Below are 93,112 nucleotides of genomic sequence, written 5' to 3' on the forward strand. Positions count from 1 at the left end.
ACGCAGGTCTCGTGGGCTCGGAGATGTGTATAAGAGACAGCTTCCAAACTGTAGCAAAGGCATATTTTATAAATAGAAAGGCTGATTCAAAAAAGCCTAATTTTTCACTCTCCCTTAAAATTTTCCAGGTATGGCTAACGGCTTTTAGTTTGTTGGAGGAAACTGAACCCTTCCTAATTCGATATAGCACTAAGGGCTCATTAATGCCATAACCACTAAATGGTTTTTTAAAAATGTCTAACCAAAAAATCCAATCTTCGTGACCAGCTTTTTTAAATTTTGTATCTCCAATTACGCTTTTTAAAATTAATGAGGTAGAGAAAATGATCACATTGTGGGATAACAACTGTCTGTAATTTATGCTATATGGCACTTCGATTTTTCTCGAAATAATTGCTCCAGCTTCATCAATCCTATTGTAGGCACAGAAAGTCATTGGGAGCAATTTTTCCTCCATGTAGCTTACCTGTTTCGCTAGTTTATCTATCAACCAAATATCATCGCTATCTAAAAAGGCAATGTATTTACCTGTAGCATTTTCTAGGCCTACATTTCTGGCATTAGAAACCCCACCATTTCGTTCCAGTTTAATTAGCTTGATATTGCTATGCTTTTGTACAAAAGCTTCAATTACTTTACAGGAATCATCTTTAGATTTGTCGTCCACAATAATTAATTCCCAATTACTGTAGGTTTGGTCAATGACCGAATTGATGGTGGCTGTTATAAAGTTTGCCGAGTTATAACAGGGGATAATAATAGATATAAGAGGTTCCAATCCAAATTTATTTTAACATTACCAAAATAGGTATAAATTTCAAACATAAGTCGAATAAAAACGATTACTTTAGTAGAACTATTTATATATGGATAGAAGACGTTTTGTAATTAATCTGGTTTCCAATTTCTTTAGCGCACTGTCGGGGGTTGGTATTTCGTTTTTTCTAACTCCCTATATTGTGGAGCACCTGGGTAAAGAGGCTTATGGTTTCTTCCCTTTGTCCAATAATTTTGTGATGTATGCTGGAATTATTACAACGGCGTTAAACTCTATGTCTAGTCGTTATATCACCATAAGCCTAGAAAAAAAAGACATCAAAGAAGTAAATACCTATTTTAACTCGGTATTATTTGGCAATATTCTTATTTCCATAGGCTTTGTTCTAGTCAGTGCAGTATTCTGCTTTTTCATTGACCGCATACTTGATATCCCTGGTAATCTATTGTATGATGTCCGCTTGCTGTTTATCTTTATATTTATAAGTTTGATTATCAATGTGTCATCTGCCGTGTTTTCGGTAACTGCCTTTGCCCTAAATAGATTTGACAAACTGGCGTTCATCAACATTATCTCCAATGTTTTAAAGCTGGGCATTATCATTATTCTATTTTATTTTTTTACGCCAAGGATCTATTTTCTGGGTGTAGTTACAGCGGTAACGGCCGTATATATATGTTATGCCAATTATAGGGTCACCAAGAAGCTGCTTCCAGAAGTGCAGATAGATTGGTCTTTTTTTTCTAGAAGTGCCTTATCTCTTATTGTAGGCTCTGGAATTTGGAATTCCATTATGGCCATGTCTAATGTGATCAATACGCAGTTGGATTTGTTGATCGCCAACCATTTTTTTAAGGCTTCCGGTATGGGGTTCCTGTCCTTAACAAAATTTATCCCCAACGCCATTTATATACTTCTTGGCATAATTGTGCCCATATTTTTGCCAGAGATGTTAAAGGCCTACGCTCAAAATGACATGAGAAAACTGAAACTGAACCTAGATTTATCATTTAAAGCCATCTTTTTGGTGGTGTTGATGCCTTTAGCAGTTTTCTTTATTTATGGAGATGTGTTTTTTAAGCTATGGTTGCCCACCCAGGATTCTAAAGCCCTGCACATACTCTCCGTTATCACTTTGGTCCCCTTTATAGTGCATGGTACTATTGAAACGGTATATCATGTTTTTGTGATTACCAATAAACTTAAAATAGCATCTTTTTGGGGTATTTTTATTTCCATCCTCAACTTTATACTGGTGATCCTGCTATGCTTGTATAGCTCTCTAGGTGTATATGCCATACCGGTAGCCGCTTTGATCAGTGGGGTATTCAGTCATTTGACATTTACACCACTATACGCGGCCTATTGCCTGCAGGAAAGTAGATGGTATTTCTTTTTAAAGATGATAAAAGGCCTTTCTGGCTTCATTGTATTGATATTGATTACCTTCGGCTGGAGAAAGTTAAACTTGATAACGACAGATACCTGGCTGACTTTTATGGCCAACTGTTTTATTCTTGGCATTATCTTATTGATCGTTACCCTATTCATGAAGTTTGATAAAGCCACTCGGACTGATGTCTATAAAAAACTGAAACAAAAAGTAAATTTATGATACCTAAGATCATCCATTATTGTTGGTTTGGCAATGGAGAGATGCCCGAATTGGTGCTCAAGTGTTTAGAGTCGTGGAAAAAATACTTACCTGAATATGAGATTAGGAGATGGAGTGAGGAGAATTTCGGTATCAATGGATACCGTTTTGCTACTGAGGCCTATAAAGAGAGGAAGTTTGCTTTTGTGGCAGATGTGTGCCGCCTGCATGCACTAAAGCAAATGGGCGGGGTGTATTTAGATACAGATGTAGAGTTTCTAAGGCCGTTAGATGACACTATACTCAATAATAAAGCTTTCACGGGTTTCGAGGATAACCTGCTGTTGTCTTCAGCTATTATGGGCAGTGAAAAGAATGGACAATGGATAAACGATCTGCTGTCTTATTATGAAGACAAAAGCTTCTATTTAAAAGATGGAAGTTTGGATGTTAACCCTAATACCGAGATCATCACTGCTTTTATGAAAGATAAAAAGGAAGTGGTGATCAACAATACCTTCCAAAAGCTAGAAGACTATTGCACCATTTATCCGAGCGATTATTTCTGCCCGAAAAGCTGGAAGACATTAAAGATAAATACGAGCCCAAATACGTACTGCATACATCATTTTGCAGGTTCTTGGATTCATAAAGAATTTAGTCTTATAGGCAAGATCGCCAATATTTTATTGGGGAAAAGAACTGCTGAGTTTTTATCTGAACGATACCGAAAAATAAGAGCTAAAATTACTTAAGGGAATCGGATTTAAATTTTTCGGGATCGATTATTTACGGAAACTTCATTTCGCCGAAGCTCCGCAAATAATCGAAAAATGGTTGTTATCGCAACGTCAATAAAGGCTGGTCAGCATATTCAGCCACCTTAAAGTTTGTTCAAAAGCCTATTCTTTCTTTTGCTTTAAGTGCTTGTCTAAAAACTTTTCCATTGCACCGTAAAAATCGTATTGGTTGTTTTGGTTATGAAAACCATGCCCTTCGTCGTTTTTAACCATATACTCTACGTCTACACCCCTTGCTTTTAGGGCAGCTACCATTTGATCGCTTTCGGCCTTGTTTACCCTTGGGTCATTAGCGCCTTGCGCTATAAATAATGGTGTTTTTATTTTGTCGGTATGTAATGCAGGAGAAACTTCTGCTAGTAATAAGCTATCTTTCTTTGGGTTGCCTACCATTTCATGGAACTGGTCTAGGTAAGGTTTCCAGTAAGGAGGGATAGTGTTCATAAAAGTAAACATATTACTCACCCCTACGTAATCTACCGCTGCAGCATAAAGATCTGGTGTAAATGTGATGCCTGCTAGTGTTGCATACCCTCCATAGCTTGCTCCATAAATAGCTATACGCTTGGGATCGGCAATTCCTTCTTTCTTTAAATATTCTACACCATCTGTAATGTCATTCTGCATTTTTTTGCCCCACTCCTTAAATGAAGCTTCCCAAAATTTTCTTCCATAGCCGGTACTTCCTCTGAAATTCATTTGTAGTACGGCATAACCCCTGTTGGCTAGAAATTGTACCTCCGGGTTAAAGTACCAACTGTCTCTTGCCCAAGGGCCGCCATGCGGATTAATAACTACAGGTAAGTTTTTAGCTTCTATCCCCAAGGGCAGGGTAAGATATCCATGTATTTCCAGTCCATCTCTCGATTTATAAGTAACGGGCTTGATATGGCTCATTTGTTTTTCATCTATCCACGGAAAAGGATTGGCTGCTTCTTTGGATTCCTTGGTTTTAAAGTCGTACAAATAGTATTTAGCGGGCAGTCTGTCATTGCCTATCCAAACTATGGCTTTGGTTCTGGCATCGTTATAGCTTATAATATCTGCCAAATAGCCCTCAAATTTTGCATCCAGCCCTTTTTGTATTTCTTCCCATTCTTTATCAAAAAAATGTTTCTCTGTCTTTTCTGCATCCCATGTGGCATTTACCAATACTTGTTTCTTCCTGTCGTAAAAAATGCCCGATAAATCGTAGTCTTTATTGCCGAAAATTTCTTTTACCTCTTTTTTGGCTGCTGGGTCATATTCTATCAGAGAGGTTTTGTCCCTGCCTATATTGCTAAGCACATAGATATTCTTATTGTCTTTATCAAAAGAAGAGGGAGAAAATGATTCCCTAAAGGAGGTAGTAAGCAAAGGGGTGAAATTATCTTTGTCGCTATTTCGGTAATTCCATGTAATGTTTACCCCATCTGTTTTTGAGGCAAGACGAATTATGCCGGCATTATCGGTAACCCAAGAGTCATAGTTCTCTTTGTTGTCAAATAACAAGGTCAGGGCACCGGTTTCAATATTGATGAGGTACGGGTCGAAATATTCCTTCACTCTTTTATTAATACCTACGATGAGCTCTTTCTCTCTGCCCGGAATTTCTGTTAAGGCATCAATAATGTCTGTTCTTATACCTGAAAAAGGAGTTAATGCTTTTAAAGCTGTACCATCAGCTTTAACAGAGAACAATTGGAAGTTTTCATCGCCTCCAATATCTTGTGCATAAACAATCCTATCGCCTTTCCAAAAATATCCACCAATACTTCTTAAGGTATCGCTGGTAACCCGAATGGCTGTGGTATCGTTTGCCTTTTGAACAAAAATGTTCATCTTGCCTTTGTAGTCGGCACGGTAGCTAAAGTAATTACCGTCTGGAGAAATTCTAAAAGTACTCTTTTCACCATTTTTTGAAGAATGTGGAAAGGTCTAATAAAGGTGCGGGTGTTTCTTTTTCTTCATGTGATTTGCAGCCTGGCAGCAAATACAATATTGCGGCGATAAATGATATAATCAGCCCTATTTTTTTCATCTGCATAAAATTTTGTTTTTCATTAGTTTACATTGTTGTTCAATGGAATTTTTCAGTTTTGTTCATCACTTCAATGGCTTTCAAGAGCTCAGCCTGCATGGCTTCGGTTCAAGCTGCCTCGGCAGTTCAGTGGCAATGAAGCTGTCATGATTTTATTTCCTATAGGCTTTGCAAAAAGCATCATGCTTCATCACGCCTATTTTATTTATATTTTTTGGCCATCAGGCCATGTTTGCTCTGGCCTGACCTTCAATATCAAATATAAAAAAACTTTCCAGAAATGAAAATTGTTATGTATTGAATATCAAAACTTTATGTGTGTTCTTTGCGAAAAAATATGATCTGTAAGTCCATGAAATAGATACATCGCAGATGGTTGGAATTACAGCAATCTGCTATGTGTGCTACTTGACGGCCTTTCCCGCCTCATGTTGGGTATTGGGTTTTGAACGAATTTAAAGGTGTTGCTAGGGCTTTACAAAATGTATAATATGCCAGGCCATAATTCACCTTATTTAAACATCCCTTTCAGTTTAGCCAATTTTGCCTGTAAATCCCCATCAACCTCTTTTTCTTTTTTTGGAGAATGTGGATTGAATTGCTTTTTTGCCGGTTCATTGCTATCTCGTTTCTGCTCGTTGTTTCTTTCCCCTTGCTCCTTATTCCTGGGGCCTTGTTCTTTGCTCCTAACTATCCCTTCTTCCTTCATCGATAAAGAAATACGTTTGCGTGCTACATCAATATCGGTGACAGTAACCTGTACCACTTGACTTACCTTGACCACTTCATTTGGATTAGCGACGAATCTGTTGGCCAGTTGACTGGTATGCACCAAACCATCTTGATGAACGCCGATATCCACAAAAGCACCGAAGTTGGTAATGTTGGTTACAATGCCCTTTAACTTCATTCCCTTTCTCAGATCGTCAATACTATTTACACCATCCGCAAAGCTAAAAGCTTCAAATTGTTCACGGGGATCGCGGCCAGGTTTGGCTAATTCTTTTAAGATATCTTGAAGGGTAGGCAGGCCAACCTCTCCACTCACATAGTGCTGTAGATTGAGCTGTTTTTGAAGGCTGATATCTTTTATTAATTGTGCTACAGATACCCCCAGATCTTTGGCCATTCTGTTGACCAAATCATAGCGCTCTGGATGCACACCGCTACTGTCTAAGGGTTGTTCGGCATTACGTATGCGCAAAAAACCTGCTGCCTGTTCAAAAGCTTTGTCGCCTAAACGGGGTACTTTTTTTAAGCTTTCACGGTTTTTAAATGCTCCATTCTTATTTCGGTAGTTGATGATGTTTTGTGCTAAACTTTCTCCCAATCCAGATACATAGGCTAAAATTTGTTTTGAAGCCGTGTTGAGTTCAACCCCAACGGCATTTACACAGCTCATTACCGTGTCATCTAAACTTTGTTGTAACTTATTTTGATCCACATCGTGCTGATATTGCCCTACGCCAATAGATTTGGGTTCTATTTTAACCAATTCTGCTAGCGGATCCATTAGCCTGCGACCAATGGAAATAGCGCCACGAACGGTAACATCATGATCGGGGAATTCTTCTCTGGCCAAAGGCGATGCGGAATAAATTGAGGCACCGCTTTCGTTTACCATGACCAAAGTAACGGAAAGCTTTAAGTTGCGTACAAATGTTTCGGTTTCTCTGCCTGCTGTTCCGTTGCCAATAGCGATGGCCTCAATCTCATATTTCTCACAGAGTTGGGTGATTTTCCACTCGGCATCTTTAACATTGCCTTGGCCCGTATGCGGATATATGGTCGTATTTTCTAGCAATGAACCTTGTCTATCTAAACAAACAACCTTACAGCCTGTTCTAAACCCAGGGTCTATGGCCATTACATTTTTTTGACCCAAAGGAGCAGCCATTAGTAACTGACGGGCATTGGCGGCAAAAACCCGGATGGCCTCCTCATCTGCTTTTTGTTTGATTAAGGCTCGCAGTTCTGTCTCCATGGCGGGCCGTAATAACCGTTTATAGCCATCTATTATGGCTAATTCTACCTGTCCACTGGCTGCATTATTAGCGCTGATAAAATGTTTTTCCAACAATTGGATCGCATCTTCATCGGGAGGGAGTACATCAAGTTTTAATAACCCTTCATCTTCACCTCTTAACATGGCCAATACACGGTGAGAAGGGGCGCTTTTGGCACTTTCTTCCCATTCAAAATAATCTTTGTATTTAATGGCTTCCGCCTCTTTCCCTTTTGCCACAACAGTTTTATAAGTGGCCTTTTGTTCAAAGAATTTACGCATTTTGGTACGGGCTTCCACATCCTCGCTAATCATTTCTGCAATAATGTCTCTTGCTCCAGCCAGTGCTTGTTCTGCATTGTCCACACCTTTTTCTGCATTGATATATGCTTCTGCCTCATCTGTTATATCTATTCTGCTTTGCGCAAATAAACGTAAGGCTAGTGGTTCAAGTCCTTTCTCCCTCGCAACCGAAGCCTTGGTTTTGCGTTTGGGTTTATAGGGAAGATAGATGTCCTCCAAAATGGTCATTGTTTCAGCTTCATTTATTTTCTTTTCCAATTCTGGAGTTAGTTTCTCCAATTCGGTCAAAGATTTTAAGATAGCTTCCCTACGTTTGTCGAGCTCTTTTAATTGTTGGGCTAGATCTCTAATTGCAGCAATCTGTACCTCATCTAAACTTCCGGTTAGCTCTTTACGATAACGGGAGATAAAAGGGACGGTAGCACCTTCGTTCAAAAGACTTAAGGTGGCGCTAACTTGTTTGTTGTTAATCGTTAATGTCGAAGCAATGCGATGTATATGATCAGTCATAATTAATTTAAAGAGGGCCTAAAATTAAAACTATTATATGAATTTATAGCACTATTGTTTGCCCTGATTTGAATAAGGGACATTTATAGCTTAAGGCGTGGCATAGCATGTTCGATGTTTGGTTTAGCTGGATAAAACGTATTCTTAAATAGAGTAACGGCATAGTGTTTGTTTTTCGAGGGATATTTATGTGTAACCCTAACTAAAATTAAGATTATGAAAAAGTTTAGAAAATTATTGGCCATCTCATCGTGTTTAATTGTATTAACCGTTCTTTTTTCTTGTAAGAAAGATAAGGATACGGATAAATCCCATGAAGTGGAATATAAAGTTATAGCATCATCAAACGCCACAATAAGTGCGGTTGTTCATACAAATGTTCAGGGCGACGCTACAACATTGACCAGTATAGGAAGTAATACTTGGAGTGCCAAAGTAACGGTACAGGCCGGTGTTCAGGCCATTTCTTTGGGGGCTAATGCCATCGCCACCGATGCTACTGGAACTTTGAGAATTCAGATCATAGTTGATGGAGTGGTGGTGAAGGAAAATACTTCATCTGGTCAAGCTTTAAGTGCTACAGCTGTGTATTACACAATGAATAATTAGGGCTGATTTGAGCAGTTTGGGAACGCCATCTTTATATTGGATGGCGTTTTTTGTTTAATAAAAACCTCAAACCTATGTAAGGTCTCAATTGTTGGAAATTAAACGGAAATAGATTTTGTATCTTTGTAAGATTAAATGGGAAAACAGAAATTTTATGATACCGCACCCAAGCAAGAAAGGGTGATCTTGGTAGGGGTAGTTTTACCTGGTGAAAAGGCGGAGCAGACCAAGGAATATTTAGATGAACTTGCTTTTTTGGTAAGTACGGCAGGTGGCGTGGTGGAAAAAACTTTTACCCAAAAAATGCAAAAACCAGACCGTGCTACTTTTGTGGGTACCGGCAAACTGGAAGAGATACAGGCCTATGTAAAGGCAGAAGAGATTGACATTGTGGTGTTCGATGATGAGCTTTCGCCTTCACAATTGCGAAATATAGAACGTGAATTACAGGTAAAGATATTGGATAGGAGTAATCTGATCCTCGATATTTTTGCTGGCAGGGCGCAAACGGCACAAGCTAAAACACAAGTAGAGTTGGCGCAACTTCAGTACCTGCTTCCCCGTTTAACCAGAATGTGGACCCACCTAGAGCGTCAAAAAGGAGGGATCGGAATGCGTGGCCCGGGAGAAAGTCAAATCGAGAGCGATAGAAGGATGATTTTAGAGAAAATCACCTTACTAAAAGAGCGCTTAAAATTGATCGATCGTCAAAATGAAACGCAACGGAAAAATAGAGGGCAGCTTATTCGTGTGGCTTTGGTAGGCTATACCAATGTGGGCAAGTCCACGATCATGAATATGCTCTCCAAATCGGATGTTTTTGCCGAGAATAAGCTCTTTGCAACTTTAGATACAACAGTAAGGAAAGTGGTGATTGATAATTTGCCCTTTCTGCTGTCAGATACGGTAGGCTTTATTAGAAAGTTACCGCATCATTTGGTAGAATGCTTTAAGTCTACTTTGGATGAAGTGAGAGAAGCCGATATTCTGGTGCATGTGGTAGATGTGTCGCATCCAAATTTCGAAGACCAGATACATACTGTAAACGAGACCCTGAAAGATTTAGAAGCTAGGGATAAGGATATGATTATGGTATTTAATAAAATTGATGCCTATGTAATACCCGAGCAAAATGAGCTAGTAGATGTAGAGGAACAAAAGGCACCGTTAACCCTTGCTGATTTTAAGAAAACTTGGATGGGCCAACATAATGCCCCTGCTATTTTTATATCAGCAACCCAAAAAGAAAATGTAGAAGAATTTAAAACTTTGCTGTACGATAAGGTAAAAAGTATACATACTAAGCGCTATCCGTACGATAAGTTGTTATATTAGATAAAAAGCCGTCATTTCGAGGTATGAATTAATGACGATATAGAAAATAAAAATGGAAAGTAAAAGACAGCAGAAGTTTGCGGGATTATTGCAGGAGGAATTGGCCGCCATATTTCAACGGGAGGGGGCAGCATATTTGCCCAATACATTGGTTACCATTACAAAAGTTCGTGTATCGCCAGATTTGGCTGTAGCAAAAGTATACTTAAGCTTTTTGAATACCAATAACACGAGTTTGTCTGTAGCGACTGTCAATGCCCACTCTAGTGAGATCAGGTATAAATTGGGTGCTCGTATTCGTCATCAGGCCAGGGTAGTACCCACCTTGTCTTTCTTTGTTGACGATACCAATGAATATGTTGAACGTATGGATCAGATTTTCGACAAGATAGCAAAGGATCGTAAAGAGACCGATGTAAACGATAATGAATAAATATATTCGGGAGCCCGGAAATTTCATTACGCATTTTTTACCGGCAGTGTTAGCACTGCCCGGTCTGTACCTTTTATTGGAGAAGTCTTCAGGCTCTTTGGAGCATACTGCTGCCATGATATATGGATTAGGTATTTTTATACTATTTAGTGTAAGTGCTATTTATCACAGTTTACCTCGGGCACCCTATTGGATAAGGTTTTGGCAGAAATTTGATCATTGCTGCATTTACTTAATGATCGCAGGGTCATTTACCCCAACTGCTTTAATCATTTTCGAAGGTTGGGTCCGTTGGTTGCTATTTGGTTTGGTATGGCTTATTGCGGTAATGGGTTGCTTGCTTAAAATTTTTAACCGATTAAAGAATTCAGCTATTTCTACAGGCTTATATATTGCCATGGGCTGCTTGATTATTCCCTTCATCACTAAAATGATAGCGCAAGTGCCCCCAATTGGCTTGTTATGGCTATTTATGGGAGGTGTCTTTTATATAGGAGGAACTTATTACTATGCTAAAGATAAACCACTGCATAGGTATCTTCATAGCCACGAACTTTGGCATGTTTTCGTGAATTTTGGGGCCTTATGCCATTATGTATATAATTACGCCTACGTATTTGGCAATAGGTAAATTGTCATAATACCACTATACTTTTAGGGTTTTGCTGATTATTTCTTAAATTTAAGCATGTGTAGATTGATATTGATCTTGTTTGTCTGTTTTTCAGGATTTGCAAAGGCCCAGGAACCTCAATTAAAGAGGGGATTGAGCAACTTTGTTAAAGAATATACCATTTATCCCACCTATTCGCGTAATCACTGCATTCAGGGAACCATAGAGGTTGGCTTCAAACTGAATAAAGAGGGGAAGGTATATTATGCGACTATAACAAGGGGGATTGGTGCCGATCTCGATGCAGAGGCACTTCGGTTAATTAGGTTAACCAGCGGGAAGTGGCAAATGCCGGTAAGTTACGATACCACAGCACTCATCCGTTCGCCTATGAATTTTTCATTAGTTGATTATGGTTGTGAAAATGTAAATCCCGGGGCAGTTGGCTTATCCATTAAGAAATATAATGACGAAATGGTTTCTATCAATAAAATTGTCAACTTTTATCGTAACATCGAACAGGGGATAGAAAATTTTATAGAAGAATCTAAAATCATAGCGTTAAAGAATGATTTAGAAATTGATGATAATTTTCTTGCTCAAAAAATAGCTATAGCAGAGAAAAAAATTAAGCAGGGCGATTTGCAAAGCGCATGTGAAGACTTTAAGTTTGTAAAATATATGGGTTCAACCAAAGCAGATAAACAGTTGGCCAAATATTGTAAATAACTATGCGTATACTTTTTCGTGTGCTGGCCTTTTTAGATGCTATTTCATTGGTTTTTATGGTTATGCAACTATGGGTGATTATCCATAACTTTTCTAAGACCACGCTGCCCTCAGAAAAAATAAGTAACATGCTAATGTTTCCCATGTTTTTCTTGATCGCTATTGGGGCCTATGGCTTATTTTTCCAAAAGAAATATGGTTTTTTGAGCTATTATATACAGTTTCCCTTTCGTCTGTATCTTTGGATATTTACAGTTGGTTTTATTACATTATTGCCAGAAGCTTTAGGCAATTATGAAGATAAATGGTTCCCCATTTTGTTGAAGGTATGCTTTATGTGCGAATTTATCCGGCTCTATCTGACTATAAGAGGGCATATGGCTAAAAATCTTATGGTTCAGGAATAATCAGATGGATGGCTCGGGGAATTACAGAAGCCTCAATGGTGTTCACCTTTCCCAGATACTCTCCATCCACTTGAAAGTGTACTTTGTATCTCGTTGTGATCTTAATGGCCGAAGTTTGGAAACGTTCTATTTTTTCTGGATTCCAAGGGAGTTTGCTTAGCCAAATCTTGATAATTTCCATCACGGCATATTCTTTTATTAGAATAACCTCGAATACTTCATCATCTAATTTACCTTCAGGATTGATCTGCAGCCCTGTTCCATATTTGGTTGCATTGGCAATTACGACCATGGCCGCTTTTGTTTTAATGGTACGGTCATCAATTTTAAATGAGATATGCATTTTCCGATGATTCCAGAAAGCATGCCAAGCAGCTTTTGCATAGGTCAACATACCACGTTGAGGTAGCTCATCAAATCTTTTTACCAAATAAGCATTAAAACCAATATCCGATAGGTGTATGCAAAGCTCATTGTTCACCAAGGTGCCATGTATCTGTCGGGCCTTACCATGCAGGACTAATTCCAATGCTTTATCCAGCTGCATGGGTATGCCCAGTTCTTTGGCCATTCCGTTTGCCGATCCTACTGGAATGATCCCTATTGGAATCGTCGTATTTAAAAGGCATTCAGCAACAAGTTTTAAAGTCCCGTCACCACCAACAGCAACTACTTTATCGGCATTTGCCTTGGTAATCGTATTTTTAATTCTATCTAGGCTGCAGTTCTTCGGAAGCTCAAATATCTCGGCTATGGCATCCTTATCCTTAAAGTAGGCCGTAATCGCTAGCGTTAAGCTTTCTTGATTATTGCCTGAACCCCGATTTACGATAAAAAGTAAGCGTTGTTTTTTGTTTTTATAGGTCATATTACTGATATGTTATAAAAACAACTGATGCTCTTCTCTGTTTTAAATATAATGATCAAAAATTCTACGCAGGTTAAGGTATATCACGGTTATGGGCATACCCACAATTTAGTGGTATATGGGCATGTGTTTAAGTTCAGGGCAGATGTAGAACAACGATATAGCAATAATTTCCTAACCAACTTATGGCATGTTTTTAGGCTATTTGTAGTGAAACCGCTCCCATTTGCAAAGGTAAGGTTGAGCTTTAATGGTCAAATAGTTGAAGCACAGGCCGCATATGATGGTTTCTTTAAGATAGAATGGGCCGCGAAACAAGAAGTGTCAGCAGGTTGGCATATGGTTAATGTAATGGCCGTTGATGATAATGGAAATGACATTGCCCAAGCACAGGGTGAGATTTATGTGCCACACATTACACAATATGCCTTCATTTCGGATATTGATGATACCATTATGGTGTCGCATTCTAAAACCATTGCCAAAAGATTGAAAGAGCTTTTGGCCAGAAATCCGAGAACACGTCGTACTTTTCAGGATACCCGTGCCCATTATCAACTATTGGCCAATGCACATACGGTTCGAGAACAGCCCAATCCCTTTTTTTATGTGTCAAGTAGCGAGTGGAACCTGTATGATTACCTGCTTGAAACTTTTAGGTTTAATAAGCTGCCAGAAGGCACCTTTTTATTAAATCAGTTAAAAAGATGGAAAGATCTAATAAAAACAGGCAAGACGGGGCATGAAGGTAAATTGCTAAGGATTATGCGTATTATCGATGCCTTTCCCAACCAAAAGTTTATTTTTTTGGGAGATAATTCCCAGCAGGATCCTGCTATATATCAGAAAATTTCGGAGAAATATGGCAATAATATCATTGCCGTATATATTAGGAATGTGCGTGAAAAAAAAATGCCCGAAACACAAAAAATATTAGATAAATTAGAGAAGCTTAAGATCAGTACCTGTTTGTTTGAACACAGTGAAGAGGCTATTGCCCATTCTAGAGAAATAGGTCTGATTGACTAAATATAAAAAAATGAAACCATTTATGAGTTTACACTAAACAACCGAAATGAATAAACTCATGATACCTGTCCGCGGTAAGCAGGGATTCATTACCATTAAAAACAAATTTATATCCTGATGAAAAGATTGACAATTGCTTTGCTTGTTGTATTCGCACTACAAGCCTGTACTAAAGACCTAAAATTAATTACACAAAAAGATACAAAATGGGAATTGACCGAGTGGCCAGGTAAAACTTTGCCGACCGCGGCCAAGGCTACGTTAAATATTACCGGAGGTAATAAGATAGGCGGTAAATCTTTTTGCAATACTTATGGCGGCAGTGCCGTAATTAATGGTAATGCCATACAGTTTAGCCGTATTTTTGGTACAAAAATGTATTGTGAAGCCGTTGGAGATGCAGAAAATAAATATTATGCAGATCTAGAAAAGGTAACCGGAGGAAAGATTTCTGGAAACAAACTTTATCTCTATAAAGATGAAACTTTACTGCTCGTTTTTGCTAAAACAGAATAATCGTTTTTTGTAATTTTTTTTACAGAATAAAGGTGTTTTTGGCATTGTTAATGCTTGTGTTGAAATACACACAAAAAACCTAAACAATGAAAAGAACCATTTTATTGGCAACAATGTTTGCCTGCTTTGCCTTTGGCAAGGCATCTGCTCAAACCATCAACGGTGTTAACCTTGCCGATCTTAAAGAAGAGTATATTGAGTTTCATGCTTTTAAGCAATCTTTTGGAGGTAAGATGCTCATTTGGCTGGAATATGGTCAGAAAGTACACGACGACAGACAGGCGGCAATCGTTAAGGATGAGCGCGGCAAAAATATGGAATTCAACTCTGCCGTGGACTTTATCAACAAAATGAAGGCTTATGGATACGAGCTTTTACAAGCACATACCGTATCGTCCAGAGAAGATAATGTAACCAAGTATTACATTCTGAAACGTAAAAATTAATTTTTAAGGCAACCTTTAAAGCTATTCACTATTTTTGAAAATGGTTTTTAGGTTGCCTACCGATGAAATTGTTTTTCCCAATCCTTCATTGGCCGATGAAGACGGTTTGTTGGCGGTTGGTGGCGACCTAAGTGCCGAACGACTGATCTTAGCTTATGAGCATGGTATTTTCCCATGGTACAGCGAAGATGATCCAATCCTTTGGTACTCTCCACATGAACGATGTGTAATTTATCCCGATAGGATAAAGATGAGCAAAAGCATGGCGCAGGTGATGCGCAATAATACCTTTAAAGTGACCACTGATGGGGCTTTTGAAAAAGTAATTGCCAACTGTGCAGAAGCCCCTCGTAAGAACCAGCCTGGAACTTGGATTACCCAAGAAATGCAGGCAGCCTATACTCGTTTACATGAGCTGGGATGGGCACACAGTATTGAAGTATGGCAGAATGAGCATTTGGTGGGGGGACTTTATGGTATGGCCATAGGCAAAGTGTTCTGTGGCGAGAGCATGTTTAGTCTGGTAAGCAATGCCTCGAAAGTGGCGCTCATTTATTTATGTCAGCAATTTGAATTCAAACTCATAGATTGCCAGTTGCCCAATGAACATTTATTCAGTTTAGGTGCAGAAATGATCAGTAGGGAAACTTATATGGGCTTTTTCAGTGAGGCATAGCAAGCTTCAAAATAAGCCCTCTTATCGTTTTAGGCGAAGAAGGCTTACTTGGTCGCTATTGGATCTGTTAATTTATGCCGGAATTTCTAATTGTGTACTGATGGCAATCCTATTCCATGCATTGATGGTGACAACGGCCATGATTAATTGAGAAATGTAGTTTTTGTCAAATAATTTTTCGGCTTTAAGGTAAGTTTCTTCGGTCAGGCCTTTTTGGTGGATCAGGGTAACTTCTTCTGTAATGGCTAAGATTACCTTTTCCTCTTCTGTAAACAAGTTTGTTTCCCTCCATGCATTTAAAAGAAAGATACGCTGGTTGGTCTCCCCATTTTTAAGGGCATCCTTGGTATGCATATCTAGGCAAAAGGCGCATCCATTGATTTGTGAAGCCCTAATTTTTAAAAGTTCCATATGGGTTTTGGAAAGCTGGCTGCTGGCCAAATAATTTGTTAGGGCATACATGGCCTTATACCCTGCCGGTTCTGTTTCTGCGATGTTAATTCTTTTTTCCATTTTTTAAATTGATTTGTAGAACAAGGTTATGGTTTGGGCAAATCCCTGTTCTGTGCATTGTTGTAACAACACATCGAAGTTCGATATAGAAAGGATAAAAAAACTTAAACTGGTTTAAGAAATATTTTTAGCCCTAAGCTCGCTCAGGTATTCTGGGGTAATATCTAGGTAAGAGGCCAATAAATATTGGGGGATGCGTTGTATGAATTCAGGAAAGCTGTTGCTAAAGTGGTGATAAAGATCTTCTCGTGAAAAGTCATAGAAATACTTGGTTCTGAGCTGTGACGCGGCATGTGCCCTTTGATGCACCAATCTAAAATAACGTTCCATTTTGGGAAACTGTGCCAGCATTTTTTCCTGTGCAAAGTAATCAATGGCCAGTACCTGCGATTTTTCGACTGCTTGTATGCCAAATTCAGCACTTTTTCTTGCCTGAAAGGAAAAATAATCTGCTAACCACCAGTTTTCAATCGCAAATTGCACCGTCTTTTCCGTGCCCTTATTGTCGATGAAAAACAGGCGTAGGCAACCACTTACCACAAAATAATTAAATCTGCAAACTTCTCCGGCCATGAGAAGCGTTTCTTTCTTATGAGGGTTTATGATTTGAAAAAAGCCGGAAATTGCCGCGAATTCTTCCTCGCTGATTTCTATAAACTTGCTGATATGGCTTTTTAAGGTTTCAGGCATGGCTTTAGTTTAATAAATCCCTAATGTCATCCTTGCTAAGGGATTTGAAGAAACTTTCTTCTGTGGTGATCAAAGAACTTGCCAATGATTTTTTACGTCGTTGTAGGGCCAGTATCTTTTCTTCTACGGTATCTTTTGAGATAAATTTATAGATGAACACTTTTTTATCTTGACCGATACGGTGTGTACGGTCTATGGCCTGTTGTTCAATGGCAGGATTCCACCAGGGGTCTAATATAAATACATAATCGGCCTGGGTTAGGTTTAAGCCTACACCACCCGCCTTTATAGAGATAAGGAAAACCCTTAAATCTTCATTTTGTTGAAATTCTGATACAATTTCACCCCGGTTTCGAGTACTCCCGTCTAAATAGGCATAGTGGATCGATTCTTTCTCCAGGTGCTTTCTAAAAATATCAAGGTGTTTTACAAACTGTGAAAATATCAAGACCTTATGCCCACCTTTGAGCACATTATCAAGGGTGTGCATTACATTTTCAAATTTGCCCGAATCGGATCGATATTCTTCATCGATCATGACGGGGTGGTTGGCCAACTGTCTGAGCGCCGTTAGGCCCTGTAAGATCTGAATTTGTTTTTGGGCGTAGGTGCCATTGTCCATACTGCTTAAAAGATCATTACGATAGGCCGATTTGGTTTTTTCATAATAAGCCGCTTGATCTTCGCTCATATCACAGTAAAAGATATGTTCGGTTTTGGGTGGCAGTTCTGCAGCAACCTGTTCTTTGGTACGGCGCAATACAAAGGGTTTAATAATGGCCTGTAATTTCCTGGCTTTATCTTCGTCCTTGCGTTTTTCTATGGCCTGCACATATTCTTCATTAAAGAAAGATTGTGTACCCAATAAGCCGGGATTGAGAAAAGTAAGCTGTGTCCAAAGATCACTTACCGAATTTTCGATAGGCGTTCCACTCAATACCAGCTTATGCCTTGATTTCAGCATACGTACGGCTTTGAACGATTTTGAGGAAGGATTTTTGATGTTCTGGCTCTCGTCTAAAATGATATAATTAAAATAAAAGCCCTGTAAAATTTCTGAATCCACCCGAGTGATGCCATAAGTGGTAATGACCACATCAAAATTATCGAAATGACTGACCTCCTTATTCCTATTGGTTCCCGTATGGGATAATATTTTTAAGGTAGGGGTGAATTTCTTCGCTTCGTTAAGCCAGTTATAGATTAAAGAGGTTGGCATAATGATCAAAGAAGTACTGTGTGTAGCCGACTGCTGGTCTTCTTCTTTTAACTTCTGCAGCATGGCCAACGTTTGTATGGTCTTTCCCAAACCCATATCATCGGCCAAACATCCGCCAAAATTATATTCCCTCAGAAAACTGAACCAATTGTAGCCTGCCTTTTGGTAATGGCGCAGTTCGCCCTTAAAATTTACCGGCATGGAGAAGTCAGAAATTTCCTCGAAATCGTTCAGCTTTTGTAGCTTACGGTCCAAGGTTACATTGGTAATGCTATCTTCAGCTAAATCGTTGATCAGCCCTATATGATGCTTCTTGAGCTTAAGGTTTTTTCCTCCATCTGACAAGCTGAATAAACTACTGTACTGTGTAAACCATTTTTCAGGAATGATGGCAATTTCGCCATCAGGCAGTATAAACTCTCTTTTTTTGTGTAAAATATGTTGTTTAAGGGAAATAAAGGGAATGGGATGGATCCCAAAATACACTATGGCGTTAATGTCGAACCAATCATTATCTTCCTTAATTTCAAAATCTATTTTATTTGCGCCCAATACAAAGCGTTTGCCTGTACTGGCCTGTTCTATCTCGAATCCCTGGGCTGTTAAAGTTTCAATGTTTTCGTTGACCCAGGTAATGATTGCATAGGAGGCGTTGTGGTTCTCGTTAAGGTTGGGCAGCTCCAAATGATGAAATAGTGCGCTCACCTTTTTCAACCCTAATTCGGTAAGAAAGGTAAATTGTTGCTTTTCCCAATCAATATTGCGTTTAATACGCGTAAAAGTATAATTATCCCCATCCTTGCTCAGCCTAACGGTCACTTTGTGTTCGTTGCCCATTGCAAAGTTATATTTGCCATATTTGAAATAGAGTTGAATTTGGGATACACCGCCGTCTACATAAATGACTTTGATCACCGCTTGTGGCTCATGCTTTTCGGTTTTGATCTCAAAGCCTTCGGCATAAACATGATATTTTTCGATGAGCGGGGCAACAAACTTTTCGAAATAAGTTTCCTCTGTTGATTTTGGAATGGTAATATAACGTTTGTTAAGGAACGGAGTTAGTTTCTTTCCTTCAAAATCCTGCTCAAAAAAATAAAGCACATCGTTGAGTAACAACCATGCGGGCTGGTTACAGATAACCTGTGCATCCTTGAACATAAAATCGATACGTAGGCCCTGATATTTAATGGTAGGAAAATAGCGGGTTTCTGTTTCGTTCCTCCTAAAATGGAATAGAATGGTAGCAGCTTCGGTAGCCAGGTCGATCTTTCGCTCTGCCGGCCAGCCATCCTTATCCATCAGGTATAAGCTGTCTTTTGTTTTTAGTATTTCCAAAACCTCGGCCAGCTTCCTTTCTATTTTAGGGCGGACACTATCGTAAAACTTATCATTGTAGAACTTGCTGAAAAATTCAAATGGCCTAATTGCCTTTTTATGGTACTTCTTGATGATATAATCCTGTTCGGTTTCATCGAGGATTTTGATCAGCTTAAAGTCTATATCACTTAAATGCTTGGCAAACTCTTGTGCGGTATGGGTAAATAAACGCTGGTAGGTTAGGGAGAAATCGCCCTGAGGGTTTAATTGTACAATGTGTGGTTCAATCAAATAGCCCAGATAATCATGTTTGCACAATGAATAAACAATCTGACATGGAACTGAACTATTTACACGTAACATTTACTTAGGGCTAAAACAATTAAAAGGTAAGCTGCTAAAAAATTTTAAACTTACATTAAATAGTTGTTTTTTCAAACCCCATGTAGCTGTTTTTTTGAAAATTCCTTAAAAAATAAGTAGGCTGTTCGTCGAAAATTTACAGGCGTTCGTCTAGAGTTAGTTGGTTGTGGTATAAAACCCGAAAACTTGATGCAACCTTTTCCGCTTAGTGCAGTCTTATTCTCGAAAGCTTTCCAAAAAGGATGGCAATAAACAGAAAATCAAAAAGATAAAAATATTAAGGTTATGAAAACTTCTATTAAAAATTTATTCGCAGTAGCATTAACAATGGTTGTATTTACAGGTTCTGCATTTGCTGCAGAGGTAAAAGAAAGTGTTAAGGACATTAGTACAAACCAAAAAGTAACCATCTTGGCAGCCGTGAAAAACATTAACAAGATTGTAGTCAATGGTAATGTGGAGGTGTTCGTGGTACAGGCACCAACAGAAAGTGTAAAGGTGTATGACAGCTACTATTCTAAAAATGCCTTGGTACAGCAACAAGATGGCGTGCTGCGCATCAGCTCTTTTGAAAAAGAACCTCTAACGGTAACGGTGTATGTACGCAACCTGTCTGCTATAGAAGCAGCAGATCAGGCAACGGTTAAAACTGTTGGGAAAGTAAACTTTTTAAGCTTGGATGTGTTGTTGAAAGATAAAGCGAGTGCAGATATCAATGCCAATACCGTAAGCTTAAACACTACGGTTAAAGATGCAGCAAGTTTAAAATTAAGCGGTTCAACTGCCGAGCATTATGCGGTAATGGGCTCCGCTGCAAAAATGAGCATGGGACAATTTGTAGCAGATTGTTCAGATGTGAAATCACTTGCTCCGGTATATTCACAAGCAAAGGTAGCTCCGCAAACCTTGGAGACCTTGGCCACCGCCGATGAGTTATTGGCTAAATAAAATTCGTCCCCTTCATAGGGCTCTATATAAATGTAAAAGGGTATCCAAATCAATTGGATACCCTTTTTTTTATTCCTAATTGTTTATTTTGGCGGTAATTAATGATGTTGTATGCAGAAATTAACTTACTATGAGCAGCTGTTCAAAGTTTTCTCTCTCATGGGGCCACTCTCTAATTCTTTACAAGAGGCCATTATGGAAAACAGCAAGATGGTAGAGGTGCCTAAAAAACAAAAGCTATTAAGCGAAGGCCAAAAAAGCGATAGTATTTACTTCATTATAAAGGGAGGGGTAAGAATATTCTATCTGAACAAAGCGGGCGCTGAAACTAATACATGGTTTTTGTTTGAGAATGAGTTGGTCATCTCTGTTTACAGCTTTTTTACTTCGCAGCGAAGTTTCGAGTATATTGAAACTTTGGAAAATTGTACCCTTATCACTTTAACGAAAGAAAAGTTAGATTGGCTGTATCAAAATTTTTTAGAGTTTAATATCATTGGCAGACGATTAACAGAGTTATATTATGTGCGTAATGAAGCCCAAGCAAATTCCCTAAGAATGTTTTCGGCAAAGGAACGCTATCAACAGTTGCTCAACATACAACCCCAGTTGTTACAAAGAGTATCCTTAGGTCATATCGCTTCTTATTTGGGCATTTCGGCAGAAACACTCAGTCGTATAAGAAAGCAACAATAACATTTTTCATCTTTTGACTTTTGTCAAAAAATGGTGAGCCGAACTTTTATAGTTTTGAAACATAAATTTTAGGAATATGAAAAATCATCTATTTAAAGCCAGCATTATCCTGCTTCTTCTTGTTGTTGGGTGGGGATGTAAAAAAGAAAATCAGTCTGAACGATCGCCAGATCAATTGCGAATAAATAAGCTCGAACTTTGGTATAAAGCTAACCATGTAGTATCTGAACAAAATCTTTTTAGTCAATTACAGCCTAATTGGGAAACTGTTTATGTTAAGCAGGTTGGAAACCAAAATGTGTATGAATTGGAGCTTGAAAATCCACAAAAGTTGATGGTGAGAAACTCCTCAAAAGAATTACCAAACTTCGATAAAGAAAGTAAAAAGCATATTATTAAATTACTGATTTTTGAAGATGTTAAATCAGATAAAATACAATATGCCAGTTACATGACTGCTGAAAATGTGGCTGAGAGCGATTTTGCTAAGTTGCATTACAAAAATGTGGGGGATTTTACGGGAACTATTTATTACTATCATTTTGGCGGAGGATTATCCAATGGCTGGATATACCATAATGGTAAAATCAAAAACAAACTTACTGCAACCACCGAAGTACAATACCAATACCAGCAGAAGCAATATGCAGACGGAAAGCAAACTGACAATGTGGACTGCTATTCGCTAATGGTAGAGCATTATATGTACGTATGTGTATATGTAGGCAGTTATTCAGACTGCAGATGGCAGTCTATGGGGTATAGTTATGTTGAAGGTTGCGTTATTTCAGAAGAAACCGAAGACGTGCCTAGTGATGTTCCAGGTGGCTATGGAGGAGGAGGTGGGGGTACTGGTTCTGCCACTCCTATTACAGATATTAAACACAAACTTGACAGCTTTCCTTGTGCAAAGAATTTGATCACTCAGATGAATAATTTGAATTCCGATTTATCAAATCTTATTAAAAATGCTTTTAACAAGAATGATCGGATCAATTTAACGATTGAACCAAATTATTCGCTACAAGGTACATCAACGGATGGTGTATTAGGACAAAATTCAAAATTTACATATAATAATCAGTTATATTTTAACATAAGTGTTGGTATAAATCCAGATATTTTAAAAAATGCGACTAAAGAATATATATTAGTTACTATTTATCATGAAGCTATACATGCTTATCTTGCCCTAAAAAAGGCAGAGCTTAGTGAAACAGAATTTAACAATCAATTTGCAGGACTTTATGTAAATGGAGGCCGGCTAATCGGTGTACAAGATCCTCAGCATTGGTCTATGGGATATACGAATTTTGTAAATGGTTTAAAAAATATAATACTTGCTTATAATCCTAGTTTCAATGCCGATAGAGCTCATGCTTTAGCATTAGGAGGAATTGTCTCCTTAACACCAGAACAAGCAGCTATAAACCAACAAGAGAAAAACACAACTATCCTTGGTTATACTGGCACTAAATGTCCATAAAAAATTAATTAATTATGAAAACAGTTACTCTTTTCTCTCTATTTCTTTTGGGTTGTCTATTCTCATTTGGACAAAGCAAAAAAGTTGAACCTCCTACCTTAGCGGTGTATCGGCTATTTGCTGATGCAAAGCCTATGCTCAAAGACAGCCTCGCCATTTACGCTTTTAATTTTGAGCTCAACATCTCAAAGAAGAATGGCAATACAAAGGTTACCCGCATAACCGCAAATGATACTCTTGCTTTTATTCTTTTCCCAGAATACAACAAATTATTCTCTATAGATTATTCGTCTTTAATGAACTCAAAAAGCAATATTAGGCTAATCATTCCTGTTTTAATATATGGCAGTTCTCCAGAAAAGAAGATTTACAAAGATGGAGAAGGAAACCCTCTAATTAGCTTTAATGCAGCCGTTAATGCAGCTTATTCGTTATACAACCCATCAAAGTATAGTAACATAGCAGAAAGTCAAGTTGATTTGGGAAATCTAATTTATAGGAAAGCCAAAAAGAGGAAAGTCGCGGATGATTTTTGGGAGGCTGTGATTATGAACCCTATTCTCATAGAAATACATAATATAAAGTAGTTAATTCTTGACCTACAATGGCTTCTATGAGATTGTTTTTTCAACACTGATCAGGAGTGTGTTATAGTTGTCAAGAACTAGGCCCAGCTGTTATACTACTGACAAAATATGGGTTAATTAGCGCTCAGATTAACACTTTTTACAATAGCAACATTAAAAATGTTGCCTCAAACAAAAAACTTCCAACAAATTGCCCATGAAGACATTAAGCATCTTTATAATATCATTAGCCATTTCTATTTCGGTTTATTCTCAGGAGTATATTGTATTTGAAGAACAAAAAGGGGCAAATAGCCGAGAATTATTGCAAGGCTTAAAATTATCACTAAATAGCGTTGAATTGGATTCTGGGGATACTTCTATTACTTTATATAACTGGTTTTTCTCTCCTCAGGTAGGTTTTAATTGGAAATCTTTGTCTCCTAGTCTTTCGATTTTATCTCAAAAGCTATTAAACAACTTAGTCATTGTTGCCGCTCCAATTGGCCAGACTGAGCGAAGAAAAAGCTTTAGAAAACTTTCGGCACAAGAGTTGGAAAAGCTTGAGGTTATTACAATAGACACTTTGCTAGGGCGATCATTATTAGACTTAAATAAGCATACCCTGCCACGAACGGTATACATGCCTCCGTTAAAAACAATACAATATGGGTTAATTGTTAAAAGAGGGCAAGATTTTTACTTGATTCAATCGCCTATTTTAATTACATATTTTGTTGTCAGTTATGAGCCTGTTTATTTTCCAAACGAATTTAGAAATGGAACGTTAGCAATTAATCCCAATAATGCAACCTACGATTTTAAAACTATAGACAACATCGAAAAAGAATTTCGTAAAAAAGAGCTTCCTCATAAGTGGCTAGAAAAAATTGTGGATCGAGTTTATTTGTCAAATATAGATTTAATGGTACCGCTTAATAAATCAATATTTTCTTTTTGGGAATATCCTAACGAGGATGTGATGAGCTCTCTATTAAATCTGAAAAATCTCCACGAATTTAATATGGGGCTTGGAAGTTTTCAATATATAGATGGTATTGGTATCGTTAATGCCACTTTAGATACTTTTTTAAAACATAAAATCCTTTTTCAGCAAAAGCCCTATTTTAAGATCAAGAATATTAATGGTATGGAACTAGACAAATTTATATTACAAATGCAGAAAAGGTGATGTAGCCGCTTTAATGCGGCCGCTGCCGCACTAATTTTAAATAATTAAGTTATGGTTCCTATTTAATATTGGCAATTTGCTCATCTCGTATTTTGCAAGATGGATCGTCTAATGTAAAGGGTTATCTGGATATAAAAGCAATAACCGAGCTTCAACCAAATAAATAAGATCTGACTTAGTTAAGTATAATACTTTAATGAGGTGCTGGCCTTTGGCAGTGTTGACTAAGTGAAGGTTAAATAATTATCAGTTGGTTAGGTCGTATCTTGGACACCCTGATTTGAGGGAAGTTAGTTTAAGAGCTTTGTTAGCTGATAATGATGAGGAAGATAGAAAAAAGTCTATAGCCTTATTTGATCTTTGCTATAGATGCGTTGTTAAACCCGAGTAAAATCAATATGTGAAGGAGTGCTTGTTGCTGTTCAAGCGAGGCATTCTTTTCCTAATGATTATCATTTTCCTTATGATGAGACCATAAGTCGTCCAGAATATTTTGAAACAATTACATCTATATATTTTTAGAAAAGTGTTTGAAACACGGTCTTATAGATATTAGAAACAAAGCAGAAGAATCGTTAAACAGCTGTGAGCAGAAAATATAAAATATTATGGATAATCCTTTGAAACTTACATTAAATAGTCAATGAATAAAAAATATCTTTTGAAGATAGGAATCTTAGCGGTAATTATTTTTCTCTCTATTCCAATTTTTCATGTTCTGAAAACAAAGTGGAGTGAGGATGGTATCACCATCCCAATTCCCGAAGGTTACACAAATGACGTTAGCGGATTGAACTTAACTAAGGTTGATACCATAATAGAAGTTCCAAATAACAAAAAGGAAATTGAGATTCAACTCAAAAACATTTTAAAATATGCGAAAGAAAATGACCTGAAAATTTCAATTGCAGGAGCAAAGCACAGTATGGGAGGGCATACCATCTATCCCAATGGTATTGTTCTAAATATGCTTGCTTATAAGCAAATGGAGCTCGATACTATAAATAATGTCCTAACCGTTGGCTCGGGTGCTTTATGGGAAGATGCGCTAAGATATTTAGATAAATACGGGAAATCTATCTCAATAATGCAGGCATTCAGTTCATTTTCAGTTGGGGGGTCGATAAGTGTTAATGGCCATGGTTGGCAAAAAGACTTACCGCCGATTTCGTCAAGTGTGCTTTCATTTACATTGATGACTGCAAATGGAGAAATAATTAATTGTAGCAGAGAAGACCACCCAGAACTTTTTCATTTGGTTATTGGTGGTTATGGTTTGTTCGGGATCATTTTAGATATCCAACTAAAAGTGGTAGCTAATATAGCTTTGAAATATAACTACATTCAATTAAATCCTCGAGACTACGTGGATTATTACAAGAAATATATTACTGAAAAACCGAATATCAATCTTGTTTTTGGAAGGTTGCGCATATCCGAAAAGCACTTTTTAGAAGAAGCGACACTCAATTTTTTTGAAAAAGTAGAAGCTCCCGTTCCTCATTTAAAAAAGCAAAAAAGTACAGCAGCACAAAGACTGGTTTTTAGAGGAAGCGCTAATAGCGAGTACGGGAAGAGACTTCGTTGGGATTTGGAAATGGGAATGAATAAAGTTTCTAGAAATGATATATACTCAAGAAATGAACTCTTGAATGGTCACGTTTCGCTCATTGAAAATAAAGACCACTCCTCAACAGACCTACTTCAAGAATATTTTATTCCTGAAAGAAATTTCAATCGATACATAGAGCACATAAAGCCAATATTGGAAAAGACTAAAGTAGACCTGTTAAATATAACCATAAGAGGCGTAAAGGGAGATCATGATAGCTATCTAAATTATGCAAGAGAAGATGTTTTCGGGTTTGTATTCTTGTTCAACCAAAAGAAAACTGATGAACAAGAGGAAGAAATGAAAAACCTGACCAACAAACTTGTAGATGAGGCGTTAAAAAATGGGGGAACATTTTACTTGCCCTACAGGTTACACATTGATCGAAACAAGATGAGGAAATCTTACCCTCAAGCAGATAATTTTTTCCAACTAAAACTAAAATACGATCCCACCGAATTATTTGATAACAAGTTTTACGAACACTATAAATAATAAAAATTCTATTAGACTTGCGAAGTTTCCACAAACTTCGCAAGTCTAATTATTCACAGATCAAATTTAATACCCTGCGCCAAGGGTAGGGTATTGGAATAATTGATGGTATTGGTCTGCCTGCGCATATAAGCTTTCCAGGCATCGGAACCACTTTCCCTGCCGCCGCCAGTTTCTTTTTCGCCGCCAAAGGCCCCGCCAATTTCGGCGCCTGAGGTACCAATGTTCACATTGGCAATACCACAATCAGAACCTTGTGCAGAAAGGAATAGTTCGGCCTCTCTTAAATTTAAGGTCATAATGGCCGAAGATAAACCTTGGGGAACACTATTTTGTAAGGCTATAGCTTCTTCAAGGTCGTTATACTTGATCAAGTATAGGATAGGGGCAAAAGTTTCGTGCTGTACAATTTCATAATGGTTTTCTACCTCGGCAATACAAGGCTTAACATAACAGCCGGAGCTGTATTCGCCTCCGCTTAAAACACCACCCTCCACTATAAATTTTCCGCCTTGTGCCTTACATTTTTCTATTGAATCTAAATAACTGGCTACAGCATCTTTATCAATTAAGGGCCCTACATGGTTGTTTTGGTCGAGGGGATTACCTATGCGAAGCTGACCATAGGCCTTAACCAGCTTGGCCTTAAAATTTTCGTATACACTTTCGTGGATAATTAAGCGGCGGGTGCTGGTGCAACGTTGTCCGGCTGTGCCTACCGCACCAAAAACAGCACCGATTAATGACATGTCCAGGTCGGCATCTTTTGAAATAATAATGGCATTGTTTCCGCCTAATTCCAATATGCTCTTCCCCAAGCGATTGGCCACTGCCATGGCTACCGATTTTCCCATTTTGGTAGAGCCGGTGGCAGAAACCAAGGCAATCCTGGGGTCGCTACTCAAGAATTGTCCAATTTCCTTATCACCTATGATAAGGTTGGAAACCCCTTCTGGAATATCATTATCGGCATAAACCTGTTCAATAATTCTTTGGCAGGCGATGGCGGTGATCGGTGTTTTTTCCGATGGTTTCCATACGCATACATTACCGCAAACCCAAGCCAAGGCCGCATTCCAGCTCCAAACGGCCACGGGAAAGTTAAAGGCGGAAATAATGCCAACAATGCCTAAAGGATGCCATTGTTCGTACATGCGGTGGTTTGGCCTTTCGCTATGCATGGTTAGGCCATACAGCTGACGTGATAGACCAACGGCAAAATCACAGATGTCTATCATTTCCTGTACTTCTCCCAGCCCCTCCTGTAGGCTTTTGCCCATCTCATAAGAAACCAATGTGCCCAGTGCATTTTTATGCTTTCTCAGTGCTTCGCCAAACTGGCGTACGATTTCGCCGCGTTTGGGGGCTGGTACCTTATTCCAATATGCATAAGCTTCCTGTGCAGTAGCTATTACATGGTCGTATTCTTTGGTCGATGCAGCAAAAACAGAAGAAATCTTTTCACCATCTACGGGAGAGATGCTATGGATATGGCTGCCATCGGCCGCATGGCTCCACTTGCTGCCTGTACTGTAGGATGGGTTAAAACCTGCAATGCCTAGTTGGGCTAAAATTGAACTGATATCTGGCTTCATGATCATGTTTTTTTAATTAAAACGAACAGTTACAAATCAACAAAAAATAAGGGATAGAATGGCGTAATATTTTAATTGCAGCTATCCTTTCTCCTGGTATCAATTAGATAAATGATTTTCCAGCCATCTTCACTTTTTAAAAGCTGAAAGGAATTCACTCCACAATGACTAAACTGATCGTCTACATAAAATTTATAATCGGTCCATACACTGGCTAGATGGTCATCGATCAGAATTTTCGTAAATGTGATACGTTCGTCATATTTCTCGGTACGGGGGCGTGAAATGCTTTTAATGAAATTATCGAGGCTTTCTGTTTTCAATATTGCTTTTCCATCTTTGGTTTTTACAATGGTCTGCATAATGTTCTTGTCGGCAAAGGCTTTCCTGATCAAGGTGGTGTCATTGTTCTTCATGCCATTGAACAAATTATTAATGGTTGTTCTGATGTCATTTTCGGCTCTGCTTTGGGGAAAAGCATGGGCCTGGCCTAGTAAAATATAACAGATTGTAATGATAAGCACTTTTTTCATGGGCATATTTAGTGGTGTATAAGAGGTCAATGGATCTGCTGAGGAGCTGATTTTACCATTTGTATAGGTTTCATGACCTAAATCTTACGCTTTTTAAATTAAATATATCGATTTTTGTATAAATTAAAGAATGTCGCTGTTGGCGTTAACTACGTTAAACCATGTGTTATACATTAACACTTCTATTTGCCTAAATCTTTTATTTAGAAACATTTGAGCTTACGGGTGTGGGTATGTTGATAATTATTTTATTAGCTTTTTTAATAAATAACGTAAACTTATATTGTATTACCAATAAACAGGATTTGTTCTTTAAATATTCAAAAACATGGAAGAAGAATTTGAATTTGATTTTAATGAAGATGCGCAACATTCTGTAGAACGTTATGAGGAGATGATCCGCAACGAGGATCAGTATTTTTTCGATGCGCAGGCTTTTGAATATATAATTGACAATTATATTGAGAAGAACGATCCGGTTAAAGCATTACAGGTTGTAGATTATGCTTTGAGTCAGCATCCATTTGCTGCGGTATTTTTGATCAAACAGGCCCAATTATTATTGTTTACCAATCAGGTAGAAAAGGCTTTTGCCTCTTTGGAAAAAGCTGAAATGCTGGAGCCCTCGGAAGCCGATATTTATGTGTTGAGGGGCAATATATTTCATAGCCTTGATCGACATGACGAAGCTTTGGAGAATTTCGAGAAGGCCTTGGCATTGGCTGAAACAACCGACGAGATTCTATTGCAGATTGCCTACGTCTATCAGAATATGCACGATTATGAAAGTGCGATCGTCTATATCAAGCGCAGTTTGGAGCAAAATATGGAGAACAAAGATGGGCTTTACGAACTGGCTTTCTGCTATGATATTTTAGATAAACAGGAAGAAAGCATACAGTTTTATCAAGAGTATATTGATAGTGATCCCTATTCTTATGCAGCTTGGTATAACCTGGCCAATTCCTATCATAAAATGGACTTGTTTGAAAAAGCCATTGACGCTTATGATTATGCCATCCTGATCAAGGAAAATTTTGCATCGGCCTACTTCAATAAAGGTAATGCGCTGGTGCAATTGGACAAGTTCGAAGAGGCCATAAATGTTTATAAGCAGACTTTTGAATATGAACCTCCCAATGCAGATACTTATTGTGCTATTGGCGAATGCTATGAAAAGCTAGAGCAAATGGGCGAGGCCAGGTCGTATTATAAAAAATCGGTGAAGATGGATTCGAAGATGGCCGATGCCTGGTTTGGTATTGGGGTTACCCTGAATTTTGAGGAACGATATTTTGAATCGATTCATTTCTATAAAAAGGCACTGGAGTTAGATGACGAAAATGCCGATTTTTGGTTTGCCATGGCCGACGCACACTATAAGTTGGGACAAATTGACGAATCTATAGAAGCTTATGATAAAGTTTTAGAGTTCAATCCATTGGATGTGGAGGCTTGGTTAGACTTCTCGACCGTATTGTATGAGCAGGGCAAACTATTAGAGGCCTCGGAAACCATGGCCGAAGCCATTAAGAATAATCCGGATGCCGCAGAACTTTATTATCGAATGGTGGCCTATTTATTTGCCCTTGGACAAACCAATGAAGCTGTGGCCTATCTGGAAACTGCTTTGGTAACGGATCCTGACAAGCATTATATTTTGTTCGAATATTTGCCCCAGCTGCAAAATAATGGTCTAATTATCGACATTATCAATAAATATATCAGATAAGGGCAAAACAATATTGAGGATTGTCTTAAAAAAAGGCAGAGTTTTTTAACTTTGCAGCAAATATGAACCCGAGTTAAATAAGCTAATCATTATGTTTAATCTAATGATTAGCTTATTTAGCAAAGGCTCCATCTGACCGATGGGAACATAATAATAGACTAGATGAATTATAATTTAAACGACATTCCTGAACGCACAACTAAGCCACGCCAAAAAGGATTAACCATGGTCATGGACAAGGGCTTAAGTTTAAGGCAAGTTGAAGATTTTATAGAAGTAGCAGGGGTACATACCGACATTGTGAAACTGGGTTGGGCAACATCTTATGTGACACCAAGCCTAAAAGAAAAATTGGCGTTATACCGTAGTGCGGGTATTCCTGTATATTTTGGTGGCACACTGTTTGAAGCGTTTACCATTCGGGGTCAATTTGAAGACTACCGACGTGTTTTAGATGAATTTGGTATGGAGTATGCCGAAGTTTCAGATGGCTCCATGGATATTGACCATGAAGAAAAATGCGCTTACATCAGCAAATTGTCCGAACAGGTGACGGTAATTTCTGAAGTGGGCTCAAAGGATGCAGCTAAGATTTTTGCACCTTATAAATGGATCCAGTTAATGAAAGCCGAAATTGAAGCCGGCTCTTGGAAAGTGATTGCAGAAGCAAGGGAGGGTGGAAATGTGGGTATCTATCGTGGAACCGGAGAGGTGAGGGAAGGATTGGTAGATGAGATTTTGACCCAAATTCCTGATGAGCGTATCATTTGGGAAGCTCCACAGAAGGAACAGCAGGTTTGGTTCATCAAGTTGATAGGTACAAACGTAAACCTGGGCAATATAGCACCTTCGGAAGTTATTCCATTAGAGACGATAAGATTAGGCCTACGTGGCGATACATTTGATTATTTCCTAAATAAAAAATAACCCAATATTTTATTTTATAATCCCATATTAAACATGGGATTATTATGCTTTATGATATGAGAACTTTTGGTTTGATAGGTTTCCCGCTCTCGGCTTCCTTTTCTAAAAAATTTTTTACGGAGAAATTTCAAGAAGAGAAAATTGCTGACTGCAAATATGAACTACATCCCATACCTAGGGCAAACGAGATACTTGATTTGATAGAGGCAGATGCTTCACTATGCGGATTAAATGTAACTATTCCCCATAAGGTAAGCATAATGGCTTATTTAACCGAATTGGATGATGCCGCAGAGCAAATTGGTGCAGTTAACTGTATATCAATAGACCAGTCTGGTAAGAAACCTTATTTGAAAGGCCATAATACAGATGTTTATGGTTTTGCCGAATCGCTTAAACCTTTATTGAAACCGCACCATACCAAAGCATTGATCTTTGGTGATGGAGGGGCAGCGCAGGCGGTAAAATATGTGTTGAAACAATTACAAATTCCATATTTGTCTGTGGTTAGAAATGTACAGCCCGGTACGGTACTTTATTCTAGCGTAAATAAGGAAGCGTTACAAGATTATACCTTGCTGATCAACACCACACCTTTAGGAATGTTTCCTAACCTGGATTCCTTTCCTCCAATCCCATATCAGCACCTAACAGAAAAGCACTTGGTCTATGATATGGTATATAATCCGGAAGAAACCTTGTTTTTAACAAAGGCAAAGGCCCAAGGGGCCACCATAAAAAATGGTTTGGAAATGTTACATTTACAAGCCGAACGTTCCTGGGAGATCTGGAATAGTTAAACAGCTGTGGATGATCATTTCATCTTCAATTAAAATATAATTTGATATGCAGATGAAGCAGTATTTCCTATTTATAGCTATTATTTTGGCTGTTAATGCTTGCACTGGCGAGAAAGCAACTACGCCTAAACCTAAGGGATATTTTCGCATCAACTTTCCCGAAAAGCAATATCGCTCTTTTGATGATGGATGTGCTTATAGCTTTAGCTATCCTGTTTATGCAGAATTAGAAGATGATAAGGATAAGAATGCCCATTCCTGTTGGAAAAACCTAAATTTTAAGCAATTTAATGGGATATTACACCTTACCTATTATGATGTTTTTTCTCCCAAAATCTATAATGAAATGACGGAGAATGCCAGAAGCTTGGCCATGAAGCATACCATAAAAGCTGATGCGATTGACCAAAAACGGATCAACTATCCAGATAAGAAAGTATATGGAGTTTATTATACCATTGAAGGTAACACTGCATCTTCTGTTCAATTTTTTCTAACAGATAGTGTAAGGCATTATTTGCGTGGTGCATTGTATTTTAATGAGCGACCACAATATGATTCCATACAACCTGTCGTTAAATTCATAAAACAAGACATTGATAAACTGATAGAAACGTTTCAGTGGAAGAAGTAGAGAAGACTGCCCAATCGTAAATCTAAAATCGTAATTCAACATGATTAACCTAAAGCAATTTACATTTAACCCTTATCAGGAAAATACCTACGTTTTATATGATGAAACTGGCGCATGCGCAATTATTGATCCGGGCATGTATGATGGGAAGGAACAGAACCAGCTGGTTAACTTTGTCAGGGAAAAGAACTTAAAGCCCGGCTTATTATTAAATACCCATTGTCATATTGATCACGTGTTGGGGAATAAGTTTGTGTTTGATAACTGGGGGCTTAAGCCGCAGTTTAATAAAGGTGAGCTTTATATTTTACAAGCGGTAGCGGGCTATGCCCCTCAAATGGGGATGCGTTATGAACTTTCTCCAGAGCCGGATACTTTCTTGCCAGAGGAGGGAACGGTAGGGTTTGGCAATAGCAAGCTGGAATTGATTTTTGCGCCAGGCCATTCACCTGCGCATTTATGTTTTTATGCGAAAGAGGAAAACTTTTTAATAGGGGGCGATGTCTTATTCTATCACAGTATTGGAAGAACAGATCTACCTGGGGGTAATCACCAGCAATTGATTGATAGCATAAAAAAGAATGTCTTTATACTGCCTGATGATTGTGAAGTTTTTCCGGGTCACGGACGAAGCACTACTATTGGTTATGAAAAGATAAATAATCCGTTTTTGGCTTAGTTTCTCCTAAGAGAAATTTAATCATAAGCTTATCTTATCTTTGTGAAGTGAACACTGCCCTTTATATCGCCAGGAGGTATCTTTTTGCAAAAAAGTCTACCAACGCCATTAACATCATTTCTGCCATCTCGGTATTGGGTGTATTTGTGGGAAGTGCGGCGCTGATCATTATCTTGTCGGTGTTCAACGGATTTGAAGAAATGGTATTGAAAATGTTCAATAGCATTACTCCCCAGGTTATGATTGCACCGGCTAAAGGTAAAACCTTTGATCCCCATACGGTTTATCTCGATTCGTTGCGTAAAGACCCATCAATTTACTCTTTTACGGAGGTTTTGGCCGAAAATGCCCTGGTGAGGTATGATAACAAACAGACGCCTGCTATGGTTAAGGGCGTTAGCCAAGACTTTCTGAAGAACAAAAGTTTAGATACCATTATGGTTGAAGGTAAGTTTGTGTTGGAAAATAGAAATGGTCGGCCAAATGCAGTTTTGGGTTCTGCATTGCAGGCATACTTAGGCGTAAATCCAAGTGATCCATTTGAAGAGCTACAGATCTATTCGCCTAAAAAAGGTGTGCAGGGTAATTCTACAAATCCACTTGACGATTTTACCATATTAGGCATTCCTCCATCTGGAATATTTGAAGTGCAGCAGGAGTTTGACAATCTGGTTATTGTTCCGCTGTCGTTTGCCCGCAAACTATTGGGAGAGGAAAAAAAAGTGACGGCAATCGAAATCAATTTTAATACAGGGGTAGATGTTGAAGCATTTAAAAGACAAATTGCCAAGAATTTAGGTGGGGCTTATGTAGTAAAAAACAGAATAGAGCAAAATCAGGCACTGTACAATGTGCTAGGATCGGAAAAATGGATGGTGTATATCATACTTACTTTTATCCTTATTATTGCTATATTTAATATCATAGGCTCTTTGACCATGTTGGTTATTGATAAACAGAAAGATATATCGGTTTTAAGTAGCTTGGGTGCGGGGAAACGGCTGATAAAAAGAATTTTTTTGGCAGAAGGTATGATGATAACCTTAACAGGTTGTATCTTTGGTCTTTTAGTAGGATTGATTTTTTGCTTGGTGCAGCAGTATTTTGGTTGGGTGAAAATGGGAGAAGCTAACTTTGTCTTTTCAAACGCCTACCCTATTGCCCTGAAATGGAAAGATTTTTTGCTGGTTTTTTTGACCGTTAGTTTTTTTTCGTTCATTGCATCGGCTTTGGCATCAAATTTAAGCGTTAAAAAGATAGATCGTATTAATCAAGATCTTTAGGATATGGATACCTGTAAAAAAATAAGTTGTTTGTTATTGTTGGCTTTGGCATTTTTTGCGGCTTGTCGTAGTAAAGACAATAGTGATAGTAAAAAAAGCAAATCTTTAACCTTAAAAGGCCTCTATAGCTATGGGCCAGAAATTAAATCTTTTACCGATTGTGATGAAGGCCGTGAATATTGGGTGGCAGACAGTGCCAAAACCTTAGAACTTGGATATACTAATCTAGGCTTCGAAAAACCATATACTCCCGTTTATATCGAAGTAGAATGTCATTTGGTAAAATCAGATACGACAACCGTTACGGGAGATTATGATTCTACCATGGTGGTTACAAAATTACTGAAGATGAGTAAGGAAATACCAGATGGACCTTGTAACCAGTAGTAGATAATTGTAGGCAATTAGGCTTTAGTGTTTTTGATTAGAAATAGAGAAGTAGAGTCTCTACTACTATTAGATTGTGCAGTCCCCCTTTCCGTTATCAATCCCGATTAATCGGGATATTTCCACTTCAATCGGGTTTACTTTATGCAGGCTTTAAGTTTTGATTGAGGTTTGAAAAGATTTCTGCTCTAAAATTCTTATTCCTGGCTATTTTTCCTTTATCAAATTAAGAATTTACATATAAACTTTTTCCTATGGGTGGGATTACCTTGTTTTTTGTAGCAATATTAAATAAGGTGTCAATTGCTTTTCTGCCATCAATTCCTAGATCGATCGAGTATTGATTAACATATAGCGCTATATGCTTATACATTACGGCCTCATCCATGGCCTGTGCATGTTCACGTATAAAATCAATGCCTGATTTAGGATGGGCAAAGGCATACTCCACAGATTTTTTAACCAAACGGTTTATTTTTTTCTGCACTTCCAAGGGTAATTTTCGATTGACCACAATACCACCCAAAGGGATGGCACAGCCTGAGAACTCTTCCCAATAGCTACCCAGATCTATTACTTTCTGCAGGCCCTTATCTTCATAGGTGAAGCGGTTTTCGTGTATAATGAGGCCCAAGTCTATTTCACCATTTAATAATGCATCTTCAATTTCCGAGAAGATCAACTCTTCTTTGTTGGTAAGCTGTGGATAGGCTACGCCCAATAAAAAATTTGCTGTGGTATATTTTCCTGGAATACCTACTTTAAGGTTTGAGGCTTCAGATTTAAGGCGTAAGATCTGATTAATCTGCTCGGCATTTTCCTTTGTACAGATTAAAAGTGGGCCAACACCAAAACCTAGGGCACTGCCGGCGTCTAAAAGTGCATATTGTTCTGCAACATAGGCCAAAGCATGAAAACTGAGTTTGGTGATGTCTAATTCGCCCTTGAGCGCTTTGTTGTTCAAGGTTTCAACATCATCGAAAAAAACGTTGAAGCTTAAGCCTTCCGTATCTATTTTGCCGTGAATGAGCGCATCGAAAATAAAGGTGTCATTAGGGCAGGGTGAAAAACCGAGTGTAAGTTCCATTTGGTAAATTTAAGACTACAGTTTGACCTAAACGTCATTTCTGCTTCATAGTTTTTCGAGAAAGCCAATAAGCCAATCATTTAGGTTTTTAACTGCTAAGCTAATTTGCCAATTCTCTCGATTGCGTGGCTCTACGTAGTTCGAAATGCTGCGTACCTGTAGGGCGGAGACACCTAATTTTTGACAGCAAAAGAAAACAGCGGCACCTTCCATACTTTCGGTTTGGGCTTGGTACAACTGAAGGACTTTATCGATACTTTGGGCATTTCCATGTACTTTATTTACGGTAAGGCCACATACTTCTTTTAAATACGGTAATTCATTTGCAAGGCCTGTAAATCGATTTTCACCAAAGCCAAGTTGAGGCAGCTTAATAAAATTATCATGGTCTTCGGCACCCAGTTCGGCAAAGGTATCTTGGGTAATATTCACCACTTCGCCTAAAGCGATGCTACGGTCAAAACTGCCCGCTATACCAACATTGACTACCAAGCTGTATTTGTTGCTAAGCTTTTGGCCCAAGGTAAATGCGGTAGCTACCATGCCTACGCCAGTAATCAGTATATCGAACTTTTTGGTTTCGATAAAGTTGCTGGATGCCAAGTTAAAGTAGCTAAGTGTGCTTGTTATTTCGGCTTCGGTAGCTGCTACGATTAGGAGTTTCACGTAGCTAATTTAGTGATTAATCTTTAGCCGTCAGAAATTTTGTCTCTTAAACTTAATCGTGCAGATGCTAGTTTAATGATAGGAGATAAGGCTCCACTGATCATGAAAAAGAGATATTCGTTTGTTAAATTTCATTTTTATTTAAGCCTTCACATTATGCCATATTGCTAATTTCATTATCTGTATATTTGCACTTTATTTCTTAAAGATGATTTATATTACACGTAGGGAAAGCTTTAATGCTGCACATAAACTAGCTAGGCCAGATTGGAGTGAAGATGAGAATTTGGCAGTATTTGGTAAATGTGCCAACCCAAATTGGCATGGGCATAATTATCAGTTGTATGTAACAGTAAAGGGGGAAGTTAACCCGGAAACTGGTTTTCTGGTTGATCTGAAATGGTTGAAACAGATAATTAATACACACATAATTGATAAGGTAGATCATAGAAATCTAAATTTAGATGTTGATTTTATGAAAGGGAAATTAGCCTCTACAGAAAATTTGGCCATTGCTGTGTGGGACATTTTAAAACCGCACGTTAACGAAAGTGGCGCACAATTGCACTGTATAAAAATTTATGAAACAGATAATAACTACGTCGAATATTTCGGCTAAAAATGCATAAATGGGACACGATATACACGATCACGACGATGAAACATTGGGCTACCAGAAAATAGACCGATATGACGAAAGTAAAGTTAATGCTGTTGCAGTACACTATAAGGATATCCTGGAAAGATTAGGAGAAAATCCTGATAGGGAAGGCCTGCTGAAAACTCCTGAACGAGTGGCCAAGGCATTACAATATTTAACCCATGGCTATGGTATTAAACCAGCAGAAATTCTTCGTTCTGCTATGTTCAAGGAAGATTATAGCCAAATGGTAGTGGTGAAGGATATTGAAGTATTTTCGATGTGTGAACATCATATGCTACCATTTTTCGGCAAGGCGCATATTGCCTATATTCCAAATGGCCATATTGTGGGTTTAAGTAAAATCCCCCGTGTGGTGGATGCTTTTGCCCGTAGGTTACAGGTTCAGGAACGTCTGACCAATGAAATTAGGGATTGTATACAAGATACTTTAGAACCTGCTGGTGTAGCGGTAGTTATTGAGTGTAAGCACTTGTGCATGGCCATGCGTGGTGTGCAAAAACAGAATTCGGTAACCACCACATCGGCATTTACCGGAGAGTTTATGAAGAATGATAAAACCAGGGCGGAGTTCTTGAGGCTGATTATGGCAGATCTTCATTAACCATTAACATTTTAAAACAACTATAAATTTCCCTATAGAGGGATTAAGGAATATGAAAGCATATATTTTTCCGGGTCAGGGTGCCCAATTTGTAGGGATGGGCAAAGACCTATATGAAAACCCACAGGCAAAGGAACTTTTTGAGCAAGCTAATGAAATTGTTGGTTTCCGTATTAGCGATATCATGTTTGGAGGTACCGATGAGGAGCTTAAACAAACCAATGTAACCCAACCTGCCATATTTTTGCATTCGGTAATTTTAGCGAAGGTGTTGGGAGAAAGCTTTAAGCCGGCTATGGTTGCAGGACATTCCTTAGGTGAATTTTCTGCGCTGGTTGCTGCTGATGCATTGTCATTTGAAGATGGCTTGAGGTTAGTTGTGGCCCGTGCCAACGCCATGCAAAAAGCTTGTGAGGTACGGCCTTCTACCATGGCGGCTATTTTAGGCTTGGCCGACGAAGTGGTTGAGCAGATCTGTGCAGGAATAGAAGAGGTTGTAGTGCCTGCAAACTATAATTGTCCTGGGCAATTGGTGATTTCTGGCAGTATTGAGGGTATTGATAAAGCTTGTGAGCAGTTGACCGCAGCGGGTGCTAAAAGAGCCTTAAAGTTAAATGTTGGTGGGGCTTTTCATTCTCCTTTGATGGAACCTGCAAAAGTAGAGCTGCAAGCTGCCATTGAGCAGACCGACATTTCGGCACCAATTTGCCCAATCTACCAAAATGTAAATGCGCATCCAACAACAGACCCAGCCGTGATCAAACAAAACCTAATTGCCCAATTAACTGGCGCAGTGAGATGGACACAAACGGCTGTAAACATGATTGCTGATGGCGGAACTGAATTTATTGAGGTTGGGCCAGGTAATGTATTGCAGGGCTTGGTTAAAAAAGTAAGTAGAGACGTGCAGACGAGCAGTGCAAGCCTAGCTTAGTCTGAACATCATAACTGGGGCTGTTTAAGAGCGCTTTGCTTTTCCACTTGCTAAGGAAAATCTGTTTTTTAATATAAAGAATAGGCAAATTTTCTTTAATTAGCTAATGGAATGATGGAGAATTTGCTTTTAGGCAGCCCCATTTCTGTATATTTATGTCATTAAACTAGCTGGATTTGAATACTGGGCTTAAAATTAGATTGCTGATGTTGCTGTTGGGCATATGTTGTTTTATAACAGCATTGTCTATTCGTAACGCCATAACTAAAAGAGACCTCTTGTTGCACGAGGCAAATGAGCTACAGGAAAACCTACTTGCAAAAGAACGTATAGCACAAGATTACTTGTCTATTCCAGAGAAAATCGAGGAGCTAAAGCGACTTGCCACTGATCAGAATCTTGCCCTAAAATTTATAGAGAACTACAGAACGAGTGGTATAAATGTACTGATCTATAAAGATAATGCACTTAACTTTTGGAGTACCTACAGGGTATCTCCGCCTCATATAGACCGGATAAAGGAAGGCGCCTCTTTTACCCAACTTGCTAATGGATATTATGAAATTGTAAAGAAAACAATTGGACGCTATACCTTCGTTTTTCTCATTACGGTAAAGAACCAGTTTGCCATTGAAAATCAGTACCTCAAAAATCAGATTTTACCGGAACTATTTCCGCACCACACCTTAGAAATAGCCTCTTTTACAGATAAGGAAACTACCGAAATCTTCAGCCTTAATAAAGAATATCTTTTTCCGGTTAAGCTGAGTAATAATTACGCCGATAACATATACACGACCATTCAAATGTGGCTTTGGTTGATCGGATTGGTAAGTATTTGCCTTTTCGTCAATTCATGTTGTTTATGGCTGACTAAGAAAGGACATCTTTTCCTGGCCACCGTGGTCATTGCGGTTTTCTTTATTGGGATTAGAATGTCAGACCTGGAGTTCTTTTGGTTAAATCACCAGTTTAATCTGAAGATATTTGATCCTTCAATCTATGCCGAAAGTGATTTCCTGCCTTCATTGGGAGACTTTTTGCTGAATGTTATGGCTATTACCTGGATAGGGGTATTTGTCTATGCGCACAGGAAACAGTATGTATTGCCTAATTGGCTGGCCAAGCGGAGAGCATTAAACTACCTGTTGATCATTATCTTTTTATTGTTGTTGGCCTTTGTTGCTTTCTTGGCCGAAGATATCTTTTTTGGACTGATCTATTATTCTAAGATTGAATTTAACATCAGCAATATTATTAACCTGAGTTGGATCAGTTGGCTTTGTATATTCATTCTATGCTTAGTATGGCTTAATATTTATTTCTTTATCAATGTATTAATAGAGTTGAGCAATCAGCTTGTGATGACTCAACTAGAGAAGCTATTTACCTTCTTGGCCATGTTGCTAGCATATTCTGTTTATAAATGGGTTATCGACTTCAATGTATTTTACCTGGTTTACGCTTTATTGATATTCATTATTGGCTATAATAACAATGTTCAGAAAGGCAGGTTTTCCATTTCAATGTTTGCGGTTACCTTTTTATGTATGGCAACCATCACTTCTATTAAATATATAAAGTTTGAGGACATAAAAGAACGAAATACGAGAACGGGTATTGCCGAGAAGTTGATGTACGAGGATGATCCAAAAGTGATCAATGCAATTGAGCTGTTGGAAAAAGGATTAACCGGAGATTCTTTGATTATCAGCTACTTTAAACAGCCCCTATTGACCCAAACTTTCGGTTTCCATAATTACATCATCAAAAATTATCTGGATGGGTATCTTTCGAGGTTTGAATATAAAATATTCGAATACAACAAAGATGATCAATCTCTAAAAAATGCAGAGAGTTTACCTATAGTGAAGTATAAGAATTTGGTAAAGTCGGGGGCGGTAAAAACACAACAGGCTAATTATTTTTATCGGATCAACGATACATTTGGTTTTCAAAACTACTTTGGGATCATCCCGATTTTAGACGGAAACAACATATTGGGAACAATGATTGTAGAGCTAAAATCTAGGCCTTATGATTATAATAGTTACTTTCCCGATCTGCTGATTGATGGTAAGCTTAAGAGCGATGAAGACCTCAGTAAATATTCCTTAGCTTTTTATAAAGACAATCAACTCTTTGGCCAATCTGGCAAGTACATCTATCCTATGGTCAATAACCAGTTTAAGGGAGAGGATAACAAAATAGAGTTTGTCAACGAAGCGGCTACCAATTACAGCCATGCGATATATAAACCGGCACGCAACAGGTTAATCGTGATCAGTACTGAGAAAGTAGCCTATACCGTTCGCCTGGCAACATTGTCGTTCTTCTTTTTGATCTTTATTATTTTTGGTGTAATTGTCTATGTAATTACATGGTTGGCAATTAACATCAATGACAGTAAGGCGGGTATATTCAACATCAATAGGTATTTGATGATCAATGCAAATAAGATCTTATATAAGACCAGGATACAGTTCTCTATTGTACTTTCTGTGGTAGCTACTTTAATTATTGTAGGATGGACCACCTTTTTTAACATCAAGCACCAATATCAAGAACAACAAAAGGACCAGATTAGAGAAAAAGTAAGGAAAGTGCAGCTGGCCTATGAAAAGCAGATTGCCGGTGTTGGTGCCATTAGTAATACCAGCGAAGCCCAATTCGAGTTTAATCAATTTGCTGACGTGAATGGAGTATACCTCAACCTGTTCGATATCAGTGGAAATCTTTATTTGACTTCCTTGCCTAAATTGTATGACTTTGGTATTATAGGTAGGAAAATGGGGCCATTGGCCTATTTACATTTGGCGGTCCAGCAAAAATCAGAGTATGTAAACCCAAATGAAAAAATAGGAACGTTTACTTATGCGGCAGCTTATGTGCCAATTAGGAATACCAACAATCAGACCATTGCCTATATCAGTTTGCCTTATTATTCGAATGAGGCTGATTATCAGGCCAAAATAGGGGTATTTATTAATACCTTGATCAATATCTATGCCCTTGTATTTGTGCTGATTGGGGTATTGGCCGTGTTTTTGGCCAATCAGATTACAAGTCCGCTCACCTTTATACAGGAGAATATAAAGAGGACAAAGTTAGGGCAAAAAAATCAGCCTATTGGCTGGCATAGGCAAGATGAGATAGGTGTATTAATTAAAGAATACAACAAAATGATTGCCGAGCTAGAGATCAGTGCCAACAAACTGGCCCGTAGCGAACGGGAAAGTGCTTGGAGAGAAATGGCCAAGCAGGTAGCACATGAGATCAAAAATCCGTTAACGCCATTGAAATTAGGTGTACAGTTGCTCGAAAAATCTTGGAAGGAGAACGATCCAAATTTTGAGAAGAAATTTGCAAGCTTTAATAAGTCTTTTGTGGAGCAGATTGATAGCCTGGCTACCATTGCATCAGAGTTTTCTAATTTTGCCAAAATGCCCGATACCAAATTGGAGAAACTAGAGCTGGTACCTATTGTGAAACAGGCTATAGAAGTATTTAGCTCATCAGACAATGTAGAGATATTAATTTTGAACAGATCAAGCAAGAACATCGTAGTCATGGGAGACAAGGATCAATTGATGCGCTCTTTCAATAACCTACTTAAAAATGCCATTGAAGCTTCCGATGGTAAGGACAGATGCGTGATCAAGATTCATATTGCCAATGACGAAAGACAAGCTTTTGTAGAGGTGGAAGATAATGGAAAAGGTATCGATCCGAGTTTGCACAATAGTATTTTCAGGGCAAATTTTACGACCAAGTCATCAGGTACGGGGCTAGGCCTAGCTTTTGTTAAGCAGGCCATTGAAAATGCAGGAGGAAAAGTCGAGTTTACTTCTGTAATCAACAATGGAACAATATTCTATCTCACATTTCCATTAGCTTAAAATGGTTGGGAGATTTCTCATATTGCTTTTTGGAATACTCATAAGTACTGGCCTAAAGGCACAATTAACAACACATGGCCGTCTAAAAAAGATAACTACGGTTTCTTTGCCCGTTCAATTGGATACCCTCAGTATTGTTCCTGAAAGCATAAATGTAAGGTACCTCACCAATCTGCCTGTAGATACAGCTCTTTATAAGGTAGATTTTGCAAAAGCTACCTTTTTATGGAAAGGAGCAACAGGTGTGGACTTAAGTATCAGTTATAAGGTCTTTCCTATCCTTTTTTCTAAAAACTATTATCATAAGGACATTAAATTGATAGAACAATTACCGATTGATAACAAAAATTTCTACATGTATCAGCCTAAAACAATAGACAATACATTGTTTTCTTTAAATGGCTTAAATAAGAGTGGTAGTATTTCTAGGGGAATCATGTTCGGCAATAACCAGAACCTTTCCGTAAATTCCAATATGGTATTGCAGATGTCTGGAAAGATAGGCAACAACATTGAGATCTTAGCGGCCATTTCTGATGATAACCTACCCATACAACCAGAAGGGAATACCCAACAGCTGAATGAATTTGATCGGGTATTTGTACAGTTAAAAAGAGATAGCACCATATTAACTGCCGGCGACTATGAACTTAAGCGGCCAGAGAGCTACTTCATGAATTTTTATAAACGTACTCAAGGGGCAATGATCAGTCATGATTTTAAGTCGATAAAAGGGGTTAGATACAGTACCACGGTCGCCGCTGCCGTGGCCAAGGGTAGATCTGCCAGAAATAATATTATTGGCCAGGAAGGTAATCAGGGGCCTTATCGTTTAACAGGAAATAATGGCGAGAGCTATATTGTGGTAATTGCAGGCACAGAACGGGTTTATATTGATGGCGTACTTTTGGTGCGTGGCCAAGATAATGATTATGTTATTGATTACAATACCGCGGAAATAACTTTTACGGCCAAACAGCTTATTAATTTAAACAGTAGGATTTCCATTGAATTTGAGTATTCCGATAAGAATTATTCCAGATCGTTAACTTATTTGAACCAGCGAATGGAAACAGATCATTTTGCTTTTCGCTTAAATTATTACAATGAAAAGGATAATCGGAACCAGCCTTTCTTACAAACGCTTACCGATCAGCAAAAGCAGTTTATGGCTGGTTTGGGTAACAATATTTCGCAGGCTTATTATCCCAATGTAACCGAAGTAGAATTTAATGAAAATGAGATTTTATATGAAAGGTTGACGTCTGCAGGTGGTGTAGCGTTTTATCAATATTCAACAGATCCACTATTGGCTAAATACCGTGTTGGCTTTTCCTATATAGGAGAAGGAAAGGGAAATTATAGAATTAACAACCAATCGGCGGCCAATGGAAAGGTGTATACCTATGTAGAACCTATAGCAGGCATTATGCAGGGAAGCTATGAGCCCATATCGTTATTGGTTACACCCAAACAGTTGCAGATGATAACAGTAGCGGCAGATTATAAACCTAAGAAATATACCGCTTTCTCTAGTGAGCTTGCCATCAGTAATAATAACGTGAATCTTTTTGCCGATAAGAGCGAAGCGAATACCTCAGGTTATGGACTAAAGCTAAATGCAAAACATCAATTTCCGATTGATGGAAAAGGTTTGGTGATCAATACCCATGCGAATTATGAATATGTAACCAAAACCTTTAAACCTATAGAACGATACCGAATGGTAGAATTTAATCGGGATTTTAACTTGGATGCCATAACTACTGAAGCTACAGAACATTTGGTAACTGCCTATGCACAATTGTTTCAGAATGAAGAAAAAAATCTTAGTTATACTTTAAATAGCTTCATAAGGAACGATGAGTATAAAGGTTACCTGCATAAAGTAAATACAAAATATAAATTGGGGGCCTATAGCGTGCGCTATGATGGGAGTTTGCTAAATTCGAATTCACTAAGTAACACAGGGGTTTTTTATAAGCAATATTTAGAGTTAAACAGACCTGTTTTTAATCTTGTTGCAGGAGTAGTTTTTGAGCAGCAATACAATAATACAAAAGAAAAACAAACAGATGTTTTAACGGGAAATAGTTTTTCTTATCATATTTATAAGGTCTATCTCCAGAATAAGCCAACACAACGTAATAAATACAGAATAGATTACAGCTTTAGGCAAGATCAATTGCCAAGAGGTGGACAACTGTTAAACAGTTCGGGTTCCCAAAATATAAATGTAGGTATAGACCTGGCCAGCAATGCCAACTCTACGCTGAGCTTAACTTCTGGTTATAGGAAAACAACCTATACCAACAATTTTGCAACTGTTAGTAATGATGAGAGTTTGGTGGGCCGTTTAGATTATAGTTTAAATGCATGGAAGGGCTTCTTAAATACCACGGTCTACTATGAGGTGGGCAACGGACAGGAACCTAAAAGAGACATTACCTATTTGGAAGTGCTGCCTGGACAGGGTGTTTATGCCTGGATAGATTATAATGGAAATGGAATTAAAGAACTCAATGAATTTGAGGTTTCCCAATTTCCCGATCAGGCAAAGTATATAAGGATTTTTACTTCAAGTACCGAATACGTAAGAACAAATTTTACTGGTGTAAACCAAAGTGTAAGGTTAACGCCTAGTGCCATTTTAAAAGGTAATAGGCGGATTTATAAGTTTGTTAACCGGTTTACCAACCAACTTTCCTATAAAATAGATAAAAAGATATTGGCTGGTAAGGGATTGGAAGTTTATAATCCATTTCATACCGAAATAGATGCAGCAAGCCTGATCTCCCTAAATTCGTTTTTTCGAAATACGCTGTTTTTTAACCGCAGCAGCCCAACATTTGGTTTAGACTTCAACTACTTGGCAGATGGTGGTAAGAGTTTTTTAAGTAATGGATTTGATAGTAGAAAACGAAATGAAATAGGATTGAAAATGAGGACCTCGCCCATTAGGAATACCAACATTAATTTGACCTTTAACCAGGGAAAAAAGAATTATACTTCCGAGCTTTTTGTGCAACGTAATTATCTGATCAAGTATTTAGAGTTGCTGCCAGAATTCAATTATCAGTTCAATACTGATTTAAGGTTGACCTTTGCGGGAGTGTATGGCTCACAGCGTAATGCAGGAATGTATGGGGGAGAAAAAAATACCAATATGACTTTTTCTACCGAGACCAGGTATAATGTTTTGAAAAAAGGGGTTTTAATGGGAAAGGTTAGCTATATCAACAATAGATTTGTGGGGGAAAGCAATAGCACCATTGGCTATGAAATGCTTTCTGGCTTGCAGACTGGTAACAACTATACCTGGGGCTTGGGCCTACAACGTGCTATAGGCAATGGTGTACAGTTGAATATAAGCTACGAAGGTCGAAAATCGTCAATGGTAAGTGTTGTCCATACTGGGAATATGCAGGTGAGGGCTTACTTTTAAAGGCGGCTCTATTTTGAAACATTGGCCATGTGTAACCCAAAACTCATCCTTACTGAGCACTTTCAATTTTGAAGGTAGAAGCCCGGTCAACTGGCTGAAGTCTTTTGAAAAATGGGCAGGGTCGTAATACCCGAGTTGATAGGCCAAAGTAGTGAGCGGCGTATCTGGTTGGGCAGAAAGCACATCAAAAGCAGCATTCATACGGATGAATCTGCCAATGTCCTTTGGTTTAAGTCCAACTCGTGACTTGAAGACACGTTCCAATTGCCGACCCGTAATTCCAAGCTTATATTCCAGTGCCATTAACCTGCAATTGCCATTGCTAATGTGTAATTGCTGTAAGGTATAGTCAATATAGGCTGATTGTTGATTGGAAGGGAGCAACATTTTTTTAAAAAAATTATCGAGAAGAGTGGCCCGTTGATGATCGGAACTAGCACTGTATAATTGCTCTGTCAAATATCGCGATTGATTTCCCCATAAGTTTTCCAGGTCTATACAAGGGTTGTCGGTAAGTTCAGATAAATCCATAGGTAAGAGTTGCTGAGCACCTGAAGGCTTTAACTGTACCTTGACCAATCTGGTATGTCCCGAAAAGCTTAGCCATATTGGTTTGGTCAACTGCCCTACCATAAAAGCACCTTGTGTAGTGGCCATAGGCGAAGAAGCACCTTCTGTACTATATCCATGTAAATCTCCATATAAAAATAGTACTGATAATTGACCAAAAGGAATAAGTCGCCATATAGAAGCTATTTGATGGGTCTTAGACCAATCTATGTCAACCATCATATAATGATCTATGCAATTTTTGAGTGCAGAACATGGGGGATATTTTTTTACCATTAAGACCTATTAAAAGTTTATAGACTACTTTGCCAAAAGAAAAGAGTTTTAAATTTTCCTAACCAGCATAAATTACAACTTGTAAACCATAAGACAATTTTTATATGCTTAAGTTACAGGTGTTATTATAAATTTGTGATATGAAAAGCCCGATCGTATTGACAAAGTAGTCTAACCTTGTTTGCTATTGCTTTTGTTTCTTTGCGGCATGTATGTTTAATTTAACTTCTATATCAGGTAGGATATACATTTCTTGGGCAGGGTCATTGTAACTGGTCATTCCCCACTTTAAACGGTCAAATTTGAATGTGGCTGTAGCTTTTAGGCTATCACCAGAAAAGATGATTTTAGCTGGAAAGCTTAGGGGGTGTGTTTGGCCGATCAATGTAAAATCGCCACTAATTAAGTAGTTTGCTTGGGCGGTGGTATCAACACTTAGGAGCTTTGCATGGGTAATCAAGAATTTGGCATAGGGATGTAAAGCCGCATTAAAAAAATCGGGACTTTTCAAATGTGTTAATAATTGCTCTTTTGGTTCGGCCGGAAGCTCATAATTGGTAATACTGGCAATAGGTATAGAAAAATCGCCACCTTTAATGGTGTCATTTTCCATTACTATTTCTCCCATAGCATCGAAAGACCCTGAATGGAAATGATGAGGAGCAGATCCCTTCCACTCTATAGCTGAAGTTTTTGAGTTAATTTGATAAGTAGCAATTTCTTGCTTGTTAATTTGTTGGCATGCTGTAAACGCAAGTGATAAGCTTATCAGCAGGATAATTGTTTTCAATTTCGTCATCGTCTTTCTATTAATTTTTAAGATGGCAAAATTCACCTTTATGAGAACAAATCTTTTGTAAAAAAGCGACGTACTAGGGTTTACCTATCTATTTTTTAACAGATTACACAGAAAAAGGCCAGCATTGCTGGCCTTTTTCCTCTTTAGTTTCCATTTTAAACAATGAGTATTACTTCTTGTATTCGCTGGTGGTATGGAAATCAATATCTGGATAATCGCGTTTGGTCATGTCGATCATGAAATCATTGTCCGATAAGTAAACGGGATTTCCCTCTTTATCTGTACCAATGTGCTGTTGTTTACGTTTTACAAACTCGTCCAATTTCTTCTTATCTTCAGAAGTTACCCAACGTGAACGGCTATAGCTTAAGGTACGGAAACGACATTTCGCACCATACTCATGTTCCAATCGGAAATTGATCACTTCAAATTGGAGTTCACCAACTGCACCAATCACTTTTCTATTACCAGGTTGCATGACAAAAAGTTGGGCCACACCTTCATCTGTTAATTGTTCAATACCTTTTTCTAATTGTTTGGTACGCATAGGGTCCATATTTTCTACCTCTTTAAAGATAGCAGGAGAGAAGCTAGGTATCCCTTTGAAATGCAGTTTTTCACCTTCGGTCAGGGTATCTCCAATTTTAAAGTTGCCACTGTCATATAAGCCTACTACGTCACCAGGCCAAGCTTCTTCGACCAAACTTTTTTCATTGGCCATAAAATCCATTGGATTGGCAAACTTCATTTTTTTATCCTGACGGGTGTGATAGTAAAATTTATTACGCTCAAACTTGCCCGAGCAAATGCGCAGAAAGGCAATTCTATCACGGTGCTTGGGGTCTAAGTTGGCATGTATCTTAAATACAAACCCGCTGAAGTTCTTTTCTTCTACCAATATATCCCTCTCTTCTGCCTCGCGGTGCCTAGGGCTTGGTGCAATTTCTATAAAGGTATCGAGGAGTTCCTTGATCCCAAAATTGTTAATGGCCGAGCCAAAAAATACAGGGGCCAACAATCCCTCTTTATATAAGGAGATATCTAAATCGCCATATACTCCGTTTACCAGCTCTGTTTCATCTTTTAAAGTACCTACTTCTTTTTCTTGTAGGTAATTCAGTAATGCCGGATCGTTAAGATCGTTTACTTTTACCACCGAATCGGTAACTTTGGTCTTGTCTGAATGGAATAGGTTTAATTGGTTGTGATAAATGCTGTAAACACCTTTAAAGGTATGTCCCTGACCTATTGGCCAAGACTGTGGGCATAAACTAATGTTCAATTTGTTTTCTATTTCATCCAATAGATCAAAAGGCTCCTTACCTTCCCTGTCCATTTTGTTAATGAAGATAATAACGGGCGTATTGCGCATTCTACAAACCGACATCAGTTTCTCGGTCTGTTCCTCTACACCTTTTACACAATCTACTACCAATACTACACTGTCAACCGCTGATAAGGTACGATAAGTATCTTCAGCAAAATCTTTGTGTCCAGGGGTGTCCAAAATATTGATGCGTTTGCCGCTATATTCAAAACCCATAACCGATGTCGCTACCGAAATGCCACGCTGACGTTCGATTTCCATAAAGTCAGAAGTATTGCTCTGGTTGGCTTTATTTCTTTTAACGGCACCAGCAGTATTAATGGCCCCACCAAAAAGTAGGAACTTCTCGGTTAGTGTGGTTTTCCCAGCATCGGGGTGACTAATAATGGCAAAAGTTTTTCTTTTTTCTATTTCTGGATGAAGCATAAAATTGTTGGGGTTATTGAAACAAAATATTGTACAGCGGATTTATAAAAAACTCAAATCGAATAATATAGCTGTGTGAAGTTTCATTGAGCGGCAAAGGTACGTAAAAAGCTTGAGGGTAGAAAACCTTGTGCCAAAGAACAAATATAATTCTAGCGATGGGTGATAATATGCTATAGTAACTGGCTAACAAGTTGCATTCTAAGCCTGTCCATCTCTGTTAAATTTGATTTTACAATAATCCAAATTTAAGCTTAGTCGTATGAACAAGATGAATAGCATGAGATGCATGGTCATTTGCATTTTTATTTTTTTATCGAATATTATCCAATTAGTTTCTGCACAAACCACGTTCCCGGGAACTGTTATTGCACAAAGTCCAACACCTTTAACTCGTACTTATGCTTCACCAAGCATTGTGGTCTTGCCCGATGGTACTTATGTGGTGTCTCATGACTATACAGGTACAGTAAGTTCAATCTATCGTTCTACAGATAATGGTGTCACATGGAATTTTACCACGCAAGTGCCCAACTGCCATTGGGCAACCTTGTTTGTGCACAACAATGCATTATATTTAATGGGCACTGCCAAATCGTTTGGCAATATTGTAATCTATAAATCTGTAGATGGTGGTTTTAGTTGGACAACTGCCTCCAGCAGTACAACTGGTTTATTATTTGCGGGCAGATACCATACAGGGCCTGTTCCGGTAGTAGTGCATAATGGTCGTATTTGGCGAGCTTACGAAGAAAGTCCAGATCCAGACAACGAAAGAGATTTTCATGCCTTTGTATTATCTGCACCAGCAAATGCAGATCTGTTAGATGCTGCCAACTGGACAAAATCTAACATCATGCGTTTTGACGAAAGTTGGTTAAATGCCAAACGTCCGAATTGGTTTGAAGGAAATATTGTAGTGACGCCAAATGGCGATGTGATAGATTTTATGCGTTTGGAAACTTGGCAGGCTGTAGGCGGAGGAATGCCCATTACCACAGGTGGGGCTACAGGTTTACAACGTTACGAAGTTGCAGCCAAAATAGCTGTAAGTGCCGACGGGAGTACCATCTCTTTTAATAATACCGCTGCCGAATACGCTCATTTCCCTGGGTCAGAATCTAAATTCACGATCCGTTATGATGCTACTTCTGGTAAATACTGGACCATTGTAAGTAAAATCAGTGTATTCACTTCCACTTGGGAAACCTATAACCTGCCTTCGCACCAAAGAAATGTATTGGCACTTTATTCCTCTTCAGATTTAGTGAACTGGGAACATAAATATGATATCATCAAGTGGAATGAAGGCTACCCTGTTAAAACTTGGGATGTGTTTGGTTTCCAGTATGCCGATTGGCAATTTCAGGGTAACGACATTGTAGCCGTTAGTCGTACTGCTTGGTATGGCGAAAGGTATCATAATGCTAACCTCATCACATTTCATCGCATCGCAAATTTCAGAACAAAACAATTGAGCGATTCCCCAGCAGATTTGTTGCCATTAACACAATCAACACCCATATTATCTTGGAAGTTCAGTAACCCAGATGCTACAGGAAGCGAAGCAACCAGTACAGCTACGTTTAATCATGCTAATTTAAATGTGTCTACCTTAAGCAGGGGCAGTGGTTTAGTCACTACTTCAAGTTTACAACGTTCGTTTAATTCTACAGCACCCTCTCCGGCTACTTCTTTTGCAAACGCAATGACTGGAGGACAATACCTTCAATTTGAGGTAGAACCCAAAACCGGATACATGAGCTCCATTCACAGTATAGATGTTAAACTCAGGAAAAATTCTACTGGGGCAACCTATTATAAATGGGCTTACAGTACAGATGGTACAAACTTTACAGAAATAGGAGATTATAACATTCCATTTACCGATAACAATACCGATGGTGTCATTCAATCTTCCATTCATGTGGGTGGTTTGGCGCCACTTCAAAATTTATCTTATCCTCAAAAAGCAACTTTCCGCTTGGTGTTTTGGGGTGCCAGTTCATCTGCAGGTGGCTTTGCCATAGGGCGATACCCAACTGCAGACAATACACCGAGTTTGGTGATAGGTGGAGAAGTAAAACCTATTCCGCCCACGCCGCCAACATTGCTAGCTTGGCAATTTAGCTCGGTTGCTGGCGTAGTATCGGGTAGCTTAGATGCCAATACAAATAACAGCTACCTGCAAACTTCAACACTTTCAAGAGGTGCTGGACTCATACCACTGAGTTTGTCTAGAGGTTATTATGCTACCTTAACTTCTTACGGTGCAGCAGGTTCCAGTGCAAATTCTAAAGAAACAACTATCGCGAATAACGATTATTATACGTTTAGTATTAAACCTAAAACAGATGCAGTAGTGTCTTTAGCCACCTTAAATGCGAAGCTAAGGAAAAATGGAGCTGGACCTACCATGGTAAGTTGGTTTTACAGTTTAGATGGTACAAACTTTACAGAAATAGCTAAAAGTGCCAATGTATTGGCGGGAGATGCCGAGGGAGATATTCAACCAACGGTAGATTTATCAGCCATACCAGCATTACAAAACATAGATGATACCAAGACCGTTACTTTTAGGGTTTACGGTTGGGGTGCCTTAACCAATGCTGGCGGTTTTGGAATTGGCAGGTATGGCACTGGCGATACCACACCAAGCTTGTCGGTAGGAGGCAGCGTAATTTTTAATGCTGTAGAGCTGGCCAATTGGAATTATGATCTGGCTGGCAAAACTACGCCCATTAATGCCAACATCATCAATAACAATGTGCAACAGGCCGTTTTAAGTAGGGGTGCGGGAGCAGCAAACGCAGATAATTCTACCTATTCTTATGTAGCCACCTTTGCTGCGGGTGCAACCTCAACCACTGCCCAAAGCACAAACGCTTATTTTCAAACAGCTTTAACATTAAATAGTACCAAGCAAGTAAGTTTAAGCACCATTAAAGCAAGACTAAGAACGTCAAACGCTAAATCTGTAAAAAACTACAAATGGTATTATAGTCTAGATGATATAAATTATACAGAAATATATACGGGCAACAGTACCATTGGTTTTACCGACACGCAGGGAGAAGTTCAGCCAGAAGTGAATTTGAAAAGTATTAACGATTTAAAAAATCTAACAGGTGGTGCCACAGTCTATTTTAGAATGTATGCATGGGGTGCAGATGTAGGTGCTACCACAAGCGAAAGAGGTTTTGGTTTTGGCAAAGGAGAAAATAGTACTACTGGTAGAACGGTGCTCACCATTACAGGTACAGTAACCGATGCTTTAGCAGCATTACCTGTATACGATTTGACATTTTCTGGCAAAGCGAACAAAAGCACGGTTTTACTGAATTGGGCCACTGCTGCTGAAAAGGAAAATTCGCATTTCGAGATTTTAAGAAGCACTGATGGAAAACAGTTTGATCATCTGGGCAAATTAACAGGCAGTGGAAACACTGTAAATAGAAACACTTACCGATATACAGACCAAAATCCATTATTGGGATTAAATTACTACCAATTAAAGCAGGTAGATTTTAATGGAAACAGTAAACGCTCTGATCTAATTTCGGTAGATGTAAAGTTGAGCGAACATAGCTTTACGGTAAATGCACCTGCGCAACAAGACATCGTTAACTTATTTACTAAGGCAATTAATGGTCCAGCGGTAATCGAGATCCACGACATTGGAGGAAGGAAATTGTTGAGCCAAAAAATCAAGCTCGAAGCTGGCGATAACCATGTGCAATTACCTCTTTTGTTGCCTAAAGGAGTTTATTTAGCAAGTTTAAAGGTAGAAGGCCAACCTGTCATCAGTAATAAGTTCATTAAATAATGAAAATTAAACTAGTTTGCGTTGTGATGGCCTGTTTGTTAGCCTCGTTAACAAAGGCTCAAACCAACTTCCTGATCAGCGGAGAACCCATGAGGAACGGTACTTCAACTGGTATCGGTAATTTTGCATTACCCTCCATAAGTGGTTTGGTAATTGGTACTGCATTAGTTAATAACGACGAGTTTTCTGATCTGTTTATGCAATCAGATTCCTGGGCGCCGGGCACTTACCTGCATCATTTTAAAAAACTAACAGCAAAGGGAGAGCCAGTTTTTTCTCAAGGCATTAAATTAAAACTACCTTTTGAAGATAAGGGAGAAAACAAAGCTTCCATCATACAAACTCCTGATCAAGAAATATATGGTTTTTGGAGGTTTGGAGGTAAACTGCTAAAATCGGCCGTGTTTAACAAAAATACCAATGCCTTTGAAGGTCTTCAAGACATTAAGGTCAATGGCTTGCCTTGGGGGCTTTCTACTTTTGGGGTGATCAGAACATTGCAAGGCAAATACCTTTTTGTATTTACCATTCCGAAAGAAAACAAGGCAACTGTTAAAATAGGAACCGATAGTGCTTATTATACTCCAGAAGGATTTTGGCCAAACGAACTTGGCGAAGTGGGTATTTATGGCGCCGTTGCAGATGACCTGAAAAACTTGAACAAACTAGATGCACAACCACTTACCGAACTAAACCAGACTTATTTTGGCATTAGCGGCTATACAAGTTACCAAGCCAATGGCGAACAGTATCTAATTTGCGGTACCCGATTTGGAAACATTCATGCTTATAAGGTAGACAAGGAAAAGCTTTATCCTACAAATTACGTGGTCGATAAAAACCACATACTACAACGTAGTCCATCTGTAAATGGCTACGTAACCTACTTTAAAGGCCCCGCAAATGTAGAAGGTATATTGGGTATCTGGCGAAGGCAGCATTGCTTTTTACCAGAACAGCAAGCAGAAAGACAAAAATGGTAACCTCGTGTTTTTAGATGCTGCGGCTGTAAAACAAGAAAATCCATTATTGTATGGTGGTTCTTTAGTAGTGCCAAGTTTGGCCGATTGGGATGGCGACGGGCTGATTGATATGATTTCTGGCAATTCGGCAGGGAAAATACTTTTCTTTAAAAATACAGGAACTAATCCGAAGCCCGCTTATCAAGATCCCATTGCATTAAAGGCAGGTGGGGTAGATATCTATGTTCAACCTGGCTATCGTGAAGATATACAAGGACCACAAGAAAGTCGTTGGGGCTATGTTTGTCCAGTGGTTTACGATTGGAATGGAGATGGCCTGCCAGACATCCTTACAGGAGATAGCCGTGGAAAGTTCATGACTTATATCAATATAGGTACCAAAACCAAACCAGAACTAGCCGCAGAAAAAACACTTTATATCAAAGGATTAGATGTACATGGTGGTTGGCGTTCTACACCAGGCGTAACCAATCTTGCAGGTAAAGATGCTTATGTAATTTTAGATAGAGACAATCAGTTTCACTTGTATTACAAGATAGATGCCTATAATATCAGTGATGGTGGAAAGCTTAAATTAACAGATGGTTCCTACATCAATGGGCATCGCCGTAAAGGCGGACAAGTGGGAAGAGCCAAAATACATTTGGTAGATTGGGATGGTGACGGCGTGAAGGATATGTTAGTAGGTACGGGTAGGGGTGCATCTATTCCAAATCCAACTACAGGTTTGCCCTATAACCGTAAAAAGAAAGGCGAAGGTGCTACGGTATTATTCATGCGAAATGCTGGAACAGATGCTGCACCTGTCTTCGAGTTTCCTAAAATGATGAAATATAAAGGAAACGATATTCTTTTGGGTGCCCACGAGTGTGCGCCAACTACGGCCTACATTGGTGGCGATGGTAAGACTTTGAATCTTGTAGTAGGTACAGAGTATGGAACATTTATTTATTATGACAGAAAGGATTTGAGTTGGTAATGAAAGCACGATTAAAAGCTGGTATTTATGTATTGGTTACTGTAAAGGTCAGTGCCCAATAAATTTAGGATAGCATACTTCGGTTGCCAATTAATCTAGAAGAAATAGGCTCAAATATTTTATCAAGTTAAGAATCTAATCTGCCAAGGATATTGTATTTTGCAAACTTTGTTTAAATGTTATCAAGACAAAACAAGATGTTTAATTACGGTGGGTTAAGATTTATACATATATGATAATATGCTATAATAAATAGCTAATAATCACAAAGTGTTTAATAAATCAATGTTTTAATTTTATTTACCGTAAGTAACCAGATAATAAACTTAAAATAGAATATGACCAGCATTCTATTTTTAAACCAACAAGAATAACCAAATAATAAACTTTTTAAAAATGAACAGGTGTAAACCAAGCTCTTGCTGCTGTTCAGGCTAGCAGGAATAGGCATCCTTCATTCTTAGAGATAAATAACTGACGAACAGATTTGTTCGCTGTATTTTCTTTGCCCAAAAAATAGGCTAGAAGTATGGTTAATGTATCTGCTGATATGTATGAATTTAAAATCAAGGCAATAATGCAAAACCCATTGAAATCAATTAAACTTTTGTTGTTGATGCTGTGCTTGTTATTGGGAACGAGGCTACAAGCACAGCAAAACTTAAAGTTATTTAGCGGAACAGTAACCGATGAAACAGGAGAAACATTGGTAGGTGTATATGTTAGGGCTAAAGATGATGCAAAAAGAGGTACAGCTTCAGATAAGGATGGAAAATTCTCTATTAGGGCTAAAGATGATGAAATTATCATTTTCACAATGGTAGGATATCAACAGATCCAAATTTTAGCTAAAAATATAAGTGCCAAACCTATTCAACTCAAACCGGATCCAAAAGCACTGCAGGAGGTAGTGGTGATTGGATACGGCCAGGTGAATAAACAGGACCTTACGGGTTCGGTAGGTCAGGTGAAAATAGAAGAGATGACCAAGGCACCAGTTACTTCGTTTGAAGAGGCTTTGGCTGGGCGTGTAGCTGGTGTACAAGTTTCATCTAATTCTGGACAGCCAGGAGATGATATCAATATTGTTATTCGTGGTGGCAACTCTATTACCCAGAGTAACGCACCACTATACGTAGTAGATGGTTTTCCAATAGAAGATTTTAATGCCAGTTCCATCAATCCAGATGATATTGAATCTATTAGTGTATTAAAAGATGCATCGGCAACAGCAATTTATGGTACGAGAGGGGCGAATGGCGTAATCATTCTAGAAACTAAAAAAGGTAAGATAGGCAAACCGCAGGTGGCTTATAATGGCTTTGTTGGTTTACATCAGGCAACTAAAAAAATGGAATTGATGTCTCCCTACGATTTTGTGAAATACCAATTGGATAGAGATTATACAGGAATGTCAGACGTTTATTTGAATAAACCTAATCTTACTTTGGAGGATTATCGTAATGCAGATCAGTTAGATTGGCAGGACTACTTATTTACCAATGGATATGTTCAAAACCACAGTCTTTCGTTAAGAGGAGGAACGGCCCAGACCAAGTATTCCATTTCGGGAAATTTTGTGGATCAGAATGGCGTAATCATTAATTCAGGTTTAAGTAGGCAACAGTTTAGGGCGGCTTTAGATCAGGTTATTAACAAAAATTTGAAATTTGCTTTAAACTTTAGCTATGCAAGGGATAAAAATTATGGGCAGTCGGTAGCCAGTCAGTCTTCTAGCCAGAATGCCTATGCCACTTATCTTATGTATAGGGTTTGGGGCTACAGACCTTTGAACACTGGCGATACTGATCTTTTTGAAGATTTGTTCGACGATGCGATATCAACCGAATCTATACTGGTCATGAATCCTATTGTTTCTACCAAGAATGAAATTAGGCAGCAAACTAGAAACACCTTAAATTTTAATGGTGGTATTACTTATGATTTTCTAAAAGACTTTAAATTAAATATCAGAGGCGGATTTAATTCTCGTTTAACACGTAACGAAAGCTTTAACAATTCAAATACTTATAGAGGGTTTTATACGCCTAACAATCTAAATGGCGTAAATGGTGCAGTTTCTGATGTGACCTTAAACGATTGGGTAAATGAAAATACCTTGACCTATAAAAAGAAAATCAACCGTAACCATTCTTTTGATGTTTTGGTTGGGGCTACCGTACAGGGTACAAACGTGAACGATTATGGTTTTTTTGCTACTAACGTACCTCAAGAAGAACTTGGGTTAAGGGCGCTGCAATATGGAATCCCTAAAACAGTAAGTTCGTCATCATCAGCTAATACCTTGCTGTCTTTTTTAAGTAGGATTAACTATAACTATAAATCTAAATACCTATTTACAATGTCGTTAAGGGCAGATGGATCTTCAAAATTCAAAGCAGAAAACAGATGGGCTTATTTCCCGTCGGGTGCTTTTGCCTGGCAACTGGGCAGAGAAAAGTTTATGAAGAATTTGAAATTTATTTCCAGCTCAAAACTGAGGGTAAGCTATGGGGTAACTGGTAATAATAGGATTAACGACTTTGCTAGGCTCCAGAGCTTAGATATTCTAGATTATTATTCTACTACCGGGAGCGGACCATTGTATGCAACATTGCCAAGCAACTTGGGTAATGATAATATTTCTTGGGAAAAAACATCGCAATTTGATGCTGGTTTAGAATTAGGTTTTTTTAAAGACAGGGTGAACCTAGTGGTAGATGTTTATAAAAAAGTAACCGATGACCTGCTTTTGAACGCTAGCATACCAACGCATAATGGCTACAATACCATTTATAAGAACATCGGTAAAATACAGAATACTGGTTTAGAGTTTACCTTGAGTACGGTTAACGTAAAAACTAAAAGCTTCTCTTGGACCAGTGATTTTAACATCTCTTTCAACAGAAACAAAGTGTTAGAGTTATCTGACGGTCAGTCTAGCTTGTTATCAACGGTAACGCTTACCGGCGACTACAATGGTACCAGTTTATACATTGGCAAGGTGGGACAACCAGTGGCTTCTTTTTATGGAATGGTGTGGGCTGGGAATTATCAATATGAAGATTTTATCAAACGAGCCGATGGTACTTATCTCTTAAAAGGAAATATCCCTACAAATGGTAATGAACGAAGCACCATACAGCCTGGAGATATTAAATACGTTGACCAAAATGGTGATGGGGTAGTGAATGATTTGGATATGGTAGTGATTGGTAGAGCTTTGCCCATTCACACTGGTGGTTTTAACAACAATTTCAACTATAAGAACTTTAGCTTAAGTGTATTTTTTCAATGGAGTTATGGTAACAATATTATGAACGCCAATAGGTTAATGTTGGAGGGTAATCCAGCGAATAGGCCAAACCTAAATCAGTTCGCATCGTATAATAATAGATGGACACCAGAAAATCAGAATAACACCTATTTTAGAATTAATGGTTCTGGACCAAGGGGCGTTTACTCTACCAGAACACTGGAAGATGGTTCTTTCTTGCGCCTAAAAACCGTGCAATTAGGTTATACTTTACCTAAGAAGTTGATAAAAAGCATTTCTAGCCTACAGGTTTATGCCTCTGCGCAAAACTTATTTACTTGGAGCAACTATTCGGGAATGGATCCAGAGGTGTCAACCAAAAATTCTATTCTAACCCCAGGCTTTGACTATTCGGCATATGCCAGAAATAGAATACTGACAATGGGATTAAAAGTGGCATTCTAAAAGGAGGAAAAAAATGAAAACTATTAAGATATATATACTATTGGTTACTGTAGCATTAAGTTTTGCCTGCAGTAAAATATTAGATATTAATGCTGGCAAATACATTATTCTAGAGGCAGATTATTATAAAACGGAAGAGCAGTTAAATGCAGCGCTACGTGGTACTTATTCTACTTTGGCCGATGGGGCTTTGTATGGTGGCAATATGTTGGGCAGGATGGGTTTTGAGGCAGATGAAGGTTATGAGTCGTATAGCTCTGATGTGCAAACTGTGGGAGACTATACCGTTTATGCTACCGATGCTAAAATACTTGGCTATTACCGTATGTGCTACAGAGGGATAAACAGGGCCAACTTGTTGCTCGAAAGTGTTGATGATCCTACCATTAATATTACCGCAAAAGAACGTAATCATATCAAAGGACAAGCATTGTTCTTAAGAGGATATTTTCATTTCATGTTGGCCAATAAGTTTGGTGGCATTCCGCTTATGCTAAAGGCAACCCGGTCTAATGCGGTAACCACCGAAGATTTGCAAAAGCCAAGAACTTCGCTAAGAAATGTTTATCTCTCTGTGATTTCAGATTTAGAAACGGCAGCGGACTTGTTAAAGCCTATGGCAGAAGTGAATACAGGAACACAAATATCAAAATCGGCGGCTTGGGCCATGTTGGCAAGGGTTTGTTTGTATATGGCCGGACAGCCTGTAAATGAAACCATTAAATATGCCGATGCGGCGAATTGGGCCAAAAAGGTTAAAGATGCTAACTATCACGACTTAAATCCATCTTATGAGAAAGTATTTGTGAATTATGCCACAGATGTAATGGAGCCGAAGGAAAGTATTTTTGAGGTCGATTTTTCTGGTAACGGCACAGGTGTTTTTGCGAATACAGGAGGTGCTGTAGGCAGACTTAATGGGATACAATATCCCTTAGATAGCAGTAATGTAGGTTACTCTAATGGTATACTTCGTTCTACGTCTTATTTGTATGGTTTATATACAACAGGAGACCTTAGACGGGATTGGGCCATTGCGCCATACTATTATACAGGAACACCAAGAGTAAAGACCAATTGGACTCCACAAACAACTACATTTTCTAGGTTTTGCGGGAAATTTAGAAGGGAAAGTGAGATTTTATTGCCAAAAAGTAGTGTTTATACCCCTCAAAACTATCCTATCATTAGGTATTCAGATGTGCTCTTAATGTATGCAGAAGCATTAAATGAGATGCCTGGAGGAGATAAGGTCTTAGCGAGGGAGCAGATCAATATGGTTCGTAGAAGAGCCATTGCGGCAGGCACAATAGACCGTGAAATTACAGATACCGATTATGCCGGACTAAAGGAGGCCATTATTGAGGAACGGGCTAGAGAGCTTTGTTTTGAAGGGCTAAGAAAAAATGATTTGGTAAGATGGGGGATATTTAGGACTTCTATGCAGTACTTAAATGGCCTGGTGCCCGTAGGTACCTCATCATATGTTGTGTCAGCCCGTGCATATTATGGAAATGCTAAAGAACGAGATGTAATATGGCCTATTCCTACTTCCGAACTGACAGTAAATAGATTATTAACCCAAAATGTTGGATGGTAAATTATTGGTTATGAAGAATATGAAATTTATATATAGTCTACTACTCGCAGCCGTTTTTATGGGTTGTGAAAAAGAATATGCCGTTAAGGAACCTACATTGAATGTGCACTTAAGTAAGCAAACTTATAGAGTAGGAGATACCATTACTTTTGATTTTAATGGAGATGCCGATTTTATTACCTTTTACTCGGGTACGAAGCTAAATGATTATCAATTTTCACATAAAGAACGGGTTTACGATGCCGAAATGCTGCTTTCTTTTAGGTTTGCAAAATATTCTGGTGTAAATGCAAACGTAGCGCAATTAAAATACTCCACAAATTATAATGGTGCTGGTACCATTGAGGCAATTCAAGCCGCAACATGGACCGATATTTCAGATAAATTTACTTTTCCTACAACAATTGGGCTTTCAAGTGGCGATGCCGTTAATTCCGGAAACTATAATATCAACACCTTGTTTATTGATGATAATACCCCTGTTTATTTTTGTTGGTTTTTTAATACCCCGGCAGCAACGCAGCGAACACAAGCTTACGTAGAGGGCTTTAAGGTGTTTGGAAATGTAATATCAGACCCGAGTCTATCTGGAGAGATTTACAGCTTTGGTGATATGGGCTTTAAAATGTTATATGATCCAAATCAATTTTCTGATAGTGGCACCACTCTGCCAAACGTGAATGCCACCCGAATTTTGTGGACCGGGCTTTTTCAGAATACCATATCAAAAGTGGGTTATGCGGTTACCGCTCCAATTCTGAGAAAGAATACGGTAAATCTGGGCATCGATAAGCCAATTGTAGTTAAGTCTGTAGCCGATCCCGAATCGTCTTCTTACAGCTATGTATACACTACGCCAGGAACATATAAGGCCACTTTTGTAATGGCAAACAGCAGTGTGTATGGCCGTAAAGAAGTGGTTAAGCAAATTGATATCACAGTAGAACCCTAAGGAAAATGATCCTCATGATTTTCAAAAATATTTAGAAGATGAAAAAAATATTTATATTATCAATATTTGTGTTTTTAGGCATTACGCAAGGTTTTGCACAGATTTTTACACAAAACTTTAGTAGTTCAACTACTACATCGGCTTACGTAAATGCTACCACACCTAGTAATGGACAGTTTACATTTATAAGTGCATTCGGCTCTTCCCCTTTTGTTATTTCAAATGGACGTTTGCTATTGAACAAAGCTGGTAGTGGCTCTGCGCAGGTAGTTAGGAATGTAAATTTCAGTTCAATTCCTGATTTTGCTTACATCAAATTTAAATTTGAAACGCAAGCAGCAGCTGGAACGACCACAACTGTTAATCATGGTGCTTTTATTGTAGGTGCTGGTTTTGCTAATGATGCGAATCTGCCAGATAACACCGCTGTAGGTGGAAAGGCACATAGTAAATTCGGATTTACCATTTCCGACAATACTTTTACGGTAAACTTAATCTCTAATCTTGCTAACACTACATTCTCTCAAGCTTCTGCCGTGTTTACAGGAGAACAGGAAATTTCTTTTGTGGTAAACAACTCGGGGAGTAGCAAAATATATGCTGCTCCAAATGGTACTTTTGAAGCGGTAGAGAATGATACCTGGGATTTATGGGTAGGAACAACTAAGGTGTACAATGATATTGCTGCGGTTGGTCCCACAATAGATATTGCTAATTTTAGGTTTAGCTTTAGTTCTACCATATCGTCTACTAATGTGGCACGATTGTATTTTGACGATATCAATATCTACGACCAATCTATTTTGCCACCAATAGTTTCTTTTGAAAGTAATGGTGGGGCTGCCGTTCCAGAAATTTATGCGGTGGTTAATCAAACTATTGTAGCCCCAATAGCCCCAACAAAAATAGGACACACTTTTGGGGGTTGGTATAAAGAAGCAGCCCTAACTAGACCTTGGAATTTTGCTACCGATGTAGTAACCGCTGCGACCACCTTATATGCCAAATGGAATCCAATGGTTTATACGGTAAGCTTTAACTCAAATGGCGGTACTGCCGTTCCTTCGGCACAAGTAAACTATAATTCAACTTTTAGCGCCCCTACTGTCCCAACAAAAGCAGATGTCATATTTGGAGGTTGGTACAAAGAAGCAACCTTAACTACACCTTGGGATTTTGCTGCTGATGTGGTAACGGGAGATATGATTCTTTATGCAAAGTGGAATGATCCTAGGCAGTCGATAACTTTTCTTGCTATTGCAGATAAAGTTTATGGCGAAACCCCTTTTACACTTACGGCAACTGCCAGTTCAGGTTTGCCTGTAACTTATCAGGCATTAACCAATAACATTACCATCAACGGTTCAATAGTAACGATTACGAATACTGGTTTGGCAACCATTAGGGCAACACAAGTGGGTAATGCAAGTTACAATGCAGCTGCACCTGTTGAGGTGAGCTTTACAGTTAATAAGGCACCGCAAACCATTACTTTTAACCAGCCCAAACCAGTGAGTCGTTATGCAGGTGTGGTTACCTTAACCGCAACAAGTTCATCGGGTCTGCCTGTAAGTTTTTCAGCAAATGAACCCAGTGTTGGGGTCATTACTTCAGATAACAAGTTGCAGGTAAAAGGCTTGGGAACGATAAAAATTATAGCATCTCAACCAGGAAATGAGTTTTATTTGCCAGCAACTGTTATAGAAAGAGAAGTCGTTGTACACACCGCAGGCTCTGCCCAATTGTTGGTTAATCAGGCGCTTTCCCCAAATGGCGACGGGATTAATGATTCCTTTATGGTGGAAGGTATAAAAGCTTATCCCGAAAATCAAGTGAAAATTGTGAGCCGTAGTGGTGCGCTAGTCTATGAGCAAAAGGGCTATGATAATGATAAAGTTGTTTTTGTGGGAAGAAGTAATGGTGGCGATAAACTTCCAGATGGTACTTATTATTATTCGATAGTATACAAACAAAATGGACAGTGGGTGCAGAAAAAGGGATATTTGTTTATCAAAAATTAAGACAATGAAGATTAAAAATATTATTGCAGTAATCGCTTTGTGTGGTGTACAATTAGTGGTTAAGGCGCAACAAAGTACAAGCTATAGCCAATATGGAATTTTGGTTACGCCTATCAATACCGCGGGGAGTTTTCTTTCTAAAGAAGCACAAATAAATGTGTTGGGTCGTTACCAATGGGTAGATTTAGAAGGAGCGCCTACTGCTTATCGCTTGGCCGCAAGTATGCCCTTAAAATCTGATCTGCGCATTGGAATGAACATCAAACATGAAAACGTTTCTGTAGAAAAGCTAGGAGAAGCTTTGGCTTTTATAGGTAAAGAAGTTCGACTTGCTGAAAAGGATTACTTGGCGCTGTCCTTAGGTGCAGGTGTAAGTTACTATAATGGTAATTTCTCTCAGCTTTCTTCAACAGACCCGTTATTTAATAACGATTTAAAGGAAACTGAAGGGATTCTTTCTGCAAGCTTAATGTACTATCGCCCTGATAAATTCTATGCAGGTATTTCTTTGCCTCGTTTAACTTTCTCTAAGATTGGATTAGGCTCTACCTCCTTGAATTATGATGTAAGCACCTTGTATCATTTTACGGCAGGCGCCGTAATACCTCTTGGTCCCGATTTCGATTTAAAACCTGCAACACTACTGAGCTATGCCAAAAATTTAGATTTCCAAGCAGATGTATCGGCCATGTTTTACTTAAAGAAGACGGTTGGTTTAGGTGCAAATGTAAGAACAGAAGGAGAAATGGCCGCATTGGCAAGCTTGTTGATCAAAAACTTAAATATTGGCTTTGGCTATCAATTTGCAAGCAGCAACAGTCCTTTATCAAGAACTTTCAATAATAATACTTACGAGTTTAGCTTGACTTATCGTTTTGGCAAAAGTTTTGGTGGGCTGTTATAGTTGGAATAAACTTAACTTATGATAAACAAGATTTAAAGTTAAGCAGACATAATCTGTTACAAAACCATTTCCAACATTTCTACGGCTTCATCAATATTGTTGATATTGTCGAAGGAAATGCGCAGGCTATCTTTCACCTCTTTTAAGTTGCATAAACGGGGATGTAATTGCGCAAAGGCCAGTATCTTGTTGAACATTTCCGAGTCGAAAAATTTAGACCGTTTGTCACTTACAAAATAACCTCTTAGGATGTTTTTCTTGTAACTTACCTTTTCGAAGCCTAATTTTTTGGCTATCCATTGCAGACGGACCACTTTTAGCATGGCCAATACGGGAAGTGGTATGGGGCCGAACCGATCTTTCATCCGTTGTTCAAAAGCTTCAATTTCTGTCTCGCTCTCCAATTTTGATATTTCGGTATAGAGGTTATAACGTTCTGTAATATTGGTTACATAGCTATCGGGAATATGCAATTCCAAATCGGTATCAACTTGTGTGAAATTGACGAAAGGTCTTTCAGGCTGGTCCTTAAATAAGTCCTTAAACTCATCGTCCTTTAATTCCTGAATGGCCTCATCTAAAATTTTATTGTACATTTCGAAACCAATTTCAGCAATAAAGCCACTCTGTTCCCCACCTAAAAGATTGCCACTTCCACGAATGTCAAGGTCTCTCATGGCAATGTTAAAGCCACTTCCCAAATCAGAGAATTCTTCTATGGCACTTAGGCGTTTACGGGCTTCGTTGGTTAACGTAGATAAAGGCAGGCTTAGCAGATAGCAAAAGGCTTTTTTGTTTGATCTTCCTACACGACCACGCATTTGGTGCAGGTCGCTCAAGCCAAACATGTGGGCATGGTTAATAATAATCGTATTGGCATTAGGAATGTCAAGTCCGGCTTCGATAATCGTAGTGGCTACCAATACATCCTTTTCACCATTAATAAAGTCGAGCATTACATCTTCCAGTTGGTCGCCATCCAATTGTCCGTGTGCAATGCCTATGCGGGCATTTGGAACTAAGGTCTGTATCAAACCACCAAGTTGTGGCAAGTCGTTGACACGGTTATGTATAAAGAAGACCTGTCCGCCCCTATCCAGTTCAAACTGCACGGCCTCCTGTATCAATTTGTCATTGAAAACATGTAGTTCAGTTGTTACACCTTGTCTATTAGGTGGTGGAGTGCTCATGATCGATAAATCTCTGGCGCCCATCAGTGAAAAGTGTAGGGTTCTTGGTATGGGGGTAGCGGTTAGAGTCAGGGTATCTACATTTACGCGTAGCGCCCTTAATTTTTCCTTAGCGGCAACGCCGAATTTCTGTTCCTCATCAATAATCATTAAGCCCAGGTCCTTAAATTTCACGTCTTTGCTCAGCAAACGATGTGTACCAATAATGATGTCGACCTTGCCTTGTGCCAAACGCTCAAGGGTATCCTTAATCTGTTTGTTGGTCTTGAAACGATTAATGTAATCAACCGTACAAGCAAATTCTTTTAGCCGTGATGAAAAGGTCTTGAAATGTTGTAGCGCCAAAATGGTAGTGGGCACCAGAACGGCTACCTGCTTGCCATTAGCCACGGCTTTAAAAGCTGCACGAATGGCAATCTCGGTTTTGCCAAATCCTACATCTCCGCACACCAGTCTATCCATTGGGTGTGGAGCCTCCATATCTTTCTTTACATCGGCCGTGGCCTTTACCTGATCTGGAGTGTCTTCATAAATAAAGGAGGCCTCAAGCTCTGTTTCTAGATAGCTATCTGGACCAAATGCTGTACCTACCTGAGCTTTGCGGAGCGCATAAAGCTTGATCAGGTCTCGGGCAATATCCTTAACTTTTTTTTTAGTATTTTTTTTAAGCTTATCCCAGGCCTCCGTACCCAATTTATTCATTTTGGGTGGAGTACCATCCTTTCCGCTGTATTTGGCAATGCGATTTAAAGAGTTGATATTCACATACAGCAGATCATTGTCGGCATATACCAATCGGATCATTTCCTGGGTTTTGCCATTCACCTCTACTTTTTCCAGCCCGGCGTATTTTCCTATGCCATGATCTATGTGGGTCACAAAATCACCTGGCTTTAAGTCTCTTAGTTCTTTTAGTGTAATGGCCTGGCTGCGCTGGTAACCCTTTTTTAATTGATATTTATAGAAGCGGTCAAATATCTGATGGTCCGTATAAAAAGCAGCCTTTTGGATAAAATCGATAAAACCCTCCCGTAAAGGGGTATGTATGGGGACAAATTTCGCAGTCTTGTCAATATCATCTAAAATGGCGTAAAGTCGCTCTACCTGTTTGGCCGAGTTGGTAAAGATGAAGTTATGGATGCCTAGTTTTTCGTTTTCCTTTAGGTTGTGGATCAGTAGGTTGAAATCCTTGTTAAAAGAGGGCTGCGGTTTGGTATCGAAATGAAAAACATGATCTGTGTGATAAAAGAATTGCTTGCCAAACTCTACCAAGGTAAAATCCTGTACGAGGTCTGCCAACATTTTCTCATCAGAAAAGCAAAACTTAGGGTCCAGCCAGTTGGGGTTCTGCTGTTTATCAGCCAAAGTAAGGGCTTTCCATAGTTCAGTTGCTTTTCTATAGCCGCTCTTAATAATGTCAAAAGTAAATGCTACGTCTTTAAACCAAAGTTGGGTGTCTTTTTCAATATAATCTAATAGACTGATATTGTTCTCTGTAAGGAACTTAGCCTGTACATTGGGAACAATGGTCAGTGTCTTTACTTCGTCTACAGAAAGTTGACTTTCAATTTCAAATGTACGGATGCTTTCTACCGTATCGCCAAAAAATTCTATACGGTAGGGCAGGTCATGTGAAAAGGAGAAAATATCCACAATACCCCCACGAATGGAGAATTGCCCAGGCTCATACACAAACTCAGATCGTTCGAAGTCATATTCAAATAGAAATTCATTGATGAAGTCGATGCCCAAACTTGCCCCCAAACTTATTTCCAAAGTGTTTTTTTCGAGTACACTCCGGTCTATTACCTTTTCGGCCAAGGCCTCTGGGTAGGTTACTACAATTTTACCGTATTCAGATTGGTGGTTAAGTTCGTTTAATACTTCTGCCCTGGCCAAAACGTTAGCGGTATCTACTTGGGTAAATTCAAAGGCCTTACGAAATGAAGAAGGGAACAACAAAACTTCATTGCCTAAAATACTTTCCAAATCTGAGGAGAAGTAGGCCGCTTCTTCGCGGTTAGGTAAAATGAAAAGCTGTGGTTTATGCTGCAAAAAGTAGATGGTTAACGCTATAACCGCATCGGAAGAACCCACCAATCCCTTTAATTGGGTTTTGCTGCCCTTTCCTTTGTTGAGCGATTGTGCCACAGAAAGCACCCGCTCATCTTCTTTAAATCTGTTAATGAGGTCGCGAATATTCACTACACAAAATTAAGCTTTATTTCCGAATTAGCATTTTTTGCGGTCAAAGAATAGGCCATGGTTGGGTAAAAAAGAACAGAAATATTAAATTCTTCTGGTCGGTAAGCTATTTTGTCGGTTTTTATTTACCTTTCGTCGAAATTAGAGCAAAGGCTGTAACATGGTCCTAGCCTTAACATCTAAAAATTAAAAGTGAGTAATGAAAACTAACAAACGTCAATTTCTAGAACTGGTGTTTTGGGTTTCAGCAATCGTTTTGCTAGCCACGACAAATCCTCACGAACATCATTTTAGCTTATGCCCTTTGGCAAACTTAGGCTTCGATTGGTGTCCGGGATGTGGTTTGGGAAGGTCAATCATTGCACTTTTTCATGGAGATATATATGCTAGCCTAAAATATCATTGGTTTGGTATTCCGGCCTTGTTCATTATTTTATATAGAATATATCAACTCTGTGGACAGTTTATTAATAAAAAAGTTCAACTTAAATTGTAAGGAGATTTAAAAATGTTTGATTCAAATTTCATGTCTTTGCCGGGTATAAGCCCTCAAGAATATTCATATCTACAGTCGGCCACAAATGGCTTAAACGAACAGCAACTGCGTACCTTTCTCATGGTTTATTCAAGTAAGCGTAAAAACCCGAGCGATATGTTACTGTTCTGTATCATCGGCCTGTTTTTGGTGCCGGGGCTACAAAGGTTCATCATTGGTCAGGTGGGTATGGGTATCCTTTATCTACTTACCGCAGGTTTATGTCTAATTGGTTCCATTGTAGATATTGTCAATCACAAAACATTGGCATTCGAGTACAACCAACGTATGGTTTTCGAAAGTATGCAGATGGTAAGAATGACCAATTTCTCTTAATCTAAATACAAATGATTTGGTTGTCTAATTACCAAACCATAGTGACCGCAGCATTAGGGGGCAAAGTATAATGTGTTTTTTGATGGGGTAAATTAACGGTAAAAGGCTTTTTTTCTTTATTGGTATTTAGCACAATCAGCACTATTTTGCCCTCTGGTGTTTTAAAGGCAACATTAGGCAGGTCGTATATAGCTGTAGAGGCAATTCTTACCGCATTTGGCCTAACAAATTTTGCAGCATGTGCAATAATATAGTAGGCTGGGTTTCTTTTAATATTGTTGCCATCGATGGTGATAGCACCCAGACATTTGTTGCAACCTCCTGGTGTATAGGGCTTGTATTCGCTGTCTGCCGCTAAATTCCATTCTAAAACTGTTTTGGCCCAGTTTCTGGTAGCACCAATAATGAGGTGTTTAACATGGAAAGGGAAATCGGAATCCATGTTTCCTGGAGCGCCCACCCATTGTTCTGTAAAGTAGATGTTTTTGTCTGGATGTGCTTCATGAACTTGGCTCAAGGCTTCAATTTTTCCGCCGTACAGATGAAAAGCAGAACCGTCTATATAAGATTTGGCATCCTTGTCGTTTAATATGCTGATGGGATAATCGGGCCTATCAGCATTATGATCATAGATGATGATTTTGGTCGCCAGCCCCTTGCTTTTAAATAGAGGTCCCAGGTGATTTTTTACAAATATGGCCTGATCTGTAGCCTGCATAAACAAACTGGGGTTGTTGCCAGGATGCAGGGGCTCATTTTGAACGGTAATGGCATCTATGGTAATGCCATGATCTTTCATGGCTTCAATATATTTTACAAGATATAGGGCATAGGTATTGTAAAATTCCAGTTTTAAGCTACCGCCTTTAGTGGCATTGTTGGTTTTCATCCAAGCTGGTGGCGACCAAGGAGAGCCCATTAGCTTCACCTTCGGATTAATGGCCAATATTTCCTTAAGAACAGGGATAACATCTTTCTTATCTGGCCCTAGGTCGAATTTTTTTAGTAGTACATCGGTTTCGCCCGCAGGCAAATCATTATAAGAGAAAACATGCTCATTAAGATCTGATGCGCCAATGCTTAAACGTAAATAGCTAATACCAATATTATTTTTATCCGTGGCAAAAAGTTCTGTCAAAAGGGCGTTTCTGTTTTGTTGGTCCATGGCAAGTAAATGCTGTGCGCTGCCTCCGGTAAGGGTATAGCCAAAACCGTCTATACTTTGGTAAGTTTTGCTGGGGTCTATGGTTATCGATTCGGCATCCTTGTTGGCACTTTCTGGCTTAGCTTTTTGTGGTGTAAAAAGAAAGTTTTGTTTAGTATCTGTAAGCCAGATTTGGGGCATTTTTTGGGCCATTAAACTTATAGAGAAGAGGCAACCCAAGACCAAAACAGTATATTTTTTCATTGCAAAATGAATTTGGTGCTTTTATTAATTGATGATAAATGTGCTGATAGAATGGGGTTGGCTTTGTGTTTTGGCCACTGCTCCGTTTAACCAAAGCTGATAGTCGACGTTCTTGTCGCTGGCATTCATTACCACTACTACTATCCTGCCATCCGGATTAATAAAACCCGTAGTCTGTAACAAATCTCTGGTAGATGAAGTCGTTATTCTTTTAGCGCCAGGTTTAATGAATTTAGAAAAATGGCCCAAATAGTAGTAGGCATTGGTATAAATCAATTTTCCTGTACGGGTATCTGCATGTATAGGGGCAAAGCAATAGTTTTGCACATGGTTAGGCCCTCCTTTTTCATCTAAAAGGATATTCCAGTCTGTCCAACCAGCGGTACCACAATTAAAATCGTTGATCATCGCGTAACCATATTTTTCTCCCAATGACCAATTGTAGATACTGTCTAAACTGAATTTTTCTTTGCAGCCTTCAGTAAAAATCAACTGTTTATCTGGAAAGCTTTCGTGTACCTTAGCCACATTGTCAAATTGCATTCGGTTGCCTGTCCAGGTTTCGTACCAGTGAAAACCAATACCCCAGATATATTTTGCAGCCTCTGGATCGCCAAGTACTGTGCTCGCCCTATGGTAAATCAGATCACGATTATGATCCCAAGCTATTAGCTTTTTGTTGGCCATGCCAGCTTTGTACAATGTTGGACCCAAATAATTTTTAATAAAATCCCTTTCTTCTTCGGCAGTATAAATACAAGATTCCCATCTTTGTTTTGCCATGGGTTCATTCTGCATGGTTAAGCCCCAAATAGGGATGTTTCTTTTTTCGTATTCCTTAATGAATTTAATGTAATAGTTGGCCCAGGCTTGCTGGTACTCGGATTTCAGCTTGCCTCCATGTAACATGCTATTGTTAGTTTTCATAAAAGCAGGGGGCGACCAAGGGCTAACGTAGGTAGTAAGTTTTCCGCCTGCCGCCGCAATAGCCTGTTTAATCAAGGGGATTTTGAATTTTTCGTCTGACGCAATGTTAAATGAGGTTAATTCCTTGTCGTTTTCTTTAACATAAGTATAGCTGTAAGAAGAAAAATCACAACTGTTGATGTTGGTCCGCAATAAGTTGTAGCCAATTCCTTGTTCTTGGTCATAATATGCGGCTAAAAACTCTTTTTGCTGCTCAAGTGGTAATTTGGCAAAAGTTTCAGCGGCAGCATCGGTAACGGCACCTCCAATGCCTAGCATGGTTTGAAATGTTTTACCCGTATTGATAAATACGGTAGGTTCTGTTTCCAATGGTTGGCTATAAGGTACAAAATTAAGTTTGCCCTCACTGCTGATACGTAGGTTGGTATTTTCGGCAGTGGTGAATTTTTCTACCTGTTTAGTGTTGTTCTTAGGTTTTTCTACAGGGCCTAATAAATGCAGTAAGGTAAAGATGAATAAACTATATTGATACATCATAAAAATAAGTTGTTAAATATTATTTTATAGTTAGCGCTGGAAGGCATTGACCTAATGGAAAACAACATGCGCAAATGGTACACTGCTTAAGAGAAGCCTTTGTTTCATGGGTCTTTATATTTAGTTGAAGGTGAAATTACTCACAAGCGCATGAGCATATGCAAAGCTAGTCCAAATAGAAACATAAAAGCAAATAAATAAGCATAAAAATGTTTTATAATTATTTGATATATAGGTTGTTGTGTTGTTTTTGATACGCTTTAGCACCATCTGGAAGCTGCGCGTAATCGTGTCATTTTGATAGCGTTACGTAAGTTTTTTGAAAATAGGTAGTTAAATAACTGATACGTTTAAATACCAAGTGTGTTTTTTTCTTTTTAATCCATAATCAATCTGATTCAGTTCAGATTGCCAGTATTTTTAGTGCTTTTTCTACTTTTAGTTATTTTTTGCTTCTGCTGACATGGTTTGAACAAGTGTCCTGTCTAATTTCCAATAGCTCGGAAAGTTTATGGGAAGAAATTTTACCTTTAACTTAATATCCGTTGTCCAATTATCCACCTTTCATTACTTTTATACCATGAAGTTGATTGAGATTACAGCTTATCTGGAAAATTTGGCCCCTCCAAGCTACCAAGAAGATTATGATAATTCAGGTTTGATTGTGGGCCATGTTAACGATGAGGTACACTCAGCCTTAGTTGCGTTAGATTGTACCGAACAGGTCGTTGAAGAAGCCATAGCAAAAAAATGTGATTTGATTATTACCCACCATCCCATTGTTTTTAAAGGGCTGAAGAAGTTAAACGGAAACAATTATGTAGAACGGGTGGTATTAAAGGCTATAAAAAATAACATAGCTTTATATGCCATACACACTAATCTCGATAGCGTTCAAAACGGGGTGAATGCAGAAATTTGTAAGCGTTTGGGCATTGAAAATGCTAAAATATTACTGCCCAAAACTGGGGTCTTGAAGAAACTGGTTACTTTTTGCGAAAATAAGGATACCGAAAAGTTGCGTAATGCTCTTTTTGAGGCCGGAGCAGGCCAGATTAGCCATTACAGCGACTGTAGCTTTAGTATAAATGGCGTTGGTACGTTTAAGGGAGACGAGCAGGCAAATCCAACCTTGGGCAAACGCGGCGTTAGGGAATATGCAGATGAAACCAGGATAGAAGTGATTTTTAAAAGCCAGGACGAACGTAAGATTTTATTGGCCTTATTTGAAAATCACCCTTATGAAGAAGTTGCCTATGATATTTATGCACTTGAAAATAAGCTGCAAAATGTGGGTTCGGGTATGGTGGGATGGCTATCGCAAGAGATGGAGGGAAAAGAATTCCTTCAGTTCGTAAAACACCATATGAAGGCAACAGTTCTGAGGCATACTTCCATATTGGCCAAAAAAATAAAAAAAGTAGCGGTTTGTGGAGGAGCTGGTAGTTTCTTGTTAAAGAATGCCATTGCCGCGGGGGCAGATGCCTTTGTAACTGCCGATTTTAAGTATCACGAATTTTTTGATGCCGAAGATAAAATAATGATTGTAGATATGGGGCATTTTGAAAGTGAGCAATTTACATCTAATTTGTTGATTGATAATATTCAAGAAAAATTTCCTAACTTTGCAGTCCGTTTAACGGAGCATAATACAAACCCCATAAATTATTTCATTTAATGGAACAAACAGTAGAGCAAAAGCTAAAAGCTTTATACGAATTACAAAACCTACATACCAAAATTGATAAAATACGCCAAATAAGAGGCGAATTGCCAATAGAAGTTGCTGACTTAGAGGATGAAGTGGCGGGACTGGAAACACGTATACAAAAAATTAAAGCTGAATTGGACGATACAGAAGATGCAATTGTAAATCGTAAAAATATGATTAAGGACGCTCAAACCTTAATTAAAAAGTATGATACACAATTGAAGGATGTAAAAAACAATCGTGAATATGATGCTTTGACCAAAGAAATTGAGATCCAAAACCTTGATATTCAGGTAAGTGAGAAAAAAATCAAAGAGTTTGGTTTTGAAATCAATAACAAAACGGAAATCTATGAAAAGGCTCAGGAAAACCTAAATGCTAGAAAAGGTGATTTGGAGTTGAAGAAAAATGAATTGGAAACCATTACTTCCGAGACAGAGAAAGAAGAGCAGGCATTATTGAAAAAAGCTGAAAAAGCACAGACCAATATCGAAGAACGTTTGTTGACTGCTTATAATAGGTTGAGAAAAAATGCAGTAAACGGATTGGCGGTGGTAACCATCGATAGAGATTCTTGTTCTGGTTGTTTTAACAAAATTCCACCTCAGCGTCAGTTAGATATTCGCCAACGTAAAAAAGTAATCGTTTGCGAGCATTGTGGTAGAATTTTGGTAGATGAAGCTTTGACCCAAGAATTGGCAGAAGCGTAGCCTTGTAACAACAAACCAAATATAATATTAAAGCCAGTGTAACAACTGGCTTTTTTTTGTAACCATTAGTAATGGTAAAAAGCTTGAAAATTACTTAAATAAAGATGTGCCTGCTTAATAGTTGTGTTAAATTGGGCCAAGGAAACTTTAATCTGCCAAAAACAAGGAAACATTTTCAACGTTATATAACTTTGCCAACTAAATAAATTGTATTCACTACCGTATGCATTTAAGATTAAGCCCTAATACTTTCTTACTTTATCTTCTTTTACTTTCTCCTTTTTTGGCTTCTGCCAATTTTGATTTTAATGCCAACTGCTTAAAAGCCTACCAAAATATCTTCGAACTAAAATTAACGGCTGCCAGACAAGTTGTTGCTGTCGAAAAAAAGGCCCGGCCAGATAACTCGATTGTTCCTTTGTTGGAAAACTATATAGATTATTTTTATCTGCTCACTACCGAAAGTAAATCTGAATTTGAACGTTTGGAAGGGAACAAGTCTTCTAGGCTTGATCAAATTAGCAGAGATGATAAGGCCTCGCCTTATTATTTGTATGCACAGGCCGAGATCAATTTACAATGGGCCTTGATAAGGGGTAGGTACGGAGCCTATTATGCTGCTGCAAGAGAGATCAATAGAGCTAGTAGCCTGTTAAATGATAATCAGAAAAAATTTCCGGGATTCCATTTGAATGGTAAAGGACTAGGGCTGATCAATGTGGTGATTGGGGCGTTGCCAGATGGTTTTATGAAGTCGGCATTGGCCACTTTTGGTATTAAGGGCAATATGCAGGTTGGTTTGAACATGTTGGATAAATTGGCTGAAAACCTTCCCAAGTCAACTTATGAACCTTTTTATGAAGAAGTGGTCTTCTATTATTCCTATTTGCTTTCTGATGTGGCCCATAGCCCATTGGCCTATGCCAAGACCATGAAATATACAGCACGTATAGCAGACAGTAGCCTACTTAAAACCTATATGCAGGCCTATGTAAGTGCTAGGAACGGAAAGAACGATCAGGCCATTGAACTCTTGGAGAACAGACCTAAGGGAAGTGCCTATCAATCTTTCGCTTATCTTGATTACCTATTAGGAGTGGTGAAACTAAATAGACTTGATTTTGGAGCAATTGTAGATTTCGATCAGTTTTTGCAAAACAATAAAGGGGTAAACTACATAAAGGATACTTATCTGCACCTCGCTTGGATTTCACTGCTCAAGAATGATACTTCTGGCTATGCTAGCCTTATTAATAAGACAAGGAATATAGGCAATACCTATCAGGAAAAAGATAAACAGGCATTGAATGAAGCCAATGGGCCGGTGCCTGACAAAGTGTTATTAAAGGCAAGACTTTTATATGATGGTGGATACCTAACGAAAGCAGTAGAGGCTTTAGCTGCCAGCAAAGTTTCCGATTTTGACAATGCCAAAGATAAGACGGAATATTACTATCGCATGGCCCGCATATATGATGATCAGGGAAAAGACAAGGCCGCACTTGAGTATTATCAGTATACAATAAATACAGGAAAAGGCTTAAAATATTATTATGCGGCCAGATCTGCGGTTTTAATGGGAAAGATCTATGAAAGGGAGAAAAATATGGTTAAGGCCAAATCATCCTACAATATAGCGATCGCGATGAAGAACCACGAATATGAGAACAGCATCGAAAATGAAGCCAAACAAGGCCTAAAAAGATTGGAGAACTAAGCGCTGTTAAAGCTATTTTTAATGCGAATTTTTGGGTGTACAAATCTAATTGCCTAACCTTATCTTGTTAATGGAAATGCATGCCATCAACTTAAAGGACAAAGAAAGACTAAAATCTGTAAACTATCGCATTGATATGCATCCCTGCGCCTACCGAGGCAAAGATGGCATAATCTCCTTTTTCAACTTTATAGCCTTCTACCTTGCCGTTCAGGACCAGATCGATTAGAGTAGGTACTGTAGCTACCGAACTGTTGCCTAGCCAAGAGATGGTCATCGGTACAAGATTTTCGGGAACAGTATCCAATCCATATAATTTAAAGAGGCGCTTCATAATGGCATTGTCCATTTTTCCATTGGCCTGATGGATGAACACTGTTTTGATCTGTTCTATGGAAATACCAGATTTATCTAGTGCCATCTTTACAACCTTTGGCACTGTTGATACCGCAAATTCATAAAGCTTTCGCCCATTCATTTTGATATAGGTATTGCCGTTTTTTTCTTCGGGGTTATTGCTGCATCCCATGGTGAGGAGCGAGGCATAATCGGCGTAGGTTTGGGCTTTGTGTGCAATAATGCCTATCGGCGTTTCGGAAGCTCTTGCTTCAAGGATGGTGGCCCCAGCGCCATCTGAAAAAATCATACTGTCCCTATCATGCTGATCTACAATTCTTGATAAGGTTTCGGCACCAATCACTAATACCTTCTTTGCATCACCACTTCTGATAAGGTAATCGGCCTGTATCATACCTTGTACCCAGCCAGGGCAGCCGAAAATAATATCATAAGCAACACAGTCCGGATTTTCTATTTTTAACTCATGCTTTACCTTTGCAGCTAAAGAAGGCAGGATGTCCATTCTATTGCTACCCAATTTAACATCGCCAAAATTATGACAGAAAATAATATGGTCTAAACTTTCTTTGTCTATGCCGGCATTAGAAATAGCCGATTGGGCAGCAAAAACTCCCATCTGATAGTTGACCAAATTGTCATCGATATACCTTCTTTCTACAATTTCGGTAATTTCACTAAACTTGTTAATGATCTCCTCATTCCCCTTATCCAACTTGGTTCCATTATCAAAAAAAGAATTATTGATAAAATGCTGCCCACTAATGACATTTTGGGGGATATAACTCCCTGTACCGGTAATTACCGAGTATAATTTGTTCATGTTTTTTTAATTACCGTAAACCAATTCGGTCTTTGGTATAAATTTATTACTAATTAATTAAATAGCAAAATTTTTAAGAAAAATCATCAATGAGAAAAACAAACAGTTCTTTGGGGCCATGGGCACCCAAAACTAATGTTTTTTCGATATCTGCAGTTCTACTTGGACCGGTAATGTTACTGATCATAGAAGGAATTTGTGATCCATACTTACTCTTTAATAGCTGAAAGGCATCTTTTAGATCCAATACCAGCTGTCCAGTTCTAGCAATAACAATATGATGGTGTGGAAATATGCTCAACCTCCGTCCGGCTGCATTTTGGTTGCTCACCATTACCGAGCCGTTGCGGGCAATCAATGCTTCGCACATGGTAATACCTACCTCGGCCTGCTCGAAATCTTTGTCGGTTTGATAGAAGGGAAATTCATAGTTGGCCAATAAAGATTGCAGTTCAGGCTCCCAACAATATATTTTTCGCCATTTAAATTTTTCGGCCAGTTCAAGGATATTCTCAATGAAATCTACGCCATCTTCGCAAAAGATAAAATGACCAGCTACAGCGGTGAGCTGTTCGGCAAACAAGATTTCCAACTCTTCTTCGTTAGCTTGATATAAAGGACTTTCCTCAAGGTTAGGGTAGGGATGGTCTCTTTTTTCGAGTAGTGCCTTCCTGATTTTTTTGAGCATCAATTCTTTTGCAGTGATATTATCTTTCATAAGTCTGCGCAACTTTATTTAAACAAAAATAGGCAAGCTAAGTTGAACTGCTTGCCTATCTAAAATAAGATATAAGGCCCTATTGACCTTCTTCTTTACTGTCTGAAACAGCAGAAGAAGCCTGATCATTGTTCTGATCTGTGTTATTGATCACTACCTCTTCAGGTTTAGGAGCGATAACGGTAGCACCATTTACAAACTCATCATAGGTAGTCCTGGTATCAAAAGGGCGTTTGCCAAGAAGCTCTTCCAAATCTGCTTGGAAAAGAATTTCCTTTTCCAATAACTTTTGTGCAAGTTTTTCTAAGCCCTCCCTTTTTTCTAACAATAGCGTTTTGGTACGTTCGTATACTTCATTTGATAAGTTGCGTACTTCGTTATCGATAAGTTCAGCCGTTTTGTCTGAATAAGGTTTGTCGAAATTATACTCGTTATGGGGATCATAGAATGAGATGTTTCCAACATTTTTATTCATACCATAGATCTTAACCATGCCGTAGGCAATTCTGGTAATATGCTCTAGATCGCTTAAGGCACCAGTAGAGATCTTGTCAAAAATAATATCTTCAGCAACCCTACCGCCCATGGTCATACACATATCGTCCATTAACTGTTCCGTAGTATATAGAAACTGTTCCTTTGGAAGATATTGGGCATAGCCTAAAGCTGCAACGCCACGAGGTACAATAGAAACCTTCACTAAAGGATTGGCGTGCTCTAAGAACCACCCTGCAATGGCATGGCCAGCTTCGTGATAGGCCACAATTTTTTTCTCTTCAGGAGAAATAATTTTATTTTTCTTCTCTAGTCCACCAATTACACGGTCAATAGCATCTTGGAAATCCTGCATATCAACAGATTCCTTATTGCGGCGTGCGGCAATCAATGCGGCCTCATTACATACATTGGCAATTTCCGCACCTGCAAAACCAGGGGTTTGTGCCGATAGTTTTTTGGCATCGACATCTGGAGAAGTTTTTACCGGTTTTAAGTGAACCTTAAAGATCTGCTCACGGCCCACTAAATCTGGTTTGTCTATAGAAATCTGTCTATCGAAACGACCTGGACGCATTAACGCTGAGTCTAATACATCTGGACGGTTGGTAGCGGCTAAAATAATAATTCCAGAGTCGGTACCAAAACCATCCATTTCAACCAATAATTGGTTTAATGTGTTTTCACGCTCGTCATTACCCCCCATTACGCTGCCTTTACCGCGAGCACGTCCAATGGCATCAATCTCGTCAATAAAAATAATACAAGGCGCTTTATCTTTTGCTTGTTTGAACAAATCTCTTACACGGGAAGCACCCACGCCTACAAACATTTCCACAAAGTCGGAGCCTGATAAAGAAAAGAAGGGTACCTGTGCCTCGCCGGCAACGGCTTTGGCCAGTAAGGTTTTCCCTGTTCCAGGAGAACCCACCAATAAAGCACCTTTAGGAATTTTACCGCCTAAATTGGTGTATTTTTTAGGGTTTTTTAGGAAATCTACAATTTCCATGACCTCTGTTTTGGCTTCTTCCAAGCCGGCAACATCATTGAACGTAATGTTCACTTGGCTTTCTTTATCGAACAAAGTGGCCTTAGATTTACCAATATTGAAGATCTGGCCACCGCCACCACCTCCTCCGCCACCCATACGGCGCATCATAAAGATCCATAAACCTGCAAACAACAATAATGGTAAAATAATATTAAGAAATACGCCTGTCCATGCATTTGATTTCGATACAGGTTCTGCCTTGATCTGATTTTCGGCAGGGATGTTAGCTTGCGATTCTTTTAGTAATCGATCTAACTGTTCGGGCGAAGCGGCATTAAAAACCACCATTGGACCTTTGCTGGTACCAAAACTATTTCTGCTTTGGTATTTTTTGTATTTAGGATCTCCTTTTTTACTGTCCTTAATATATACTTCTGCCTTAACAATGTCATCAGACTTATAAGAAACAATCTTTTGGACGTCGCCTGGAATTAACATTTCTTTTTCGAAAGTGCTGTAGCTTACCTGTTGGGCATTTTCAGAGTTGAATAGAAACTGCACGGCCAACAAGCCAATAATAATGGCTGCATAAACCCAAAAAATATTGAATTTTGGAGTTTTCTGGGGACGCTTAGGGATATTAGGTACTTTTTTTATTGATCTATTAGGTTTATTGCTGTTGTTATTTTCTTGTTTCATGCTTGTTCAAATGTTAAAAAGGGTTATGCGCTTTTGTAAGTGGTAGTCTCTGCGTCGCCCCATAAATCTTCAATTCCATAAAAATCTCTCTTTTCCGTTCTAAAGATATGCACAACTATATCCAGATAGTCTAGAATGATCCATTCTGCATTATCTTGCCCTTCCTTGCGCCAAGGGTGGCTCTTGGTCAACTTATAAATTTCGTCTTCAACACTATCGGCAATGGCTTTCACCTGTGTAGAGGAATCTGCATTACAGATAACAAAATAGTCAGAAACCGAACTGTTCAATTCCCTTAAGTCCAACCTCACAATATCGCTTCCCTTTTTTTCTTGAATGCCCTGTACGGCAATTTCTGATAGGTATGTAGAAAGGTTTACGTTTTTCTTTTTTACCATTAAAAAAAATTAATTTTGGTCTTCAACAAATAATATAAATCAACACTTGCAAAATAACACTTTTTCAACATTATTTGTTGGTCAAAATCTTATCAAATTATTATCGGTTGATTCTACTAATAATTATTTGAAGAAATTGACTTCAAATTCCGAGCCACTGCCAAATGGAACTGTAATAATGGCAGAAAACCAATATGCCGGAAGAGGGCAACAGGGCAATATTTGGCATGCCGAATCTGGTAAAAACCTAACTTTTAGTGTTTATTTAACCACCGATTTTATTACCATTGAAAAACATTTTATGCTTAATATGGCCATTAGCATAGCATTAAACAATGCTTTGGTTAAATACCTGCCCGCTGGTTTAAGCATTAAATGGCCTAATGATGTTTACTTCGTAAATAAAAAGATTGGGGGAGTGCTCATAGAGAATACCATTGTTGGCAATCGGCTAAAACATACCATTATTGGCATAGGTTTAAATGTGAACCAAACGGTTTTTGCTAAAGAACTGGAAAATAAGGCAGGTTCTATAGCGCAAATTTTACAACAAGATGTAGATTTAACAAAGCTTTTAAATGAAATTTGTACACAAATTGAACAATTGTACCTGAAGCTGAAGAATAATGAAACTTCTTTAAGCACGCTTTATACGGCCAAGCTTTATAAAGTAAATCAACTGGCCAAATACCGATCTTTAGTAGATGGTCGAATTTTTGAAGGCCGTATAGAAGGGATTACAGCTATGGGGTTATTGAAAATTAAACCTTTAAATGGAGATTCGATCGAATTTAACTTTAAGGAGATAGAATTTTTGGCATGATATTAACTATAAATGAATAGATTAGCCCTCTGGGCAAAGAATGACATACTAACTTAAGAAAATGAAAAAAATCACTTTAATTTTAGCCATGGTGCTTTTGGGTACCATAGGGGCTTTTGCCCAGTTGGAAAACCCCGTAAGCTGGTCCTATAACGCAAAAAAAATCAACAAAAATGAAGCTATACTATATATTAGGGCCACTATTGATCCTAATTGGCATCTTTATTCACAAAACCTTAAACCGGGTGGGCCAAGTAAAACGGAGTTCACTTTTTCACCTTCCAAAGATTATGCATTGATAGGTAAAACTACCGAGCCTAAGGCGATTACTAAATTTGAAAAGGTATTTAACATGAATGTGAGCTATTTTGAGAATGAAGTAATCTTTCAACAGAAAATAAAACTGAATAAAGCAACTACGGCCGTAAAAGGCAAAGTAGAATTTATGGTTTGTGATGATAAACAATGTCTGCCTCCTAGCGAAGTATCGTTCAGCATTCCGGTCAAGTAATTGATCAAAAAGAGGAGCAAGTTATTTTAAGGAAATGAAGGAGGGGTTTGGACACCTCCTTTTTTGTTGAAAGTACCCTAGTCATCATAATGGCCAAGTATTGACCGTTATATTCTTTAAGTGCATTTTGTACCAATTAGCAGGTAGGTATAACTACAATTAAAGCTGTGCTTCTACTGGGTAAATACAATTTAATATAGATGTTTTATAGATTAAATCGTCCAAGAAAAATTTCTCCTTATAAAGTAAAAAACCGCCTATTTATGCTCTTTTAGGCTGACAATTAAAGCGATATAGAGAAAATATTATTAATTTCACGCCCTCACACACCAAAAACACTCAAATGAATAAATTAAGCTTTTTAGTGCTTTTAGTTGCACTGCTTACGTTTTTTAACACAACGCATAGTTATGCCATTCAAAATCAGAATGACACGACTACAACGCATTCGACAGAAGATATGGAGTTTACTACGATAGGCTCTGAAGAGGACAGCGTTGCCAATGCCAAAATTAAGCCCGAAGCAGATAGCTTGACCAATAAGGCCGGGGCAAGTGCAACGGTGCCTTCGGTAACGCCAGCTGCAAAGCCAAATTCACTATGGGTAACCTTTGGATTAGGGCTATTGGCCGGAATTGCCGCATTCTTTTTGCCCTGCATTTTTCCAATGGTTCCATTGACCGTTGGATTTTTTACCAAAAGGGCAGAAAGCAAGGCTAAAGGGATAAGAAGTGCAATAATCTATGGTCTATCCATTATTGTGATTTATGTTGGGTTAGGCATAATCATTACCCTGATCTGGGGAGCTAGTGCACTTAACCAAATCTCTACCGATGGATTTTTCAATATTTTTATCTTTATCATCTTATTGATTTTTGGGATCTCTTTTCTTGGGGCTTTTGAAATTATGCTGCCCAGTTCCATTGTAAATAAACTGGATGCAAAATCCGATTCGAAAGGATTGGGTGGTATCTTTTTCATGGCTGCTACGTTGGCTGTGGTTTCTTTCTCATGTACAGGACCGCTAATTGGAACTTCTTTGGTGGCCATTAATACCGACTTGCTTACTCCAATTGTGGTTATGTTTGGATTTTCACTTTCATTGGCCATTATTTTTACCACATTCGCCATATTTCCAAGCCTGATGACCGGACTGCCAAAATCTGGTGGTTGGTTAAATTCCGTTAAGGTAGTATTAGGTTTTTTGGAACTGGGCTTGTCTTTAAAATTCCTATCCACGGCCGATTTGGCTTATCACTGGGGCATTTTAGATAGGGAAATATTCCTGGCCATCTGGATTGTGCTTGCCATCTTATTGGGCGTTTATCTTTTGGGCAAGATTAAATTTTCCCACGATAGCGATGTGGCATATATATCTGTACCTAGATTGTTTATTGCCATTGCCTGCTTTGTATTTGCCATTTACCTTATTCCTGGATTATGGGGCGCACCATTGAAGGCCGTTAGTTCTTTAGTACCACCGCTTTCAACCCAAGACTTTGTAGTGGGCGAAGGAAGCAGCACCGCTAAGCATCAGACCGTTGGCGGCGTGAAGAAAAAATATAGCGATTTTCTGCATATTCCACATAACATTGATGGTTATTTCGATTATGAAGAAGCATTGGCCTATGCCAGAACGGTGAATAAACCCTTATTCCTTGACTTTACAGGCCATGGCTGTGTAAATTGTAGGGAAATGGAGGCGAAGGTATGGTCTGACAAACGTGTACTTAAGAAATTAAAAGAAGATTATATTGTAGTGTCTTTATATACAGATGACAAGACTTCACTTCCGGAAGAAGAACAATTTTATTCGAAAATCTTGAAAACTCAAGTGAACACGGTTGGAAAAAAATTCCAACATTTGCAGGCAGAAAGATTTGGTACCATTGCACAGCCTTACTATGTATTGTTGGATACCAATGAGAAAGAGCTTGTTTCTCCACCAATAGGCGTAGAGTTTAATATAGAAGCATACTTAGCCTATCTTGATAAGGGATTACAGGCGTTTGCAAACAGAAAATAAATGAATAAAATAAAAAATATAGGCGTTTTAACTTCCGGAGGCGACTCTCCAGGAATGAATGCTGCCATCAGGGCGGTAGTTAGGGGCAGTTTATACTATAAGTTAGAGGTAACGGGTATCTTAAGGGGATATGATGGTCTGATCAATGCTGATTTTATTTCTATGGATGGAAAATCTGTGGCCAATATTATTCAGCGTGGCGGAACCATATTGAAAACTGCCCGTTGTGATGAGTTTAGAACCAAGGAAGGTAGGGCAAAGGCCTATCAAAACTTGGTAGATCATAAAATAGATGCTTTGGTGGTCATTGGTGGAGACGGAACTTTTACGGGGGCCGATATCTTTTCTAAGGAATACGATATTCCTGTAGTTGGCTTGCCGGGTACGATTGATAATGACCTGGAAGGAACCGATTTGACCATTGGTTATGACACGGCCATTAATACGGTAGTAAACGCAGTAGATAAAATTAGGGATACTGCAGAATCTCACGATCGTTTGTTTATTGTAGAGGTAATGGGAAGAGATTCGGGACTGATTGCTTTGAGAAGTGGAATTGGCGTAGGTGCCGAAGCCATTTTGATACCCGAAGCCAAGACCAGTGTAGATGAATTAATTACACGTTTACACCATGGAAGAAAAGATAAAGCCTCTAAGATTATCGTAGTTGCCGAGGGAGACGAGGCAGGAGGTGCTTATAAGGTAGGCGAAGTGCTGAAGGAAGAATTTCCTAGCTATGATATCAGGATCTCGGTACTGGGCCATATACAACGTGGAGGGAAACCTAGCTGTATGGATAGGGTATTGGCCAGTCGTTTGGGGGTTGCGGCAGTAGAGGGATTGCTAGAGGGCAAAACAGGCGTAATGGCGGGGCAGATCAATAGAGAAATTGTATTTACTCCTTTCTTCAAAGCCATTAAACACATAGATGCTGCCCAAATCACACCTGCATGGTTACGCTTGGCAGAAATACTGTCGTTATAGCAATATAATCATAAATTTGATAAGGCTGTTCACACTTTGGACAGCCTTTTTTTGTATAGTTGTTGTAATTTACTAGCTATAAATTTGATTTTGATGGAAGCTTCTGGGAAATATAAAGTTTAATCTCCTTTTGGCTTAACCCTTAGTGTTTTAGAGTATTTTTTTTATCTTGAATAAAAAAATATCTAGATATGCTGGTAAAAACTTATGGAAGTGCGGTCTATGGAGTTGATGCGTTAACCATCACCATTGAGGTGAGCGTAGATAGCGGAGCTAAATATTATATGGTGGGCCTGCCAGATAATGCGGTCAAAGAAAGCCTGTTTAGGGTAGAAAGTGCTATCCGTATTGCCGGATACCGTATGCCCCGACAAAAAATAGTGGTCAATTTAGCGCCTGCAGATATCAGAAAGGAAGGCTCTGCCTATGATCTTCCCATAGCTATAGGGATATTGGCGGCATCGGGGCAGATTGCAGCAGATGAACTGGATAAATATATCGTTATGGGCGAACTCTCCTTAGATGGAGGTTTGCAGAGCATAAAAGGTGCATTGCCCATCGCCATCCAAGCTAGAAAAGAAGCTTTTAAGGGCTTTATACTGCCCAAAACAAACAGTAGGGAAGCGGCGATTGTAAACGATGTGGAAGTTTATGGCATGGAAACGCTCGCTGAGGTGATCACTTTTTTTAACCAGGTAGAAAAACCGCAGCCTGTAGAGGTAAATACAAGGGAAGAGTTTTTTAGACAGGTTAATGACTATGAGCAGGATTTTTCGGATGTTAAAGGACAGGAAAATATAAAAAGGGCGTTGGAAATTGCGGCCGCCGGAGGGCATAATGTAATTCTAATTGGTCCACCTGGCGCAGGGAAGACTATGCTGGCCAAACGTTTGCCCACTATTTTACCTCCTTTAAACCTGCAAGAGGCTTTAGAAAGCACTAAAATTTATTCTGTAGCAGGAAAGCTGCCTGTATCTAATGCTTTAATGACCGAAAGACCCTATCGTGCGCCACACCATACCATATCTGACGTGGCATTGGTGGGCGGTGGGATTAATCCCCAACCGGGTGAAATTTCTTTGGCACATAATGGGGTCTTGTTTCTGGATGAGTTGCCCGAGTTTAAACGTACGGTACTGGAAGTAATGCGCCAACCCTTGGAAGATAGAAGGGTCAGCATTTCCCGGGCAAAATTTTCGGTAGAATACCCTTCCAGTTTTATGCTGGTCGCTTCGATGAATCCTTGTCCTTGTGGTTTTTATAATCACCCTGAAAAGGAGTGTCTGTGTGGACCAGGTGTGGTTCAAAAGTATTTAAGCAAAATATCAGGTCCCCTGTTAGATCGTATAGACCTTCATGTAGAGGTTACGCCAGTTAATTTTTCGGAGCTTTCTTCTGCACGGCAGGCCGAAAAAAGTAGCCTGATCAGGCAGCGGGTAATGAAGGCCAGAGAAATACAGGACCAACGCTTCGAACAATTGGAAGGGATGCATGCCAATGCCCAGATGAGTTCAAATATGGTAAGGCAGATTTGTGAAATTGACGAGGTAGGAAAAAGCCTGATCAAACAGGCAATGGAAAAACTGGGGCTTTCTGCCCGTGCCTATGACAGAATCTTAAAGGTGGCACGTACCATTGCCGATCTGGATGCAAGTGAAGCTATTGGCGCCGAGCATTTGGCCGAAGCGATCCACTACCGCAGCCTAGACCGAGAAAGTTGGGCGGGATAATTTTGCAAGTTCATCATTCCTGTGTATGCGGGCATCTCATCAGAGGGCATGACCGCACATAAAGAAAAGATTTTACTCCTCCTCTTCAGGCTCTTCTTTATAGTTTGCAATAAGTTTACCCAAAGTATTGACCTCTTCATCGGGTTCAAAAAGAGGTATACCTGTTTCCTTGTCAAACTTGATCCACTGTTCACCCTCATCTTTTTGGATTTGTAGGTATTCCTTGCCCTGCTTGTAAATGGTATAGGTATGATCTCCTTCAGGGAAAACGGCATAATCAATGCCTTTTACTTCTAAATCAAAAGGTTGCATCTTGCTAATTTTTCAAATCGATTAATTGTTGGATAAAGGTCGTAAATTTTTTGCTATGGTAGTTAGCCACTCCCTCATGTTTAAATGATAACCGACCTTTTTTGTCAAAAACAATGGTAGTAGGCAAGGATCTACTAAAAAGATCTTCCGGGACATTGCTGGCCATTTGATAGATAGGCAGTTGATAACCCTTCCTGTTCATGTAGGCATTTGATTTGGCAAAGTCATGGTCGGCATCTACCATAATAAATGCTACATTTTCATGATCTTTGTACTGCTCGTAAAGCTTATTGATAGAAGGCATTTCTGCCAAGCAGGGAGGGCACCAGGTGGCCCAGAAATTAAGAAATACGACTTTGCCCTTTAGCTCAGCTAAACTTGTAATCTTGCCCTTGCTATCTTTAAATTGGATAGCTAATGATTGACTGGTTAAAGTTGTTTTTTCGGTCTGTGTTTCGGGATCGAACAAGCCAACCTGCATTAAACCCTGTAAGAGCAATGCTTTGGCAGATGGAACAATAAGGATTAATCCTAAGCATAGGATAAAAATGCCGTTATAGATATATTTTTTCAAAGCGTTTATTTCCATAATTTGTTATTTCAGTTTGATCAGGGCCTCGAAAATCCCATCGATTACTTTAGCCATTCTTTTAATATCCAATGTTTCCATCTTATCCGTTACCTGATGATAGTTTTTATTTCTGTAAAAAGAAGTATCGGTAATCATTAATGCGCTATAGCCAAACTGCCAATAATTTAGGTGATCCGAAAAGTCGATGCCGGGCAATATTTTTGGCCCGGTAAACTTTTTGGTTTTAATGTAGTTGGTCTGTTTAAAGCTTTGGCTAAAGCTACGGGCAAATTTACCCTTATTAAACTTATTAACCAACGTAATATAATTGCCTTTGTTGCCATAGAACCAAGATAAAATACCTAATGGGTAATCTTGTGTTTTTGGTTCGTCTCTAAAATACCCGATCATCTCTACTGAGAGCATGCCATATACCGCTATTTTATGGTCGGACAGAAACTTTGCATGGATGTAGCTTCCCATAATATTCAGTTCTGAAATAGGGTGGCTCTTCGAGCGTATAGGTAACCAGATCTATGCGTTTACTTAATTTTTGTGTTTGAAGTTGGCGTGCCAATTCCAAAAGTGCAACTACACCACTGGCATTGTCATCTGCACCCTCTTGGTTTCCACAGACATCATAATGTGCCCCAACAATAATTCTTTGTTGATTTTCTGTACCAAAAGAGCAGATTACGTTTTTATATATTTTTCCATCTACCGTGTATTCCTGAAAGGAAACACTGTCACTGTAATTTAGGAAATCCTGTTTAATATAATTGGCCACTTTATTGAGTTGGTCAATGTTTTGATGGTTGCGGTATTGTCCTGTTTTGGTAATTTTTTCTAAATGGTTTTTGATGCTTGTGGTATCTGCATGTCCAAAACAAAAGATCGAATTAAAACAAAGAAATAAGAGGGGTGGAAATCTCATTAGTAATTTAAAATAATGGTATCTCATTGCATTTCCTTCTAATCGGGGTCTACACGTATATTTGTACCCTTAGTACCAAATTTAGAGAGGTTATAGCTTAGCCCAAAAGAAAAAACACGGGTAATTACATTGTTCTTGGAGTCGATAACCGAATTGCCCAATACTTGTCTGGAAATCATATTACCTTGGTTCAGTAAGTCGCTGGCACTAGCAGTGATGCTTAAAGAGTTGTTTTTTAGCATTTGTTTACTCAGGTTAAGCCCAATCAAAAGAGGGTTTTGATTGGCAATGGCATAGCCACTGTTAATGCGCTTGGCAGCAGAAAAACCTATACGATAAGTTTTTTTAACCGTGGCGTTTCCATTTAACGAAAGCGATAGGGTTTTTAAGTCCCTATCTCCATGCTGGACAGAAGTGTTTGAGTTTGAGCTATAGGAATAATTGGCACCACCACTTAAATTCAAAACGGATAACTTAAGCCTTGCATTAAGATTGGCACTAAAAGTTCTGGTCATGAAAAAATTGGTAGTGGTTAACTGTCCGGGATTGAAAGTTGAATTAATTGATGGGAGATTAAGCAAGGTTATACCTCCGCCCGTTAGCATGATTTCCTGGCCCAGTGCCATGCTCGAAAAGCTATTCGCTAACCCCAAAATATTATTGTTGTTTACTTGGCTGTAGCCTAAACCTGTATTAAAACTCATCTTTTTTAGATTAATATTTCCTGAGATATTTTGTGAGAAATTTAATCCACTGTTGAAATAACGGATATTATTAATGAAAAGGGCTTTGTTCGATACCCCTATTGTTCCACTATAGCCTACGGAGAACACGTTCTTTTTTAGGGGGATGTTAATGTTATAGTTTCCACTTAAGTTATAAGTTCCATTGGTATTTTCGTATCGAGTCTCCTGTCTATAGCTGCCTAAAGTATCGGGTACTACAATTACATTGTTAACGATCTCATTTTGGGTAGTTGAAAAGTTAGCTGAAACGAACATCGAAGCGCCAGATTTTGCTTCTACATAATTATAATTTGCATTTAAACGATGCTGGAAAAAGGCTTTAAGATTTGGATTGCCAATAATGATATTTTGTAGGTTTTGTGTGTTTCTAATGGGCTGCAATTGGTTGGCCGAAGGACTATTGTTACTACCGCTATAACCCAACGATAACGTTTTGCCCTTTTCCAAGGTCCTACTCAAATTTAAACTGGGCGAATAATTGAAATTATTATTCACGATTTTTTGCGCTATGTTAATGTAGTTATTCCTTAACATTGTTGGCCTGGCATTTAAGCCCAAGCTAAAACGCATTTTTTTGTTGGTGTAATTATAGCCAATACCCAATGTTTGCGTAATAAATAGAGAAGTAAGTGCCGAACTGAGCGAATCGACAAACCGATAGCTGTTAGTTAGGTTGCTTAATACATAAGTCGCCGTCTGGTTGGTATTGTTGTTTAGGGAAAGGGCGTAATTAAAACTAATCGTTCTATTGCCTGTAGTATCTGTAGCCTTGTTAAGGGGCATGATATAGTTGGTGCTAAAAGAAAAGCTCTGGGTGCGGTTTCTGCTATCGATGTTGCGGTTCAGTACCGAATCCTTTAGCAGGGTAAGATCTTGTTGGTTATAGTATAAAGTATTGGTGTTAATAAGCTGATTAGATTGTTGGTTTGATAGAGAAAAGCCAAAGTTGGCAGACAGCGAACCCCTTTTTTTACTCCTCTTTTTAGATAAGCTAAAATTGGCATTCAGACTGGGAGAATTCCCTTCGGTTTCGTTAAAATTTTTAAAGTCTTGTTTGGTGAGGCCCGTCTGATTGTTTAGGCTGAAGCGATTGTTGGCATGCTGACTATAAGATCCGGCAATAGATCCATTCACATATATTGTTTGATTGGAGAGGTAAAAATTTGAGTTGAGGTTGTGCCTTGTGTTTTTGGTATTCCCCGAGTTTTGTGAAAAGTTATAATAGGATCCTGCGTCGCTAACCGTTTCTACGGCCTGCTCATTGGTGAAGTCGTTACTATTCTGGTTGGCACTATAGTTAATGCCAAAGTTGCCATTTTTGCCTATTTTATCCCTATGGTTAATGGTGGCTCCCTTACTGTCGCTATTTCCGGCACCATTGTTTTGCATTAGATAGTTTAAGCTAGCCCCAGTCTGCTTATCGTCATTCCATAGGTTAACGTTGTTTCTGGAACCTAGCTGTTGGTTTGAGCCAGCAGTAATAGACATGTTCCCAAACTTTCCTCGGTTCATACCTGGTTTGGTTACAATATTGATCAATTTTTGAGGCTCACCAACTTTTAGTCCCGTAAAATTTGCCTGATCGCCATAATCATCAATGATCTGAATTTTAGATACAATTTCTGCAGGGAGCTTGGCAATAAACTCCTTCACATCATTGGTGAAAAAATCTTTGCCGTTCACACGCAGCTTAACCACATCTTGCCCCATGGACTTTACATTGTATTCATCGTCAACCTCAATTCCGGGGAATTGCTTGATCAGGTCGGCCACATTATCTCCCTCAAATACCTTAAAAGCAGCAGCATTGTATTCTACCGTATCCTGCATTAACCTTATAGGGTTGGGTTTTGATTTGATGACCACTTCCTTTAGCATATTGTCAGCTAGCTGAAGTTCAATGGTATTGATATTTAGTTGCTTTTTTTGGGCGAAGGTATAAGTTTGGCTATAGGTCTGATAGCCCATAACCGAGACGTTAAGCTCAAAGCTTTCCCCTTTTATTTTGGTAATACTGAATGAGCCATATTCGTCTGTTTTTGTTCTTAATGTATCCTTTTGGTCAACAAGAACAATGCTGGCATGTGCAATGGCAATACCACTGGTATCTGCTATTTTTCCGTTTACCTTTTTATAGGTTTGTGCAAAGCCGCTGAGGTGGCCGAAAATAAAGGGTAAAATAAATAATAAAAAGTATAAATTCTTCAAAGGTTACACGTTGCTCAAACAAACTTAATATTTAGTTTCAAGCTTCAACCTTTTTAACAAAAAATTGACTAAGGGAGCTTTGGCCATTATTGAGATGCCACTTCCCTTAACTTTCCATAAGTGTTTTGTAAGATTAATACACAAAAAATAAAAGTCGCCATGCGAAGGAAAAGAACACTGTTGCTTAGACAAAAAAGTTTATTCCCTTAACCGCAATGGCGACTAATGTAGGATCTGATAAGAACCTTTATTTATGTACAAAGACGGTAGCACCAAACTTAGTGTCATCGGTATTGGCTTTTAGTCCCTTTGCATACAAGGTATAGACTTTTCCTACTTCTATTTTAACATTGGCCAATACGGTAACTACCGTACCTGTAGCCTGGTCTTTAACATTGAAGGTCATTTGTTCTGCCGGATCAATGTCCTGGAAGGTGGTGTATTCTTTAAAGAGTTTATTGGTAAAAAGATCACTAGTGGCCCCATTAATACTTAAATTTAAGGCACCCGCATCTGGGCTAAGGTTTACAAAGCGAATTTTAGCTTTTCCTGTAGCGGGTTTGCTCAGGTCATCTTCCAATAATAGGAAATTAATGTTTTCCAACTTGTCAATTACAAAAAGAGAATAACCAATTTGAGGCTTAAGTGTAGCTTGTGCTCCTTTTAGAGAATTTGAATTGCCTTTTTTGGTCACATTGAATACCCTGTTGCCAGAATAGGCACTTAGGTAATCTGTTTTATCGCCAAACGAAAAATCTAGGCCGGTAGCTTTTGTATTATCGACATACACATCTAGTTTTTCTAAAGTTGGGGAAGCTTGGATAATGCTGAGACCTGAGACCTGGATGGGTTCGTAATCCTTATCTAGCTTTGAGCAAGAAAACAAACCTGTAGATAAGGCGACCGCTGCAATCAAAGCTTTATAGTTAAATGAGATTTTCATAATTAAATATTATATTAAACAACGAGTTAATGGCCATTAACTTTTTAACCTATACGAGCCTAACTATAGAAACGCTACAACGATATTAAAGTTTTTATTTCTTTTTTAGTTCGATCACTGTAATCTCAGGCCAAATGCCTACGCGACCAGAAAATCCAATAAAGCCAAATCCCCTGTTAACATTTAAAACCAGATTGTTTTCTCTTTTGATGCCTGCCCAATGTTTGTAACGAAACTTGACCGGGCTCCATTTGATGCCGAAGGCTTCTATGCCAAATTGCATGCCGTGCGTATGGCCTGCCAAGGTGAGGTGTATTTTAGAAGGATAGTGTTTTACCTGTGCATCCCAATGCGTGGGATCATGCGAAAGGAGTATTTTAAAATCGTTATATTGAGTATTCAACAGTGCCTTATTTAAATCGCCACGCTCACCAAAACCTAAACCCCAGTTTTCTACGCCCGCCAAAATGATTTTTTGCCCATTTTTATGCAGTTCTACATGTTCGTCAAGTAATAAGCGGAAACCCAGTGTAGCATGGTATTTTT

The 93,112-nt window shown here is 38.7% G+C and carries 77 protein-coding genes; 48 read left to right on the top strand and 29 right to left on the bottom strand.

Annotated features, from left to right (window positions below; translation table 11 throughout):
- Window positions 1-778 (bottom strand): glycosyltransferase family 2 protein (locus JHD79_RS07315; protein ID WP_199118564.1); only part of this gene is annotated, 778 nt, incomplete at its 3' end.
- 88 nt (window positions 779-866) lie between these two features.
- Between JHD79_RS07315 and JHD79_RS07320 the strand changes: the two genes are divergently transcribed.
- Entirely contained in the window at window positions 867-2,393 is a 1,527-nt protein-coding gene (locus JHD79_RS07320; protein WP_199118565.1) for a lipopolysaccharide biosynthesis protein, read from the top strand.
- The gene (locus JHD79_RS07325; protein ID WP_199118566.1) at window positions 2,390-3,127 is read left to right on the top strand and encodes a glycosyltransferase family 32 protein; all 738 of its coding nucleotides are present in this window, start codon (window positions 2,390-2,392) and stop codon (window positions 3,125-3,127) included. Before JHD79_RS07320 ends, JHD79_RS07325 begins: the two co-directional genes overlap by 4 nt.
- Before the next feature lie 147 nt (window positions 3,128-3,274).
- Here JHD79_RS07325 and JHD79_RS07330 read toward each other — a convergent pair whose 3' ends face one another.
- From JHD79_RS07330 to JHD79_RS07335, 3 genes are all read right to left on the bottom strand, one after another.
- Window positions 3,275-4,993: a S9 family peptidase gene (locus tag JHD79_RS07330; protein ID WP_199118567.1), complete on the bottom strand. Its 1,719-nt coding sequence runs from the start codon at window positions 4,991-4,993 to the stop codon at window positions 3,275-3,277.
- Window positions 4,994-5,060: 67 nt separating this feature from the next.
- On the bottom strand, window positions 5,061-5,192 hold the full coding sequence (locus JHD79_RS22945) for a hypothetical protein (RefSeq protein ID WP_255533781.1): 132 nt from the start codon (window positions 5,190-5,192) through the stop codon (window positions 5,061-5,063).
- A 511-nt stretch (window positions 5,193-5,703) separates the two neighbouring features.
- A complete protein-coding gene (locus JHD79_RS07335) occupies window positions 5,704-8,010 on the bottom strand; it encodes a Tex family protein (RefSeq protein WP_199118568.1) in 2,307 nt (768 codons plus the stop codon).
- Window positions 8,011-8,226: 216 nt separating this feature from the next.
- Between JHD79_RS07335 and JHD79_RS07340 the strand changes: the two genes are divergently transcribed.
- From JHD79_RS07340 to JHD79_RS07365, 6 genes are all read left to right on the top strand, one after another.
- Window positions 8,227-8,619 (top strand): hypothetical protein, encoded by a 393-nt coding sequence (locus JHD79_RS07340; RefSeq protein ID WP_199118569.1) that lies wholly within the window; start codon window positions 8,227-8,229, stop codon window positions 8,617-8,619.
- Between the two features lie 135 nt (window positions 8,620-8,754).
- Window positions 8,755-9,954: a GTPase HflX gene (gene hflX, locus JHD79_RS07345; RefSeq protein ID WP_199118570.1), complete on the top strand. Its 1,200-nt coding sequence runs from the start codon at window positions 8,755-8,757 to the stop codon at window positions 9,952-9,954.
- A 52-nt stretch (window positions 9,955-10,006) separates the two neighbouring features.
- Window positions 10,007-10,387, top strand: a complete 381-nt coding sequence (rbfA, locus tag JHD79_RS07350; RefSeq protein WP_199118571.1) for a 30S ribosome-binding factor RbfA — start codon at window positions 10,007-10,009, stop codon at window positions 10,385-10,387.
- On the top strand, window positions 10,380-11,018 hold the full coding sequence (locus JHD79_RS07355) for a hemolysin III family protein (RefSeq protein WP_199118572.1): 639 nt from the start codon (window positions 10,380-10,382) through the stop codon (window positions 11,016-11,018). Before rbfA ends, JHD79_RS07355 begins: the two co-directional genes overlap by 8 nt.
- Window positions 11,019-11,075: 57 nt before the next feature.
- Entirely contained in the window at window positions 11,076-11,729 is a 654-nt protein-coding gene (locus JHD79_RS07360; RefSeq protein WP_199118573.1) for a TonB family protein, read from the top strand.
- A gap of 2 nt (window positions 11,730-11,731) precedes the next feature.
- Window positions 11,732-12,136 (top strand): hypothetical protein, encoded by a 405-nt coding sequence (locus JHD79_RS07365; RefSeq protein WP_199118574.1) that lies wholly within the window; start codon window positions 11,732-11,734, stop codon window positions 12,134-12,136.
- On the opposite strand, the gene JHD79_RS07370 is transcribed toward JHD79_RS07365, so the two are convergent.
- Complete coding sequence (locus tag JHD79_RS07370; RefSeq protein WP_199118575.1) at window positions 12,120-13,004, bottom strand: diacylglycerol kinase family protein; 885 nt, start codon at window positions 13,002-13,004, stop codon at window positions 12,120-12,122. The two genes, JHD79_RS07365 and JHD79_RS07370, sit on opposite strands and share 17 nt — an antisense overlap.
- Window positions 13,005-13,055: 51 nt before the next feature.
- Here JHD79_RS07370 and JHD79_RS07375 point away from each other — a divergent pair, with 51 nt between their 5' ends.
- The 4 genes from JHD79_RS07375 (at window position 13,056) to aat (ending at window position 15,671) form a co-directional block, all read left to right on the top strand.
- Window positions 13,056-14,033 (top strand): App1 family protein, encoded by a 978-nt coding sequence (locus JHD79_RS07375; protein ID WP_199118576.1) that lies wholly within the window; start codon window positions 13,056-13,058, stop codon window positions 14,031-14,033.
- 117 nt (window positions 14,034-14,150) lie between these two features.
- Complete coding sequence (locus tag JHD79_RS07380) at window positions 14,151-14,549, top strand: META domain-containing protein (protein WP_199118577.1); 399 nt, start codon at window positions 14,151-14,153, stop codon at window positions 14,547-14,549.
- 86 nt (window positions 14,550-14,635) lie between these two features.
- Window positions 14,636-14,995, top strand: coding sequence for a hypothetical protein (locus tag JHD79_RS07385; protein ID WP_199118578.1), 360 nt, complete (start codon window positions 14,636-14,638; stop codon window positions 14,993-14,995).
- A 40-nt stretch (window positions 14,996-15,035) separates the two neighbouring features.
- Entirely contained in the window at window positions 15,036-15,671 is a 636-nt protein-coding gene (aat, locus tag JHD79_RS07390) for a leucyl/phenylalanyl-tRNA--protein transferase (protein ID WP_199118636.1), read from the top strand.
- A 72-nt stretch (window positions 15,672-15,743) separates the two neighbouring features.
- Here the strand turns inward: aat and JHD79_RS07395 are convergent, their stop codons facing one another.
- The 3 genes from JHD79_RS07395 to JHD79_RS07405 all read right to left on the bottom strand — a co-directional run bounded on the left by JHD79_RS07395 (window position 15,744) and on the right by JHD79_RS07405 (window position 19,776).
- Window positions 15,744-16,184 carry a carboxymuconolactone decarboxylase family protein gene (locus tag JHD79_RS07395; RefSeq protein WP_199118579.1) on the bottom strand — a complete coding sequence of 147 codons (441 nt, stop codon included), beginning with the start codon at window positions 16,182-16,184 and terminating at the stop codon, window positions 15,744-15,746.
- 114 nt (window positions 16,185-16,298) lie between these two features.
- Window positions 16,299-16,874, bottom strand: coding sequence for a Crp/Fnr family transcriptional regulator (locus tag JHD79_RS07400; protein ID WP_199118580.1), 576 nt, complete (start codon window positions 16,872-16,874; stop codon window positions 16,299-16,301).
- Window positions 16,875-16,878: 4 nt separating this feature from the next.
- Window positions 16,879-19,776, bottom strand: a complete 2,898-nt coding sequence (locus tag JHD79_RS07405; RefSeq protein WP_199118581.1) for a DEAD/DEAH box helicase — start codon at window positions 19,774-19,776, stop codon at window positions 16,879-16,881.
- A gap of 285 nt (window positions 19,777-20,061) precedes the next feature.
- Here JHD79_RS07405 and JHD79_RS07410 point away from each other — a divergent pair, with 285 nt between their 5' ends.
- From JHD79_RS07410 to JHD79_RS07435, 6 genes are all read left to right on the top strand, one after another.
- Window positions 20,062-20,724, top strand: coding sequence for a GIN domain-containing protein (locus JHD79_RS07410; RefSeq protein WP_199118582.1), 663 nt, complete (start codon window positions 20,062-20,064; stop codon window positions 20,722-20,724).
- 111 nt (window positions 20,725-20,835) lie between these two features.
- Window positions 20,836-21,420, top strand: a complete 585-nt coding sequence (locus JHD79_RS07415; protein WP_199118583.1) for a Crp/Fnr family transcriptional regulator — start codon at window positions 20,836-20,838, stop codon at window positions 21,418-21,420.
- Window positions 21,421-21,496: 76 nt separating this feature from the next.
- Window positions 21,497-22,906, top strand: a complete 1,410-nt coding sequence (locus JHD79_RS07420) for a hypothetical protein (RefSeq protein WP_199118584.1) — start codon at window positions 21,497-21,499, stop codon at window positions 22,904-22,906.
- A 14-nt stretch (window positions 22,907-22,920) separates the two neighbouring features.
- Window positions 22,921-23,493 carry a hypothetical protein gene (locus JHD79_RS07425; RefSeq protein ID WP_199118585.1) on the top strand — a complete coding sequence of 191 codons (573 nt, stop codon included), beginning with the start codon at window positions 22,921-22,923 and terminating at the stop codon, window positions 23,491-23,493.
- Window positions 23,494-23,689: 196 nt separating this feature from the next.
- A complete protein-coding gene (locus JHD79_RS07430; RefSeq protein ID WP_199118586.1) occupies window positions 23,690-24,664 on the top strand; it encodes a hypothetical protein in 975 nt (324 codons plus the stop codon).
- A gap of 643 nt (window positions 24,665-25,307) precedes the next feature.
- On the top strand, window positions 25,308-26,771 hold the full coding sequence (locus JHD79_RS07435; RefSeq protein WP_199118587.1) for an FAD-binding oxidoreductase: 1,464 nt from the start codon (window positions 25,308-25,310) through the stop codon (window positions 26,769-26,771).
- Window positions 26,772-26,824: 53 nt separating this feature from the next.
- Here JHD79_RS07435 and JHD79_RS07440 read toward each other — a convergent pair whose 3' ends face one another.
- A complete protein-coding gene (locus JHD79_RS07440) occupies window positions 26,825-28,366 on the bottom strand; it encodes an aldehyde dehydrogenase family protein (protein ID WP_199118588.1) in 1,542 nt (513 codons plus the stop codon).
- Between the two features lie 71 nt (window positions 28,367-28,437).
- Window positions 28,438-28,899 (bottom strand): nuclear transport factor 2 family protein, encoded by a 462-nt coding sequence (locus JHD79_RS07445; RefSeq protein WP_199118589.1) that lies wholly within the window; start codon window positions 28,897-28,899, stop codon window positions 28,438-28,440.
- A 328-nt stretch (window positions 28,900-29,227) separates the two neighbouring features.
- Between JHD79_RS07445 and JHD79_RS07450 the strand changes: the two genes are divergently transcribed.
- The 7 genes from JHD79_RS07450 to JHD79_RS07480 all read left to right on the top strand — a co-directional run bounded on the left by JHD79_RS07450 (window position 29,228) and on the right by JHD79_RS07480 (window position 35,341).
- Window positions 29,228-30,631, top strand: a complete 1,404-nt coding sequence (locus JHD79_RS07450; RefSeq protein ID WP_199118590.1) for a lipopolysaccharide assembly protein LapB — start codon at window positions 29,228-29,230, stop codon at window positions 30,629-30,631.
- 162 nt (window positions 30,632-30,793) lie between these two features.
- A complete protein-coding gene (locus JHD79_RS07455; protein ID WP_199118591.1) occupies window positions 30,794-31,558 on the top strand; it encodes a phosphosulfolactate synthase in 765 nt (254 codons plus the stop codon).
- A gap of 56 nt (window positions 31,559-31,614) precedes the next feature.
- Window positions 31,615-32,358: a shikimate dehydrogenase gene (locus JHD79_RS07460; protein ID WP_199118592.1), complete on the top strand. Its 744-nt coding sequence runs from the start codon at window positions 31,615-31,617 to the stop codon at window positions 32,356-32,358.
- Between the two features lie 46 nt (window positions 32,359-32,404).
- Window positions 32,405-32,992, top strand: a complete 588-nt coding sequence (locus JHD79_RS07465) for a gliding motility lipoprotein GldD (RefSeq protein ID WP_370583306.1) — start codon at window positions 32,405-32,407, stop codon at window positions 32,990-32,992.
- A gap of 40 nt (window positions 32,993-33,032) precedes the next feature.
- On the top strand, window positions 33,033-33,671 hold the full coding sequence (locus JHD79_RS07470) for an MBL fold metallo-hydrolase (RefSeq protein ID WP_199118593.1): 639 nt from the start codon (window positions 33,033-33,035) through the stop codon (window positions 33,669-33,671).
- Window positions 33,672-33,718: 47 nt separating this feature from the next.
- Entirely contained in the window at window positions 33,719-34,954 is a 1,236-nt protein-coding gene (locus tag JHD79_RS07475) for an ABC transporter permease (RefSeq protein WP_199118594.1), read from the top strand.
- Between the two features lie 3 nt (window positions 34,955-34,957).
- Window positions 34,958-35,341: a hypothetical protein gene (locus JHD79_RS07480; protein ID WP_199118595.1), complete on the top strand. Its 384-nt coding sequence runs from the start codon at window positions 34,958-34,960 to the stop codon at window positions 35,339-35,341.
- A gap of 226 nt (window positions 35,342-35,567) precedes the next feature.
- Here JHD79_RS07480 and JHD79_RS07485 read toward each other — a convergent pair whose 3' ends face one another.
- Window positions 35,568-36,428, bottom strand: a complete 861-nt coding sequence (locus JHD79_RS07485) for a menaquinone biosynthesis family protein (protein ID WP_199118596.1) — start codon at window positions 36,426-36,428, stop codon at window positions 35,568-35,570.
- Between the two features lie 45 nt (window positions 36,429-36,473).
- The gene (gene mqnB, locus JHD79_RS07490; RefSeq protein WP_199118597.1) at window positions 36,474-37,094 is read right to left on the bottom strand and encodes a futalosine hydrolase; all 621 of its coding nucleotides are present in this window, start codon (window positions 37,092-37,094) and stop codon (window positions 36,474-36,476) included.
- 208 nt (window positions 37,095-37,302) lie between these two features.
- Here mqnB and JHD79_RS07495 point away from each other — a divergent pair, with 208 nt between their 5' ends.
- The 5 genes from JHD79_RS07495 to JHD79_RS07515 all read left to right on the top strand — a co-directional run bounded on the left by JHD79_RS07495 (window position 37,303) and on the right by JHD79_RS07515 (window position 46,637).
- A complete protein-coding gene (locus JHD79_RS07495) occupies window positions 37,303-37,713 on the top strand; it encodes a 6-carboxytetrahydropterin synthase (RefSeq protein ID WP_199118598.1) in 411 nt (136 codons plus the stop codon).
- Between the two features lie 10 nt (window positions 37,714-37,723).
- Window positions 37,724-38,359, top strand: coding sequence for a GTP cyclohydrolase I FolE (folE, locus tag JHD79_RS07500; RefSeq protein WP_199118599.1), 636 nt, complete (start codon window positions 37,724-37,726; stop codon window positions 38,357-38,359).
- Window positions 38,360-38,411: 52 nt separating this feature from the next.
- Window positions 38,412-39,293 carry an ACP S-malonyltransferase gene (gene fabD, locus JHD79_RS07505; protein WP_199118600.1) on the top strand — a complete coding sequence of 294 codons (882 nt, stop codon included), beginning with the start codon at window positions 38,412-38,414 and terminating at the stop codon, window positions 39,291-39,293.
- 176 nt (window positions 39,294-39,469) lie between these two features.
- Window positions 39,470-43,192 carry an ATP-binding protein gene (locus tag JHD79_RS07510; RefSeq protein WP_233164605.1) on the top strand — a complete coding sequence of 1,241 codons (3,723 nt, stop codon included), beginning with the start codon at window positions 39,470-39,472 and terminating at the stop codon, window positions 43,190-43,192.
- Between the two features lies 1 nt (window position 43,193).
- On the top strand, window positions 43,194-46,637 hold the full coding sequence (locus JHD79_RS07515; RefSeq protein WP_199118601.1) for a hypothetical protein: 3,444 nt from the start codon (window positions 43,194-43,196) through the stop codon (window positions 46,635-46,637).
- Here JHD79_RS07515 and JHD79_RS07520 read toward each other — a convergent pair.
- From JHD79_RS07520 to JHD79_RS07530, 3 genes are all read right to left on the bottom strand, one after another.
- Window positions 46,584-47,483: a helix-turn-helix domain-containing protein gene (locus JHD79_RS07520; protein WP_199118602.1), complete on the bottom strand. Its 900-nt coding sequence runs from the start codon at window positions 47,481-47,483 to the stop codon at window positions 46,584-46,586. The two genes, JHD79_RS07515 and JHD79_RS07520, sit on opposite strands and share 54 nt — an antisense overlap.
- Window positions 47,484-47,667: 184 nt before the next feature.
- On the bottom strand, window positions 47,668-48,282 hold the full coding sequence (locus JHD79_RS07525) for a YceI family protein (RefSeq protein WP_199118603.1): 615 nt from the start codon (window positions 48,280-48,282) through the stop codon (window positions 47,668-47,670).
- A gap of 169 nt (window positions 48,283-48,451) precedes the next feature.
- A complete protein-coding gene (locus tag JHD79_RS07530; RefSeq protein ID WP_199118604.1) occupies window positions 48,452-50,035 on the bottom strand; it encodes a peptide chain release factor 3 in 1,584 nt (527 codons plus the stop codon).
- A 262-nt stretch (window positions 50,036-50,297) separates the two neighbouring features.
- Between JHD79_RS07530 and JHD79_RS07535 the strand changes: the two genes are divergently transcribed.
- From JHD79_RS07535 to JHD79_RS07570, 8 genes are all read left to right on the top strand, one after another.
- Window positions 50,298-53,861 carry a T9SS type A sorting domain-containing protein gene (locus JHD79_RS07535; protein WP_199118605.1) on the top strand — a complete coding sequence of 1,188 codons (3,564 nt, stop codon included), beginning with the start codon at window positions 50,298-50,300 and terminating at the stop codon, window positions 53,859-53,861.
- The gene (locus JHD79_RS07540; protein ID WP_199118606.1) at window positions 53,861-54,844 is read left to right on the top strand and encodes a hypothetical protein; all 984 of its coding nucleotides are present in this window, start codon (window positions 53,861-53,863) and stop codon (window positions 54,842-54,844) included. Before JHD79_RS07535 ends, JHD79_RS07540 begins: the two co-directional genes overlap by 1 nt.
- A gap of 4 nt (window positions 54,845-54,848) precedes the next feature.
- The gene (locus JHD79_RS07545) at window positions 54,849-55,823 is read left to right on the top strand and encodes a hypothetical protein (RefSeq protein WP_199118607.1); all 975 of its coding nucleotides are present in this window, start codon (window positions 54,849-54,851) and stop codon (window positions 55,821-55,823) included.
- 577 nt (window positions 55,824-56,400) lie between these two features.
- Window positions 56,401-59,544, top strand: a complete 3,144-nt coding sequence (locus JHD79_RS07550; RefSeq protein ID WP_199118608.1) for a TonB-dependent receptor — start codon at window positions 56,401-56,403, stop codon at window positions 59,542-59,544.
- 13 nt (window positions 59,545-59,557) lie between these two features.
- Window positions 59,558-61,144 carry a RagB/SusD family nutrient uptake outer membrane protein gene (locus tag JHD79_RS07555; protein ID WP_199118609.1) on the top strand — a complete coding sequence of 529 codons (1,587 nt, stop codon included), beginning with the start codon at window positions 59,558-59,560 and terminating at the stop codon, window positions 61,142-61,144.
- A 10-nt stretch (window positions 61,145-61,154) separates the two neighbouring features.
- Window positions 61,155-62,096 carry a DUF5017 domain-containing protein gene (locus JHD79_RS07560; RefSeq protein WP_199118610.1) on the top strand — a complete coding sequence of 314 codons (942 nt, stop codon included), beginning with the start codon at window positions 61,155-61,157 and terminating at the stop codon, window positions 62,094-62,096.
- A 38-nt stretch (window positions 62,097-62,134) separates the two neighbouring features.
- Window positions 62,135-64,117, top strand: a complete 1,983-nt coding sequence (locus JHD79_RS07565; RefSeq protein ID WP_199118611.1) for an InlB B-repeat-containing protein — start codon at window positions 62,135-62,137, stop codon at window positions 64,115-64,117.
- A 4-nt stretch (window positions 64,118-64,121) separates the two neighbouring features.
- Entirely contained in the window at window positions 64,122-65,021 is a 900-nt protein-coding gene (locus JHD79_RS07570; protein ID WP_199118612.1) for a PorP/SprF family type IX secretion system membrane protein, read from the top strand.
- 56 nt (window positions 65,022-65,077) lie between these two features.
- On the opposite strand, the gene mfd is transcribed toward JHD79_RS07570, so the two are convergent.
- Window positions 65,078-68,416, bottom strand: a complete 3,339-nt coding sequence (gene mfd, locus JHD79_RS07575; protein WP_199118613.1) for a transcription-repair coupling factor — start codon at window positions 68,414-68,416, stop codon at window positions 65,078-65,080.
- A 199-nt stretch (window positions 68,417-68,615) separates the two neighbouring features.
- Here mfd and JHD79_RS07580 point away from each other — a divergent pair, with 199 nt between their 5' ends.
- Window positions 68,616-68,912 (top strand): DUF2752 domain-containing protein, encoded by a 297-nt coding sequence (locus tag JHD79_RS07580; RefSeq protein WP_199118614.1) that lies wholly within the window; start codon window positions 68,616-68,618, stop codon window positions 68,910-68,912.
- Between the two features lie 12 nt (window positions 68,913-68,924).
- Window positions 68,925-69,287, top strand: coding sequence for a TM2 domain-containing protein (locus JHD79_RS07585; RefSeq protein WP_199118615.1), 363 nt, complete (start codon window positions 68,925-68,927; stop codon window positions 69,285-69,287).
- Window positions 69,288-69,315: 28 nt separating this feature from the next.
- On the opposite strand, the gene JHD79_RS07590 is transcribed toward JHD79_RS07585, so the two are convergent.
- Both JHD79_RS07590 and JHD79_RS07595 read right to left on the bottom strand, forming a co-directional pair.
- Window positions 69,316-70,695 (bottom strand): glycoside hydrolase family 30 beta sandwich domain-containing protein, encoded by a 1,380-nt coding sequence (locus tag JHD79_RS07590; RefSeq protein WP_199118616.1) that lies wholly within the window; start codon window positions 70,693-70,695, stop codon window positions 69,316-69,318.
- Between the two features lie 24 nt (window positions 70,696-70,719).
- Window positions 70,720-72,159, bottom strand: a complete 1,440-nt coding sequence (locus tag JHD79_RS07595) for a glycoside hydrolase family 30 beta sandwich domain-containing protein (protein ID WP_199118617.1) — start codon at window positions 72,157-72,159, stop codon at window positions 70,720-70,722.
- 580 nt (window positions 72,160-72,739) lie between these two features.
- On the opposite strand from JHD79_RS07595, the gene JHD79_RS07600 reads away from it, so the two are divergent.
- From JHD79_RS07600 to JHD79_RS07610, 3 genes are all read left to right on the top strand, one after another.
- Complete coding sequence (locus JHD79_RS07600; RefSeq protein ID WP_199118618.1) at window positions 72,740-73,837, top strand: Nif3-like dinuclear metal center hexameric protein; 1,098 nt, start codon at window positions 72,740-72,742, stop codon at window positions 73,835-73,837.
- Entirely contained in the window at window positions 73,837-74,580 is a 744-nt protein-coding gene (locus JHD79_RS07605) for a zinc ribbon domain-containing protein (protein ID WP_199118619.1), read from the top strand. The genes JHD79_RS07600 and JHD79_RS07605 overlap by 1 nt, the downstream gene beginning before the upstream one ends.
- Window positions 74,581-74,803: 223 nt before the next feature.
- Window positions 74,804-76,297, top strand: a complete 1,494-nt coding sequence (locus JHD79_RS07610; RefSeq protein WP_199118620.1) for a tetratricopeptide repeat protein — start codon at window positions 74,804-74,806, stop codon at window positions 76,295-76,297.
- 109 nt (window positions 76,298-76,406) lie between these two features.
- Here the strand turns inward: JHD79_RS07610 and JHD79_RS07615 are convergent, their stop codons facing one another.
- From JHD79_RS07615 to rsfS, 4 genes are all read right to left on the bottom strand, one after another.
- Window positions 76,407-77,477, bottom strand: a complete 1,071-nt coding sequence (locus JHD79_RS07615; RefSeq protein ID WP_199118621.1) for a 3-oxoacyl-ACP synthase III family protein — start codon at window positions 77,475-77,477, stop codon at window positions 76,407-76,409.
- Window positions 77,478-77,550: 73 nt separating this feature from the next.
- A complete protein-coding gene (locus tag JHD79_RS07620) occupies window positions 77,551-78,195 on the bottom strand; it encodes an LUD domain-containing protein (RefSeq protein WP_199118622.1) in 645 nt (214 codons plus the stop codon).
- Window positions 78,196-78,274: 79 nt separating this feature from the next.
- Window positions 78,275-80,380, bottom strand: coding sequence for an ATP-dependent zinc metalloprotease FtsH (ftsH, locus tag JHD79_RS07625; RefSeq protein WP_199118623.1), 2,106 nt, complete (start codon window positions 80,378-80,380; stop codon window positions 78,275-78,277).
- 23 nt (window positions 80,381-80,403) lie between these two features.
- A complete protein-coding gene (rsfS, locus tag JHD79_RS07630) occupies window positions 80,404-80,778 on the bottom strand; it encodes a ribosome silencing factor (protein ID WP_199118624.1) in 375 nt (124 codons plus the stop codon).
- A gap of 46 nt (window positions 80,779-80,824) precedes the next feature.
- Here rsfS and JHD79_RS07635 point away from each other — a divergent pair, with 46 nt between their 5' ends.
- The 5 genes from JHD79_RS07635 (at window position 80,825) to JHD79_RS07655 (ending at window position 86,852) form a co-directional block, all read left to right on the top strand.
- Entirely contained in the window at window positions 80,825-81,601 is a 777-nt protein-coding gene (locus tag JHD79_RS07635; RefSeq protein ID WP_199118625.1) for a biotin--[acetyl-CoA-carboxylase] ligase, read from the top strand.
- A 61-nt stretch (window positions 81,602-81,662) separates the two neighbouring features.
- Window positions 81,663-82,112, top strand: coding sequence for a protein-disulfide reductase DsbD N-terminal domain-containing protein (locus JHD79_RS07640; RefSeq protein ID WP_199118626.1), 450 nt, complete (start codon window positions 81,663-81,665; stop codon window positions 82,110-82,112).
- A 343-nt stretch (window positions 82,113-82,455) separates the two neighbouring features.
- Complete coding sequence (locus JHD79_RS07645) at window positions 82,456-84,138, top strand: protein-disulfide reductase DsbD (protein ID WP_199118627.1); 1,683 nt, start codon at window positions 82,456-82,458, stop codon at window positions 84,136-84,138.
- Complete coding sequence (gene pfkA, locus JHD79_RS07650; protein WP_199118628.1) at window positions 84,139-85,122, top strand: 6-phosphofructokinase; 984 nt, start codon at window positions 84,139-84,141, stop codon at window positions 85,120-85,122. It begins immediately after the preceding gene.
- A 191-nt stretch (window positions 85,123-85,313) separates the two neighbouring features.
- Entirely contained in the window at window positions 85,314-86,852 is a 1,539-nt protein-coding gene (locus JHD79_RS07655) for a YifB family Mg chelatase-like AAA ATPase (RefSeq protein WP_199118629.1), read from the top strand.
- Window positions 86,853-86,924: 72 nt separating this feature from the next.
- On the opposite strand, the gene JHD79_RS07660 is transcribed toward JHD79_RS07655, so the two are convergent.
- From JHD79_RS07660 to JHD79_RS07690, 7 genes are all read right to left on the bottom strand, one after another.
- The gene (locus tag JHD79_RS07660; protein WP_199118630.1) at window positions 86,925-87,164 is read right to left on the bottom strand and encodes a hypothetical protein; all 240 of its coding nucleotides are present in this window, start codon (window positions 87,162-87,164) and stop codon (window positions 86,925-86,927) included.
- Window positions 87,165-87,168: 4 nt separating this feature from the next.
- The gene (locus tag JHD79_RS07665; protein ID WP_199118631.1) at window positions 87,169-87,753 is read right to left on the bottom strand and encodes a TlpA disulfide reductase family protein; all 585 of its coding nucleotides are present in this window, start codon (window positions 87,751-87,753) and stop codon (window positions 87,169-87,171) included.
- A gap of 6 nt (window positions 87,754-87,759) precedes the next feature.
- Window positions 87,760-88,218, bottom strand: coding sequence for a M28 family peptidase (locus JHD79_RS22950; protein WP_199118632.1), 459 nt, complete (start codon window positions 88,216-88,218; stop codon window positions 87,760-87,762).
- The gene (locus JHD79_RS22955) at window positions 88,178-88,669 is read right to left on the bottom strand and encodes a M28 family peptidase (RefSeq protein WP_199118633.1); all 492 of its coding nucleotides are present in this window, start codon (window positions 88,667-88,669) and stop codon (window positions 88,178-88,180) included. The genes JHD79_RS22950 and JHD79_RS22955 overlap by 41 nt, the downstream gene beginning before the upstream one ends.
- Window positions 88,670-88,707: 38 nt before the next feature.
- The gene (locus JHD79_RS07680) at window positions 88,708-91,623 is read right to left on the bottom strand and encodes an outer membrane beta-barrel protein (RefSeq protein ID WP_199118634.1); all 2,916 of its coding nucleotides are present in this window, start codon (window positions 91,621-91,623) and stop codon (window positions 88,708-88,710) included.
- 247 nt (window positions 91,624-91,870) lie between these two features.
- Window positions 91,871-92,566 (bottom strand): DUF4397 domain-containing protein, encoded by a 696-nt coding sequence (locus tag JHD79_RS07685; RefSeq protein ID WP_199118635.1) that lies wholly within the window; start codon window positions 92,564-92,566, stop codon window positions 91,871-91,873.
- 94 nt (window positions 92,567-92,660) lie between these two features.
- Window positions 92,661-93,112: metallophosphoesterase (locus tag JHD79_RS07690; protein ID WP_370583307.1), on the bottom strand; the 452-nt coding region annotated here is incomplete at its 5' end.

The sequence above is a fragment of the Pedobacter sp. ASV28 genome (genome assembly GCF_016428855.1).
Classification (GTDB): domain Bacteria; phylum Bacteroidota; class Bacteroidia; order Sphingobacteriales; family Sphingobacteriaceae; genus Pedobacter.

Excerpts from the sequence above, each read along its gene's own strand:
- JHD79_RS07320 (WP_199118565.1), top strand. The coding sequence starts at position 867 with ATGGATAGAAGACGTTTTGTAATTAATCTGGTTTCCAATTTCTTTAGC.
- JHD79_RS07325 (WP_199118566.1), top strand. The coding sequence starts at position 2,390 with ATGATACCTAAGATCATCCATTATTGTTGGTTTGGCAATGGAGAGATG.
- JHD79_RS07330 (WP_199118567.1), bottom strand. The coding sequence starts at position 4,993 with ATGAACATTTTTGTTCAAAAGGCAAACGATACCACAGCCATTCGGGTT.
- JHD79_RS22945 (WP_255533781.1), bottom strand. The coding sequence starts at position 5,192 with ATGAAAAAAATAGGGCTGATTATATCATTTATCGCCGCAATATTGTAT.
- JHD79_RS07335 (WP_199118568.1), bottom strand. The coding sequence starts at position 8,010 with ATGACTGATCATATACATCGCATTGCTTCGACATTAACGATTAACAAC.
- JHD79_RS07340 (WP_199118569.1), top strand. The coding sequence starts at position 8,227 with ATGAAAAAGTTTAGAAAATTATTGGCCATCTCATCGTGTTTAATTGTA.
- hflX (WP_199118570.1), top strand. The coding sequence starts at position 8,755 with ATGGGAAAACAGAAATTTTATGATACCGCACCCAAGCAAGAAAGGGTG.
- rbfA (WP_199118571.1), top strand. The coding sequence starts at position 10,007 with ATGGAAAGTAAAAGACAGCAGAAGTTTGCGGGATTATTGCAGGAGGAA.
- JHD79_RS07355 (WP_199118572.1), top strand. The coding sequence starts at position 10,380 with ATGAATAAATATATTCGGGAGCCCGGAAATTTCATTACGCATTTTTTA.
- JHD79_RS07360 (WP_199118573.1), top strand. The coding sequence starts at position 11,076 with ATGTGTAGATTGATATTGATCTTGTTTGTCTGTTTTTCAGGATTTGCA.
- JHD79_RS07365 (WP_199118574.1), top strand. The coding sequence starts at position 11,732 with ATGCGTATACTTTTTCGTGTGCTGGCCTTTTTAGATGCTATTTCATTG.
- JHD79_RS07370 (WP_199118575.1), bottom strand. The coding sequence starts at position 13,004 with ATGACCTATAAAAACAAAAAACAACGCTTACTTTTTATCGTAAATCGG.
- JHD79_RS07375 (WP_199118576.1), top strand. The coding sequence starts at position 13,056 with ATGATCAAAAATTCTACGCAGGTTAAGGTATATCACGGTTATGGGCAT.
- JHD79_RS07380 (WP_199118577.1), top strand. The coding sequence starts at position 14,151 with ATGAAAAGATTGACAATTGCTTTGCTTGTTGTATTCGCACTACAAGCC.
- JHD79_RS07385 (WP_199118578.1), top strand. The coding sequence starts at position 14,636 with ATGAAAAGAACCATTTTATTGGCAACAATGTTTGCCTGCTTTGCCTTT.
- aat (WP_199118636.1), top strand. The coding sequence starts at position 15,036 with ATGGTTTTTAGGTTGCCTACCGATGAAATTGTTTTTCCCAATCCTTCA.
- JHD79_RS07395 (WP_199118579.1), bottom strand. The coding sequence starts at position 16,184 with ATGGAAAAAAGAATTAACATCGCAGAAACAGAACCGGCAGGGTATAAG.
- JHD79_RS07400 (WP_199118580.1), bottom strand. The coding sequence starts at position 16,874 with ATGCCTGAAACCTTAAAAAGCCATATCAGCAAGTTTATAGAAATCAGC.
- JHD79_RS07405 (WP_199118581.1), bottom strand. The coding sequence starts at position 19,776 with ATGTTACGTGTAAATAGTTCAGTTCCATGTCAGATTGTTTATTCATTG.
- JHD79_RS07410 (WP_199118582.1), top strand. The coding sequence starts at position 20,062 with ATGAAAACTTCTATTAAAAATTTATTCGCAGTAGCATTAACAATGGTT.
- JHD79_RS07415 (WP_199118583.1), top strand. The coding sequence starts at position 20,836 with ATGCAGAAATTAACTTACTATGAGCAGCTGTTCAAAGTTTTCTCTCTC.
- JHD79_RS07420 (WP_199118584.1), top strand. The coding sequence starts at position 21,497 with ATGAAAAATCATCTATTTAAAGCCAGCATTATCCTGCTTCTTCTTGTT.
- JHD79_RS07425 (WP_199118585.1), top strand. The coding sequence starts at position 22,921 with ATGAAAACAGTTACTCTTTTCTCTCTATTTCTTTTGGGTTGTCTATTC.
- JHD79_RS07430 (WP_199118586.1), top strand. The coding sequence starts at position 23,690 with ATGAAGACATTAAGCATCTTTATAATATCATTAGCCATTTCTATTTCG.
- JHD79_RS07435 (WP_199118587.1), top strand. The coding sequence starts at position 25,308 with ATGAATAAAAAATATCTTTTGAAGATAGGAATCTTAGCGGTAATTATT.
- JHD79_RS07440 (WP_199118588.1), bottom strand. The coding sequence starts at position 28,366 with ATGAAGCCAGATATCAGTTCAATTTTAGCCCAACTAGGCATTGCAGGT.
- JHD79_RS07445 (WP_199118589.1), bottom strand. The coding sequence starts at position 28,899 with ATGAAAAAAGTGCTTATCATTACAATCTGTTATATTTTACTAGGCCAG.
- JHD79_RS07450 (WP_199118590.1), top strand. The coding sequence starts at position 29,228 with ATGGAAGAAGAATTTGAATTTGATTTTAATGAAGATGCGCAACATTCT.
- JHD79_RS07455 (WP_199118591.1), top strand. The coding sequence starts at position 30,794 with ATGAATTATAATTTAAACGACATTCCTGAACGCACAACTAAGCCACGC.
- JHD79_RS07460 (WP_199118592.1), top strand. The coding sequence starts at position 31,615 with ATGAGAACTTTTGGTTTGATAGGTTTCCCGCTCTCGGCTTCCTTTTCT.
- JHD79_RS07465 (WP_370583306.1), top strand. The coding sequence starts at position 32,405 with ATGCAGATGAAGCAGTATTTCCTATTTATAGCTATTATTTTGGCTGTT.
- JHD79_RS07470 (WP_199118593.1), top strand. The coding sequence starts at position 33,033 with ATGATTAACCTAAAGCAATTTACATTTAACCCTTATCAGGAAAATACC.
- JHD79_RS07480 (WP_199118595.1), top strand. The coding sequence starts at position 34,958 with ATGGATACCTGTAAAAAAATAAGTTGTTTGTTATTGTTGGCTTTGGCA.
- JHD79_RS07485 (WP_199118596.1), bottom strand. The coding sequence starts at position 36,428 with ATGGAACTTACACTCGGTTTTTCACCCTGCCCTAATGACACCTTTATT.
- JHD79_RS07495 (WP_199118598.1), top strand. The coding sequence starts at position 37,303 with ATGATTTATATTACACGTAGGGAAAGCTTTAATGCTGCACATAAACTA.
- folE (WP_199118599.1), top strand. The coding sequence starts at position 37,724 with ATGGGACACGATATACACGATCACGACGATGAAACATTGGGCTACCAG.
- fabD (WP_199118600.1), top strand. The coding sequence starts at position 38,412 with ATGAAAGCATATATTTTTCCGGGTCAGGGTGCCCAATTTGTAGGGATG.
- JHD79_RS07515 (WP_199118601.1), top strand. The coding sequence starts at position 43,194 with ATGGTTGGGAGATTTCTCATATTGCTTTTTGGAATACTCATAAGTACT.
- JHD79_RS07520 (WP_199118602.1), bottom strand. The coding sequence starts at position 47,483 with ATGGTAAAAAAATATCCCCCATGTTCTGCACTCAAAAATTGCATAGAT.
- JHD79_RS07525 (WP_199118603.1), bottom strand. The coding sequence starts at position 48,282 with ATGACGAAATTGAAAACAATTATCCTGCTGATAAGCTTATCACTTGCG.
- JHD79_RS07530 (WP_199118604.1), bottom strand. The coding sequence starts at position 50,035 with ATGCTTCATCCAGAAATAGAAAAAAGAAAAACTTTTGCCATTATTAGT.
- JHD79_RS07535 (WP_199118605.1), top strand. The coding sequence starts at position 50,298 with ATGAACAAGATGAATAGCATGAGATGCATGGTCATTTGCATTTTTATT.
- JHD79_RS07540 (WP_199118606.1), top strand. The coding sequence starts at position 53,861 with ATGAAAATTAAACTAGTTTGCGTTGTGATGGCCTGTTTGTTAGCCTCG.
- JHD79_RS07550 (WP_199118608.1), top strand. The coding sequence starts at position 56,401 with ATGCAAAACCCATTGAAATCAATTAAACTTTTGTTGTTGATGCTGTGC.
- JHD79_RS07555 (WP_199118609.1), top strand. The coding sequence starts at position 59,558 with ATGAAAACTATTAAGATATATATACTATTGGTTACTGTAGCATTAAGT.
- JHD79_RS07560 (WP_199118610.1), top strand. The coding sequence starts at position 61,155 with ATGAAGAATATGAAATTTATATATAGTCTACTACTCGCAGCCGTTTTT.
- JHD79_RS07565 (WP_199118611.1), top strand. The coding sequence starts at position 62,135 with ATGAAAAAAATATTTATATTATCAATATTTGTGTTTTTAGGCATTACG.
- JHD79_RS07570 (WP_199118612.1), top strand. The coding sequence starts at position 64,122 with ATGAAGATTAAAAATATTATTGCAGTAATCGCTTTGTGTGGTGTACAA.
- JHD79_RS07580 (WP_199118614.1), top strand. The coding sequence starts at position 68,616 with ATGAAAACTAACAAACGTCAATTTCTAGAACTGGTGTTTTGGGTTTCA.
- JHD79_RS07585 (WP_199118615.1), top strand. The coding sequence starts at position 68,925 with ATGTTTGATTCAAATTTCATGTCTTTGCCGGGTATAAGCCCTCAAGAA.
- JHD79_RS07590 (WP_199118616.1), bottom strand. The coding sequence starts at position 70,695 with ATGAAAAAATATACTGTTTTGGTCTTGGGTTGCCTCTTCTCTATAAGT.
- JHD79_RS07595 (WP_199118617.1), bottom strand. The coding sequence starts at position 72,159 with ATGATGTATCAATATAGTTTATTCATCTTTACCTTACTGCATTTATTA.
- JHD79_RS07600 (WP_199118618.1), top strand. The coding sequence starts at position 72,740 with ATGAAGTTGATTGAGATTACAGCTTATCTGGAAAATTTGGCCCCTCCA.
- JHD79_RS07605 (WP_199118619.1), top strand. The coding sequence starts at position 73,837 with ATGGAACAAACAGTAGAGCAAAAGCTAAAAGCTTTATACGAATTACAA.
- JHD79_RS07610 (WP_199118620.1), top strand. The coding sequence starts at position 74,804 with ATGCATTTAAGATTAAGCCCTAATACTTTCTTACTTTATCTTCTTTTA.
- JHD79_RS07615 (WP_199118621.1), bottom strand. The coding sequence starts at position 77,477 with ATGAACAAATTATACTCGGTAATTACCGGTACAGGGAGTTATATCCCC.
- JHD79_RS07620 (WP_199118622.1), bottom strand. The coding sequence starts at position 78,195 with ATGAAAGATAATATCACTGCAAAAGAATTGATGCTCAAAAAAATCAGG.
- ftsH (WP_199118623.1), bottom strand. The coding sequence starts at position 80,380 with ATGAAACAAGAAAATAACAACAGCAATAAACCTAATAGATCAATAAAA.
- rsfS (WP_199118624.1), bottom strand. The coding sequence starts at position 80,778 with ATGGTAAAAAAGAAAAACGTAAACCTTTCTACATACCTATCAGAAATT.
- JHD79_RS07640 (WP_199118626.1), top strand. The coding sequence starts at position 81,663 with ATGAAAAAAATCACTTTAATTTTAGCCATGGTGCTTTTGGGTACCATA.
- JHD79_RS07645 (WP_199118627.1), top strand. The coding sequence starts at position 82,456 with ATGAATAAATTAAGCTTTTTAGTGCTTTTAGTTGCACTGCTTACGTTT.
- pfkA (WP_199118628.1), top strand. The coding sequence starts at position 84,139 with ATGAATAAAATAAAAAATATAGGCGTTTTAACTTCCGGAGGCGACTCT.
- JHD79_RS07655 (WP_199118629.1), top strand. The coding sequence starts at position 85,314 with ATGCTGGTAAAAACTTATGGAAGTGCGGTCTATGGAGTTGATGCGTTA.
- JHD79_RS07660 (WP_199118630.1), bottom strand. The coding sequence starts at position 87,164 with ATGCAACCTTTTGATTTAGAAGTAAAAGGCATTGATTATGCCGTTTTC.
- JHD79_RS07665 (WP_199118631.1), bottom strand. The coding sequence starts at position 87,753 with ATGGAAATAAACGCTTTGAAAAAATATATCTATAACGGCATTTTTATC.
- JHD79_RS22950 (WP_199118632.1), bottom strand. The coding sequence starts at position 88,218 with ATGGGAAGCTACATCCATGCAAAGTTTCTGTCCGACCATAAAATAGCG.
- JHD79_RS22955 (WP_199118633.1), bottom strand. The coding sequence starts at position 88,669 with ATGAGATTTCCACCCCTCTTATTTCTTTGTTTTAATTCGATCTTTTGT.
- JHD79_RS07685 (WP_199118635.1), bottom strand. The coding sequence starts at position 92,566 with ATGAAAATCTCATTTAACTATAAAGCTTTGATTGCAGCGGTCGCCTTA.